The organism is Pontibacterium sinense (assembly GCF_015209595.1).
GTDB lineage: Bacteria > Pseudomonadota > Gammaproteobacteria > Pseudomonadales > Balneatricaceae > Pontibacterium > Pontibacterium sinense.
Genome location: NZ_JADEYS010000017.1, coordinates 1 through 115343, shown reverse-complemented (window position 1 = coordinate 115343; position 115343 = coordinate 1). Strand labels below are relative to the sequence as shown.

Annotated in this window: 109 protein-coding genes (1 of these 109 running past the window's edge); 70 read left to right on the top strand and 39 right to left on the bottom strand. The window is 51.1% G+C overall.

Annotation, left to right across the window (positions count from 1 at the left end):
- Window positions 1-308, bottom strand: the 5' portion of a protein-coding gene (gene greB / locus IOQ59_RS15930; RefSeq protein WP_193954440.1) for a transcription elongation factor GreB. The gene continues 211 nt to the left of window position 1, outside the view; 308 of the gene's 519 nt are visible here — the first part of the coding sequence; the start codon lies at window positions 306-308; its stop codon lies off the left edge, out of view.
- Window positions 309-450: 142 nt separating this feature from the next.
- On the opposite strand from greB, the gene IOQ59_RS15925 reads away from it, so the two are divergent.
- Window positions 451-876, top strand: a complete 426-nt coding sequence (locus IOQ59_RS15925; RefSeq protein WP_193954439.1) for a hypothetical protein — start codon at window positions 451-453, stop codon at window positions 874-876.
- Between the two features lie 107 nt (window positions 877-983).
- On the opposite strand, the gene IOQ59_RS15920 is transcribed toward IOQ59_RS15925, so the two are convergent.
- The 7 genes from IOQ59_RS15920 to dapC form a co-directional block, all read right to left on the bottom strand.
- Window positions 984-1370, bottom strand: a complete 387-nt coding sequence (locus tag IOQ59_RS15920) for a hypothetical protein (RefSeq protein WP_193954438.1) — start codon at window positions 1368-1370, stop codon at window positions 984-986.
- Window positions 1363-1650 (bottom strand): hypothetical protein, encoded by a 288-nt coding sequence (locus IOQ59_RS15915; RefSeq protein WP_228050944.1) that lies wholly within the window; start codon window positions 1648-1650, stop codon window positions 1363-1365. Before IOQ59_RS15915 ends, IOQ59_RS15920 begins: the two co-directional genes overlap by 8 nt.
- 27 nt (window positions 1651-1677) lie before the next feature.
- Window positions 1678-2511, bottom strand: coding sequence for a putative RNA methyltransferase (locus IOQ59_RS15910; RefSeq protein WP_193954437.1), 834 nt, complete (start codon window positions 2509-2511; stop codon window positions 1678-1680).
- Window positions 2512-2522: 11 nt separating this feature from the next.
- Window positions 2523-3662 carry a succinyl-diaminopimelate desuccinylase gene (gene dapE / locus IOQ59_RS15905; RefSeq protein WP_193954436.1) on the bottom strand — a complete coding sequence of 380 codons (1140 nt, stop codon included), beginning with the start codon at window positions 3660-3662 and terminating at the stop codon, window positions 2523-2525.
- 125 nt (window positions 3663-3787) lie between these two features.
- Window positions 3788-4819 (bottom strand): 2,3,4,5-tetrahydropyridine-2,6-dicarboxylate N-succinyltransferase, encoded by a 1032-nt coding sequence (gene dapD / locus IOQ59_RS15900; RefSeq protein WP_193954435.1) that lies wholly within the window; start codon window positions 4817-4819, stop codon window positions 3788-3790.
- Between the two features lie 48 nt (window positions 4820-4867).
- Window positions 4868-5215: an ArsC family reductase gene (locus tag IOQ59_RS15895; protein WP_193954434.1), complete on the bottom strand. Its 348-nt coding sequence runs from the start codon at window positions 5213-5215 to the stop codon at window positions 4868-4870.
- 26 nt (window positions 5216-5241) lie between these two features.
- On the bottom strand, window positions 5242-6438 hold the full coding sequence (gene dapC / locus IOQ59_RS15890) for a succinyldiaminopimelate transaminase (RefSeq protein WP_193954433.1): 1197 nt from the start codon (window positions 6436-6438) through the stop codon (window positions 5242-5244).
- Window positions 6439-6726: 288 nt separating this feature from the next.
- Here dapC and IOQ59_RS15885 point away from each other — a divergent pair, with 288 nt between their 5' ends.
- Window positions 6727-7089, top strand: a complete 363-nt coding sequence (locus IOQ59_RS15885) for a PilZ domain-containing protein (RefSeq protein WP_193954432.1) — start codon at window positions 6727-6729, stop codon at window positions 7087-7089.
- Between the two features lie 85 nt (window positions 7090-7174).
- Here the strand turns inward: IOQ59_RS15885 and IOQ59_RS15880 are convergent, their stop codons facing one another.
- Together IOQ59_RS15880 and IOQ59_RS15875 are read right to left on the bottom strand one after the other, a co-directional pair.
- Entirely contained in the window at window positions 7175-10327 is a 3153-nt protein-coding gene (locus IOQ59_RS15880) for an efflux RND transporter permease subunit (RefSeq protein ID WP_193954431.1), read from the bottom strand.
- On the bottom strand, window positions 10324-11604 hold the full coding sequence (locus IOQ59_RS15875; protein ID WP_193954430.1) for an efflux RND transporter periplasmic adaptor subunit: 1281 nt from the start codon (window positions 11602-11604) through the stop codon (window positions 10324-10326). Before IOQ59_RS15875 ends, IOQ59_RS15880 begins: the two co-directional genes overlap by 4 nt.
- Before the next feature lie 225 nt (window positions 11605-11829).
- Between IOQ59_RS15875 and IOQ59_RS15870 the strand changes: the two genes are divergently transcribed.
- The 3 genes from IOQ59_RS15870 (at window position 11830) to IOQ59_RS15860 (ending at window position 14645) form a co-directional block, all read left to right on the top strand.
- Complete coding sequence (locus IOQ59_RS15870) at window positions 11830-12678, top strand: alpha/beta fold hydrolase (protein WP_193954429.1); 849 nt, start codon at window positions 11830-11832, stop codon at window positions 12676-12678.
- A 306-nt stretch (window positions 12679-12984) separates the two neighbouring features.
- Entirely contained in the window at window positions 12985-13998 is a 1014-nt protein-coding gene (locus IOQ59_RS15865) for a hypothetical protein (RefSeq protein ID WP_193954428.1), read from the top strand.
- Window positions 13995-14645, top strand: a complete 651-nt coding sequence (locus IOQ59_RS15860) for a DUF2959 domain-containing protein (protein WP_193954427.1) — start codon at window positions 13995-13997, stop codon at window positions 14643-14645. The genes IOQ59_RS15865 and IOQ59_RS15860 overlap by 4 nt, the downstream gene beginning before the upstream one ends.
- A 64-nt stretch (window positions 14646-14709) precedes the next feature.
- Here IOQ59_RS15860 and IOQ59_RS15855 read toward each other — a convergent pair whose 3' ends face one another.
- A complete protein-coding gene (locus tag IOQ59_RS15855; RefSeq protein WP_371871883.1) occupies window positions 14710-15399 on the bottom strand; it encodes a hypothetical protein in 690 nt (229 codons plus the stop codon).
- Window positions 15400-15432: 33 nt separating this feature from the next.
- Between IOQ59_RS15855 and IOQ59_RS15850 the strand changes: the two genes are divergently transcribed.
- Genes IOQ59_RS15850 through IOQ59_RS15835 form a run of 4 tightly spaced genes read left to right on the top strand, consistent with a single transcriptional unit; the run spans window position 15433 to window position 18116 of the window.
- The gene (locus IOQ59_RS15850; protein WP_193954425.1) at window positions 15433-16284 is read left to right on the top strand and encodes a fructosamine kinase family protein; all 852 of its coding nucleotides are present in this window, start codon (window positions 15433-15435) and stop codon (window positions 16282-16284) included.
- Between the two features lie 43 nt (window positions 16285-16327).
- Entirely contained in the window at window positions 16328-16969 is a 642-nt protein-coding gene (pdxH, locus tag IOQ59_RS15845; RefSeq protein ID WP_193954424.1) for a pyridoxamine 5'-phosphate oxidase, read from the top strand.
- The gene (locus IOQ59_RS15840; RefSeq protein ID WP_193954423.1) at window positions 16966-17655 is read left to right on the top strand and encodes an alpha/beta hydrolase; all 690 of its coding nucleotides are present in this window, start codon (window positions 16966-16968) and stop codon (window positions 17653-17655) included. The genes pdxH and IOQ59_RS15840 overlap by 4 nt, the downstream gene beginning before the upstream one ends.
- On the top strand, window positions 17652-18116 hold the full coding sequence (locus IOQ59_RS15835) for an FKBP-type peptidyl-prolyl cis-trans isomerase (protein WP_193954422.1): 465 nt from the start codon (window positions 17652-17654) through the stop codon (window positions 18114-18116). The genes IOQ59_RS15840 and IOQ59_RS15835 overlap by 4 nt, the downstream gene beginning before the upstream one ends.
- A 243-nt stretch (window positions 18117-18359) precedes the next feature.
- On the opposite strand, the gene IOQ59_RS15830 is transcribed toward IOQ59_RS15835, so the two are convergent.
- Both IOQ59_RS15830 and IOQ59_RS15825 read right to left on the bottom strand, forming a co-directional pair.
- Entirely contained in the window at window positions 18360-18617 is a 258-nt protein-coding gene (locus tag IOQ59_RS15830) for a hypothetical protein (protein ID WP_193954421.1), read from the bottom strand.
- A gap of 547 nt (window positions 18618-19164) precedes the next feature.
- Window positions 19165-19356, bottom strand: coding sequence for a hypothetical protein (locus IOQ59_RS15825; protein WP_193954420.1), 192 nt, complete (start codon window positions 19354-19356; stop codon window positions 19165-19167).
- Window positions 19357-19687: 331 nt separating this feature from the next.
- Here IOQ59_RS15825 and IOQ59_RS21405 point away from each other — a divergent pair, with 331 nt between their 5' ends.
- A complete protein-coding gene (locus IOQ59_RS21405; RefSeq protein ID WP_255512556.1) occupies window positions 19688-19819 on the top strand; it encodes a hypothetical protein in 132 nt (43 codons plus the stop codon).
- 109 nt (window positions 19820-19928) lie between these two features.
- Here the strand turns inward: IOQ59_RS21405 and IOQ59_RS15820 are convergent, their stop codons facing one another.
- Entirely contained in the window at window positions 19929-21059 is a 1131-nt protein-coding gene (locus tag IOQ59_RS15820) for a methyltransferase (protein WP_193954419.1), read from the bottom strand.
- 362 nt (window positions 21060-21421) lie between these two features.
- On the opposite strand from IOQ59_RS15820, the gene IOQ59_RS15815 reads away from it, so the two are divergent.
- The 6 genes from IOQ59_RS15815 to IOQ59_RS15790 all read left to right on the top strand — a co-directional run bounded on the left by IOQ59_RS15815 (window position 21422) and on the right by IOQ59_RS15790 (window position 28752).
- A complete protein-coding gene (locus tag IOQ59_RS15815) occupies window positions 21422-23623 on the top strand; it encodes a putative bifunctional diguanylate cyclase/phosphodiesterase (protein WP_193954418.1) in 2202 nt (733 codons plus the stop codon).
- 287 nt (window positions 23624-23910) lie between these two features.
- On the top strand, window positions 23911-25029 hold the full coding sequence (locus IOQ59_RS15810; protein WP_193954417.1) for a branched-chain amino acid ABC transporter substrate-binding protein: 1119 nt from the start codon (window positions 23911-23913) through the stop codon (window positions 25027-25029).
- 76 nt (window positions 25030-25105) lie between these two features.
- Window positions 25106-26032, top strand: coding sequence for a high-affinity branched-chain amino acid ABC transporter permease LivH (gene livH, locus IOQ59_RS15805; RefSeq protein ID WP_193954416.1), 927 nt, complete (start codon window positions 25106-25108; stop codon window positions 26030-26032).
- Complete coding sequence (locus IOQ59_RS15800) at window positions 26032-27288, top strand: high-affinity branched-chain amino acid ABC transporter permease LivM (protein WP_193954452.1); 1257 nt, start codon at window positions 26032-26034, stop codon at window positions 27286-27288. Before livH ends, IOQ59_RS15800 begins: the two co-directional genes overlap by 1 nt.
- The gene (gene livG / locus IOQ59_RS15795; protein ID WP_193954415.1) at window positions 27285-28049 is read left to right on the top strand and encodes a high-affinity branched-chain amino acid ABC transporter ATP-binding protein LivG; all 765 of its coding nucleotides are present in this window, start codon (window positions 27285-27287) and stop codon (window positions 28047-28049) included. The genes IOQ59_RS15800 and livG overlap by 4 nt, the downstream gene beginning before the upstream one ends.
- Before the next feature lies 1 nt (window position 28050).
- Window positions 28051-28752 (top strand): ABC transporter ATP-binding protein, encoded by a 702-nt coding sequence (locus IOQ59_RS15790; RefSeq protein ID WP_193954414.1) that lies wholly within the window; start codon window positions 28051-28053, stop codon window positions 28750-28752.
- A 68-nt stretch (window positions 28753-28820) separates the two neighbouring features.
- Here IOQ59_RS15790 and IOQ59_RS15785 read toward each other — a convergent pair whose 3' ends face one another.
- The 3 genes from IOQ59_RS15785 to IOQ59_RS15775 all read right to left on the bottom strand — a co-directional run bounded on the left by IOQ59_RS15785 (window position 28821) and on the right by IOQ59_RS15775 (window position 34694).
- Window positions 28821-31817, bottom strand: coding sequence for an EAL domain-containing protein (locus IOQ59_RS15785; RefSeq protein ID WP_193954413.1), 2997 nt, complete (start codon window positions 31815-31817; stop codon window positions 28821-28823).
- Window positions 31818-32017: 200 nt separating this feature from the next.
- Complete coding sequence (locus IOQ59_RS21655; RefSeq protein ID WP_193954412.1) at window positions 32018-33640, bottom strand: GGDEF domain-containing protein; 1623 nt, start codon at window positions 33638-33640, stop codon at window positions 32018-32020.
- A 100-nt stretch (window positions 33641-33740) separates the two neighbouring features.
- The gene (locus IOQ59_RS15775) at window positions 33741-34694 is read right to left on the bottom strand and encodes a GlxA family transcriptional regulator (RefSeq protein WP_193954411.1); all 954 of its coding nucleotides are present in this window, start codon (window positions 34692-34694) and stop codon (window positions 33741-33743) included.
- Window positions 34695-34820: 126 nt separating this feature from the next.
- Here IOQ59_RS15775 and IOQ59_RS15770 point away from each other — a divergent pair, with 126 nt between their 5' ends.
- Entirely contained in the window at window positions 34821-35375 is a 555-nt protein-coding gene (locus tag IOQ59_RS15770; RefSeq protein ID WP_193954410.1) for a cysteine hydrolase family protein, read from the top strand.
- Window positions 35376-35474: 99 nt separating this feature from the next.
- On the opposite strand, the gene IOQ59_RS15765 is transcribed toward IOQ59_RS15770, so the two are convergent.
- Window positions 35475-37424, bottom strand: a complete 1950-nt coding sequence (locus IOQ59_RS15765) for a S8 family peptidase (protein WP_193954409.1) — start codon at window positions 37422-37424, stop codon at window positions 35475-35477.
- Between the two features lie 406 nt (window positions 37425-37830).
- On the opposite strand from IOQ59_RS15765, the gene IOQ59_RS15760 reads away from it, so the two are divergent.
- On the top strand, window positions 37831-38805 hold the full coding sequence (locus IOQ59_RS15760) for a DUF6635 family protein (RefSeq protein WP_228050943.1): 975 nt from the start codon (window positions 37831-37833) through the stop codon (window positions 38803-38805).
- A gap of 116 nt (window positions 38806-38921) precedes the next feature.
- Here the strand turns inward: IOQ59_RS15760 and IOQ59_RS15755 are convergent, their stop codons facing one another.
- Window positions 38922-39797, bottom strand: coding sequence for a LysR family transcriptional regulator (locus tag IOQ59_RS15755; protein WP_228050942.1), 876 nt, complete (start codon window positions 39795-39797; stop codon window positions 38922-38924).
- A 110-nt stretch (window positions 39798-39907) separates the two neighbouring features.
- Between IOQ59_RS15755 and IOQ59_RS15750 the strand changes: the two genes are divergently transcribed.
- Window positions 39908-40285 carry a YybH family protein gene (locus IOQ59_RS15750; RefSeq protein WP_193954408.1) on the top strand — a complete coding sequence of 126 codons (378 nt, stop codon included), beginning with the start codon at window positions 39908-39910 and terminating at the stop codon, window positions 40283-40285.
- A 169-nt stretch (window positions 40286-40454) separates the two neighbouring features.
- Here the strand turns inward: IOQ59_RS15750 and IOQ59_RS15745 are convergent, their stop codons facing one another.
- A complete protein-coding gene (locus IOQ59_RS15745; RefSeq protein WP_193954407.1) occupies window positions 40455-40964 on the bottom strand; it encodes a thioesterase family protein in 510 nt (169 codons plus the stop codon).
- Between the two features lie 178 nt (window positions 40965-41142).
- Between IOQ59_RS15745 and IOQ59_RS15740 the strand changes: the two genes are divergently transcribed.
- The 4 genes from IOQ59_RS15740 to IOQ59_RS15725 all read left to right on the top strand — a co-directional run bounded on the left by IOQ59_RS15740 (window position 41143) and on the right by IOQ59_RS15725 (window position 44928).
- Window positions 41143-42009 carry an MBL fold metallo-hydrolase gene (locus tag IOQ59_RS15740; RefSeq protein WP_193954406.1) on the top strand — a complete coding sequence of 289 codons (867 nt, stop codon included), beginning with the start codon at window positions 41143-41145 and terminating at the stop codon, window positions 42007-42009.
- A gap of 10 nt (window positions 42010-42019) precedes the next feature.
- Window positions 42020-42874, top strand: coding sequence for an alpha/beta hydrolase (locus IOQ59_RS15735; protein WP_193954405.1), 855 nt, complete (start codon window positions 42020-42022; stop codon window positions 42872-42874).
- A 265-nt stretch (window positions 42875-43139) separates the two neighbouring features.
- Complete coding sequence (locus IOQ59_RS21475) at window positions 43140-43616, top strand: type II secretion system protein (RefSeq protein WP_193954404.1); 477 nt, start codon at window positions 43140-43142, stop codon at window positions 43614-43616.
- A 202-nt stretch (window positions 43617-43818) separates the two neighbouring features.
- A complete protein-coding gene (locus tag IOQ59_RS15725) occupies window positions 43819-44928 on the top strand; it encodes a hypothetical protein (protein ID WP_193954403.1) in 1110 nt (369 codons plus the stop codon).
- An 81-nt stretch (window positions 44929-45009) separates the two neighbouring features.
- On the opposite strand, the gene IOQ59_RS15720 is transcribed toward IOQ59_RS15725, so the two are convergent.
- The gene (locus tag IOQ59_RS15720) at window positions 45010-45801 is read right to left on the bottom strand and encodes an AraC family transcriptional regulator (protein ID WP_193954402.1); all 792 of its coding nucleotides are present in this window, start codon (window positions 45799-45801) and stop codon (window positions 45010-45012) included.
- A 112-nt stretch (window positions 45802-45913) separates the two neighbouring features.
- Between IOQ59_RS15720 and IOQ59_RS15715 the strand changes: the two genes are divergently transcribed.
- On the top strand, window positions 45914-46843 hold the full coding sequence (locus IOQ59_RS15715; RefSeq protein WP_193954401.1) for a DMT family transporter: 930 nt from the start codon (window positions 45914-45916) through the stop codon (window positions 46841-46843).
- A gap of 91 nt (window positions 46844-46934) precedes the next feature.
- Here the strand turns inward: IOQ59_RS15715 and IOQ59_RS21650 are convergent, their stop codons facing one another.
- Both IOQ59_RS21650 and IOQ59_RS15705 read right to left on the bottom strand, forming a co-directional pair.
- A complete protein-coding gene (locus IOQ59_RS21650; protein ID WP_193954400.1) occupies window positions 46935-47225 on the bottom strand; it encodes a type II toxin-antitoxin system RelE/ParE family toxin in 291 nt (96 codons plus the stop codon).
- Window positions 47226-47480, bottom strand: coding sequence for a type II toxin-antitoxin system prevent-host-death family antitoxin (locus IOQ59_RS15705; RefSeq protein ID WP_193954399.1), 255 nt, complete (start codon window positions 47478-47480; stop codon window positions 47226-47228).
- 230 nt (window positions 47481-47710) lie between these two features.
- Between IOQ59_RS15705 and IOQ59_RS15700 the strand changes: the two genes are divergently transcribed.
- Both IOQ59_RS15700 and IOQ59_RS15695 read left to right on the top strand, forming a co-directional pair.
- The gene (locus IOQ59_RS15700) at window positions 47711-48244 is read left to right on the top strand and encodes a hypothetical protein (RefSeq protein ID WP_193954398.1); all 534 of its coding nucleotides are present in this window, start codon (window positions 47711-47713) and stop codon (window positions 48242-48244) included.
- A gap of 89 nt (window positions 48245-48333) precedes the next feature.
- The gene (locus tag IOQ59_RS15695; RefSeq protein WP_193954397.1) at window positions 48334-50271 is read left to right on the top strand and encodes an AAA family ATPase; all 1938 of its coding nucleotides are present in this window, start codon (window positions 48334-48336) and stop codon (window positions 50269-50271) included.
- 546 nt (window positions 50272-50817) lie between these two features.
- On the opposite strand, the gene IOQ59_RS15690 is transcribed toward IOQ59_RS15695, so the two are convergent.
- Window positions 50818-53673 carry a valine--tRNA ligase gene (locus tag IOQ59_RS15690; protein ID WP_193954396.1) on the bottom strand — a complete coding sequence of 952 codons (2856 nt, stop codon included), beginning with the start codon at window positions 53671-53673 and terminating at the stop codon, window positions 50818-50820.
- Window positions 53674-53795: 122 nt separating this feature from the next.
- Between IOQ59_RS15690 and IOQ59_RS15685 the strand changes: the two genes are divergently transcribed.
- The gene (locus IOQ59_RS15685) at window positions 53796-54899 is read left to right on the top strand and encodes a PrnB family protein (RefSeq protein ID WP_193954395.1); all 1104 of its coding nucleotides are present in this window, start codon (window positions 53796-53798) and stop codon (window positions 54897-54899) included.
- 39 nt (window positions 54900-54938) lie between these two features.
- On the opposite strand, the gene IOQ59_RS15680 is transcribed toward IOQ59_RS15685, so the two are convergent.
- The gene (locus IOQ59_RS15680) at window positions 54939-55475 is read right to left on the bottom strand and encodes a serine acetyltransferase (protein WP_193954394.1); all 537 of its coding nucleotides are present in this window, start codon (window positions 55473-55475) and stop codon (window positions 54939-54941) included.
- A gap of 326 nt (window positions 55476-55801) precedes the next feature.
- On the opposite strand from IOQ59_RS15680, the gene IOQ59_RS15675 reads away from it, so the two are divergent.
- Complete coding sequence (locus tag IOQ59_RS15675) at window positions 55802-56659, top strand: sulfotransferase (RefSeq protein WP_307727019.1); 858 nt, start codon at window positions 55802-55804, stop codon at window positions 56657-56659.
- 96 nt (window positions 56660-56755) lie between these two features.
- Here the strand turns inward: IOQ59_RS15675 and IOQ59_RS15670 are convergent, their stop codons facing one another.
- Together IOQ59_RS15670 and IOQ59_RS15665 are read right to left on the bottom strand one after the other, a co-directional pair.
- Window positions 56756-57181, bottom strand: a complete 426-nt coding sequence (locus IOQ59_RS15670) for a DNA polymerase III subunit chi (protein WP_193954392.1) — start codon at window positions 57179-57181, stop codon at window positions 56756-56758.
- A gap of 1 nt (window position 57182) precedes the next feature.
- Window positions 57183-58676, bottom strand: a complete 1494-nt coding sequence (locus IOQ59_RS15665; protein WP_193954391.1) for a leucyl aminopeptidase — start codon at window positions 58674-58676, stop codon at window positions 57183-57185.
- A gap of 234 nt (window positions 58677-58910) precedes the next feature.
- Between IOQ59_RS15665 and lptF the strand changes: the two genes are divergently transcribed.
- A complete protein-coding gene (lptF, locus tag IOQ59_RS15660; protein ID WP_193954390.1) occupies window positions 58911-60026 on the top strand; it encodes an LPS export ABC transporter permease LptF in 1116 nt (371 codons plus the stop codon).
- On the top strand, window positions 60023-61096 hold the full coding sequence (lptG, locus tag IOQ59_RS15655; protein ID WP_228050941.1) for an LPS export ABC transporter permease LptG: 1074 nt from the start codon (window positions 60023-60025) through the stop codon (window positions 61094-61096). Before lptF ends, lptG begins: the two co-directional genes overlap by 4 nt.
- A gap of 71 nt (window positions 61097-61167) precedes the next feature.
- Here the strand turns inward: lptG and IOQ59_RS15650 are convergent, their stop codons facing one another.
- The 4 genes from IOQ59_RS15650 to IOQ59_RS15635 all read right to left on the bottom strand — a co-directional run bounded on the left by IOQ59_RS15650 (window position 61168) and on the right by IOQ59_RS15635 (window position 66519).
- Complete coding sequence (locus IOQ59_RS15650; protein WP_193954389.1) at window positions 61168-61635, bottom strand: RDD family protein; 468 nt, start codon at window positions 61633-61635, stop codon at window positions 61168-61170.
- Between the two features lie 124 nt (window positions 61636-61759).
- Window positions 61760-62998, bottom strand: a complete 1239-nt coding sequence (locus IOQ59_RS15645; RefSeq protein WP_193954388.1) for a YeeE/YedE family protein — start codon at window positions 62996-62998, stop codon at window positions 61760-61762.
- A gap of 171 nt (window positions 62999-63169) precedes the next feature.
- Window positions 63170-63973, bottom strand: a complete 804-nt coding sequence (locus tag IOQ59_RS15640; protein ID WP_193954387.1) for a tetratricopeptide repeat protein — start codon at window positions 63971-63973, stop codon at window positions 63170-63172.
- 299 nt (window positions 63974-64272) lie between these two features.
- The gene (locus IOQ59_RS15635; RefSeq protein ID WP_193954386.1) at window positions 64273-66519 is read right to left on the bottom strand and encodes a calcium-binding protein; all 2247 of its coding nucleotides are present in this window, start codon (window positions 66517-66519) and stop codon (window positions 64273-64275) included.
- Between the two features lie 508 nt (window positions 66520-67027).
- Between IOQ59_RS15635 and IOQ59_RS15630 the strand changes: the two genes are divergently transcribed.
- Genes IOQ59_RS15630 through IOQ59_RS15620 form a run of 3 tightly spaced genes read left to right on the top strand, consistent with a single transcriptional unit; the run spans window position 67028 to window position 72313 of the window.
- Window positions 67028-68710 (top strand): peptidase domain-containing ABC transporter, encoded by a 1683-nt coding sequence (locus tag IOQ59_RS15630; RefSeq protein ID WP_193954385.1) that lies wholly within the window; start codon window positions 67028-67030, stop codon window positions 68708-68710.
- Window positions 68707-70971, top strand: coding sequence for a peptidase domain-containing ABC transporter (locus IOQ59_RS15625; protein WP_193954384.1), 2265 nt, complete (start codon window positions 68707-68709; stop codon window positions 70969-70971). The genes IOQ59_RS15630 and IOQ59_RS15625 overlap by 4 nt, the downstream gene beginning before the upstream one ends.
- Window positions 70958-72313, top strand: coding sequence for an HlyD family type I secretion periplasmic adaptor subunit (locus IOQ59_RS15620; protein ID WP_193954383.1), 1356 nt, complete (start codon window positions 70958-70960; stop codon window positions 72311-72313). The genes IOQ59_RS15625 and IOQ59_RS15620 overlap by 14 nt, the downstream gene beginning before the upstream one ends.
- A 58-nt stretch (window positions 72314-72371) precedes the next feature.
- Here IOQ59_RS15620 and gloA read toward each other — a convergent pair whose 3' ends face one another.
- Window positions 72372-72755 (bottom strand): lactoylglutathione lyase, encoded by a 384-nt coding sequence (gene gloA, locus IOQ59_RS15615; protein ID WP_193954382.1) that lies wholly within the window; start codon window positions 72753-72755, stop codon window positions 72372-72374.
- A gap of 117 nt (window positions 72756-72872) precedes the next feature.
- On the opposite strand from gloA, the gene IOQ59_RS15610 reads away from it, so the two are divergent.
- The 6 genes from IOQ59_RS15610 (at window position 72873) to ung (ending at window position 77803) form a co-directional block, all read left to right on the top strand.
- On the top strand, window positions 72873-73202 hold the full coding sequence (locus IOQ59_RS15610) for a phasin family protein (protein ID WP_193954381.1): 330 nt from the start codon (window positions 72873-72875) through the stop codon (window positions 73200-73202).
- 100 nt (window positions 73203-73302) lie between these two features.
- Window positions 73303-73824: a flavodoxin FldB gene (gene fldB, locus IOQ59_RS15605; RefSeq protein ID WP_193954380.1), complete on the top strand. Its 522-nt coding sequence runs from the start codon at window positions 73303-73305 to the stop codon at window positions 73822-73824.
- Between the two features lie 93 nt (window positions 73825-73917).
- The gene (prfB, locus tag IOQ59_RS15600) at window positions 73918-75012 is read left to right on the top strand and encodes a peptide chain release factor 2 (RefSeq protein ID WP_193954379.1); all 1095 of its coding nucleotides are present in this window, start codon (window positions 73918-73920) and stop codon (window positions 75010-75012) included.
- Between the two features lie 36 nt (window positions 75013-75048).
- Window positions 75049-76551, top strand: a complete 1503-nt coding sequence (gene lysS, locus IOQ59_RS15595) for a lysine--tRNA ligase (protein WP_193954378.1) — start codon at window positions 75049-75051, stop codon at window positions 76549-76551.
- Between the two features lie 114 nt (window positions 76552-76665).
- Window positions 76666-77097, top strand: coding sequence for a hypothetical protein (locus IOQ59_RS15590; protein WP_193954377.1), 432 nt, complete (start codon window positions 76666-76668; stop codon window positions 77095-77097).
- A 4-nt stretch (window positions 77098-77101) separates the two neighbouring features.
- Window positions 77102-77803, top strand: a complete 702-nt coding sequence (gene ung, locus IOQ59_RS15585; protein WP_193954376.1) for a uracil-DNA glycosylase — start codon at window positions 77102-77104, stop codon at window positions 77801-77803.
- A 78-nt stretch (window positions 77804-77881) separates the two neighbouring features.
- On the opposite strand, the gene ygfZ is transcribed toward ung, so the two are convergent.
- The 5 genes from ygfZ to rsgA form a co-directional block, all read right to left on the bottom strand.
- A complete protein-coding gene (gene ygfZ, locus IOQ59_RS15580) occupies window positions 77882-78910 on the bottom strand; it encodes a CAF17-like 4Fe-4S cluster assembly/insertion protein YgfZ (RefSeq protein WP_193954375.1) in 1029 nt (342 codons plus the stop codon).
- A 106-nt stretch (window positions 78911-79016) separates the two neighbouring features.
- Complete coding sequence (gene asd, locus IOQ59_RS15575; protein WP_193954374.1) at window positions 79017-79913, bottom strand: archaetidylserine decarboxylase; 897 nt, start codon at window positions 79911-79913, stop codon at window positions 79017-79019.
- Window positions 79914-79963: 50 nt separating this feature from the next.
- Window positions 79964-80776: a sulfurtransferase gene (locus IOQ59_RS15570; protein WP_193954373.1), complete on the bottom strand. Its 813-nt coding sequence runs from the start codon at window positions 80774-80776 to the stop codon at window positions 79964-79966.
- Window positions 80777-80842: 66 nt separating this feature from the next.
- Window positions 80843-82477, bottom strand: a complete 1635-nt coding sequence (locus IOQ59_RS15565) for an HDOD domain-containing protein (RefSeq protein WP_193954372.1) — start codon at window positions 82475-82477, stop codon at window positions 80843-80845.
- A gap of 34 nt (window positions 82478-82511) precedes the next feature.
- Window positions 82512-83543 carry a small ribosomal subunit biogenesis GTPase RsgA gene (rsgA, locus tag IOQ59_RS15560; RefSeq protein ID WP_193954371.1) on the bottom strand — a complete coding sequence of 344 codons (1032 nt, stop codon included), beginning with the start codon at window positions 83541-83543 and terminating at the stop codon, window positions 82512-82514.
- Between the two features lie 215 nt (window positions 83544-83758).
- Between rsgA and orn the strand changes: the two genes are divergently transcribed.
- Window positions 83759-84304 (top strand): oligoribonuclease, encoded by a 546-nt coding sequence (gene orn / locus IOQ59_RS15555; RefSeq protein WP_371871882.1) that lies wholly within the window; start codon window positions 83759-83761, stop codon window positions 84302-84304.
- On the opposite strand, the gene queG is transcribed toward orn, so the two are convergent.
- A complete protein-coding gene (gene queG / locus IOQ59_RS15550; protein WP_193954370.1) occupies window positions 84301-85425 on the bottom strand; it encodes a tRNA epoxyqueuosine(34) reductase QueG in 1125 nt (374 codons plus the stop codon). The two genes, orn and queG, sit on opposite strands and share 4 nt — an antisense overlap.
- 74 nt (window positions 85426-85499) lie before the next feature.
- On the opposite strand from queG, the gene IOQ59_RS15545 reads away from it, so the two are divergent.
- From IOQ59_RS15545 to IOQ59_RS15490, 12 genes are all read left to right on the top strand, one after another.
- Window positions 85500-87029 (top strand): NAD(P)H-hydrate dehydratase, encoded by a 1530-nt coding sequence (locus IOQ59_RS15545; RefSeq protein ID WP_193954369.1) that lies wholly within the window; start codon window positions 85500-85502, stop codon window positions 87027-87029.
- A 7-nt stretch (window positions 87030-87036) separates the two neighbouring features.
- Entirely contained in the window at window positions 87037-87501 is a 465-nt protein-coding gene (tsaE, locus tag IOQ59_RS15540) for a tRNA (adenosine(37)-N6)-threonylcarbamoyltransferase complex ATPase subunit type 1 TsaE (RefSeq protein ID WP_193954368.1), read from the top strand.
- A gap of 12 nt (window positions 87502-87513) precedes the next feature.
- Window positions 87514-88857 carry an N-acetylmuramoyl-L-alanine amidase gene (locus tag IOQ59_RS15535; protein ID WP_193954367.1) on the top strand — a complete coding sequence of 448 codons (1344 nt, stop codon included), beginning with the start codon at window positions 87514-87516 and terminating at the stop codon, window positions 88855-88857.
- A gap of 14 nt (window positions 88858-88871) precedes the next feature.
- The gene (mutL, locus tag IOQ59_RS15530; RefSeq protein ID WP_193954366.1) at window positions 88872-90785 is read left to right on the top strand and encodes a DNA mismatch repair endonuclease MutL; all 1914 of its coding nucleotides are present in this window, start codon (window positions 88872-88874) and stop codon (window positions 90783-90785) included.
- A 33-nt stretch (window positions 90786-90818) separates the two neighbouring features.
- Complete coding sequence (gene miaA / locus IOQ59_RS15525; protein ID WP_193954447.1) at window positions 90819-91724, top strand: tRNA (adenosine(37)-N6)-dimethylallyltransferase MiaA; 906 nt, start codon at window positions 90819-90821, stop codon at window positions 91722-91724.
- Window positions 91725-91839: 115 nt separating this feature from the next.
- On the top strand, window positions 91840-92082 hold the full coding sequence (gene hfq, locus IOQ59_RS15520; RefSeq protein ID WP_193954365.1) for an RNA chaperone Hfq: 243 nt from the start codon (window positions 91840-91842) through the stop codon (window positions 92080-92082).
- A gap of 8 nt (window positions 92083-92090) precedes the next feature.
- Complete coding sequence (hflX, locus tag IOQ59_RS15515) at window positions 92091-93392, top strand: ribosome rescue GTPase HflX (RefSeq protein WP_193954364.1); 1302 nt, start codon at window positions 92091-92093, stop codon at window positions 93390-93392.
- Between the two features lie 145 nt (window positions 93393-93537).
- A complete protein-coding gene (gene hflK / locus IOQ59_RS15510) occupies window positions 93538-94764 on the top strand; it encodes an FtsH protease activity modulator HflK (protein ID WP_193954363.1) in 1227 nt (408 codons plus the stop codon).
- Complete coding sequence (hflC, locus tag IOQ59_RS15505) at window positions 94764-95648, top strand: protease modulator HflC (RefSeq protein ID WP_193954362.1); 885 nt, start codon at window positions 94764-94766, stop codon at window positions 95646-95648. Before hflK ends, hflC begins: the two co-directional genes overlap by 1 nt.
- Before the next feature lie 127 nt (window positions 95649-95775).
- On the top strand, window positions 95776-95973 hold the full coding sequence (locus tag IOQ59_RS15500; protein ID WP_193954361.1) for a DUF2065 domain-containing protein: 198 nt from the start codon (window positions 95776-95778) through the stop codon (window positions 95971-95973).
- 30 nt (window positions 95974-96003) lie between these two features.
- A complete protein-coding gene (locus IOQ59_RS15495; RefSeq protein ID WP_193954360.1) occupies window positions 96004-97179 on the top strand; it encodes an ATP phosphoribosyltransferase regulatory subunit in 1176 nt (391 codons plus the stop codon).
- Between the two features lie 38 nt (window positions 97180-97217).
- Window positions 97218-98513, top strand: a complete 1296-nt coding sequence (locus tag IOQ59_RS15490; protein WP_193954359.1) for an adenylosuccinate synthase — start codon at window positions 97218-97220, stop codon at window positions 98511-98513.
- Window positions 98514-98641: 128 nt separating this feature from the next.
- On the opposite strand, the gene IOQ59_RS15485 is transcribed toward IOQ59_RS15490, so the two are convergent.
- Window positions 98642-99454, bottom strand: a complete 813-nt coding sequence (locus tag IOQ59_RS15485) for an inositol monophosphatase family protein (RefSeq protein WP_193954358.1) — start codon at window positions 99452-99454, stop codon at window positions 98642-98644.
- A 128-nt stretch (window positions 99455-99582) separates the two neighbouring features.
- Here IOQ59_RS15485 and IOQ59_RS15480 point away from each other — a divergent pair, with 128 nt between their 5' ends.
- From IOQ59_RS15480 to murI, 18 genes are all read left to right on the top strand, one after another.
- Complete coding sequence (locus IOQ59_RS15480) at window positions 99583-100326, top strand: RNA methyltransferase (protein ID WP_193954357.1); 744 nt, start codon at window positions 99583-99585, stop codon at window positions 100324-100326.
- Between the two features lie 162 nt (window positions 100327-100488).
- Window positions 100489-100989, top strand: coding sequence for a Fe-S cluster assembly transcriptional regulator IscR (gene iscR, locus IOQ59_RS15475; RefSeq protein ID WP_193954356.1), 501 nt, complete (start codon window positions 100489-100491; stop codon window positions 100987-100989).
- Between the two features lie 22 nt (window positions 100990-101011).
- The gene (locus IOQ59_RS15470; protein WP_193954355.1) at window positions 101012-102226 is read left to right on the top strand and encodes an IscS subfamily cysteine desulfurase; all 1215 of its coding nucleotides are present in this window, start codon (window positions 101012-101014) and stop codon (window positions 102224-102226) included.
- Window positions 102227-102255: 29 nt separating this feature from the next.
- Window positions 102256-102642, top strand: coding sequence for a Fe-S cluster assembly scaffold IscU (gene iscU / locus IOQ59_RS15465; RefSeq protein WP_193954354.1), 387 nt, complete (start codon window positions 102256-102258; stop codon window positions 102640-102642).
- 50 nt (window positions 102643-102692) lie between these two features.
- The gene (gene iscA, locus IOQ59_RS15460; RefSeq protein ID WP_193954353.1) at window positions 102693-103016 is read left to right on the top strand and encodes an iron-sulfur cluster assembly protein IscA; all 324 of its coding nucleotides are present in this window, start codon (window positions 102693-102695) and stop codon (window positions 103014-103016) included.
- 18 nt (window positions 103017-103034) lie between these two features.
- Window positions 103035-103562: a Fe-S protein assembly co-chaperone HscB gene (gene hscB / locus IOQ59_RS15455; protein ID WP_193954352.1), complete on the top strand. Its 528-nt coding sequence runs from the start codon at window positions 103035-103037 to the stop codon at window positions 103560-103562.
- Window positions 103563-103573: 11 nt separating this feature from the next.
- Complete coding sequence (hscA, locus tag IOQ59_RS15450) at window positions 103574-105457, top strand: Fe-S protein assembly chaperone HscA (RefSeq protein WP_193954351.1); 1884 nt, start codon at window positions 103574-103576, stop codon at window positions 105455-105457.
- Window positions 105457-105795, top strand: a complete 339-nt coding sequence (gene fdx, locus IOQ59_RS15445) for an ISC system 2Fe-2S type ferredoxin (RefSeq protein ID WP_193954350.1) — start codon at window positions 105457-105459, stop codon at window positions 105793-105795. The genes hscA and fdx overlap by 1 nt, the downstream gene beginning before the upstream one ends.
- Before the next feature lie 12 nt (window positions 105796-105807).
- Window positions 105808-106008, top strand: a complete 201-nt coding sequence (gene iscX, locus IOQ59_RS15440; RefSeq protein WP_193954349.1) for a Fe-S cluster assembly protein IscX — start codon at window positions 105808-105810, stop codon at window positions 106006-106008.
- Window positions 106009-106134: 126 nt separating this feature from the next.
- Window positions 106135-106542: a nucleoside-diphosphate kinase gene (gene ndk / locus IOQ59_RS15435; protein ID WP_193954348.1), complete on the top strand. Its 408-nt coding sequence runs from the start codon at window positions 106135-106137 to the stop codon at window positions 106540-106542.
- Window positions 106543-106605: 63 nt separating this feature from the next.
- A complete protein-coding gene (gene rlmN, locus IOQ59_RS15430) occupies window positions 106606-107739 on the top strand; it encodes a dual-specificity RNA methyltransferase RlmN (protein WP_193954347.1) in 1134 nt (377 codons plus the stop codon).
- A gap of 13 nt (window positions 107740-107752) precedes the next feature.
- Complete coding sequence (gene pilW / locus IOQ59_RS15425) at window positions 107753-108520, top strand: type IV pilus biogenesis/stability protein PilW (protein WP_193954346.1); 768 nt, start codon at window positions 107753-107755, stop codon at window positions 108518-108520.
- The gene (locus IOQ59_RS21645) at window positions 108517-109599 is read left to right on the top strand and encodes a RodZ domain-containing protein (RefSeq protein ID WP_193954345.1); all 1083 of its coding nucleotides are present in this window, start codon (window positions 108517-108519) and stop codon (window positions 109597-109599) included. Before pilW ends, IOQ59_RS21645 begins: the two co-directional genes overlap by 4 nt.
- Window positions 109600-109656: 57 nt before the next feature.
- Window positions 109657-110895, top strand: a complete 1239-nt coding sequence (hisS, locus tag IOQ59_RS15415) for a histidine--tRNA ligase (protein WP_228050948.1) — start codon at window positions 109657-109659, stop codon at window positions 110893-110895.
- 26 nt (window positions 110896-110921) lie between these two features.
- Complete coding sequence (locus IOQ59_RS15410) at window positions 110922-111581, top strand: YfgM family protein (RefSeq protein ID WP_371871881.1); 660 nt, start codon at window positions 110922-110924, stop codon at window positions 111579-111581.
- Window positions 111582-112733 carry an outer membrane protein assembly factor BamB gene (bamB, locus tag IOQ59_RS15405; protein WP_193954343.1) on the top strand — a complete coding sequence of 384 codons (1152 nt, stop codon included), beginning with the start codon at window positions 111582-111584 and terminating at the stop codon, window positions 112731-112733. It abuts the gene before it with no gap.
- A gap of 88 nt (window positions 112734-112821) precedes the next feature.
- Window positions 112822-114255 carry a ribosome biogenesis GTPase Der gene (der, locus tag IOQ59_RS15400; protein WP_193954342.1) on the top strand — a complete coding sequence of 478 codons (1434 nt, stop codon included), beginning with the start codon at window positions 112822-112824 and terminating at the stop codon, window positions 114253-114255.
- A gap of 3 nt (window positions 114256-114258) precedes the next feature.
- Window positions 114259-115101 (top strand): glutamate racemase, encoded by an 843-nt coding sequence (gene murI / locus IOQ59_RS15395; RefSeq protein ID WP_193954341.1) that lies wholly within the window; start codon window positions 114259-114261, stop codon window positions 115099-115101.
- The last annotated feature ends 242 nt before the right edge of the window (window positions 115102-115343 follow it).

The following is a 115343-nucleotide window of genomic DNA, read 5'->3' as shown; positions in this document are numbered from 1 at the left end:
TCGATGGTGACCCAGGCACCAAAGAATACCTTGTCCTGGTTCTCCGGGATCCGGTCCACAACCGTCATATCGTCCAAACGCTTCGATAGGTAACGTACCCGGCGGTCGATTTCGCGCAGCTGCTTTTTACCGTAGATATACTCGGCGTTTTCCGAACGGTCGCCTTGAGCCGCCGCTTCTGAGACCGATTGAGTGATTTCGGGGCGCTTTACTTTCCACAGATATTTCAGCTCATCGTTCAGGCGTTTATAGCCTTCCGCAGTGATATACTTGGACTTCTTTGGTTGGGGTGGTCGCCAGCGGCCCATACACATCCTGACAGTCAGTTACGTTTGCGCGGAAGCAGACGTAAGATTGAACGAATCGTTAAATAATTAGATAAAGAATTTTAGCCTGTCGCCGATAAGAATGGGACAGCAAATTGATTTCTGCTTAATGCAGCCCGGTGAGATGCAAACAGAGAAAATTCAGGCCCGTATAGAAACATATACCTCGAATCTGACCCAAGCGGTACAGAGTGGTAGCGGTGCCCAGTTTTCCATGTTGCTTAGCCTGATCGCTGCCAATCAGGAGATGCCATCCTCTGGGCGTCCGGCCATACGCGGGGAAGGCTTTGAACTGCCTGAAACCGATCTGCAATACCCCAACCCAAATGACCTTTATGATGCGGATGTGACGGAGCGATTGAATCTGTCAGTGAACAAACATCAGCGTGGTGAGTTTGCGTATATCAACAGCTATATTGAAACGGAAGCGTTGGTGCCAAGTCAGAGTCGGCGGGTGAATGATTCACTGGCGAAGATGGGTCTGATTTCCGGTGGTGCAATGTTGAGTGAAATTGCGACCTCGCAGCAGCAGATCAGTCAGACCGCTTAAGGTCAGTGAACACGATACTGCATCCACTTTTGATGCTGAATACTTCGGGCATACACTGCTTACGCGACTAAAAGTGGCCACAGACCACTTTTAGTGCAGAGATTTCGTTAGCTGGTGCGCCACTGAATCTTTTCCTGCTCGCCGTTTTCTACTTTCCACCATTCATCCGGTTCATCGCCATCGGCCCAGCCGCTCGCGATACAACGGATCTGAGTATCCAGATCGGAAGCTGCTCGCGCGGCACAGTCCAGATCGGTTGCCCAGAGTGTCTTATCAGACTTAAACCACACGCTGGTCCAGGCTTTCCCCACCACTTTTTCGTGAATCATCACGGGAATGGTGGCATCTGCCAATCCAGCTTTGTATTCATGGACCGTGCCTTGGGTGAAATCGATATTGAGCACATCAAAACGCTGGCGCAGCCAGTGCTCGATCTCTTCCAGTGAGCGATTTTTTATGTAGATCTCAATATCGGGATGGCGTTGATCAGTCATCGGTTTGCTGTGTACTCAGAATTCTAAAAAGGCGAAGGACGCTTAGGCAAATATAGCCAAACGCCGCGAGAATGATACCGGTACCTGCTATGACCAGACCCAGCAGGGCCAGGCTTTCCTGCAGTAGTGAGCTGCGTAACAGAAATTCGGATGTTGCAATCAGTATCGCACCCAGCGCAAAGAGACCAAAACCGCTGATCAGCAGTTTCAGGTTTTGCTGGTAGTTGTCTGCGCGGCGAAAGAGCCAGCGCTTGATCGGGTGCATAGGTTGCGTTTTCATCTACAGGTTCTTGACGGTTATCGGTGCTTATCGGCGACGAAAGAGTCCCAGTTTAACATCTAAGGTCAGGTTCAGCTGCTCTAGCTGGGCAAACTGTTCGCGCTTAGCCTGAGCCATACGCTGGCTGTGGGGCGTCATCCCTAACAACGTCTGAATACTCGGGTTGTCGTGCAGCGCAAAACCGTAGTTTACATCGGTGATACTTTGCAGCTCGAATAAGGGTTCCAGTTGCTTGACCGGATCGTAACCCGATGGACGCACTTCGTCATAGATCAGCTCACGTAGCTCAATCAGGTGCTGCTCGCCGGTCCAGGCCAATAGCAGGAGTCCATCCTGTTTCAACGGCTTGGCAAAAGCCTCGGGCATCAGGCGGCTGAACAGAACGGTCAGTACGTCCAGATTGCTTTCAGGCACCGGAATGTTAGCCCCGGAGGCTACTAACCACTCGATGCCTTTACTGCGTGTACAGGCAGCTTTTACCGCGTGTTTCGAGATATCTAGACCGATCAGTTGATCCTGCCGACCGGCGTTGATTAATGCCTGTTCCAGTGCGGCGGTGTAAAACCCTTCACCGCAGCCCATGTCCAGGATCTGAGCAGTATCTGCAGGCAGATTCGCCAGTATCAGCTGATTGACCTGATCGGATAGCTGGGCGTAATGCCCCTGATCGAGAAAGGCGCGACGAGACTGCACCATGCCGGCATTGTCACCCGGATCTTTGGACTTCTTCTTATGCGACAGTAACAAGTTCCAGTAACCTTGTTTGGCGCGGTCAAAGCTGTGCCCCTGTGCGCAGCAGAGGTTTTTATCCTGCCGCGACAGATCAGATTGGCAAACCGGGCATGTGAGCAGTGCAGTCATCGAATCGTTGCTCATTCAGTTAGCAGGCGGGCCAGAATGTTTTCGTAAAGATCGGATAGGGTATCCAGATCTTTCACACTCACGCGTTCGTCTACCTGATGGATGGTTGCGTTGATCGGACCCAGCTCAACCACCTGAGCGCCGGTTGGTGCGATAAAACGACCGTCGGATGTGCCACCGGAGGTGGACAGTTCAGTCTCAATACCGGTGATGGCTTTGATCGCCTGCTGGCAGGATTCAACCAGACTGCCCGCTGCGGTCAGGAACGGGTTGCCGGACAGAACCCAGTCGATATCCCACTCCAGTCCGTGTTTATCCAGAATATCGCGCACCCGTACTTTCAGCTCGTCCGCGGTGACTTCGGTGGAGAAACGGAAGTTAAATGCCACATCGATATGCCCCGGAACCACGTTGGTGGCACCCGTGCCCGAGTGGATGTTGGAGATCTGGAAGCTGGTCGGCGGGAAGAAATCGTTGCCTTCATCCCAGACCTCGGTGGATAACTCGGCCAGTGCCGGTGCCACCAGATGGATTGGGTTGCGCACCAGATGTGGATAAGCCACGTGACCTTGCTTGCCACGTACGACCAGAGAACCGGACAGGGAACCACGACGACCGTTCTTGATCACATCGCCCACGTGTTTGGTGCTGGACGGTTCGCCCACGATGCAGTAATCGATCTTTTCGTTACGAGCTTCCAGATGATCGATCACCCGTGTAGTGCCGTTAATAAACGGGCCTTCCTCGTCGGAGGTGATCAGCAAGGCGATGGAGCCTTTGTGGTCCGGGTGGTGATCGATAAAACGTTCCAGTCCGGTCATAAAAGCGGCGATACCACCTTTCATATCCGCTGCGCCACGGCCGTGCAACATGCCTTCGTGTATGGTGGGTTCAAACGGTGGATAGGTCCAGCGATCTTCCGGGCCTGACGGTACGACATCGGTATGTCCGGCAAAGCAGAACAGCGGGCCGTCAGTACCACGACGTGCCCAGAAGTTGCTCACCTCTTCAAACTGCAGGCGCTCGATCTTAAAGCCCATTTTCTCCAGACGGGAGATCATCAGGTCCTGGCATCCGGCGTCTTCCGGTGTGACGGATCGGCGAGAGATCAGGTCCTGTGCAAGTTCAATCGTAGGGGAGAGTTGGGCCATGTGAACGGATCCTGTAGTGAGATGGCAGCTAAGAAACTGTTAGGAATGTGCTTCAGAGTATAAAGAATAACCCGCCCTGTATCGCTACAACGCGGGTTATCCGAAGTGCATGTAAGCGACAGGGCTTAGTTGTGCTTGTGCAGCTCTTCGTTCAGTTCGATCGCAGACTTGTTGGTTTTCACTTCGATGCGACCGTTCTGGGAGTTGCGACGGAACAACAGGTCAGTTTTACCCGCCAGTTCGCCCGCTTTAACAACACCGACTTCGTTGTTCTGATCGTCCAGAACAGTGACTTTAGAGCCGCCGGTCACGTACAGACCTGCTTCCAGTGTGCAGCGATCGCCCAGTGGCAGACCCAGACCTGCGTTTGCGCCCAGCAGGCAGTTTTCGCCAACAGAGATCACAACGTTGTTACCACCGGACAGTGTACCCATAGTGGATGCACCACCACCGATGTCAGAACCGTTACCTACCACAACACCGGCAGAGATACGACCTTCAACCATGCTTACGCCCATGGTGCCCGCGTTGAAGTTGATGAAACCTTCGTGCATGACTGTTGTGCCTTCGCCTACGTGTGCGCCCAGACGGATACGGGATGCATCACCCACGCGGATACCTTCAGGTACCACGTAGTTAGTCATCTGTGGGAACTTATCAACAGAGTAAACGTGCAGCATACGACCCTGAGCACGAGCCGCCAGCTGGCGTTTAGACAGGTCGTCCATGGAAACCGCGCCTTCAGAGGTCCAGGCAACGTTTGGCAGCAAGCCAAACATACCCGCCAGGCTCAGACCGTGTGGCTGTACCAGACGGTGAGACAGCAGAGCCAGCTTCAGGTAAACCTCAGCGGTGGTTGCCGGTTCAGCGTCGGTTTCCAGAATGGTAACGAACAGCGCCTGTGTGGTACCTTCCAGGATCTCAACGATCTCAGCCTGATCTTCAGCACCGACGGACAGAAAAGCCGCTTCCAGTGCTTTCAGCTGAGATTCTTTAATTTCGATCGCTGCGTTGCCGCCGGTGTAACCGACTTTTTCTGCAACAGCTGCAATCATTGCATCGTCAGCGTTCAGCAGCGGAGCGTTGTAGTACACCTCCAGCAGGTCGCCCGCAGAAGATTTAGTACCTACACCCAGACCGAATGCGAAATTTGCCATGTTGTGACTCCAATAACCTGTAATTTGAATTTGATACGTTGTGGGTGTTTATTGACCCAGCAGGGATGCGTAATCAGCATCCTTAAAACCGACCGTGCGTACGTTGCCGGTATCCAGCAACGGACGCTTGATGATGGCTGGGTTCTCCAGCATGACCTCAATCGCAGAGGCCTCATCAACGTTGTTCTTTACATCGTCTGGCAGTTTTCGCCAGGTGGTACCGCGCTTGTTCAGCAGCACTTCCCAACCGAGTTCGCTCACCCAGCTTTTCAGCTGATCTGCGTCCAGACCGTCTTTGCGATAATCGTGAAACTGATGCTCAATGCCTTCAGCTTCCAGCCATTTACGGGCCTTTTTGATGGTGTCGCAGTTCTTAATGCCGTACATCGTAATCATATGACTTTACTCTGATCTGACGGCGCTTACAGCGACTCTACGTATTTACGGATACGGTGAGCACCTTCGATACACTCTTCCAGCGTGGCAACCAGCGCCATACGGACGTAACCGGCACCCGGCAGTACACCGTCGGTTTCACGGGACAGATAGCGACCCGGCAGTACCGTCAGGTTCTGCTGCTCGAACAGACCTTGTGCGAATTTGTCATCGTCGATGGGTGTTTTCGCCCACAGGTAGAAGCTCGCATCCGGTTTCTGTACATCCATCACCGGAGACAGAATCTCGACCACAGCATCGAACTTACGGCGATACTGATCACGGTTTTCCAACACGTGGTCTTCGTCATTCCACGCCGCAATCGAAGCCAGCTGATGCTGAACCGGCATAGAGCAGCCGTGGTACGTGCGGTACTGCAGGAAAGGTCCCAGCAGTGCGGCATCACCGGCGATAAAACCTGAGCGCAGACCCGGTAGGTTGGAGCGCTTGGACAGGCTATGCATCACTACGCAGTTTTTGTAGTCGTGACGGCCCATGTCGGCACATGCCTGGAGTAGACCAACCGGTGGCTGTGCTTCGTCCAGATAGATTTCGGAGTAACACTCGTCTGATGCGACGATGAAGTCGTACTTGTCAGACAGTTTGATCAGCTTCTGCAGTGTTTCCAGATCAGTCACCGCACCCGTTGGGTTGCTTGGTGAACACAGGAACAACAGCTGGCAGCGCTGCCATGCGTCTTCAGATACCGCATCAAAATCCGGGATGAAGCCGTTTTCTGCCAGACAGTTCAGGTAGAACGGTTTGGCACCGGCCAGATATGCGGCACCTTCGTAGATCTGGTAGAACGGATTCGGTGAGATCACCAAGGCGTCATCGCTACGGTTCACGGCAGCTTGAGTGAAGGCAAAGATCGCCTCACGGGTACCATTCACCGGCAGTACGTTGGCTTCAGGATCAACAGAACCGTCCTGCAGTTTGAAGCGGCGCTCACACCAATCAGCAATCGACTTGCGCAACTCCGGCAGACCCTTGGTAGTTGGGTAGTTGGAGAGGCGGGCCATATTGTCGTTCAGACACTCTGCCACAAACTCAGGGGCAGGGTGTTTTGGCTCACCGATGGAAAACGCAATGTGTTCCAGATCAGAGGGTGGCGTAACCTGCGCTTTCAGCGCGGTCAGTTTTTCAAACGGGTAAGGCTGCAGGAGGCTGAGATCTTTGTTCATCGAATGTCCTAATACACCTGAATGATGGGGCGCTGCTTTCGGCACGTAAATGCCAGAGCGTGCTCCGGAGTGCAGGTTTTCTGCGCACAATAAGGCCGGGAATTATACAGAATTGTGGCGCGGCGATTAAGTGCAAATCCGACTAAAAGGGTTGGGATTTTACAACTTACAGTTTGAGACCCTACAGATTGGCTGATCAGATCAGTATTTGCGCTGATTTTGGCGGTCTGAACGGCCACTCAATCATCGCTTTGCTATCCTGAGTGATGAGCAGAAAAGGAGTCACAGATGCACTCAGAACTTCGCATGCATCCACGTATGCCGACCAAATTGCCCGCCGAGATGATTTTATCGGAGGACGTGTCGGTAGATGTGATAATACTTAATCTCAGTGTGGGCGGGATGTTGGTCGAGGGAAGTGACCAGATGTTCCACGCTGTTCAGGCACATAAACCCGCATTTCCGATAGAGGTGGATATTTATTTCGGATTACAGGCGTTACCGGTACGCAGTCACTGTCGATTGATCCATACAGTACGAAAACGGCAGGACCTGTATCAGATGGGATTTAAAGCACTCAGTATGGATGAGCAGTCCAGCAACTTGATTCGTCAAACACTCGACGACTATACACTGACGCGGGTGTTGTAACTCGCGAATTCCATTCCTCGCATTTGATCATATACCGCAAATAGAGAGCCTTGAACGCTCCCTATTTGCCCAGTTTTGCAGCGGTTTATGTCTGCTGATCCAGATTCAACGACACTTCCGGTTTACGCCCAAGCATGGCCCGCCCCCCTTCGATCACCGTTAGCATCGACGGTACGAACAGCAGAATCAGTACCGTGCCGTAGGCCAGACCAAATACAATGGATACCGCCATCGGGATCAGGAATTGGGCCTGCAATGAGGTTTCGAACAGGATCGGTGTCAGACCTGCAATGGTCGTCAGTGAGGTCAGCAGTACAGCTCGCAGACGCTGACAGGCCGCTTCAATCACCGCTTCGCGTACTTCCATACCATCACTACGCAGCTTCTTATAAAAGGTGATCAGGACGATAGAGTCATTAATTACGATGCCTGAGAGTCCAAAGAAGCCAAACAGCGACAGAATAGTCAGATCAATACCCAGCAAGCCATGTCCGAGAATAGCGCCGGTCAGACCCAGCGGAATCGCGAGCATGATTGCAATCGGCCAGGTGTAGGATGCGAATACCCAGGCCAGAATGATAAAGATCAGTGTCAGTGCCAGGAATACGCCCATCTGCATGTCGGCCATGGTACGGCGTTCACGCTTGTTAGCGCCTTCGAAGGAGGCCTGAATACCGTACCGGCTGGTAATGGTGTCCAGCTCTTTAGCTTTGAGTGAGGCAATAATCTCGTTGGCATTGGCCGCGGCCTCATCCAGATCCGCCGTGACATTGAGTGCCAGCTGACCGTCTACGCGCTGCAGGGTATCCAGGCCTTGTTTGGCACGGAACTGCACAACGTTCGCCAGCAAGGTGGTACCGCCATTCGGCAGGATGATCGGTAGCTGTTCCACTGCGCGTAAGCGGTCACGTTCGGCATTCGGTAGTACGACCCGGACCTCGACCTCTTCCTGACCGGTATAGAAGCTTTGTACTTCAATACCATCAAATGAGGCGCGTAACTGGCGACCCACCGCTTGTAGCGTCAGTCCTGCGGCTTTACCCGCAGGGGTGAGTTCATAGATCAGCTGAGACTTACCAAATGGCAGATCGTCATCCACGTTAGATAAGCCATTGTAGCTTTTCAGAACATCTTGCAGCTCCAGTGATGCGGCTTTCAGGTTGTCCATGTTGGGGCCGGTCAGTTTGACCTCAATCGGTTTGCCGGACGGCCCTGAGCGTGCCTGATCGATAGAGAATTTTTCGATCCCCGGTGGCAGCTGAATACGTTCCCGCCATGCGGCAATCAATTGTTTATTGGTGGTGACACGACTGTCGGCGGAATACACCTCGATCTTCAGGGCACCGAATTCATCGCCTTTAAACGAGTTCACGCTGGTGCGGCTAAAATCGGCCTGTCGTTCCTGAATAAAGGCGACTTTAACTACATTTTCGTCCAGCTCTGCGTCGGTTTCCCACAACGTTGTATCCAGATGATTCAGAAAGCCCGACACACTGGCGCGATCGGTACCGGCAGCAAACTGCACGTTGGCGGTAATACTTTCCCGTTCAACGGCTGGGAAAAAGTTAAACTTGATACGGCCACCTGCAACCAGCGCTATTGCGACTAGGAAGATAGCGAATGCACCGAAAATGGTGGCCCAGCGAAATTCTAGCGCCCACGTCACAATGGGGCGGAAGATCTTATCGCGGAAGTGTTCAAAACCGGCATCCAGTTTAAGACGCAGTTTGGACGGATGCAGATCCGAGGCTTTGTGCAGGCTGTGATGCAGATGCCCAGGCAGGATCAGAAAACATTCGATCAGCGAGGCCACAATCACGCAGATAATGATCGTGGGAATATCGATCAGGATATTACCAATGCGTCCTTCGAGCAGCAGCAAGGGCAGGAAGGCGGCAATGGTCGTCATGGACGAGGCCATGACGGGCGCCAGCATCCGGTGGGCACCACCAATCGATGCCTGTAGGCCCGGTTCCCCCATCTTCAAGTGGGTGAGGGTGTCTTCGCCGACCACAATCGCATCATCCACAATGATCCCCAGGGCCATAATCAAACCAAACAGGCTGATCATATTAATCGAGCCGCCGATGACATACAGCACCGCCAGTGTGGCGAGGAAGGAGATCGGTATCCCCACGGTAACCCACGCGGCGACACGGGCGTTGAGGAACAGGAAAAGGATACAGATGACCAGCGCCAGACCACCCAAACCGTTTTTCAGCAATAGGTTGATACGTTCTTTTACCGGCTGCCAGCGTTCGTCAAAGGCGATAATTTTTATGTTGGGTGGCAGCAGGGGTTGCGTTTTTTCCAGCCAGTCGTTGAGGACTTTAGCGGTTTTCAGGGTGTCTTCGTTTTCGGTACGGCGTACGCGTACCAGTACCGCGGGTGAGCCCTGATAGAACAGCTCGATCTGTTTGTCTTTGGGGCGCAGGTCAATATCGGCGACATCGCCCAAGCGGATCAGACGACCACTCTCGTCAGTAAACAGGGGCAGCTGGCGGAAGCCTTCAACGTCACGTTGCTGGCTCAAACTACGAATCTGACGTGAACCATCTCCCTTGGCGGCGGTGCCTGCCGGCAGGTCGATACTGCGTTGCTGGATGCTGGTGGCCACATTGTTCAGGGTCATATCCAGCTCATGCAGTTGGTGTGATGGCACCTGAATAGCGATCTCCTGATCAGGCAGACCGGTGAATTCAATCTTACTCAGTCCCACCTGAAGCAGCTGGTGTTCAAAGTCACGCACCATCGGCCGCAATTCGTCCAGGGTGACGTTATCGCCTGACACCAGCAGACTGGCGACATTTTCGTAACGGATGATCTTCTGTACCAGTGGACGTTCGGCATCTCCGGGCAGGTCTTGCTCAATGCTGTCGATCTTCTGCTTCACTTCATCGAGCAGGAAGTCGCTGTCCGCATCCTCTTTCACTTCCAGACGGATTGAGGCAATGCTCTGATTGGCGGTTGAGTAGTAGGTATCGATATCGGGCAGGGATTTTAGCTCTTCCTCAATCGGCAGGATGATCGAGCGCTCGATATCTTCAGCGGCTGCGCCACTCCATGTCACCTGAATAGTGATGATATCCAATTCAAAGTTGGGAAAGAACTGGGTATTAAGCTTCTTGATGCCCCAGATGCCGGCGAGAATCATCAGCACCATGAGCAAATTGGCGGCTACCCGGTGTGAAGCAAAAACCGCTGTCAGATTTTGCAGCGGTCCCTGATAGGTTTTCATTTTCCGGCCTCACGTACTTTCAGACCCGAGATTGCGTTCGGTAGCTGGGTCGTAACAACGCTGTCACCTTGTTGCAGATCGGCACTGCGCACCAGAATGCGGGTTTTACCGCTGTCGGTGGTGATGTCGCCCACACGTTCTACGTCGATGGCTTCCAGTCGATCATCGACAATCCGGTAGATACGGTTGGTGCCGTACAGGGCCTGCGGTGGCAGCGCGACAACGTTTTGCTGCACGGGCAATTTCAGGTCAATCGCCACGGATCGGCCGGGTTCCGGCAGCGGGTTGCTGGACTCGATCCGGAAAAAAGCATCTACCCCGGCACGGCCACTGTTGACCTCACCGGCCATACGATCCAGTTGTAGCGCTAATGCTTGTCCATCCAGCTGACTGCTGGCGCTGATCGTGCCCTGGTCATTCAGTGCATTACGAATCAGCGGCAGTATGCGGGAAGGCACCTGTGCGCGTACTTCAAGCCGGTCAAGGCCGTAAACAGTCAAGAGTGGATCACCGCTGCGTACCCGGTCACCCGGTGCTACATGCAGTTGAGCGATCCGTCCATCAAATGCCGTGCTGATACGGGTGCGCTCCAGATCCAGCAATGCGGTGTCGTAGAGCGCTTGTGTGCGGGTAATACTGGCGGTGATCTGTTTCAGGCGGTTGGGGTGATCATTGATCGCCTGCTGGCGGGTATTCAGAGATAACGCTTGTTGCTGAGCGCTGCGACGGGCGTTGTCGAGCTGCTCCTGACTGGTCAGGTTCCGTTTGTTGAGGTTTTCGATTCGGCTGACACTCTGCTTGCTCAGTGCCAGTAGGTTCTTTTCGATCTTAAGTGCTTTCAGATCCGCGTTATAGCGCACATTCTCGGCTGATAGCTGGGCTTCAGCATTACGCAGGTCGGCTTCACGCTGGGCAACCAGCAGGCGAATGTCGCGGTCGTCCAGTTGCAGCAGGGTTTCGTCGGCGCTAAAGGTGCGTCCGGCATCGGTGGGGGCGGTTTGTACATAGGCTGTCACCGCTGCAGACAGCGTACTCATGCGTGGCGTTTCCACTTTGCCATACAGGACCAGTTCAGGCTGATGCGCTTCGAGACTGGCTGGTGTGACGCTGACGGCCCAGATCTTTTCAGCAACCGGGCGCGAAGGCGCCTGCGGTTTGGTTGCGCGCATATACATGAAAACAGCGACTGCCATGGCGATAAACAACAGTGGCAGCAGCCATTTCAAAAACGTGGATGAACGGGTGCGTTGTTGCCCCGACTGAAGAGCCTGCGTCATAGATTCAGTATATCCCTGTATGTCCGCATGGGGTGCGGGCCTTATAACATTAACCGTCGCCCTATATTAGCGGATATTCATGTTGCTACCAGCCAACTTTACAATTCTTAACCGCGTGATACTTTAGATTCCTTACAGTATGAACCAGTACGAACCACTTTCTTATTTAGTTCAATCATCTACGGCGTACACAGGAACCTTCTGTGCCACGCAGGGAGGCAATCAATGCATACGGATTCAGTGCTCTGCCTGAATGGGCAGGGTTTTCACCGCATGGTTTACCGTCAGTGGGGCAGCGCCGAAAATGATCGGGTGCTGGTGTGCGTACATGGCCTGGCGCGCAATAGCCGTGATTTTGATGATATCGCCAAAGTACTGGCGCGGGACTACCGTGTTATTTGTCCGGATGTGGTGGGGCGTGGTACATCTGATTGGTTACCGGCAGGCGCGGAGTACGGCATCCCTCAGTATCTGAGTGATATGACTACGCTGTTAGCGCGCCTGAACGTTGATAAAGTCGATTGGTTGGGCACATCCATGGGTGGCATTATCGGGATGTGTCTGGCGGCGATGCCAAATTCACCTATCCACAGTCTGATTATCAATGATGTGGGTAGTTTTATCCCCAGCAGTGCATTACAGCGCATCAGTGGATATCTGGGCGATAAACGTTTTGCCTCCATGCAAGAGGTCGAACAGTTCATGCGTACGAACTACACCGCCCTGAAAAATATCAGTGATCAGCAGTGGGCTCATCTGGCCAGGCATGGAGTGCGGGAATTGGACGACGGACAGCTGGCGATTCATTATGATCCGGCCATCGCGACCGCCACGGCAGCCAATGCCGCGAATGACATCGATCTTTCACTCTTCTGGCAGGCTGTGAATTGTCACCAGGCGCTGATCTGGGGCGAGGAATCAGATATCCTCAGCGCCGATACGGTGCGGCAGATGCAGGCACAACGACCTGAGATGGAGCTATTAAGCCTGCCAGGTATTGGGCATGCGCCGTCTTTGATGGAAGATGATCAGATCCACTGGGTGCAAGACTGGTTGCGCCGACATCAGCGCTAAGGAACCTGCGAATAAGTCCGAGACTTTCTCTGCGGTAGCTAAAACAGCTTAATGCGCGAAAGGAAGCGCAGCGGAATGGCTGGTCCTTTCCAAGCTTCCTGACAAAGCAGAAAACTGTTTTAGCTACCGCCCGACGGGGCATTCAGAGCACCCCGATCTCTGTGTTAACGGTTTTCGCCAGGCAACCAGCATGGCTGTAACCGTTGCCTTGATCTCGAATTGCTCTGAATGCCAGAGGTGTTTCGGACTTGTTCGCAGGTTCCCTAAGGCTAAACATTATAATAATAACGTGTTGTAGAGGTATCGATGAGTGTATTAACCCACTGGCCTGAAGAGCAGCTTTGTCTCAGTTATAAAGAGCGCCGTTATGCCGTTGATGCGGTTGAAAAGGCGTTTGCCTCCACCCTCGAATCCCTGAAAGTGGATATCGGGTTGGTGGAGATGTTTGAGTCTATTTATGTGCCGTTGGGGGCGTGGCTGGCGCGTCGTAAACAGCTACAACCCGGACCATTGGTCGTGGGGATTAACGGGGCGCAAGGCGCTGGTAAATCAACCCTGTTTAACCTGCTGGAAGTGATTCTGACCGAAGGATTCGACCTCAAGGTTGTGGGTTTTTCCATTGATGATCTGTACCGCACTCATGCTGAACGCGAACAGTTGGGTGAAGATATCCACCCATTGTTAGCCACGCGGGGTGTGCCCGGTACACATGACGTTCAGCTTGGGATCGATATTCTGGAATCCCTGTGCAGTGGTGATGATAGCCGGGTCACGAAGATTCCGGTGTTTGATAAATCGATCGATGATCGTTGTTCCTCTGAAGTGTGGCAGGAATGGTTTGGTCCGGCCGATGTGATTGTGCTTGAGGGGTGGTGTGTGGGGGCAACTCCACAGACCGAGGACGCGTTGTCGTCTGCAATCAATGAACTGGAACAGCATGAAGACCAGGACGCGGCTTGGCGCCGTTACGTTAATGCTCAATTGCAGGCCGAGTATGCAAACCTGTACGAGATGATGGACGTCTTGCTGATGCTGAAAGTACCTAGCATGGATGCTGTTTTTGAATGGCGTTCTTTGCAGGAGAAGAAACTGGCTGAGCGGGTGAAATATATCTACGATACGCAGCAGCCCACGGACCACCTGCGGATCATGGACGAAGGGCAGATCAAACGTTTTATCCAGCATTACGAACGACTGACCCGCCATATGCTGGATGAGATGCCGGGACGAGCAGATGTGACGCTGCTCTTGAACGATAACCATAAGATTTTTGATATCCAGATCAATAAACCACTGGAAGAAACGGAAGGACACTCATGAAACTGATATCTCGTGCTTTGCTGGGCAGCGTGCTGCTGGTTGCTTTGACTGGTTGCCAAACGGCTTACTATTCAGCGATGGAGCAGGTTGGGGTACATAAACGGGACATCCTGGTGGACCGGGTTGTGGATGCTCGCGACTCACAAGCCGACGCGCAGGAACAGTTTCAGGATGCACTGGAGCAGTTTCGTTCAGTGGTGCAGTTTGATGGTGGTCAGCTTGATAAGGTCTACAACGAGCTGAAAGCCGAGTATGACGACAGTGTGGATGCGGCTTCTGATGTACGTAACCGCATCGAAAAAGTCGAGACTGTTGCCGAGGATCTGTTTGAAGAGTGGAACGAGGAGCTGGAGAAGTACAGCAGCCGGGATCTGCGCAACCAGAGTGCCCGTAAGTTACGTGAGACCCGTCAGCGTTACGCTGAACTGTTACGCAGTATGAAGCGCGCAGAGAAACGTATGGATCCGGTCCTGTCTTCGTTGCAGGACAACGTGCTGTATCTCAAGCATAACCTCAATGCCCGTGCGATTGGTGCGTTGAAGGGTGAATTCAGCGGAATGCGTCAGGAGATCAATCTGCTGATGCGGGATATGCAGCTGGCGATTAAAGAGTCCGATGCGTTTATCCGGTCGATGGAAAGCCGTTAAGCGGAACGTGATCGGACAAACAGAGAGTTGATTAAAAGGCGCGGATGAACTGCGCCTTTTTCGTTTAGATCGGCAGGAAGGTCAGCGATGCGGCCTTATGTACAACGTTCTTAATGTTACGGTCCGTTGTATCTGCGATGATCGTTGCCAGCATATCTTGCAGGGCAATCATTTTACCTAACACCCGTTCAAAACTGAGATTAGTGATCCCCTCGCGGGAGATACCGTTAGCCAGCAGTAACGGCTGTCCTGATGCGTTCTTACGGTTGTTCAGCTGCCAGGCTACGGTTTCCAGATTTCGGGCACTGTTGTAGAGCTTTTGCTGGTCGAGTTCGTCCAACAGGAAAAATTCCTGCTTGTAACCAAAGGCGGCATCAATCATTGAGCGAATCCCTGCCATCAGGGCAAATACCCGGTCACCACGGTAGCTTTCAGTCAGTGCCAGTTGCATCGCATCATTTCCAGAACGTCCCTGTAGTTCGGGATAACCGCCTGAGGGTGGTGGGGCCAGAATCTGTTGCACGCGCAGATCAACCGTCATACGCGGTGTTTTAGACAGTTCCCGCGGGTTACGTTTATAGAGTTTGGTCGTCAATTGACGGATCAGTTTGTTCAGTTCCTGACGGTGGCTATCGGCAACCATATCGATGTCTGACTTGGCAAGATTGCGGATATCAAAGGAGCGGACGTTATCAGGACTGCATCCGGAGACAAAAAGCGCCACAATTATCAGTAGAGCAATACGTATATTCACACGAAGATCCATGGGTTGCTGAGGTTCCTTTGTATGTTATCTGACGATGCCTTACAAGCTTGGCTTGAGTCAAAAGCACTCAGTATTCTGTCTGAGGTCCCTCTGAGTGGTGGCTGCATAGCGCAATGCTTCTGCATAACACTGAGCGATGGTCAGCAGTATTTCTTAAAGCAGCAAAAAGATGCTGAGCCGCCTCAGTTTGCTGCGGAAGCGGACGGATTGGAAGCGCTAGGCCGGGCCGGAGGTTTAAAGGTTCCGTATGTTTACTGGTATTCCGAACAAAGTTTGTTGATGGAGTATCTTCCCGCCGGTCGTCGTCAGCCTGAGTTTATGTATCGTTTGGGTGAGGGGCTGGCCTATCAGCATCGTCAGCCGATGACCCAATTTGGTTATGCACATGACACCTGGTGTGGTGCGACCCGTCAGCCAAATACTCAATGTGCTGATGGGTATCGTTTCTTTGCTGAACACCGTCTGCGGTATCTGGGCGAAATCTGTGTGGATAAAGCTCTGCTTTCCCTGGGTGATCTTAATCGGATTGAACGCATCAGTGAGTGCCTGCCGGACCTTATTCCCGAGCAAGCACCTGCACTGCTTCACGGTGACCTCTGGTCCGGTAATGTTCTCTCCGGGCCTGATGGATTGCCAGTGTTGATTGATCCGTCGGTTTATCAGGGATGGCCTGAAGCTGAGTTGGCGATGACCTGTTTGTTTGGTGGGTTTGAGCCAGACTTTTATGACGCATATGAAGCCAATACATCGGTTTTACCTGACTGGCGAGACCGGATAGAGCTTTACAATTTATGGCATTTACTGAACCATCTCTCCCTATTCGGTCGTAGTTACCAATATGAGGTAGAGACGATTCTCCGGCGTTACACATAAATCGTGTGAGCCGGAACCCACACCTGTTATGAAGAGATAGACGATGAGCAACGATTACACCGCTTTGCGCCGCGAGTATGTGGCCAAAGCCCTGCAACGCGAAGAATTGCAGGATAATCCGGTAGAGCAGTTTGCCCTGTGGATGAAAAAGGCGACAGAGGTCTCGCCGGATGACTCCACATCAATGACGCTGGCGACAGCCAGCCAAAGTGGTATGCCATCGGCGCGTATTGTGTTGTTGAAGCATTTTGATGATCAGGGATTTGCCTGGTATACCGATTACCGCAGCCGCAAAGGTCAGGAGCTGGCGGAAAATCCTCAGGCGGAACTGATGTTCTACTGGTACGGTCTGGAACGTCAGGTGCGTGTGCAGGGTACGGTGGAAAAGTTGTCACTTGAACAGGGTGAGAAATACTTTAACGAGCGTCCTGTTGGTAGCCGTCTGAGTGCCGCGGCCTCTTGTCAGAGTGCGGTTGTGGACAGTCGTGAAACACTGGAGTCGCGGGTGCAGGCGTTGCAGGATGCCCATCCGGACGGAGACATTCCCCATCCAGAAGAATGGGGTGGTTATATTTTGAAACCGACCCGCTTTGAGTTCTGGCAGGGACGCGAAAATCGTCTGCATGATCGCTTTATCTATCGCCTTGAAAATAACCAATGGATCATTGAACGGTTACAGCCATGACAGATAACCTGCTTCCAACAGAGATTATTGAACCTCAGGGTGAAGCTGATGCAGCGGTTATATGGCTGCACGGTTTAGGGGCCAGTGGTGATGATTTTGTGCCTGCTGTTCCGTTTCTCAATTTACCGGCAGAGGCGCAGATACGTTTTGTATTCCCTCATGCGCCGGTGCGCCCGGTTACCATCAACAACGGCTGGCCAATGCCTGCCTGGTACGACATCCTGTCGATTGACATCGAACGTAAGATCGATGAAGACAGCCTGATGGTATCAGTAGAGCAGGTTAATGCGCTGATCAGCCGTGAAATCGCACGGGGAATACAGCCCGAGCGGATTATTCTGGCCGGCTTCTCACAGGGGGGAGCAGTGGCCTACCATACTGCGCTTTGTTATCCCCAGCGTCTGGGCGGTTTGGTTGTGTTATCCACCTATATCGCGACGAGCCAGCAGATCCGCGAAGATAAAACAGCGGTAAATGCCAAGCTGCCGATCTGGCTGGCACATGGTGTGATGGATGATGTTGTGCCCTATTCTCTGGGAGAGCAGGCGGTGTTGGAGCTTGAGCAGCAGGGTTATGAACCCGAATGGCACAACTACCCGATAGCCCACGAAGTATCGCCCGAAGAGCTGAACGAGCTGGGCCACTGGATCACACAGGTTTTAGAATTAAAGGAGTCATTTGCATGAATATTACCAAGGACCGCGTTGTGTCCTTTCACTACGCACTGATCGATCGCAAGAAAAAAGTACTGGATGGATCGCGTGGTGGCGAACCTTTGCCGTATTTACATGGCCATAACAACATCGTGCCGGGGCTGGAAAAGGCATTGGAAGGTCATGAGGTTGGGGATAAGTTTACGGTAACGTTGATGCCATCAGAGGGTTACGGTGAGCGTGACGAAGATCTGGTAGAGATCCTGAACCGTTCAGCGTTTGAAGGTATGGAGCTGAAAGTTGGCTTACCTTGTCAGGTTGAGGATGAAAACGGTGAACTTCAACTGGTAACGGTTGTTGAATTCAATGATGAAGAAGTCGCCGTTGATGGTAACCACCCATACGCAGGTAAAGCACTGACGTTTGACGTAGAAGTGATCGATGTACGTGAAGCGACCGCTGATGAATTGGATGCGGGTCGTATTAGTTTGTAATCTGCCGATAGCTATCCACCCACCGGGACCCGATCGGGTTCCGGCCATTCAGGCCTGTACCTAGAGGCTAAGCGCTACACTCTTTCCACAGATATCCACCCAGACCTTATAAGCGCTCTGGCGTGGTCTTGTGTGTTCTATCGACCAGGCAGCCGCTATCGCTCCAACATTGAATGGGCGAAATAACGCATGTATCTGGCATGCAGGCGTCGCTGATCCAGCTCAGTGAGCAGTCACGAATAATCAGACTTTCTCACGCCATTTCAGATCACCAATCTGTACGTTCAGCCATTCAAAACCTATTCGCCGCGCGACGGCTGCGGCGCCATCAAGGCTTTTAAACTCACGCTCATCTTTAGAACGTTGCAGTTCGAGCGTGATGACTTCGCTCTGTTTCGTGATGAATTTTAGCGTCCATCCACGTGCCATTGAGATCGGAATAGCCTGACAAGAATCGAAAACACCTGCCTTAAAAAGCAACTTTATTTCACGTTCTTGCATCGTCTTAATCCTCTAATGAATATTTATTTTTAATATATGATCATTATAAATCTAATAATGATCTATCACAAATTTTGGCTAGGATTCATGACTTATTAAGTGATTGTTTTTTAAGAGGTTTTTAAGGTTTTTTTAGACGATTTAATATGTTTAGGGGTTGTTTGTAACTTGTTGTTTTTAAAGAGTTTTATTTGAAGTTTTTTTAGAACTATTTGATCTATAAATACGTTTCTATAGGGATAAATGCGGTTTTTGATTGTTCAATAAAAGATATTGAGCATTTGAGTGTGATTTTTGTTGTTTGGCGGGGCGCTTTGAGGGGATGGGAGAGGTGTTGGCTGAAGATGTTGGTGGCGTAGGTTGTATCTCAGAGGATCTGTCTTATGTATACGAAAGACGTGCTAGTAGGCGTGATAGCTTGGGAGAGGCGTAAATGTCAGATAAAGCCGAAGAGAGAAGAAGCAGAAGAGACGATACTAGAGAGGTAAGGACTGGGGGCGTGTATGCCCCCAATAGTGGCTCACTGAATGAGCAAGCCCGAAGCCGATTACTTTGCGTCTAGCCGATGTTTGATGTGACTTTCCACAATTTCGAGCTTCTTTTTTAGCAGATCAATGGTGGCGTCATTGTCGCCGATTTCAGGAGAGAATTTGATCGTATCCAGCAGATCTACCAGGAAACTCTCCTCGTTCATCTTCGCAAGTTCTGCGGGTGTCCAGGCTTTCGTCATATGCGGCATCACCACTCTCCTAAGTCATGTGAGAAAGGAAGGTCCGATCGTAGCTTGAGCGAAAATAGCGTGATAAGGGCGCGCCGTTCGCGGGTACTTAATAAAGCTTAGCAGGTTGATGAGTAATCACTAGGAATCGGCAATGTCTATTTCCGACAGGGTGGTGGCATGCTGCTGTTGAACAAGCACCGCAATTCTATTGATCTGTGTCTATGTTTCTTTGTGGTTGATTGGATCTGAAGGGCATTTTTTGAGCTATATCAATTGTTGCTAATGTGTCTCGTTGTAACCTAGCCCCAATTCTTAGATTTAGAAAAACATTGTTTGAGAGGGTGACAACATGTTTGGTATCGATCCGTACAGCTTTGAAACACTTGCTCCAAGTCTGGTTATGATTGCCGCGATGACTGGCGTGATGATCTGGGGCGGTCTTAAAATCCGTTCACTGATGAACGAAGACAAAAAGTCATAAAGTAAGTTGTGACTGCAGTACCGGTCTGCTTTCCCCCAGCCGGATAGATTCTTTAAAAAAGGCCGAATTTGATGCGGCCTTTTTTGTGTCTGCGTTGAAATTACGTGGGTTATTTACGTGTGCGCAAAATAACGAACTTCTTATTGCTGGCAACCGTTTCACAATTTCCGAACAGTTTCTTCAGAGTGATGTGATACCCCAGATGGCGGTTACCAATGACCCAGAGTTCCCCGCCGTCGCGCAGCACGGTGCGTGCTTCTCGGAACATCTGATTGGCAATGTGGGTTCCGACGGCTGTTTGTTGATGAAAGGGTGGATTGTTTAACACCAGATCAGCGCTATTGCGCGGCACACCCTGTAAACAGTCTGTTGTAGAAAAGTGAGCGGTACGGGTGTCGCTAAACGCTGTCTCGAAATTGAGCTTAGCGGACGCAACCGCCATAAAAGATTCGTCTACAAACGTAAGTTCAGCCTCCGGGTTTCTTTCGGCCGCGATCAGGCCTACAACACCATTACCACAGCCGAGATCGACGATCTGTTGATAGCGATCATCCGTAGGTAGGTGGCTGAGAAAAAAACGTGTACCAATATCTAAGCTGTCGCGGGAGAAAACACCGGCGTGGTTATAAATCCGGTGCGCACTGTTTTCCAAAATGTAGCTGGATGGATAAGGGGACGCTGCTGGTGTGATGGTGCAATTCACTTGGGGGAAAATAAGCCGCGCTTTTTTCCGGGCCAATGATGTATGGGTTTCGCCGATCAGCTTTTCAAAGAATTTAAGCGTTGATGTATGAATTCCTTTCACCATGCCGCCCGCAATCACGCGGGTGCTGTCCTTCAGATGAGGGCGCAAGCGGTGGAGCTGATCTTCAAGCATTGCCAGACTTTTTGGTACTTTGATCAACACAAGGTCAAACTGGTCTTCAGGCGCTGACAGGCTATCCAGCAAATTGATTTGATCAGTTGGAATATTGTTGTCATTCAGGTTCGCTTGAATACCGGCATGGGCGAGCCAGGAATCTGATATCACCGTCGGAGCATACTGATTTAGCGCAACTGCGAGGCTACCGAACTGATCATTAAGCACTAATATCCGGCAGTCATCGTTGAGCAGATGTTCGTCAGCGACCTGTTGCAAAAGGTACTCATCGGCGGCATCCCAGGCCCTTAATTTTTCCTGTTTGCGGCGGGGAAAACGGCTTAGCTGAAATTGTCCCTGAGGGACGGATAAAATTTCCATCTGCGGTGCTACCGGTCATCAAAATTTAGGCGGCGAGTTTAGCACATCATGGGAATTTTCGGCGCGTGAGCGGATGAGTGGTTAGAGGGTGAAAGGCGTGAAAATATCTCATAGTAATTAAAATCTAATTTTTTATGCCTTGTGGCATAATCGCGTTCTTGTGGTGTCTGTTAAGGGATCACGGTTTTGGGGGTCAGGGATGAGAGGGACGGTTTCTTTTCGAGTATTGCCTGTTGCATCGATTTATTAAACGATCGTCAGATTTATTGCTGAGCGATTTCGTTCGTACACGCCTATTTTTACTGGCTGCCGTTGCTTGTGTGTTGGTCTGGATTCTTGACCCCTTAGTGGATGTGTTCATCGTGGGGGAAGGTTCCATTTTTGAGCAACTGATCACGCCGTCTGCCGCAGAGCTCTACTTCCGCTCGTTTTTCTCGCTGCTGATTATTGGTGGGGCTGTTGTCCTGCGGATGGTTCTATTACGTTACCGATATCAGAATTTAGAGCTGAAAGAACAGCGTGCGATGATGAAGCGAATCATCGATTCTGATCCTGAGTGCATTAAAACCGTGGCGGCTGACGGGGAATTGCTGGATATGAATCCGGCCGGTTTGAAAATTGTCGAAGCCGATTCCATTGAGCAGGTGCGTTATGCCAGTGTATACGACCTGATTGCAGACGAAGATCGTGCTGGTTATATTGCGTTCAACGAACGGGTATTCAAAGGTCAGTCCGGCATCATGGAATATGATGTGATGGGTTTGAAGGGCGCGCGTAAACGGGTCGAGACCCATGCCGTCCCCTTGCTGGATGAAGACGGGCGGGTATCTGCGCATCTGGCGGTGACCCGTGACATTACCGAATTCAAACGTTCGCAGGAAGAACTGAAAAAATTCTCCGTTGCGGTGGAGCAGTGTGCCAGTGTGGTGATGATTACCGATGCTGAGGCCTGTCTGACCTATGTTAATCCCCGCTTTACCCATGTGACGGGTTTCAGTGTTGAAGAAGCGCTGGGCCAAACGCCGCGTATTTTGCGCTCGGGCAAACATACTGACTCCTTTTATGCTCAGCTTTGGCAGCGTATATCCAATGGGCGGGAATGGCGCGGGAAGATGCAGAACCGCCGTAAAAGCGGTGAGCTTTACTGGGCGATGGTGGTGATTTCTCCACTGAAAGATGAAACCGGCAAAATCACCCAATACCTATGTACCCAGGAAGATATCACCAGTTCCCATCTGCTCAGTGAACAGTTGGATCATCAGGCGCGCCATTGCATGCTCACCGGCCTGATTAATCGTTATGAATTTGAACAGCGATTAGATCTGATGCTCAAAGGGTTGCGTCGTACAGGTACCCTGCATGCTGTCTTTTTCCTCGATATTGATCAATTTAAAGTGATCAACGACAGCTGTGGCCATATGGCCGGTGATCAGTTGTTGCGTCAGATTGGTAGCTTGATTCAGTCTCATGTTCGTCAGAATGACTCAGTTTCACGGTTGGGCGGCGATGAGTTTGCTGTCCTGCTCGAGTGTTGTGCCCCGCAGGAGGCGATCCGTGTTGCTGAAAAACTGCGGGCAGCGGTTGAAGACAGTGTGTTTGGCTGGGGTGACAACATTTTCCGAATGACGGTCAGTATCGGTGTGGTGTGTATTGATGATCACTCGCCGGAAATCGCTGAGGTGATGAGTTATGCCGATACATCCTGTTATATGGCCAAAGAGTTGGGCCGGAATCGGGTGCAACTCTATCAGGACAATGAAACATCGCAACGCCGCCAGGATGAAGCTCAATGGGTCGGCCGCATTCATGATGGTATAGAACACAATCGGTTTTGCTTATATGTGCAGGATATTGTTGGCTTGCAACAGGATGATCTGCCGCATTACGAAGTATTGATTCGTTATCGGGATGAGCAGGGGCAGTTGATCCCACCGGGGGCTTTCTTACCGCCAGCCGAACGCTTTGGACTGTCGCCGAAGCTGGATCGATGGGTTATTAAGAATGTTTGTGCTTTTCTTGCTAAAAATTCAAACAAAAATCTCAATCTGTCGATTAACTTATCCGGCCTCTCGATTGCTGATGACGAGTTATTGTTCTGTGTTCGAAAACTGCTTGAGGAATATAAGGTTGATCCTCAGCAGCTGTGTTTTGAAATAACCGAAACGGCCGCCATTTCCAATCTTGCGAATGCCGTACGGTTTATTAATGCGATGAAAGAGATTGGCTGTCGGTTTGCATTAGATGATTTCGGCAGCGGTTTGTCGTCGTTCGGCTATCTAAAAACACTGCCTGTCGATTTTGTGAAAATCGATGGGATTTTTGTCAAAGATATATTGGATGATGAAGTGGATATGGCGATGGTACGTAGCATTAATGACATCGGTCACTTAATGGGTAAAAAGACGATTGCCGAGTTTGTTGAAAATTCTGAAATCGCCGACCGCTTGCGTGAGGTGGGTGTCGACTATGCGCAGGGTTATGGGATAGCCAAACCCTACAGTATAAAGAGGCTTGCTGACTTGCCGGTAAACCCAGTAAATACGGTCGCTGTGGAAGATATTTAGGCCTGTGTTCAGGTGGGATTTAGCCGCGTATTTACGGAATCTGAGTGAATATCTGAACATAAAATACTCACACTAAGGTCTAGTGCTTTGTTTCCTGATGAGCATTAAAACAGGGGCATTGCTTCGTCCCAATATCTCCTTTGTTTATTCGAATTTTCTTATATGAAACACATGGATTGTTTTGGCTGCAATAGAACGCTATTGTAACGGGGTATAACAATTATTAAGTGCCCAGATGCCATAATCTGGAGCGCTCTAAGACAAAAATAAAAAGGGGTTACTCATCCATGAAACGCTTTAACAAAAAGCTTCTCACTTTGAGTTCAGCAATTTGCCTTGCAGGTGCAATTAACGCAGCTCAGGCTGATACCATCAAGATCGCAATCGCAGGTCCAGTAACAGGCCCTGTTGCTCAGTACGGCGACATGCAGAAAATCGGTGCGCTGATGGCCATCGAACAGATCAACAAAGCCGGCGGCATTAATGGCGATACGCTGGAAGGTGTAATTTACGATGATGCTTGTGATCCAAAACAGGCGGTAGCGGTAGCTAACAAAATCGTTAACGATGATATCCAGCATGTCATTGGTCACCTTTGCTCCAGTTCTACAGAACCTGCTTCTGATATCTATGAAGAAGAAGGTGTTCTGATGATCACCGCAGCGTCTACCTCTCCGACAATCACTGAAAAAGGTTACCAGACCATTTTCCGTACGATCGGTCTGGACAGCATGCAGGGTCCATTCGCTGCGCGTTACGTGGTGAACACCATCAAGCCAAAAAACATGGCAATCATTCACGACAAACAGCAGTACGGTGAAGGTCTGGCAACAGCGGTGAAAAACGTTGTTGAAGAAGCAGGCATTAAACCGGTGATGTTTGAAGGTGTGACGGCAGGTGATAAAGATTTCTCCGCACTGATCGCAAAACTGAAGCGTAACAATGTAGATTTTGTTTACTACGGTGGTTACCACCCTGAACTGGGTCTGATTCTGCGTCAGTCTCGTGAAAAAGGCTTCACTGCTAAATTCATGGGTCCAGAAGGTGTAGGTAACGCGGATATCTCCAAGATTGCCGGTGAAGCGTCTGAAGGTCTGCTGGTAACTCTGCCACAGAGCTTTGATCAGGATCCTGCCAACCAAGCTTTGGTCGCTGCGTTTAAAGAGAAAAACGAAGACCCAACCGGTCCATTCGTATTCCCTGCATACTCTGCCGTTCAGGTCATGACTGAGTCCATGAAAGCGACTGGTAAGTCTGACCCTGAAGCCCTGGCGGCTCACTTGCGTAGCACCAGCTTCGATACCACTACCGGTAAGCTGGAGTTCGATGCCAAAGGTGACCTGAAGGACTTCTCCTTCGTTGTATACGACTGGCATGCTGACGGTACTAAATCCCCAGCTAAGTAAACGCCTTCTCCAGTACTCCTGAACACCTCGTGCCGCGATCCGGTTACGGGGTGTTCCTCTATTCGGGTTACACAATATGACCGAAACCAGTCTATACGTAATTCAACAGCTGATTAACGGGCTGACGATAGGATCGACTTACGCCCTGATCGCCATTGGCTATACCATGGTTTATGGCATTATCGGCATGATCAACTTCGCCCACGGCGAAATTTATATGATCGGCTCTTATATCTCTTTTATTGTCATTGCCGGTCTGCTCGGTATGGGCTTTATCAGTTTGCCGGTTATTCTGATCGTCGCGCTCATTGTGGCGGTCGTCATTGCCAGTACCTACGGCTGGACCATCGAGCGTGTCGCGTATCGGCCGCTGCGTGGCTCTAACCGCCTGATCCCTCTTATCTCTGCCATCGGCATGTCCATCTTTCTCCAGAACTACGTTGCTCTGTCTCAGAGCTCCCGTGACGTGGCGCTGCCACCACAGATTACTGGTGGTTGGACCTTCGGTGATCCTTCAGTGTTTGAGGTGTCGTTCTCCTACATGCAGCTGCTGATCTGGAGCGCGACGTTACTTGTGATGGTGTTGCTGACTCTGTTTATCTCCCGCTCTCGTATGGGACGTGCGTGTCGTGCGTGCTCTGAAGATCTGGGGATGACCAACCTGCTGGGTATTGATACCAACCGCATCATTGCACTGACCTTTATCGTGGGTGCTGCACTGGCCGCAATTGCGGGCTTGTTGCTGGGTTTGTACTACGGTGTGGTAAATCCTTACATCGGCTTTATCGCAGGCTTGAAAGCCTTTACGGCAGCCGTACTGGGTGGCATCGGATCCATTCCGGGCGCTATGCTGGGTGGTTTGATTCTGGGTGTGACAGAGGCGATGACCTCGGCATTCTTCCCGTCTGAATATAAAGACGTAGTCTCCTTTGGCCTGTTAGTACTTATTCTGTTGTTCCGCCCATCCGGCATTCTCGGTAAACCGGAGGTGGAAAAAGTATGATGAGGAAAAGATTCTACAACGCTATTTTTGCCTCAGGTATCGGCTTTATCCTGACCTGCATGATGGTCGGTATTTCACTGAATACCGAAGGCACTACCTTGAAAGTGGAAGGTGCTTCGGCTGCACAGTGGACATGGATCGGTATTGGTATCAGTCTGGTGTTCCTGTCTCAGTTGTTTGCGGGTCAGGTTGACGCTTTCCTGGGTGCTGTTCCCAAACCACAGCTGAGCAAATTGCTGCCGGAAGAAGGCAAGCGTGCGATGCTGAAACCCTGGTTGCTGGCAGCCCTGCTGGTGGTCATGTTGGTATGGCCATTCATGGTGTCCCGTGGTTCTGTCGATCTGGCGACGCTGACGCTGATCTACATTATGCTCGGCCTGGGTCTGAACATCGTGGTGGGTCTGGCGGGTCTGCTGGATTTGGGGTTCGTGGCGTTCTATGCAGTGGGTGCGTACACCTATGCCCTGCTGTCGCAGTACTTTGGCATGTCTTTCTGGGCGTGTTTGCCGCTATCTGCTGGCTTAGCCGCGCTCTTTGGCTTCCTGCTGGGATTCCCGGTGTTACGTTTGCGCGGGGATTATCTGGCAATTGTGACGTTAGGGTTCGGTGAGATCATTCGTATCTTGCTGAACAACTGGACTTCAGTCACCGGTGGCCCAAGCGGTATTTCCGGTATTGCTAAGCCATCGCTGTTTGGTCTGGAATTTACCCGCCGTGCAAAGGAGGAGGGTGCAACCACCTTTCATGAGTTCTTTGGTATCGATTACTCCAGCTCTTATAAGGTCATTTTCCTCTACTTGATTGCCGTCATCCTAGTGTGCTTCGTGATCTACGTGATCAATCGCCTGATGCGTATGCCAATCGGTCGTGCGTGGGAAGCTCTGCGTGAAGATGAGATCGCGTGTCGCTCTCTGGGTCTGAACCGCACCATGATCAAGCTGTCGGCATTCACCATCGGTGCATCAACTGCTGGTTTTGCGGGAGCATTCTTCTCCGCTCGACAGGGCTTTATCAGTCCAGAATCGTTTATCTTTATTGAGTCCGCCATCATTCTGGCGATCGTTGTTCTCGGGGGTATGGGATCTCAGGTGGGTGTTATTCTCGCCGCGATTGTGATGACCATCCTGCCTGAACTGGCGCGTGAATTCTCCGAATACCGCATGTTGTTGTTTGGACTGCTGATGGTTGTCATGATGCGCTGGCGTCCTGAAGGCCTGGTACCAATGAAACGACCGCATTTGGAGTTAAAAACATGAGTCTATTGCTGGATGTAAACGGCCTGACCATGCGCTTTGGCGGTCTGGTAGCGGTCGATCACGTGGATCTGGCGGTGAAACACCGTCAGGTTGTGTCGATTATCGGCCCGAATGGCGCAGGTAAAACGACAGTCTTCAACTGCTTGTCCGGATTCTATATCCCAACCGATGGCAGTGTCGTGTTTAACGGTGAGCAAGTTGCCGGCATGAAGGATTTCCAGATCTCCCGTAAGGGGCTGGTGCGTACCTTCCAGCACGTGCGTTTGTTCTCCAAGATGACGGTGATTGAAAATATGCTGGTCGCTCAGCATCGTCACCTGAAAACGGATCTGATCTCCGGCCTGTTCAAGACTGCGGCGTACCGCCGTCAGGAACAGGAAGCGATGGACCGTGCAGTGTACTGGCTCAGAGAGATGGACCTGCTGGAATTTGCCAACCGAGAAGCCGGTAACCTGGCCTACGGTCAGCAGCGTCGACTGGAGATAGCACGTTGCATGGTGACGCAGCCGGAACTGTTGTTGCTGGATGAGCCCGCAGCGGGTCTGAACCCGAACGAAACGAAAGAGCTGGATGAGCTGATCGTACGTTTGCGCGATGAGCATGAGATCTCTGTATTGCTGATCGAACACGATATGAAGCTGGTGATGGGTATCTCCGATCATATCTACGTGATTGCGCAGGGTGCACCGCTGGCCAATGGTACACCGGATGAAGTGAAGAATAATCCGGATGTAATCAAAGCGTATCTGGGGGAGGAATAAGATGCTGCGCATCGATAATGTGAATACCCACTATGGGCCGATTCAGGCGTTGCACGATGTCTCTGTTGAAGTGAAGCAGGGCGAAATCGTTACGCTGATTGGTGCTAACGGTGCGGGTAAAACCACCCTGATGATGACGATCTGTGGTGATCCGCAGGCGACCTCCGGTACCATCACTTTTGACGGTGAGCAGATCAGCGGTATACCGACCAATAAGATCATGCAGAAAGGTTTGGCGATTGTACCGGAAGGCCGTCGTGTCTTCGGTGGTATGACCGTGGAAGAGAACCTTTCCATGGGCGGTTATTTCCGTGATAAAGCGGAAGCGGCAGAAACCATCGAGCACGTATTGGAACTGTTCCCGCGTCTGCGTGAACGTTACAGTCAGCGTGCGGGTACCATGTCCGGTGGTGAACAGCAGATGCTGGCGATTGGACGTGCCATGATGTCCAAGCCTCGTATGATCTTGCTGGATGAGCCCTCTTTGGGACTAGCACCGATTATCATTCAGCAGATTTTTGACATCATTCAAAAGCTGCGTGATGAAGGTGTGACGATCTTTCTGGTGGAACAGAACGCTAACCAGGCCCTGCGTATCGCAGACCGCGGCTACGTACTGGAACATGGCCACGTAGTACTGGAAGGTTCCGGTGCAGATCTGCTGGTTAATGAAGACGTACAGAAGGCTTATCTCGGCGGTTAATCATCGCGCTAAGCTCTTAAAAAAAACCGCCTTCGGGCGGTTTTTTTGTGTGACTTTTGTCTGTGGCCTTATGACATCGCCAGATCTGGCGAGCCCTGTTTATGTTTGCGCAGGCGGTCGTTAACCTCAGTCACCGTGTCGATAAACTGCGTTTCAGTGACGGGGCGGCTGAACAGATAACCTTGGGCAAAATCACAGCGGCAGTGCTCCAGAAACTCGAGCTGAGCTGGGTTTTCTACGCCTTCAGCGGTGACACGATAGCCAAGGCTGTGTGACAAACTGATAATCGCCTGAGAGATCTGGCGATCATTCTCATCATCGGCTAAGTCCGTGATAAAAGAGCGGTCTATCTTAATGATGTCGAGCGGTAGGCGTTTCATATAACTCATGGATGAATAGCCTACGCCAAAGTCATCCACCGAGATCAGGTGCCCGGCATCTTTCAGTGCGCTCAGGTGTTTGATCGTGTGTTCGGTCTGGTCCATCAGATAACGTTCGGTGATCTCGATTTCAATCGCCCGTGCATCCAGCCCCTCTTCTTCCAGAATTTCCCGGATTTGTCTGCCGAGGTCCCCCTTTTTGAACTGTACGCTGGATACATTGATTGCCACAGAGTTCAGAATCAAACCTTCCAGCAGCCAGCCTTTATAGGCATGACAGGCCTGGCGGGCCACCCAGAGTCCAATGTCATTGATCAGGCCGTTCTCTTCGGCAATCGGGATGAAGTATTCAGGTGAGACAAACCCCAGCTCTGGATGATTCCAACGGATCAGCGCTTCCGCATGGCTGACCTCCATCGACCTCAGATCGATGATGGGTTGGAATACCATATGGAACTGGTCTTTCTGCAGAGCTTCGCGCAGGGCTGATTCGGTTTTCAGACGTTTATCTGTTTCCTCGGACAAGGCACGGGTGTAATAACGAAAGCGATTACGCCCCAGCTCTTTCGCCTGATACATCGCGTTGTCAGCGTTTTTAATCAGGTTGTGAATATCCTGGGCATCATCGGGGAAGAATGCGACGCCGATACTGGCACTGATATTGAGATGATAGCCAGCGACTTCCAGCGGCTGTTGCAGGGTATCGATAATATCCTGCGCCACGATTGCCGGGGTACTGTCGTCGTCCAGTGATTCCAGCAAAATCACGAACTCATCTCCGCCGAGCCGTGCTAACGTATCTGAGCTACGCAAGCGTGCCTGTACACGCTCAGCCACGACTTTGAGCAGTTCATCGCCAATATGGTGACCCAGAGAATCATTGATGTACTTAAAACGGTCCAGATCCAGAAACAGCGCAGCCAGTTTACGTTCCTGACGTTTTGCCAGCTTCATCGCATGGTCGAGGTTTTCCAATAGCTGAGAACGGTTAGGCAAACCTGTAAGCAGATCATGGAACGCCATATGACGCGCCGCTTCGGTTTGCTGTTCCAGCTGTGAGTTGATGAGTGCCAGTTCAGCGTTCTTTCGGCTGATCTCGTTACGATGCTTAACAATCTGTCGAAAGCGTAAGGCTAGCAGGAAAAGGATAACCGCAAAAACCGACAGGGACTTCCATAACAGGCTGTAATCGATGGCTTCTTCATAACGTACCGCTAGCCAGTTATTGCGAATTTTTTGATGTGTTGAGGCGCTCGTATGCGCGATCACTTTATTGAAGACAGACACCAGCAGAGGCTCATCGTTACGTGCTGCAACGCCCACGTTCCAGTTGTACTCAAATTTTCCGCTGATCTTCAGCTGGCCGTAATGGCCTTGCTGAATGTGATAACTCAGGCTCGGTAGCGCATCGAGAAAACCAAGCAGTTCGCCCTGACGTACCCGCTCTAACCCTTCCTGAATACTGGCGAGTTCCACCAACTCTATCTTGGGATATTTCTTACGGATGACATCACCCGGAGAGTAGCCGCTAATAATGCCGATCTTCTCACCCTGTATTTCACTGAAGTCAGAGTAGAACCAGGCATCATTACGGGTGGCGAGCGCCAGCGAGGTTTCGATATATGCGGCCGTAAAGTTCAGGTAACTACGCCTTTCCTTACGGTTGCTGGCCAGCGGCAGAATATCGCAGCGCCGGTTTTTTGCGTACTGCAATGATTGCTTCCAGGAACCGCTGGGTATGGTCTGAATGGGGATGTTCAGTTGTTCGGAAAAATACGCCAGATAGTCCGCTGACATACCGCTGTGTTTACCTTTTATAAAGCCTTCGTACGGCATCCAGTTTGGATCAATACAGGCGGTAATCTGACCTTTGTCCCTCAGGTAGGCTTTCTCCTGGCGGCTCAGCTCAAGTGACGGGCTGTGTTGTGGGATCAAGCTGTTCATACCCGCCCACTTGGCCATAATCGCGTTATGCGTCAGCTCATCAACGCTGTCCAGTGCTTTCTGGATGATGTCGCGGAGCAGCGGCATATCCTGGCGGGTCGCCATATGGATGTCGTTAATACCTGTAGAAGAGGGGAATGCAGGTTTTAAGCCAGACAGGTCGTTTTCTTTCAGGTAGTAATTGATGATCGGTGTGCTGGTGATGACCGCATCGGCGCGGTTCGTAATAACAGCATCAATCGCTTCCAGCAGATCGGATACCGGTTTGATACGAATCAGAGGATAGTTTTTTTCCATCGAGGCCATCAGCGAATAACCGCGAGGGATCGCAACGGTTTTGCCCTTCAGGTCGTCATAGCTATTGATCGTATCCACCGTACTACGGACAAACACATAGTGACGGATACGCATAAAGGATTGGGTGTAATTGAGGGTTCGCGCGCGTGCTTCGCTCCATGAGAGCACGGGGAGCAGATCCAGTTTCTTCTCGTTAGTCATCGACAGCAAGGTGGACCAGCTGTGACCTGTCACGACATTAAATTTGAGTCCGGTACGTTCAGAGATCAGGTCCAGATAATCGCTGGCAACCCCTTTATGCTGACCGTTTTCTACAAAATCCCAGGGTGCCCAATCCATCTCGCCGCCCACCTGAATGACGGGGTGTTTTTGGATAAAGTCCTGCTCTTCTTCGGTGAAGATAATCTCCGGCTGGGTCGCGCGGGCAGGGAGGCTCCCAAGCAATAATAGCCAGACGCAGAAATACAGAATACCAACGAAAAATCGAGATGGTTCTCGTGCCTTTAGCATTCTTCTGTATCGGGTCCCTGTTACAAATTATCTAACGGTATGGACAGATCATTATCTGCCCACACCCACATAATGCAAGGGTATTAATACGGATGTATGTCACAGACAGGTAAAATAGCAGTAATTATTGAACGTTAGATCAAGTCGCTGCTTTCCAACGGGTCATTAACCCGATTGTCAGAAGCGTAATCTGCACACAAACGGTTACGTCCCTGTTTCTTCGCTTGATAAAGCAGGTTGTCTGCTTTGGAGAAAAGTTCTTCGGCAGTATCAGCAATACCTGCTTCTGTGACACCCATCGAGATGGTGATCGGGACCGGCACACTTTTAAAGTTAAACGGGCTGGCAGCAATGGCTGCACGCAGTTTATCGAGTACCCGCGCCGCTTCTTCGCAGGGGGTCGAAGGCATCAGAATAATAAATTCTTCACCGCCGTAGCGGGCAACAAAGTCGCTGTTACGCAGGCTGTCGATAAAGACGGATGCGAGCAAGCGCAACGCTTTATCTCCGGCGAGATGGCCGTAGGTATCGTTGACCTTTTTAAAGTGATCGATATCGCAAACTGCAACAGATAGTGGTCGCTCGTAGGTGCGGAACTTTTCCAGTTCCTGTCCGATACGTTCGTTGTAGGCAGTACGGTTTGGCAGTTTAGTGAGGGGATCGATGCGTGAACGCAGACGCTCCTCTTCAACCCGAGCCATGGTCTGCTGTGCTTCAGCTTCGACCGTTTTCAGTTGTGCAGTTAAGCGTTGATGTCGACGCTCAGCTTCCTGATGGCGACGCTGTTCGGTGGCTTTGATGTTATCAACAGCTCCCTGAATGCGGCTTACCTGTGAGGTGACCATCTGTTTTAGCTGGTTCAGGCTGGCCGCCCGCTTGGTGACGACTTTTATAGAATCCACCTCTGTTTGCATCTCTTCGTTCAGCTGCATTTGACTGAGGTTGTTCGATTGCTGGGCTTTATGGCTGCGTATCAACAGCTCCTGCATATCCGCCAGCTGTCGGCTGATATCCAGCAGGTAGCGTTCAAATTCATCATTCAGGCTGCGGCTACAGTCGCTGACCAGTTGTACCACCTTGTGCATAATGCCGGGCAGGTTATCAAGGCTAAAGCCTTGTTCCAGTTGTTGGATCAGGGCATCGGCCTTCTGGCGATGAGCCGATGTAAGGTGCAAACCATCGAGCAGCTCCAGCAAGTCGCCGGCTATGTGATGCAAGACCAGTTGGGTATCTTCATCAATCGCAGGAATATTGTTGGTCTGACTGGCTTCGTGCAGACCATCCATTATTTCGGATTGCAGACGCAGGATATTCGAGAGTACCGATGGCACTTCATAATACTGATGGACCGAATCCTGACTTAGATTACGGGTCACTTCGAGGGCGTTGAGCGTTTGTTCCTGAGAGGTTAACGATTTCAGCTCACTGATCCAGCGTCTAACCGCACTCAGTATTTCATCGGCGGTACGTGTTTTCCGGTTTTGAGATGAACGCAGGGCTTTATCCAGCTGCTTCGCCACTTTCTTCAGTGGTGCTGTTTCTTCTGTATTCAGGGCACTGAACAGATCATCCAACTGACCGTCCAGCATGGCATCAAACCCTTGCAGATTAAGTGCCAGCTGTCGGGTAATCTGCAACACAAGATCGGTGTGTTGTTGTTTCACCTTGTCCTGTTTATCACGCTGCTTTTCCGTGGCCTGAAAGTCTTTTTTCAGTGCGTGATATTTCTGCTTCCAGTTCTCTTGATCCGAAATCACGGTAGGTCCCTTTACTCAGCTCTCAGGATATTCAGACAGAATTTGTGCGTGTACTCAGACTCATTTTTAACGGCTGTTTGAATTTTTTCTTTAGCGTATTTCACGCGTGGCAGCCGAAACGTGCACGAAACTCACGCGGTGTCAGGCCGGTAATCTTAATAAATACTTTTCGAAAGGCGCTGACATCTTCGTATCCCACCTCAGATGCGATTTTTTCCACCGTAGACTGGGATGATTCCAATGCATCGCAGGCTTTACTGACACGCAATTGCTGTAAATATTCGCTGGGCTTTAATCCAGTGGCACGCACAAAGCGGCGTAAGAATGTGCGTTCGGTAAGATGACTGCTGGTGGCTAAACCTTTAACACTGAGATTGTCGTGAAAGTGACGTTGCAGATGATGCTGGGATTGCAAAATTGTACTGTCGCCATGGTTTAGCCGGGGCATAAAACGGCGATAGTAGCGTTGTTCACGCGGCCCTGTATCCACGACCAACTGTTTACCCAGTTGCCGCATCAGAGCCGGGTGCGCGAACTGGGCAACCAATTCCAGTCCTAGATCCAGCCAGGCCATCAGTCCACCTGCGGTAATCAGATCGCCATCGTTGATCAGGATTTTGTTGTCATCCAGATATACAGCGGGAAAGCGCTCGCTAAAACGTTCAGCCAGTAGCCAGTGAGTGGTGGCGGGACGCTGATCCAGCAGGCCTGTTTGTGCCAGAATAAATGCCCCGGCACAGACTGAGCAAAGTACCGCTCCGCGTTGGTGTTGTGCCTTTAGCCATGGTGTCAGCGTCTGATGTTCTTCGCCGTAATACGTGCCGTCTATACAGGGAGGAAGAATAATGACCTGATGTGAGGGCATGGTTGTATTGTCTGCATCGGTTATCAGCAATCCATCCTGAATACAGATGTTAAAGGGCGCAGGAGCATCGTGCTCGGTACTGAGTCGATTTGCCAGGCCAAACAGCTCACGAAGACCTTCCACGGCAGATTGCATTGCGCCCGGATATTGCACAATGGCGATGTTGATTGTGGTGGTGTTGCTACTCATGTATTTGTCGTTTTTTGCGTTAAATATGCCATATTTGACTCCAGTATAGTGTTCGGTTGCGCGGGATAATAGTTCTCATTGAGCCGACAACGGATCACATCCACGCATAACTGGAGTACAAAACCAATGGCGAATACCGCACTGCTACTGATCGATTTTCAGAACGACTATTTTACGGGTGGAAAATGGGAGCTGGAGGGCACGCAGGCTGCAGCAGATAATGGGGCGAAGTTACTGGCCGAATTCCGCCATCAGGGGCTGCCGGTGGTCCATGTTCGACATGAGTTTGCGGGCCAAGACGCGCCATTTTTTACGGCAGGATCTGAAGGTGCTTGGATTCACTCCAGTGTTGCTGCACAAGAAGGGGAGCCAGTGGTGTTAAAGCATGCGGCAAACAGCTTTCACGACACGAACCTGAAAGCGATTTTGGATGAGTTGAAGGTGGAGCACATCGTCGTTGTGGGAGCTATGAGTCACATGTGCATTGATGCCGGTGTGCGTGCTGCAGCAGACTTTGGCTACGAAGTGACGGTTGCACAGGATGCCTGTGCGACCCGTGATCAGGAATTTAACGGTGTTACGGTGCCTGCTAAACAGGTACATGCAGCCTTTATGGCAGCGCTGGGCTTTGCTTATGCTCGTATAGCAGATACTAAGGAATTACTGACTGAAATGACCTAGAACGTAGCAGAGAAGAGGAGTGGTCTGATGTGTTCAGACCGCTCCTCGTCAATGTCTTTAGTCGCTCAGCTATTCATGGGTGAGTAGGTGAAAGCTCTTTTAGCATTTTCCTTTTGCAGCTTTGCCAGGAGGGCAATTACCACTGCCGCCGCCATCACCACCATCACCTCCGTCACCACCATCTCCTCCTCCGTCACCACTGTCCGCAGTGACATCGCCACTCACAGTGCGTTTAGCATTCTTGAGGCGAACGCTAGCGGAAACGGTGGATGTCCGCGAATCGGCGTCTGTTACGATCAGTGTGACCGTATAGCTGCCGCTACCGCCATAGTTATAGTGGCTGGCTTCAGTATTGGAGGTTGCTCCGTTGGCTCCAAAGTCCCAAGCATATGACAAGCCGTTACCCGATGCGCTGTTGGCATCAAAGCTGCAATCATAGCCCGCACAGTTATAGCTGAATGCGGCAATGGGTGGCGGATCCGCAGGCGGGACCGGATCGGACACGGCCGCAGCAAGGTCAAGGCGACCGTATTGGGTCCAGTTCAGCATATCCTGGCCGTTGGCACCGACAGTGGCCGCACTGTTTTGCAGGCGTTGTCGGACCACCTGATTACAAGGCACACCGTCAATATCACAGCTGCCCGGACCGGGCAGGCCTGCGTTATCTTCGTACAGATCCGTCCATACCAGTGCTGCACCACCGGCCACTAGCGGAGCGGCCATTGAGGTACCGTCCCACCAGTTAACACAACTATCGCTGCCCGCAGGAATACCGCATTGTACCTCGGGGAGAATACCGAAAATGGCTTCGCCAGGGGCGGCCAGTGAAACCCAGGGGTCGGATGGCCAACTGTACGTGGAGAAGCTGGCGCGATCATCGTTATGATCTGATGCGGCAACGGAAATTACGGTTGATTCGCCGCTGATCGGATGGGTACAGGCAGCGGGATAAACCCGTGTGGTATCGCCATTGTTACCAGCGGCCGCAACCACAACCACACCACGATCCCAGGCATCTGCGATGGCATCACATTCGGCGTTGGATGGAGTTGTTGGGCTGATATTCCCTTCGGCGTCGAGCCAGTCGCTGCCATAGCTCATGGTGATCACGTGATAGCGGCTGCGTACCAGAAGCCCACCCTCAAACAGATCCTGTGAGGCTTTTTCAATGGCTGCAGCAGAGTAAGAAACAGGGCACAAACCGACAGTAAAAAAGTTAATGCCGTCGGTGACCAGCTCCTGATAACAGACTTTGAAAATACCCACGCTGGTAGCCCAACCAGTGCCAGCCATACCCTCTCCGTTGTTGGTATTGGCTGCGACTTCAGAGCTGACGAATGTACCGTGGCCCAGATTGTCACAGGCAGGGTCGGTGACTGAACAGTTATCAAAATAACCGGCCGACAGGCCAACTTCGTTCACCTGTTCAATACACTTGCCCTCCAATTCCAGCGTATGACAGGCCGCACCGCTATCGAGCACGGCGACTTTGGGGGTATTGCCGGCTGTGGGATCGGTGGTGGCCCGACCAATATTCAGGTCCCAGGCTGCAGGGGCATTGATATCGGCATCGACCGTACCTGAGGTGATGGCAATCTGTTCACCAAGAATGCTGGTAAGGACGTAGGCGTGGTCCTGTCCTTCATTGTGCAGATACCACTGTTCGCTAAAATAGTTGGCTCCGCCTCCAGGGGTGGGACCCGCTTCCTCGTTGGGCATGACCAGTAACCGGTAGTAGTCGGGTTCGGCATAAAGGACGTTGGGGTTAGACTGGTACACTTTCATAGCTGCCGGGACATGCCCGCTGGGCACTTGAATGACCTGCACGCCGATAGACTCCAGAGTGGAACGGTGTTGCCCTTTAGCGGCGCGGTGGGCTTGTCCGATATCACTTGCGGCAGACCCCGCTTTAAACTTAACCAGCACCCGGTCGGGAACATAGGGTGCGGCAGAGAGGTGTTTAAAATCTAAGGGTTTTGCGTGCGCTAGGTTAAGCATGCTGCATAAGCCAAGCGTTAACAGGGTTGTGATCAACCTGTAAAAAAGCATGGAAGGCCCTCCTCTAATCATGGCGATTTGGGCGAGTTGATATGGGCCTGTGACAGGCACAAGGCGGCGAAGTTATTAACTGTAGATATAGGTCACATGCACCGTTAACGCACGCTTACGCATCAATGGTGAACTGTTTCATAAACTTTACACATCGGGACGGATTTATCAGGAAATCAATATGTTGAACACAGTCGCGAATAGCGGAGGATCAACATGAAATTTTCTAACGTTGTCAAAATGGATGGTATCTATGCGGAGATGCTTTGAGAGAGGAAGAGGGCACAGATTGACTGACTCTCTGTCACCGTGCTGCGTTATTCTGGATTAGATTCTGCGCGTAGGGATCATTTCACCGGATTTCAGGTCATAAGGCGTTACTCCAACATATGTTTACTTGGACAATATGAAACACCCACCAAAGACCACTATTGCCGGATCCTCAGATATTTCTCAGCATCAGGTTGAACAGGCAATTGTGCGTGGTGCCCAGCGCTACTTTTCTCATTGCCGAAACGGCATTCCCGCGTTTATCGATCAACATTTCCGCTATCCGGGGGCGATCAGGACCAATCGGGTTGCGTTGGGTTGGGATATGTTACGTGCGCCGGTTAATCTGTTCTGGGCACCGCTCTTTGTGTTGCTCAGTCTGGTGAAGTTTGGTGTGGACAGATCCTCAAAACTGAGTGGATTGTCCCAACTGCTGCAACGGATTCCAGCGGGTTTCACGACACAGGTTCAGCAAAATATTACGGATCGGGTGACAATGGACCTGCTGCATCAAAATAATCCCAGAGCTTCGCTGACGTTTTATATCTCGGAAGAACTACAGGCACTGTATGAGTGTCATGAGCACCATCAAGTCGATAGTCAGCAATTTCATCAGCTGACCGAGCCCGTGATTGAAGAGGCGATGACGCAATATCGCATCACCCGCACCGCTTCAGCAGATATTACTAATACGGTGTCTTGCACCATTCTGGGCGCGTTTGCCTTTCAGAAATTCACCCCCGGAGGGATTGGTGTCGCACTCATGCTTGCTTCGGTTTCGAGTAGCACTTTGGCCGCGCAGGATTTTATTTTGGGGGAAACCTTAGGCCATCTTTATTACGATCTGTTTCCCCCCGAACCGACACTGGCATTGACCGCAGGGGTCACGGCAGTGGTGTTGGCGGTCTTATCGGCGTTTGCCGCATTGTCAGGTGTGATTTCCGACCCTGTGCAGGCGAAGATGGGTTTGCACCGTCACCGACTGGATAAAATGCTGGACCATATGGAGCAGGATGTGATTGCTCAGGCGCAGAGTAGTTTTCGCCCGAAAGACCAGTATGTGGCGCGGATTCTGGAAGCATTCGACCTGATTAAATCAGGTTTGTTGTAATTGAAGAGATCTGAACATACAGGGTAAGCGTAGGAACTAATACAGTCCGCTGGATTGTCTCATTTCTCCACCTCGCTCCCGATTAACCCCGGAATCTTTAGGAACCGGGGCTTTTTTTACGGCCCTTCATCCCCCCGCAGGGCGTGTTCGACGGCATTCAGGGTGACCTCCACCGCCAGTGGCAGACCCGAATGATAGGGGTGCAGGGCAAAAATGGGTACGCTGCTCAGTTGATAATCAGGCATCACTTCGATGAGAGAGCAGGCATTAGCGTTGAGAATAAAATCGGGGACGATGCCGATCCCGGCGCCGGCTTCCAGCAGCGCCAATGTGGTGTAAAGGGAATCTACCGTGCAGCCGGGTTTAAATTCCAGCGTATATTGACTGTTGTTTTCCTTATGGGTGAGCTGATGCTGAATCTGTTTTCCCTGCCAGCGGTTAGCGACGTAGTTCATGGAACCGGTTGGACAATTGCTTAGATAGCTTGCAGTACCGCAGAGCACATCACGAAAGGCGCCGATACGCCGTTGCCGATAACTGCTTTCCTGGGAATGCCCGACTCGGATAGCCAGATCAATCCCGTGTTGCATCAGATCCTGTTGTTCATCGCTGGCGATCAGTTGTGGCTCGATCTGCGGATATTGTTGCATCAGCTGACCGATTACAGGAGCAATCAACGGACCCATCAATGCATGAGGCGCGGTGATCTTAATCTTGCCGCGGGGAACGGACTGATTACTTTGTGCCTGATCCCATGCATCTGCGGCCAGTTGATTCAGCTTCTGACACTGGGCGTAAAACACTTCACCGGCAGGCGTCAGAGTCTGCCGACGGGTGGTGCGTTTGAGCAGGGGCACCCCCAGTTCTGACTCCAGCGTTTTCAGGTGTTGGCTGACGACCGATTTGGACAGGTCGAGTGAAGCAGCGGCTGCACTGATCGAACCGCATTCTACGATGCGGGCAAAAACAGACATCTGACGCAGGTTGTTCATAGGATTCTATTGTCCGTAAAAAGCGAACGATGATTTTTGATAGATCTGTTTTTTGATCATAACGCCGCGCGTACAGTAATCCCAACTAAGATAATGGATGGGAGATCATCATGACTAATCACAACGCTACGTTAGATGCTGCAAAAGCGGCCATTGCCCGTTGGCAGCAGGCTTTTAATTCGCAGGATGCTGCAGGTTGCGCAGCACAGTATGAAGACGGTGCTGTGATGCAGGCGCGCCCGTTTGGCACCTTTACCGGACGGGAAGAGATTCAGGCCTTCTGGCAGAAGATCATCGACGACGGCTTCCACTCGGTGGACTATCAGGATGTAGAGTGGACTCCCGAAGGTGAAGATGGCTATATACTCACTTCAAAATGGACCATGAACAAAGCCTTCGGTGTGGTACATCACGAACACTGGGCGCTACAGCCAGACGGTTCCGCACTGTTACGTGCGGATGATTTTGAAGTGCAGGGCGAACGTTAATTTTTCGTTCTGGGGTTTTTAGCCTGACAGTCTGCGTTCCCACGCAGGAGCGTGGGAACGAGGTAACCTACTGATCTTTATTTTTCTGGTTCCCACTGTCCCCCGTGGGAATCCATACAGCGGGTCTCGATAACCGATAATGCGTAACACGGCGGCAGACTGAAAACCTTTATCCCAATGCGGGTTTCTCAATCGCCCGTCCGGCATTATCAGGGCAGGGTAGATCTTGCTGTTTCGCTGCTAGCTGAGACAACGCCTTACTCACCCCTTCCGGCCAGCACGCAGACTTGCGGATAGCCATATCCACACCCAGCATCAGGCATTCCAGCTCCACCAACACCGTGCCACTTTCCGCATCGATCAAACGGTGAAAAATACGCAATCGCTTTTCATCAAAGGCCAGCAGCTGGGACTGAGCCAATACCTCCTGACCTTCATGTCCCTCTGCACGGTAATACAGGTTGTTCTGTATGGTAAATGCGCTGAAATTCAGGCGTTCCCTTCCGGTGGTATCCAGCTGAATGGCGTCCAGAATGGTATCGGTCGCCAGTGATAGCATCACCAGTGCGTGACCTTCATTCAGGTGGCCGTTGTAGTCACAGGACTCGGCTTTGATCTTGCCGTAGTGGGTGAGCAGGTATCCGTCCGGGTTGGTGGAGGCGGTGACTGAGTAATTCATAGTGGGTCTGCGTCCTTAATATGCTGATGCGTGAAGCCTGTTCGTAACCTTAGAGTTAACCCATATTCAACGTCAACTGGCACGTGTATCCCTCTCACCGGTGACGACGCTTTCAATCCAAAAATGTCGTATTTGGCCTAAGCTACAGGGAAACGCAGCGTCACTCTGGAGGGACGGTATGCCTCATCCGGGCGTTACCCATTTCTTTGACGAAAGCACCGGTTCACTGAGTTATGTGGTGGTTGATCGGGACAGTAAGGCCTGCGCGGTGATTGATCCGGTATTGGGGTTCGATAGCATCTCTGCTCGCACCCAAAACAGCGTTGCGGACCCGATCATCGACTTTGTGCTCGCGCAGGGGTTAACGGTGCAATGGATACTGGATACCCACGTTCATGCCGATCACGTCAGTGCCGCCGCGTATCTGCAGGAAAGGCTGGGTGGTCAGCTGGCAATTGGCAGCCGGGTCACTGAAGTACAACACACCTTCGCTGCGCTGTTTAATCTGGACGGTAGTTTCAGGTGTGACGGCCATCAGTTTCAGCGCTTGTTCAAAGACGGTGAAAGCTTCCAGATCGGTAACCTGCAGGGCAGAGTGATTCATACACCGGGCCATACCCCCGCCTGTGTTAGCTATCTGATTGAAGGTCAGCTCTTTGTCGGTGATACCTTGTTTATGCCCGATCTCGGTACCGCCCGTTGTGACTTCCCCGGTGGTAGTGCGGCGATACTCTACGACTCCATCCAGACCTTATACGCGCTGCCGGATGAAACCCCGATCTACGTCTGTCACGACTATCCCGGTGACGGGCGTGATCACTACCACTATCAAACCACGGTGCTCGAACAGAAGACGCTGAATCTGCATATCCGTGGAGACACCCAACAAGCGGACTTTGTAGCTATACGTGAGGCCCGCGACAAAACACTGGACCTGCCCACCCTGATGCTGCCAGCCGTGCAGCTGAATATCCGGGGCGGGTGTTTACCCAAGGAAGAGGAGAATGGAATCAGTTATTTAAAAATTCCGCTCAACCAAATGTGAGGAGGCTCCCATGGGTCAACTTCTACGTTGCCTTATCTTCTCGATGCTGACGCTCAATATGAGTGGTTGTTCAGATACCATAGTTAAGAGTTTTGCTTTTCACCCCATGCGTTTTAACGCGGATCACTACAACCTGGACGACAGCGGTGTGCAGGATGTGGAATTTACCACCGAAGATCAGATCCGCTTGCATGCGTTTTATCTCCCCAATCCCGATAACAAAAAACTGGTGCTGTACTTCCACGGCAACTTTGGGCATTCGCTGCACCGTCTGAACTCCGCATGGCATCTGGCACAAACTGGCGTAAACGTCTTGCTGGTGGGCTACCGTGGCTACGGCCGCAGTGAAGGTGAACCCAGTGAAGACGGTGTATATAACGATGCCAAAGCGGCACTCAGATATGCCACCCAAGAACTGAACTTTGCGCCGGAGAATATCTTTGTCCTTGGACGCTCGCTGGGGTCTGCCGTGGCAGTGGATCTGGCGCAAGAGCGTGAGTTTGGCGGCTTAATTCTGGTGGGCACCTTTACCAGTGCACATGAAGTGATGAGCGAGGTCGGGATGGGCTGGTTACGCATGTTTGTGAACCGCCGTCCCTTTGATCAGACCGCCAAACTGGATCGGGTGACGGCTCCGGCCTTATTTATCCACGGCGAACGGGATCGGCAGATACCGCTTCAGTTAGCTGAGACGTTGTATCAAAACTATCCGTCCCCGTATAAAAGTATGGTGACCGTTGCCTATGCAGGGCATAACGATATCTTCCATCACCAGCGGGACAAGATCTGGACGCGGATCGCCGCATTTATCGATGCGCCCCAGAAAGAAAAAGGCCGGACGGAGTATTGGCAGGACGTGCAGTAATACACGGGAGATCCTGTTGCTGTAGCTTCTGAGCCAGGGGAGCTGCAGCTTCGTTTCTGCGTTGCTGAATATTGGAAGGGAAAATAAATCTGTCCCCATTGCATGTATAAAGAGCGTTTAGCGCTTTGATAGTCGGCGGCTACGATGATGCTGATCATCATGATCCCTATCAATTATGGTACCTGCCGGTGTTTTTGAATCAGTGTTACCATCTTTTGACGATCTTCAAGTCTGTTCCAGATAACACTGAAATGAGCGCGGTTGTATGAAGAGAAGTTCAGGATTTACCATCGTTGAGTTGGTTGTGGTGATTGCGATATTAGGCATTTTAGCCGCAGTGGCATTACCGAGGTTTCTGAATGTGACAACGGATGCGCGGATCTCCGTTCTTCAGGGGATTCAGGGCTCGATGCAATCTTTAGCGACGATGGTGCATCTGAAAGCACAGCTACAGGAAGTCGAGGATAACGGCTCGGATAGCGGACGCGCTATTACGACTGAATACGGTCTTATCGATACCTATTACAAATATCCGGAATCAAAAGCAGAAACCGGTAGCCGTTTGGGGATGCTTGAGTTGATCGATTTTCAGGCCGATTCGGATCTGAAGCAGAAGGTTACTAACAATTACGTACGTGCAGGCTATGACTTAACGGTAGGTAGCAGTGGCTGCTATATCGAATACTACGAAGCTTCCGCGTCCGGCCCACCGACGTATACCCTGGAAATTCGCGGCTGCTGATGGATTATCAGCAGTGTTGGGAGAGTGCTGACCTTTCCTGCGAATAACACGCTAATATCTCTGCACGACCCTCATTAAACTCTGAAGAGCCTATACTGAGCGCTATCGGTAGGGTGTCGTTCGGCTTTTCAGCGGTCGCCTTAACACGTAGATGCAACGCGTGGCCGGAAATACATGAAACTCAATGGATAGGGGTTAAGGGATGGATAGGGATGATCAGCGTGTATTCAGGTTTTCGTCAGCCTATTTTCTGCGGTTGGTGGGCATCGGTCTGGTGTTATGGGTTGCGATGAATTTGCTGGTGGGGAATCCGGCGTTTCAAGGGCAATACTATGTACTGGTATTCGCGCTGATCTATATCTATTTTCAGCGTAGCTACAAGCTGGATATGCGCCCTCAGTCGCTGGTGATCTGGCGCTTGGGCACATCCACTAAAGTGGATATAACGAAGGTGTTTCAGTACCGGCAACACAAAGGTGCGCTGATACTCCATCTGGATGACGGCGCACAGTATTCGATTCCATTCGCTCGCTTTAGCACCGAGGCCCGTGAATATCTGTTGCAGATACTGCCGGAACACACGGAAGATAAATCATCCGTTGGTAATGACGCTGAATCACAAGAGATCTTAGAGGCATTTCCTACGTCAGAGGCTTCGCTGCCTTTAGAGACGATGTCTCAACCCGAAGCTGAAACGGTGGTTCCCCCTCGGCCTGCAGCCGTGGCTCAACCACAAACCAGACGTTACCCACCACAAGGTGGTGTGCTTCCGACGCTATCCGTGAACAAAGCCCGATCTGAAATAGCTTTGATGCGCGCAACCGGATATTCGAAGAAGGCTATATTCGACACACTCAGGGGACGAGGTATCAGGGATGCAAAGCTTGCGTTGATCATTGCCGCTTCACCGGACAAAATTCTCTATGCACTGCATGGAACAAAAAACAGTGTGCTGATTTGGATAGTGTCAATTCAGGCTGCGCTGGCGGCATGGACGACCTATATGAACCTTCCCAAAGAGGGGATCAACATCTTCGTCGTGATTCCCGCTGTAATTGGGCTGCTATTTGTCTGGGGTTTTTACACTCATCGGCTGTTCGCGTATACGCTGTTTCTCATGCTGAGCCTGCCCATCTTTACTAGGACTGTGATGGAGGCGATGGTGATGGGAGACCTGGCATCAGGTATCGCCGTAGGGATCTCTATGGCGACTCTGGCTTACGTTTGGTATGTGCGCTCTCAGTTGTTTCCTGATATCCGTATGATCGGTGTCAGAAAAGACCGGCAGGGCAATTACCTCTTTGTTGATTGAAGGGTGACGGTTCACTGAAGCGGTAAATAAATCAGTCCCCTTTTAAGCGTTGCTAGCGCGGTGAAGTGTTCGTGACTGAACCTATTCCGCGTTCTTCCGATATTCATCCGGCGTCATGTTCAGCAGCCTGCGGAACATGGCGATAAACGCCGATGCCGTGCTGTAGCCCAGATCCAACGCGATGTTTTCAACCGTCACCCCCGCCTGCAACATCGGCATCGCGCGTACGACCTTCAGCCGCTGTCGCCATTCACTCAACGGCATACCCAGATCACGTTGGGCTTTTCGCGCGAGCGTGCGTTCGGTGGTGCCAAAGCGTTCCGCCAGTTCCCGCACAGAGCAGTTTTCGCCGGGATGATCTTCCAGATAGGCCTGTACCTTTGATAATGCCGGATCATTGGATGTAGGCAGATAACTCCCTGCGCAGGGGGCCTCACTCAATTGATCGACCACAACGTCCAGTAAGCGACTCTCTTGCACTGTGTAAGGTGTTTGGGGGGGATTAATCCGTAAGTGATTCAGCATTGCTCGCACCATCGCGTTGATAGTGAGTGCACAGGTGGTGCCAGGTAGGCCCTTCGCTTCAGCCAGAGTGGGATCGATATAGAGCGAGCAGTGCAGCGAGGCGTTGCGGTTGCCACCTCTATGCTCGGTTTCCGGTGGATGCCACAGGCCGTGGTTGGGTGGGACTCTGAAAAGTGAACCTTCCGCGTGTAGCTCCAGTACCCCCTGAAACGAAAACACGAACTCACCCCAACGGTGGGTTTGCGGTGGGTAGATGGTATCGCTGGGCATCACACGTTCAAAGAAAAACACCGGTTCGGGCAGTGTTTCAAAATCTAACGGTTGGTGAATATGGGGGCCTTGGGTCATAAGCTACTGGCTGATCTGCGTTATCGGTTGTCTTATTCTAGCTATATCGATTAATTCTGACAAAAGATAATGGCGTCAGTTCACTTCATTCACTCAATCACTGGGGGGCGCCATGGGCACTCGACAACCGTTAGATCTCTTTGCCATTACCAGTATGGTCATCTTCTGCATCGTGATGGCCTCGCAGCAGGTCATGCTAAAAGCGGTGGCAGAGGATATTGTGCCGGTGTTTCAAATTGCGTTGCGCTCCGGAATTGCCGCCGCACTGATTATCGTATTGATTCTGATACAACGACACAGGATGCCGCTGGCCCCGGAAAACCGGATTCCGGCGCTGCTGATTGGTGTGTTATTCACCCTGGAGTTTCTGTTTCTGGGTGAAGCTCTGAACGAAACCTCCGCCGGTCATGCAACCGTGTTTCTCTATACCTCGCCCATATTCGCCGCCATTGGTTTGCATATGAAAATCCCCAGCGAGCGTATGAGTCGCTTGCAGTGGTTGGGTATTCTGCTGGCATTCGGAGGGATCGTACTGGCCTTTCTGGGCGGTGACTCAACCGATGCGCTCAGTAGTGCCGTGCTGTGGGGAGACTTCCTTGCCCTGTTGGCGGGTGCCGCGTGGGGCTTAACCACCGTAGTCGTGCGTGCCACCGGTTTGAGTGCCTTGCCCGCCCGACAGACACTGCTCTACCAACTGCTGGTGGCCTTTGTCCTGCTAACGCTCTGGTCGTATATCACCGATCAGGCCGAGGTTAATTTAACACCAGAGGTATGGGGCAGTCTGGCGTTCCACGGCATCATCGTATCCTTCATTAGCTACCTGGGCTGGTTTTGGCTACTCACCAAATACAAAGCTTCCCAGCTGGGCATCCTCTCCTTTATGACCCCGGTGTTTGGTGTGCTACTGGGCAACTGGCTGCTGGGCGAGCGTATTGAAGCCAACTTTATATTCGGCTCAGGGCTGATCATCGGTGGCATTCTGTTGGTCAGCAGCCATGGTTGGCTACGCAAACGGCGGGAGAGGGCGGGTAAACCTGCTTAATCAAGACTCTGATGGAGATTCATCACAATCAGGTATTTCTGGTGCAATACGCTCTGCTATTGCACCTTACTTGCTAGATGGTGTGACTTGTTTATAGGTGTTTACTGGGTTCCATGGAGTTGTGAAGAACTGTCACCACGGTCAGATTATTTTTATCTGAGTAGTAAAAAACCGTATGGCTTTTAAAAGGGGAGCTTCTTATATCAGGGCGTAGCTCTGGGCGTAATGCACCGAGCTTAGGGGATCTGGCCAAAAGCTGGATCTTGGCTTGTAACTCTTTCACATAGAGCGTGGCTTGCCCACTGCCGAAGTTTTTTCTGGTATAGAGTACGATGGATCGAAGATCCTTCTTAGCTCGATCCGTGAGCTTAATGTTTAGCATCTATTTAGCTAGTTTCCTTAATTCTTCAAATACTGATTCACCATCGTGGATGCGTCCAGCTTCCAGATCGGCCATCCCTTCTTCAATTGCGGCTTTGAGTTGCTGCTCCTTGAAGGCTTGGTATTGCTCAAATTCTTCGTGGGATATCACCGCCGCGACGGGTTTCCCGTTGCGTGAGATACGAACCGCCTCAGACTGAGCTTTCAGGATTAAGTCACCAAACTCTCGCTTGGCTTCTGTTGCTGTGAGTTCCATAACTATCGCTCATTTTGATCAATTTGTGCGTTTTAATCATTATGGCATAGATTGCTATCTATCGTTCTTCACAACGGCGAATCGCCACCGGGTTTGTTCAGATCAAGACATAGGTAGAATCCCGACTGCAACTACTTGCACCAAAACCGATCACGTAGCACACTGCTGTTCAATAACCGGTCAGGACCGACCGCATAAGGATCAGATACAGGGTGTGTACGGTGCAGTGGATGCGTCTCCTCTTTTTACTTCTCATCGTCTCAGCACCGCTGCAGGCGGGCAATGTCGTGGCCAAAGCCTACGGTGTGTTTGTAAACGACCTTGCTAACAGCTACATGTCCTCCTACAACGATAGGGTCGGCATTGCGTTGGAATCTAAGCATGTGAACTACAACGGCCAGCCCGTCACGTTCCAGTATCAACTTTGGAAACTACGCAAACCCTCCGTCTGTGCCCAGCTACAGCATAACCTGCTCGAATACTCCAAATGTACCCGCGCTGCCCGAGCGCTATTCACTGAAACCTGCCAACACCTGACCAATCACCCCAGTGACCACTGGAAACACCTGAAACTAAAGAACCTCTACTGCGCCGCATCGGTGGAGTTTAAGCCGGTGGTGGCCGAAGTCGGGCGATCAACAGTTGTGGATGATCAGGAACTGCAGCGTCGACAGCAGTGTTCAGTGCTGAGGATTCAGGCGATGAGTAGTCGGGATGTGAGAACTATTCAGATGCGGGATGAGGTTTGTGGTGGTTCGAAGTGAGAGAGTTCTAAACGTATTTTGGCTTCATTTAGTATCAAAATATGAACTTTTTTTATAAATAGCTATGTTTTTGTTCTTCAGGATTTTTTATGTCTATAAAGGTAAAAAAAATTTCCCTTCATAATGTTAAGAGTTTCAAAGGTTATAAGGATTTTGATTTTGATGAAGGAGATAATATATTTGCAGTTAGTGGTAGGAATGGATCAGGAAAGACAACAATATTGAAAAGCCTTGTTCTTTTCCAAAAAGCATTTTTTGTAAAATACTGCGATTGTAATAAATATCGGGATGATTTTGAAAGAGAAGTGTTTAAGTTTCTTTCTGAAAATCATTCTTCAATAAAAATTATATTAAATATTGATGGTAAGGATAGAAGTTTTTTTCTAAAAAGAAGACAAGATGGTCCCTTTTTGTGGGATGTAGGAGGGGCGCAGCATTGTATCGATGATTTGGGGCGGTTTTGGAATTCTAGTAATCCTTCTTCATTGATATTGTTTATAGATGCTAGCAAAAGTTTTTCTGAAGACTCTGTTTCTCATCAATCAATAGGGGTTTCTAAAGTAAGACCGGTGGATCTTCTGATTGAGAGTATATTCTACCCGGATCGGGTTTTCTCAAATACTTATCAACGACTGGTTAATGACTATATATCGGATCGTTTGGTGCCATTGAAACCAGATAGGTTGCTTTATTATAAAGTAGCATCTAAGTTATTTAATGATTTGATTCCTGAGGTTGAACTTTCTAACTTCAGTGGTAAGCATAAAGATAATGAATTTGTTCTTTTAGGTAAAGGTAATAGGAATATAAAGCAGTCACCATATGATATAAGAGATTTTAGTTCGGGGGAAAAGGCTCTTTTTTGTTCGATGGTTTATCTTTGTATATCTGCATCTATAGGTATTCTTATAGTTGATGAGCCTGAAAACCACTTTCATGAAGAACTTCTCATTAGGTTTTCAAATGCATTGGAGGAGTTTTCTACTAAAGGGCACTTAGTGGAAAAATTAAAAGGTTTGGATGTAAATAGACAGATCAAGTCAGAATGGATTAGGAATGTTTATGGGGAACATAAAGTTGATCAGATCTTCTATTTAACGCACTCTAAGCCTCTAATTTACAAAATTTTCTCAACAGGTAAAAATTACTATATTGATGGAGAAATGAAACCGTTAGTAAAAAGCAAGGCTGAGGATTCGCTTAGGGAAATGGGGCTAAGTACAGTTTATAACAAGATTTTATTTGTTGAGGGGAAAGGAGATGCCTCTTTCCTTGAGTCTGTTGTAAGTGATCTTAACGTAAGGATTAAAGTTCTTGGGAGCTGTCAGGCGGTCTGTGATGCTTTTGAAAAGCTATCACTTGTTGAGCAGGATATTCATGATTCTATCTATTGTTTTATGATTGATAGAGATGGGAAAGATGATGATTATTTTAAGGGTCTAAGGAAGAAAAGTCCGAAATTCTATGACAATAGCTTTATTGTTCTTGATAAGCATGAGTTCGAAAATTATTTTTTGGATGAGAAGTTGTTGGTTCATTGCTATAACATGCTTGATGATTTAGGGGATGGGATTGATGAGGGGCAAGTTAAAAAGGATATTGTTGAAGAAATAGATAGGTCAAAATATATATTGCTTAGAAAGGAGAGTGCCTTAAGACTTCAGTATATAGCGAAAGAGTTTCTATTAGAAAGGATTTCAGGAAGGGAGGCTCCATTGGATGATATAGGTAAATATAAGGAGCATATAGAGGAGTTCTTTTTTCAAGAAGACTGTATCGAGGCATTTAAGAGTGTTTTGTTGGATGAGCATAAAGCTATATTTGATAAATATTCTGGACTTTCTGAGGGCGAGTTGTTTGATAATTGCGATGGAAAGAAAGTATTGTCTGGGATTTTGAATTTATATTCGAAAAAGCTTGAGGTCAAGACAAGTAAGTTGAAAAGAGTTGTCCATACCGAAGCAAAGAAGGATCATAAGTTTATAGCTTCGAACCTTATTGGCCGTATACAAGATGTGTTTTCGTGAACTTAAAAATATTTGGACTTCGTCGAATACTCTATCCGCTTCTACGAAGTTGAGCATTGTATGAATCAGTTGTAAAGGTGAGAGCTGTGCCGGGTTTATTAGGTATCTTTGAGTGAAAATGGAAAATAATTAATTTGTGGCACAGGCGTTAATCCCCTTCTGCGCAGCTGAGCATTGCAGAATTAAAACGTTAAAAGCGAATTCTGTCTGAGGCCGTAGGCCGAGTTTATTCGCTTAGTTTTATTTCGAAACGCGCAGGGAAGCCGCGAAGCGGGCAAGTAGTAGGGGCAGTGGGGATTGTTAAGGGGAAGCTGGCTTCCCCTTAACCACCGAACAGGTGGAAGAACACCGATATGCATTCCCACGCGGAGCATGGGAACGAGTAGGCGGTACTTCGGAAAGTATCTGGAATCCATGGATACACTGCACTCTGCAGGAGGCACGATAAATCGATGCCCTACAATGTCGGTGTTCACCGTGACATACGAATACAAAAAAGCCCGCAATCGCGGGCTTTTTCAATTCAGGACGTAAGGTAACTAACCCTTACAGCGCCTCAATCTTCGCGTACTGCTCGGCCAGCTTATCGTAAGCAGACTTCGCGTCTTCCAGCTTCTCACGCTCTTTCGCAATCACGTCGTCCGGTGCGTTGGATACGAAGCGTTCGTTGCTCAGCTTGCCTTCGAAACGGCCGACTTCTTTCTTCAGCTTATCCAGAGACTTCTGCAAACGGGCCAGTTCAGCATCTTTGTCGATCAGACCTGCCATTGGTACGAGGACTTCCATATCACCGGCCAGCTGAGTCGCAGACATCGGTGCTTCGTCGCCTTCGTTCAACCAGGTGATAGAACCCAGAGACGCCAGCTTGGACAGGAAGACTTCGTTGTTGTCCAGACGCTGTTTGTCGTCGGCGCTGCCGTTCTTGAACAGTACGTCCAGATCCTTCGCAGGGGAGATACCCATCTCACCACGGATGTTACGGATACCGGTGATGATCGCCTGTAGCCATTCGATCTCAGCTTCTGCCGCAGCGTCGTGCTTGGACTCATCAGCCACCGGGTAACCCTGCAGCATGATGGTGTCACCTTCAACACCCGCCAGTTCCTTAATGGACTGCCAGATCTCTTCAGTGATGTACGGCATGATTGGGTGCAGCAGACGCATGATCGCTTCCAGTGCACGCACCAGCGTACGACGGGTACCACGCTTCGCTTCAGCGGAGGCGTTGTCGTCCCACAGTACCGGCTTGGACAGCTCCAGATACCATGCGCAGTAGTCGTTCCAAACGAAGTCGTACAGTGTCTGAGCGGCGAGGTCGAAACGGTATTCTTCGAAGTGACGGTTCACTTCGGTTTCAACGCTCTGCAGCTTGCTGCTGATCCAGCGGTCTGCCAGTGACAGTTCAATATCACCACCGTTCTGGCCGCAGTCTTCGCCTTCGGTGTTCATCTGAACGTAACGGGCAGCGTTCCAGATCTTGTTACAGAAGTTACGGTAACCTTCCAGACGTTTCATATCCCAGTTGATGTCACGGCCGGTTGAGGCCAGTGCCGCCAGGGTGAAACGCAGGGCGTCGGTGCCGTGAGCAGCGATACCTTCAGGGAACTCTTTTTCGGTACGTTTGCCGATCTTCGCCGCCAGCTGTGGCTGCATCATGTTGCCACAACGTTTTTCCAGCAGATCCGGCAGTTCGATACCGTCGATCATGTCCAGTGGGTCCAGTACGTTACCTTTGGACTTGGACATCTTGTCGCCGCCTTCGTCACGGATCAGACCAGTAACGTATACGGTTTTGAACGGTACCTGTGGTTTGCCGTCTTCATCTTTCATGAAGTGCATGGTCATCATGATCATGCGCGCCACCCAGAAGAAGATGATGTCGAAACCGGTCACCAACACGTCGGTTGGGTGGAAGGTTTTCAGACGCTCGGTCATTTCCGGCCAGCCCAGTGTGCCGAAGGTCCACAGTGCGGAGCTGAACCAGGTATCCAGTACGTCGTCGTCCTGACGCAGTTCGGTGTCCAGTGCCAGACCGTATTTCTCACGTGCGGCGTCTTTGTCGTTGGCAACGTAGACGTTACCTTCGTTGTCGTAGAACGCTGGAATACGGTGGCCCCACCACAGCTGACGGGAGATACACCAGTCCTGAATGTCACGCATCCAGGCGTTGTACATGTTCTCGTACTGCTGAGGGACAAATTTGATGTCGCCGTTTTCAACCGCTTCAACCGCCGGTTTTGCCAGCGTTTTCGCATCGGCAAACCACTGGTCGGTCAGCATCGGTTCGATAACAACACCACCACGGTCACCGTACGGTACGGTCATGTCGTTTTCTTCGATCTTCACCAGCAGGCCGGCTTCTTCGAAGTCAGCTACGATTTCACGGCGTGCCGCGAAACGTTCCATGCCACGGTATTTTTCCGGGATGGTGGTGTCTATGTTGTTGTTTGGTGTGCCGTCGGTGTTGAAACCTTCCGCTTCGTCACGGATATCAGCGTTGTAGGTCAGCACGTTGATCATTGGCAGACCGCAGCGTTTACCCACTTCGTTATCGTTGAAGTCGTGCGCCGGGGTGATCTTCACGCAACCGGTGCCTTTCTCCATATCAGCATGGTCGTCACCGACGATTGGGATACGACGGCCAACCAGTGGCAGTACGATCTCTTTACCGATCAGGTCCTTGTAACGCTCATCGTCCGGGTTCACCGCAACGCCGGTATCACCCAGCATGGTTTCTGGTCGGGTTGTACCCACCACGATGAAGTCGTCGCCTGCTGCAGTTTTGACGCCATCTGCCAGAGGATAGCGCAGGTACCACATCTTGCCTTTGGTCTCTTTGTTCTCAACTTCGAGGTCAGAGATGGCGGTGTGCAGTTTAGGGTCCCAGTTCACCAGACGTTTGCCACGGTAAACCAAACCTTCGTCATACAGGCGGATGAAGACTTCCTGTACGGCGTTGTAGAAACCGGAATCCATGGTGAAGCGTTCGGTAGGCCAGTCGACGGAGTTACCCAGACGACGCATCTGGTGGGTGATGGTGCCACCGGACTCTTCTTTCCATTCCCAGATCTTTTCGATGAACGCATCACGTCCCAGATCGTGGCGGGATTTGCTCTCTTCGGCGGCCAGCTTACGCTCAACGACCATCTGAGTGGCAATACCGGCGTGGTCAGTACCTACCTGCCACAGAGTGTTTTTACCCTGCATACGTTTGTAGCGGGTGAGGGCATCCATAATGGTGTGCTGGAAAGCGTGACCCATGTGCAGGCTGCCGGTGACGTTTGGCGGCGGAATCATGATGCAGTAGGAGTCGCCTTCGCCGGATGGGGCGAAGTAGTTGTTCTCTTCCCAGGTCTTATACCAGGATTTCTCAATCTCGTGTGGCTGGTAGGTTGTTTCCATTAGATTCTGGCTTCTCTAATATTCATTCAAATTAATCGACGAATTATACCGGTTGCGGGCGATGGAATGTAGGGCTGAGTTTGCGGTCTAACTTCAAAATCGACATTAGGGGGATAATCTTTATGGATGATCACCTTCGTACAGCCTTCAGACGCCGTGGTTTTCTACCCGCCGAAGACCCGGACAGCCGTTTAACACTCGGTGAACGCTTTGAAATCATCGATCAGATCGGCAACGATCTGCCCAGTTTGTTGTTAGAACCTGAATTTCGTTCATACATGCGTGCTCAGGTCCTGCCGGAATGGCCCCATCCCAATATTCCACCCAAATTGCTGTCCCAAGCGCATCTCTACTATCTGCGGCTGGGGTTTATCGCTTCAGGTTATATCAATCAGATAGGCCAGCCCGTGACCCACTCACTGCCGGCCAATATCGCCCGTCCGTTGTGTCAGATTGCGGAGCTGCTGGAGCGCCCGCCTATGCTGAGCTACGACGGTTATGCACTGTATAACTGGAAGCGTTTTGATCCGGACAGGGGGATTGAACTGGGCAACATCGATACCGTGCAGAACTTTGTCCATCTTTACGACGAGCACTGGTTTATTTTGATTCACGTAGAGATCGAGGCGCTGGCGGCCCGGATGATGGACGCAATGATGACGTTGGACGATTCAGCGGGCGTTGATGACCATGACGCTGTGGATAACAGCCTGCTGCAGATCTCGGCGGCACTGGATAACGTTCTGCAGGTGTTGCGCCGGATACCGGAGAAAATGTCAGACGAGTTGTACTTCAGCCGTTTCCGGCCCTATATCGGTCAGTTTCGGGATGTGACCTATGAATCGATGGGTCAGGTGGTGAATTTCCGCGGCGAAACCGGGGCACAGAGTTCGATGATGCCGATGTTGGTGGAGTTTATGAAAATCCCTCATCAGCCCAACCGTCTGATCAGTCACTTGAACGACATGCGTCACTATATGCCAAAAGCCCATGTGGAGTGGCTGGATGTGGTGCATGCGATGCCGGATGTAAGACCGGTCGCAACCCCGGAGACCTTCAATCGGGTGTTGGAGCAGATGGCCGAGTTTCGGGAGGTGCATTACCACTGGGCGATCAAATACATCGCACGGCGCTGCAACGATCAGCACGGTACGGGTGGGACGCCGTACCTGAAATGGCTGAAGTATCTGATTGATGAAACCCGACAGCATCAGGTTCAGGGGTAATTGATAAGGGGCTGCGATGCCCCTCTCTTTGACGGCGGATTAGCTGGCGATTTTGTCCGCGGCTCTTTCGATTTTAGGACGGACTTTGGTCGCATCCAGATAGGCAACGTAGTTGGCAGGGACGTCGCGCTGAATGACGGTGTTGGCACCAATTTTGGCACCAAAGCCAATGCGTACGTCGCCAAATGCACGTGCGCCAGCAAACAGTTTGCAGCCATCTTCCAGTATCGGTGCTTTACCGTGCCACTCGCCCAGCGTGACTTGCTGGAACAGGTCCACTTCAGCGCCGATCACCGCGCTGTCATTGATAACCACGCCCGTTGGATGGGGCAGGTAGAGGCCGGGGCCCACATCCATATTGGATGGGATTTTTGTATCAGAGATCAGCAGTCGACTGAGCTCAAGGGCGATATCCAGCGGCAACATCAGTTTCCAGAGTGGGCCCCCAAACTTGCGCAAGCGACGGAGGCGATAACAGAAGGTTACCCAGAATCCGGCGTGGCGCCAGCGGGCGTATCGCTGCCTGTCTGCGCTGATGTTTATCAGAGTTTCCTGGAGTGTCACTCTGCGTGTCATTCTGCCAATCCTTTAGTTTTCAAGATGTAAGACCGTTCGTATAACTGTCAGGCTAAATGGAGTCAACCAGTGTTAGTGCTCCTAATGACGCCAAGCAGGGAATTATAAAATACAGACGCGTCGACTGTTATACCTTATGAAACAAAGAGTTCCGCCTCTGTGTGTGTCGCGCTTCGAAAAAAAATCACGCGGTATTTAAGGATATTGAGCAATGATTACGAAATGACGTCTATAGTTTTTTTTAGGCCAGATGTACTTGAGGTGACCGTAGGGGTGGTGACCGAAAGAGGCTCATCTTCTTGTCAGGGGCAAAAGAAGGGGCTGATATGTATCGGGTTTGGAAGGCCATATTTTGGCTGTTTTTATGTGTTTGTCATCGGATGGGGTTCAGAGCAGGGCGTGAGTCCGGACCTATTTTTATAGTCGGTCTGCCGCGCTCGGGGTCGAGTTGGGTCGGAGGGTGTCTGGGGATAAGTTCCTCTGCATTGTACTACCGTGAACCTTGCACACGGGCATACTCCGCAGCCAATGAGGGGCGTGTGGTGTTCGAGGTCACACCGGATAACGTGCCTGACGCTTACCTGCGCTCCAGTCAAAAACTCTGTTGCCATTCACCCTATATTCGTCCCTCCGTGGTGGCTTATCCACATCAGTGGCCACCATTTTCACGCAATGTTCGGGTGCCCGTGGTGAAGGAAGTGAATCCTCTGGCCTGCAGTTGGTTTATCGATCGCTTTAATCCACGCATGGTGGTGGTACTGGTGCGCCATCCGGCGGGAATTGCGTCCAGCATGCGCACGCTCGGCTGGGTGTTGGGAGAGGGCAGTACGCTGGATGACTGGCGGTGTTTTGGGTCTCGGGTTGCGCGGGAATGGCAACAGATGCTGGAGCAGATCGCCGATTGTGATCAGGTCAAAATTGTTCGCTATGAAGATGTCTGTCAGGCACCGCTTGAGACCTTTCAGGGACTTTATCGGGAGCTGGGGCTGGAATGGAGCGCAATGAGTGAGCAGTGGGTGAGAGGCAGTTCAAATGCCAAACTGCAATCAAAAGATCATTTCAGTATTCGACGTGACAGTGTCAAAAATGCCTATCGCTGGCGTGAGTCGGTCACTCAGGATCAGCTTCAGGCGTTAATGGAAGGGTACGCCGAATATGAGCTTCCTGACTGGTATCAGACATAGGTCCGTGGTGTGAACACGGGCGATGAGAGCAGCATACAACCGGATGAAGTGTTGGTGTGTATGCTGCTTAGGTAACGGTGTGAGTCAAAGCGGAGCTTAGCGGCGCATATCGTTCATACGTACCGTAATATTGTTGTCCTGATACAGACGGTAATTCTTACGGGTCGCCTGTAAAACGTCGGGTACTTGTACCACCACTTCCAGAATACGCGCGTATTTCAGGGCGTCTTCCGGTAGATCCAGTGCCATGTTTACAAACACTTGTTGGTGCTCCGGACGCTGATCATCCCAGCCCAATGTGATCGGTGCAGTGGATTCACTGCCAATCAGGGTATGGGGCAGAAACGCTTCCGGTTTGTGTTCCCACAGCAGCTGGTCCAGATGTCTCGCCTCTTCCTCACTGCCGCAGTGGATGTGAAGCGGTTTGCCCGCCCCCATTACTTTCTCGCACAGGCGGCAGAGAAACAGGGAACGGGCTTCCGGATCAGAGGCCGGGAGGACATAAAAGTCCGCTTCGCTCATATCAGTCGGTCGCCGCCAGATTCATCAGGTGCTGGCTCAGCAGGGGTACACAACGTCCGGTAGCGCCTTTGTCTTTACCTTTGCTGTTCCAGGCAACACCGGCAATATCCAGATGTGCCCAACGGTAGCTTTTGGTGAAGCGGGACAGGAAGCAAGCCGCGGTCACGGTACCGGCTGGAGGTCCACCGATATTGGCAATATCAGCGAAGTTGGAGTCCAGCTGTTCCTGATACTCATCCCACAACGGCAGACGCCATGCTTTATCCGCCGCCTGATCACCTGCCTGTAGCAGGGAGTTTGCCAGCGCGTCATCATTACTCAGCAAGCCAGTTGCGTGGTGACCCAATGCCACAATGCAGGCACCGGTGAGGGTCGCTACATCAACCACGGTTTCAGGCTCGAAACGCTCGGCATAGGTCAGGGCATCACAGAGTACCAAACGGCCTTCGGCATCGGTATTCAGGATTTCAACGGTCTGACCGGACATGGTCGTCACAATGTCACCCGGTTTAGTCGCGCAACCACTTGGCATGTTCTCAGCCGCAGCGACGATACCCACAACGTTGAGCTCAAGGTTCATTTCGCACAGGGAGGTCATTGCACCTATGACAGATGCTGCACCACACATGTCGAATTTCATTTCGTCCATGCCTGCGCCACCTTTCAGGCTGATGCCGCCGGTATCAAAGGTGATGCCTTTGCCGACCAGCGCGTGATTCTTCGCGCCTTCTTCTCCGCCTTTGTAGTGCATCACGATCAGCTTGGATGGCTGGTCACTGCCGTTACCAACAGACAGCAAGCTGTGCATGCCCAGCTGGGCCATCTCATCTTCTTCGAGGATGCTGACTTCTAGTGCATCGTGCTCTTCGCCTAGTGCTAGTGCCTGTTCAGCCAGATAGGTCGGGGTACAGATATTGCCCGGCAGGTTGCCCAGTTCACGGGCAGTGCTGATGCCATTAACCAGCGCAACGCCGTCCATGACGGCATATTCGCCCAGTTCGGAATCATCTTCGCTGAGCAGAACTGCGATCCTGTCCAGTGAGACTGGGTCAGCTTTTTTGCTTTTGGTTTCGTCGTAAATGTATAGCTCGGAGCCTGCCCATTCAATCAGGTGGCGGATCTGACGGTACTGGTCGTCATCATTGCTGCCGAGACCGTCCAGTGCGAACACGGCACTTTGAGCGCGCACGCCCTTAATGGCGGTCATTGCAGATTTGATGATCTTGCGGTAGTTGCGATCATTACGCTCACCGCTTTCGCCCAGACCGATCAACAGTACACGGCGTGCAGTCACGCCCGGTACTTTTTGCAGCAACAGTGTTTGTGCTGTTTTGCCCTGAATATCGCCGCCCCCGACGATATCAGCGATGTAGCCCTGTGCTGCTTTGTCCAGCGCGCTGGCGGACGGTGACAGCTGTCCATCGGCTTCAATACCCACGATCAGACATTCAGTTTCACAGGTGGCGACATCGCCGTTAACAATTTCAAAATCCATGCTGACTCCAAACAAAAGACGGCTGCTTTACTGTCTGTACACGTTGATTCGGTGTTGAATTCTCTCGGGAAATACTCACTTACTCGCTATAAGTTGGGTACTCACGAAAAAATATGCCTTGTCTTCGGACGTCCTGCGCGTATTGCAGGGGTCTGAGCAAGACATTGTGTACAGATTAAAGGATAATTATCGGTCCACTATAAACCATTTTCAGTTCGTAACAGAGTAGCGGATGTGATCGTTTTTCGATATTTGGCACGGGAAGTGTTGTACAGCATGGTTGCCGTGACCGGTGTTTTATTGCTGATTTTGGTCAGCGGTCGTTTTATTAAGTATCTCTCTGAAGCAGCTTCCGGTGATCTCTCTGCGGATGTTCTTTTTGAAATCATGGCGTACCGAATTCCGGGGTTTCTGGAACTGATCCTGCCTTTAGGTTTGTTTCTTGGCATATTGCTGGGTTATGGCCGTCTCTATCTGGAAAGTGAGATGGTGGTGCTGAAAGCCTGTGGTATTAGCCAGAAACGTTTAGTGGGGTATGCCATGGGGCCTGCGCTGCTAGCGGCGGGTATCGTGGGGATGTTGAGCCTTTGGATTTCACCGATGGGTGCGGATGCTACGGTTAAGATTTTTGACGAGCAGAAATCCCGCAGTCAGCTGGATAGCCTGACGGTGGGCCGCTTTCAAACGCATAACGGACAACAGCGACGGGTTTCATATACCGATAAAGTGGGTGATGACGGTTCCTTGGGGCGGGTATTCCTGATGGAACAGGCCCCGAACGGTCTGCCGGTGGTTGTGGTTGCGGAGTCGGGTGAAAAAAGCAGTGGCGGAGAAAGTGGTCAGCAATTCCTGGTACTGACAAATGGCGTGCGTTATGAAGGCCGCCCGGGTGAAGCCGCTTTCACCGAAACCCAGTTTGGCGAATACGGTGTGCGTCTGAAGCCACCCGAAATTATTTCCGGCATTACAAAAGCCTCAGCTAAACCCACCTCGGAATTGATGCGCTCCACGAATCGGGTGGATCAGGCACAGTTGCATTGGCGATTCTCCCTGCCGATTTTGGCGTTGGTGGTTACGTTACTGGCGGTACCGTTGAGTCAGGTGAATCCGCGTCAGGGGCGGTACGCTAAGATGCTGCCATCCATTATTTTGTACCTGCTTTATCTGATGATTCTCAGTACTGCGCGCAGTCAGATAGAAGATGGCAAAGTGGGCGTTGAAGCTCTGTATGGCGTTCATCTGGTCTTTTTGACGATTGCATTGAATCTACTGTTTCTTGGTCGATTCTGGCGCAACCTGTTTGATCGTATTCCAACACCTCGCTTTTCACGAAAAGGAGGTGAGGCATGATGATGAATCGTATCGATCGGTATATTACCCGTCACGTGTTGGGGGCGATATTTATCGTGATGCTGGTCATCGTGGGTCTGGATCTACTGTTTACATTGGTAGATCAATTGCCGGATCTTACGCCTAACTATCAATTTAACGATGCGCTTTATTATGTGGTGATGACAGGCCCGCGTCGTCTGTACGAACATATCCCGTTGTGTAGCTTGATCGGGTGCCTGCTGGGTTTGGGTACGTTGGCCACGTCGTCGGAACTGACGGTGATGCGTGCGGCGGGTGTTTCCACGTTTCGTATTATTACGGCGGTGATGAAACCGGTACTGGTGATTATTATCGGTGCGTTGTTACTGGGTGAATACGTTGTGCCTAAGTCTGAGCAGGAAGCGCAAAGTTATCGGACCATTACAATCGCGGGTGGGCGTGTGGGTGCTACCAGTCTTGGGCAAGGGCTATGGCACCGTGAAGGGCGCACTTTTCTGCATGTAGAGACGATCTCGCTGGAAGGGGAGGTGCACGGTATAACCCGCTACCAGTTTGATGAAAATTGGTCGTTGTCCCGCTCGAGCTTTGCCCGTACAGGTACATTCACCGGTGATGGCTGGTTGCTGCACAATGTTGTTGAAACTCAGTTTTTGGGAGACAGCACGAAGGTTGAGCAGCGGGCTACGGAGGAGTGGATCTCAGGTATGACACCGTCGTTGTTATCCACGTTGATCATGGAGCCAAGCAACCTGTCGATTACGGGTCTGCATACCTACAGTAACTATCTCGGGGAGCAGGAACTATCGGCTGCGGATTACGAGGTGGCGTTTTGGAGTAAGGTGCTACAGCCGTTGTCGATTATGGGGTTAGTATTAATCGCGGTGTCCTTTATCTTTGGCCCTTTACGCAGTGTGACCGTAGGTCAGCGCCTGATTGCGGGTGTGATCGTTGGATTGGTCTTTAAGTTGATGCAGGACCTGCTGGGCCCTGCGAGCACGGTATATGGGTTAGCACCTATTCTGGGGGTCACCGTACCAATCGTATTGAGTTTCCTGATTGGTTGGCGTTTGCTGCGGCGCGCGGGTTAGCGGCAATTTAGATAAAAAAAGGCGACCCCGGTGGTAATCAGGGTCGCCTTTTTTTGTGTCTGTTTATACGCTTAGGCTTTCTTTGCTTTCGTCTTTTTACTTGGCTTAGGCAGCTCTACAACGCATGTTTTTGACGCCAGATCATGCCACGCCATTTTCTCTTTGTTGAAAAACATCCATAGATATCCCAAACCAGCCGGAGCAATCGAGATACCCGCAACGATGAAGCGGATCAGCGCCTGAGTCAGCGTCAGGTGTTCCCCTTCCGGTGTCTGTACGCGTAGACGCCAAGCCAGCATACCCAGCGTTTGACCATTGCGTGTCCAGAAGAAGGCAAAGAAGCAAAAAGTAATAATGAACAGCAGAGAGTGAAACAGCGGGCTAGTCTGCGCTTGACCATGATTGATGGCTACCGCGACAAAGCCAATTATCATCCACAATGCGACAACAATCATAAAGTCATACAACAGCGCTCCCAGTCGTTTAAACGGGGAAGCGGTTTTAACCTGATCGAACGTTTCTGGAAAGCGGCGCTGCATAGTGTTTATCCGATGGTTCAGTCCTGTGAGCCGGGCATTTTATCAGGGCGCAGAACGAATAAGTAGGTATCTGAGAGAAGAGAGCCCGGAAAGGAAAGTTCGCTTTCCGGGTGTGATTGTCCTGTTAACAAGCGCTGCGCGAGCAGGTTTCGTTGGGTAGGGCAAATAACGGGCGTAGATAGGTTCCTAGCAGACTGCCAATAAATGCTGCTACTAACCACAACCAGCCGTGCAAACTGCCCGATACGATACCACCGAAGTAGGCGCCAATATTGCAACCAAAGGCAATTGTGGCCCCGTAGCCCAGCATCAAACCACCCAAAATAGCGGCCAGCCAGTGTTGCCATGGCAGACGCCACTGGAGGGAGAATTTACCGGCCAGAGATGCGGCGATTAATGCGCCGAGTACAACGCCAATATTGATGACAGAGAATGCATCGTACTGCAGCGGTTCGCCAAGTGCAGTTTCGCGACCGGGTTGTAGCCAATAGGTCCAGAAATCCAGCTCCAGTTCCAGCTCCAACAGCATCGCCAGCTTTGCGCCCCACAGAGGGTAAGCGACCGCGACGGCCCACGGGTTACCGATCATCGCCAGGGTCACAAAATTCAATAATGCGAGGGCGACAGCTCCCCAAATAAAAGGCCAGGGGCCGGAGATCAGGCGCTGAGCCATGCTGCGACCACGACCGGCATCATCTTTTTCAACATTGCCGTGGTAGCGTTTTTCCAGCCAGATGGTGAAAGCTGCGATACTCGCGAAGAGTGCCAGGTTTACGCCAATCGCTAAGAAAACACCCAGATCATCCACCAGTGAGACGGGCGCGATCTGTGGTAGTCCGGTCCACCATTCGTAATCTTTGGTGGCCCAGAGTGCGCCGATGGTGAAGCCAATCATGCTTGGAATCGCGCGTAGTTGACCCCCACCAACGTGGTAAAGGTTACCTGACGCACAGCCGTTGCCGAGCTGCATGCCGATACCAAAAATGAAGGCGCCGACCAGCACGGACCAGCCCAGCGGACGTATAAAGCCGCGCACTTCTGTGCCAAACAGCTCACCGACACTTAACGCCGGGAAAAACAGGCAGACCCCCACGGCGAGCATTAACATTTGCGCGCGTAAGCCTTTTCCTCGCCGGTTGATGATGAAATGACGCCACGCGGTGGTGAAGCCAAAGGCGGCATGGTAAAGGGTTACTCCCAGCAGGGTTCCTACCAGAAGTAGCAGGGCCTGTTTCTCACTGACATCTTGCTGCAGCCATAGCAGTCCTCCGCCCAGCAGGACAAAAGAAAAGATCAGAATGAGTTTAGATTCGATTGATTTTACGGTTGAGGTATCAGAAACGGCTGTGTTCACACTGCTCATGTGTTTTTTCGCATAGAACTTGAGTGATTATTAGAATTGATGGGGCATTCTATCACAGTGCGTCAGGTGGTGATAATTTGACCAATGCCGTATGGAGGAAAATCGGAGGTAGGGTGTGTGCCACAGTTCCCGTATGAGAACTGTGGCGGCTAAGCGCTTGGGTGATGGCGCTTATTTGTAAGGTGCTACGTACTGCTGGTAGTAACTGTCAGACAACTCTTTTGCCGCTTCCATCTGGCTGTCACTGAGTTTCATGACCAGTCGACGTTCGATTGCTTGCGCGGTGTTGTTACCCAGTTGTGCAGCGTTATGCATCCAGGCATAGGCGATTACGTTGCTGTCGCGCGAGGTGTCTGTGCCATGTTCATTGGAGTACAGGGTACCCAGGAAGAACATCGCATCCGTGTGACCTTGTTTGGCTGCTTTACGGTACCAACGCTCTGCTTCCGCGAAGTTTTGTTCGACACCGGTACCAAAATTGTATGCACGACCAATGTTGTGCTGGGCAGATACTAACCCTGCTTCTGCTGCTTTGGTGTACCAGTTGAATGCTTCGACCGGATTGCGGCTCAGGCCATAACCGAATTCGTTCATTACGCCAAGGCGATTCATGGCGGATGCATCGCCTGCTTCAGCGGCAGGTATTACGGTTTTCAGTTCAACCTGGAACTCTTGGTTTTTAAGCGCACGCAGGCTATTTACACTGTCCAGATGGCCGATATTGGCACCGCGGGTATAAAAACGCTTCGCTTTTTCGACGTCTTTCTCTACGCCCCATCCATTTTCATACATCTGGCCCAGCATGTTGGTTGCATCGGGATCGCCATCCTTCGCCAGAGGCTCCAGTTCCTTAAGCGCCGCACTGTAATTTTGGCTGTCAAAAGCACGCGCGCCTTTGCCCAGGTCGGCTGCAAGAAGAGCTGGAGTGTTTAAACTAAGCAGCAGTGCCGCTGCAAGAAGCGTTTTTTTGTTCATCGAAACGTCGCCCATAGGTAGTTTGGGATCGAAAATTTGGCGCCTATTATAACGGCGTCAGCCCTGATGAGAAAATGAACAGGCTCAACCGCAAAAATTGTCAATCTGTGCACTTTATGCGGTGACGCTGTTTTAGGGGGTTCTAATATTGCGGCGATTCTACCGCAAATGCACAAAAATAGGCAGTCATCTACCGGCTATGGTACCGGATTACTCGGATTTTTTGATATATGTCAGGCAGGAAAAGGCGCGGTGAGGGTGTGTTGCTGTTTACCAATTAGTCGATAATATCGTCGATATCAGGACCAGGTAATCAGTTCGACACCATCGAAGGAGAGTTCAGAGCCATCGGCAAAGCTGATGATGCCGATGCTGTCGGGGGTGAGCGCAAGGGCCTGATCGGCTTTATCAAAGCTGACGACTTCATTGTTGATGAAGATCTGCCAGAGATAATCTTCATCCGTGTCGATATGGATTGTATCCGTCCAGCCGTTGCTGCTCTCGCCACCGTGGAAATGATTCTGGCCCTGGTTGACGCTGGCGAAGTACGTATCGTTGCCGCTGCCACCGTATATGGTGTCGTTACCGGCACTGCCGTAGAGCTGGTCGTTACCGCTGCCGCCATAGAGTTGATCGTGACCGGCGCCCGCACGAAGGGAATCATCACCTTCACCGCCATGCAGGTAGTTGTTTCCATCCCCTGCGATGAGGGTGTCGTTATCGTTGCCGCCGTGCAGGGTATCGTCCCCTGATCCGGTCTGGATATAGTCGCTGCCATCATCGCCGACGACAAAGAAACGGCCGGGACTATAAAGATCTATAAGCTCAAACGTATCATTGCCGCTGCCCAGATAGATCTCGCCGTCACCGGACTGCACGCTCACCTGATCGTTACCGGTTCCGGCGATAATATTGTAGCTGCCATGGGTTGCGAACAGTATGTCATGGCCCGCACCGCCATTGAGAATATCCTGACCGCTACCGCTGTATATAACGTCGTCACCATCGCCGCCGTACAGGGTATCGTTGCCTGAACCCGTGGTGATCCGGTCGTTTCCATCGCCTGCCACGACAAAACTGTCACCGCCGCTTTCGGGCAGTAGCAGCTCAAAGATATCATCGCCGATTCCGAGATAGGCTTCGTTATGTCCAGAACCGACAGACACAGTGTCATTGCCTGAGCCTGCCACAATTGTCTTGTCGCCGTTGCCCGCTGTCAGGGTGTCGTTGCCGGCGCCGCCGTTCAGGGTGTCGTTGCCATCACCGCTGTGAATGATGTCGTTACCGGTGCCGCCATAGATCGTATCGTTGCCCGCGCCCGTGGTGACCTGATCATCCCCTTCATCGGCGGCAACAAACTGGCTGCCGAGAGATGTGAGATCGAGTATCTGGTAGCTGTCGTTGCCTGCGCCAAGGTAGGCTTTATTACTGCCCGCTACTGCGGTGACCGTATCCATACCGTCCCCGGCAACAAAGGTGTTGTCGCCAGATCCTGCAATGAGGGTGTTGTCGCCGTTCCCTGCGTGAAGGTAGTTGTTCCCTTCGCCGCCGTTGATTGTATCGTTCCCTTCACCGCCGTAGACGGTGTCGTTCCCAGCACCTGTAATGACGTTGTCGTCGCCTTCGTCGGCAGCAATAAAGTTATCGCCGGCCAGCGCCAGGTCCAGCAGGCTGAAGGTGTCATCGCCACCGCCGAGATAGATGAAATTGTCACCATTTCCTGCGGTGACCCGATCATTACCGTGGCTGCTATAGACGGTGTTATTGCCATCGCCGGTGTGAATAATGTCATTGCCTGCACCGGCATTGATCAGATCGTTGCCTGTGCCGCTGTCGATAGTGTCATGGCCTTGACCGCCATAGATCTCGTCATTGCCTGCGCCTGTTGTTACGCTGTCATCACCGTCATCAGCTGCGACAAACTGGTCACTGACATGTGTGCGATCCAGCACCGTAAAACTGTCGTTACCGTTACCGAGCAGGATCTGACTGGTGCCGGATGTCAGGATAACCGTATCATCGCCATTGCCGCCGATCAGTGTGTGATGTCCGTGGCCTGCACGAAGGGTATCATTTCCTTCACCGCCGCTGAGGTAGTTATCTCCAGACTGACTGATCAGGGTGTCATCGCCATCACCACCGTACAGAGTATCGTTACCAGCGCCCGCATCCAGGGTGTCATTACCGTTGCCACCGTGAAGGGTGTCGTTCCCTGCGGCTGTGGTGATGTCGTCATCACCCTCATCCCCAAGGACAAGGTGGCTACCTGTTGAGCTGGTGTCGAGTACGCGGAAGGTATCCTGGCCATCGCCAAGGTAGGCTTCAGAGGTGCCGGAGTTAATTTCAACGGTATCGTTACCGGCGCCAGCGACAAGGAGAAATTCGCCGTCATCCGCTAATAAAAGGTCATCGCCATCGAAGCCGTGAAGGGCGTCGGTGCCTGATCCGCTGTGAAGGCGGTCATCCTGATCGCTACCCAGGAGTACATCATTATCAGACGTACCGCTGAGGTCTGTATGCTGTGCCTGAGTATGTGCGTCCGACATCGTTTAACCCTTTGGATCGCTGGAAGCCTGAATGAAATTAAGAATGTGCTGTTATCTGGATCGGCAGTGTCTAAGGATATCTTAACGACACCCTTTGTGTCTGGTTTTTGATCCATATCGTCTTCAGCGGTCTATTGGCTAGCGTGAGCTACCGATAGGCATTGAGACGAGTGTTTAGATTACTACCGCGGTTCGCGGCCTGGTCTTTCTGTTTTCCTGTTTGAATAATATCGATGTTTATTAAGTAACAGTGGTGTTTGTAGGGCTTTTACGCTGCTTGTTGTCGTTTGAATTTATACCGGGTTGTGATTTTTGTCAATAATTTGGATCTGTTGTTTTTGTTTGAATTTGAGGTTGGGTGCTAGTGTTTTACGGGCTTCTGCCGATAGGTAGTGTTTAAATCCCGGTTAGGCTGGACAGGGAAAGGGTAACGGTTAGTATTGTAGGCCGCTCGTATCGGTAGTGAGCAGTTGTTCAGGCAGTCGCTGCAAATGGAGGCAGTTCGTAAATGGCAAATCAGGCTGGGATCGATATTCCGCGTAATTGGCTGCGGTTAGATGTGTTTCTGGCATCGTTTGGGGTGAATTTGCTGGCGATGGCGATGCCGATTGTAGTGCTCCAGTCTTATGACCGGATTATTCCCAATCAGGCGCTGGATACCTTTACGATTCTGGTGATTGGGATCGGTGGTGTCATTTTGCTGGAGATTCTGCTGAAAGTGCTGCGTTCGACGATATTGGCATGGAGCGGTGCGCGTTTTGAGCACTCTGCGAATATGAATGTTTTCTCCAAAGTGCTTTACGCCGATTCGCTGGCCTATAACCAGCATTCCCAAGGTTACTATCTGTCTCGCATGCAGTCGGTCGAAGATTTGCAGCGATTTTTTTCCGGGCAATCCATGCTGTTGTTATTGGATCTGCCGTTCGCGTTTCTGTTTCTTGGTCTGATCTGGTTTATTGGCGGCGAGCTGGTGTTGGTGCCTGCGTTGCTTATGGTGTTGTTTGCAGTGGTCGCCGTTGTTCTGGGCAAGAAGCTTGAGCAGGCGCTGGAGGTCAGCCATCAGACCGAACAGCATCGTCAGAACTTCCTGATTGAATCCCTGAATAATATTCACACCATCAAATCCATGGCAATGGAATCGCTGATGATGCGCCGTTATGAACGGTTGCAGGAACGCTCTGCTGAGGGCGTGTATTCGCTGGCGCATATCAACAGTGTGGTGCAGGGGGTTGGCAGTACATTCTCACAGGTTGCAATGGTGCTGGTGGTTGCCTTTGGTGCGCTGATCGTACTGGAAGGCGAGTTAAGTGTCGGTGCGTTGGCGGCCGTGACCATGCTGACGGGGAGAGCGCTGCAACCGGGTCTGAAAGCGATGGGGCTTTGGACGCAGCTTCAGAGTGTGCGTATCGCACGGAAACAGGCGCAGGAACTGAGTGATCTGCCCGCAGAGCAAAGTGGTGATTACCGCCCCGATGAGCCTCCGCGCGGTGATGTGGTGGTTGAAGATGTCTGGTTCCGGTATCCGGAAACCGAGGAGTGGTTACTTAAAGGCATTTCGTTTGATGTGCCGGCAGGGGGGGCGGTAGCGATCACCGGCCGTAACGGCGTTGGTAAAAGTACGTTGTTGTCGCTGGTTGCGGGTTTGGTAAAACCCGAAAAGGGTGAAATTCGGATCGATGATAAACCGTTACCGGAATATGAAGCCGAACTGTTGCGTCATTATGTGGGGTTTGTGCCCCAGCATGGCACGTTATACGAAGGCACTATTCTGGAAAATATGACGCTGTTTCGTTCGGGCGATGTGATTGAGCAGGCCCTCAATCTTTCGCGTCATCTGGGATTGGATGAAATTGTTGCTCGGCTGCCGGATGGCTTGGATACATTGGTGGGAGGCTCGGCGGTTGATCCGTTATCAGAAGCGGTGAAACAGAAAATCCTGATGGTGCGTTCGTTGGTGGGTGATCCACGCATTATGATTCTGGATGACGCCAACGCTAACTTTGACCTGAAAAATGATGCCAAATTACTGAACCTGTTGCAGCGTATTCGCGGCAGTCGGACATTGATTGTGGTGTCTTATCGTCCTTCGTTTCTGCGTATCTGTGACAAAGCTTATGAATTGCGTGATGGAGAGTTGATCCAGCTTCAGCGTCGCCGCGAAGTTCAGATCAGGCAGGAGGCGCCGCGATGAGTACTGATGTTGTGAAAGAACAACCGAATGCTGACGATCAGTTGTCTGCAGATGAACCGGTGTCCGTCGCTGATCAGAAAATCTTCGAAGATGACCAGAACGATGCATTAAGTGAGGTGCTGACTGCGGCGCTGCGCGCGGATTCATTAGATGACTTGCAGTCCGGGTCTCCCTATTCAGCCTGTTTGTTGCCGCTATTGCGTTCGCTGGGCTGGAATCACTATGCCCGTGAATTGATTGAGGCGTTGCCTCATTTCTCTGATTATCTTGAGCTGGTGGACCTGCGCAATATCCTGGTGCGGTTGGGTTATGAAAGTATGCCGCGCAAAACCCGGCTCAATCAGGTATCAAACGAACTCTATCCCTGCCTGTTTGTGGATGAAGATGATAAACCGCTGGTATTGCTGTCAGCAGATGAAGAGCACGAGGGGCAGGTTCGCTACTTTGATGCCTTGCAAGGTGAGGAGCTGGTCGGTCATCTGGACAACCGTAAGGGTTGTGCCTATCTGTTTACCCATATCAACACCACGCACGGTCAGACTGTGTCGACGAAATCCTCGGCGGAATGGTTTGATCAGCTGCTGGGGCGTTTTCGTAACCTGTTTGGCTGGTTGCTGGGGATGACCTTCCTGATCAACCTGATCACCATGTCAGTACCGTTATTTATCATGATGGTATACGACAAAGTGATCGGTGCGGAGTCCGTTGATGCGCTCCCAACCATGGTGGCCGGAATTATATTGTTACTGATTTCGGATATCGTGCTGCGTTACTTCCGGGGGCGTTTGATGGGCAATATGGCGGGGCGGATGGATTATCTGATTGGTGTTGAAACCTTTCGGCAGATCCTGAGCCTGCCGCCAATACTGACTGAACGTTCGACCATGGCAGCGCAACTCGCCCGCCTGAAACAGTTTGATAGTGTGCGGGATTTCTTTACCGGTCCGAATGCGTCTACGTTGCTCGATCTGCCGTTTATTCCGCTAATGATTGCGCTGATTGCCTTTATTGCGGGATGGGCAGCCATTGTGCCGGTGGTGATGTTGCTGCTGTTTATGGTGTTTGGTCTCATGTGGTTGCCGGTCAGTGCGGGGCGGGTGTTGCGCACTGGGCAGGCACGCAACGATAAGCAGAAGATGTTAATTCAGAGCTTGGCTGGCCGTAGCGAAATAAAAGGCGCGGCAGCGGAACAGTCATGGTTGGGGCGTTTTCGGGAGTATTCAGCTGAATCTTCTACCGCGAACTACAAAGCGGCGGTGGCCAGTTCTGTCATCAATGCCGTGTCACAAGCCGGTGTCGCAATCGGCAGTCTTGCGGTATTGGTGATTGGTGTCTATTCGGTGATGGCGGGGGATATGACCGTTGGCGCGCTGATTGCCACGATGGTGTTGATCGGCAAAGTGTTGTCACCGATTCAGCAAACCTTCCTCAGTTTTGGTCGCTTTAAGCAGGTGATGGCCGCCGTTAAGCAGCTGAACCAATTGATGAAGCTGGACGTGGAAAAGAACAGTCGGGCCTCGTCGGTGATGTTATCCGGATTGAAAGGGCGTATCGGTATTGATCGCATCAGCTTTCGCTATTCGCCCAACAGCGATCCCGCGTTGACAGGGGTATCGTTGGTGGCTGAACCCGGGGAGATGGTGGTGATTACGGGGGATACAGGCTCGGGTAAATCAACGCTGGTGAAGTTGATTGCCGGTATGTACAAACCCCAGGCGGGTAGCCTGACCCTGGACGAGCACGATATTCGTCAGCTAAACGCTAAGGACCTACGACGTGCAATTGCGTACGTGCCCCAGAACGCTCAGCTGTTCCACGGTACGATTGCGCAGAACATTCGTATGAATGATGTATTGGCCACCGACGAGGACCTCAGGCGCGTGGCGGAGGCTGTTGGGATTCTGGATGACATTCTGGCATTGCCGCAGGGCTTTGAAACGTCGATTGGTGATGAACGTACTCGGCGTCTGACACCGGGGTTTGTGCACGGAATCTCTATGGCGCGTGCGTTTGTGTGCTCTGCACCGGTGGTGATTCTGGATGAACCTGGAGCATCACTGGATCGGGAAGGTGATATGAAATTGGTGTCGCAGCTACGGGCCTTGAAAGGTAAGAAGACGGTGCTGGTGGTGACCCATCGCCCAAGCCATATTCGTTTGGCAGACAAAGCGATTGTGTTGGATAAAGGTTTAACAAAATTTGCCGGAGAGCCGGAACAGGCGCTGCAGGTATTGGTAGGGGGTCTTCGTGAAGGAAAATAATACGGTGTTTGCAGAGGAGCGGACCGCAACCCTGCCACGTGCACGCGCGCGTTTTCTGGCGCAGGCGATTCAGCTGGAAGAGCCGACCCCGGGTTTTATAGTGCCGGTATCGATTGTTGTGGGGATACTGCTGCTGGTTGCGGTTGTGGTCTGGAGTGCGTTCACGGAAGTGAATGAGGTGGCGTTGGCGAAAGGTGAAGTCGTGCCTGCCGGTTCCATTCTGGAGGTGCAGCATCTGGAAGGTGGCATCGTGAGTGCATTGCACGTGCGGAACGGTGACAACCTGAAAGAAGGTCAGCTGATTTTAAGCCTTGATCCGGCCACGTCGGAGTCAGAGTTACAGCAGATGCAGAGTCGTCGGGTCAATCTGCAGCTGCAGGAAGAGCGACTGAAGGCGTTGATTGATCGTCGCCCGCCCTCCTTTCCACAGGTAGGGCCGGGATATCGTGACTTGATCGAACGACAGCGCACGATCTATCTGGCACAGGTGAACAGTCAAACCAGTGAGATGGCGGTGATTGAAAGTCAGATTCAGCAGCGTCGTGATGAACTGCGTCGCCAGCGCAATCAGGCGGCGTCCTTGAAAAAGGAGCTGGCGATCCATCGGGAGCAGGTATCGATCCGCGAAGCATCGGTTGTCAGAGGTTCGGTTTCAAAGTCTGAGCTGCTGGCGGCGAAAGCAAAAGTGGCAGAAGTTGAGAACGAATTGCTGCAGACCCAGGATGGCATTGCCGTAGCCCGCACTGCGCTAAAAGAAAATCAGCAGCGTAAACGGGACGGTATTGCCCGCTTCAACCGCGATATTGAGCTGGAGGCCGGTCAGGTCACCAGTGAGCTGGGTGAAGTTGAAAGCACGTTGATTCGCTTACAGGCGCGTGATGAACGTCAGGAAGTACGTGCGCCGGTGGCTGGCATTGTGCAGGGTTTATCCGTTGCCGGATCGCGCGCGGTGATCGCACCGGGTCAGGTGATCATGCAGATCGTACCGGTCGATGAAGATCTGATCGTTGAAGCTAAAATTTTGCCGCAGGATATCGGGCACGTGCATACCGGGCAGAGCGCGAAACTGAAGTTTGTCAGTTATGACTTTTCCCGTTTTGGCAGTCTTGATGGTACCGTGAATCAGATCTCTGCGTCGACATATCTGGATGAAGAGAACCAGCCGTACTATCGCGCTGAGATTAAAATGGATAGGGCGTATTTAGGTGCTCAGCCGGGTGAGCTGAATGTGTTGCCGGGTATGACGCTGACCGCTGATATTCAAACCGGTAAGAAAACGATTCTGGAATACCTGTTGCGTCCGGTAACACGTGGATTTGATAACGCTTTCCGTGAGCGATAAATCAGGGTGAAAATTTTGCATCAGGCGTGGACGGCGCCTGATGCATTTCGATCTGAGACTATTTGCTGCCGATCAGCTCAATCATGTACCCATCGGGATCTTTAACGAACGCGATGACCGTGCTGCCGTGTTTCATTGGGCCGGCTTCACGCACAACTTCACCCCCTTTCGCCTTAATTGCATCGCAGGCGGCATACACATCAGCAACTTCAATGGCGATATGCCCGTAGGCGTTGCCCAGCTCGTAACTACTGGTCTCCCAGTTATGTGTCAGCTCCAGTACGGTATTGTCTGCTTCATCTCCATAACCCATAAATGCCAGCGTAAACTTCCCATCCGGAAAGTCTTTACGACGCAATAAATGCATACCCAGAATATCGGTATAGAACGAAATCGATTTTTGCAGGTCAGTAACCCGCAACATGGTATGAAGAATCCGCATAGTCTCTGTCTCGTTATTGTGGTCAATTGGTCGAAAGTGCGTGTCGACCGTGGCATAGTGTTTTAGTATAACCAGTATGAGACTGATGTTTTATTAGAGTTAAGGGAAGGGGTGGTTATGTTTCAAGATATGAATAAAGCATTTAGCCAGTCAATGGAGCCTTTTAAGGATCTGGTGAATATCCAGACTAAGATGTTGGAAGAGCTGACCCGCCAGCAGATGGCGTGCACGAAATCCTGCATTGAAGCGACTATTCAGCAAACGAAAGAGATGCAGAACTGTCAGTCACCGACAGAGCTGATGGAGCTACAGAAGACTTACGCTAAAAAGCTGGAAGACACGTTAAAAGATGCCAGCGAGCACAACCTGCAGGCATTAGGCGAAGCGCGCTCTGAGATGGAACGACTGACTCAAGATACATTTGATGCGTTTGCCAGCAAAAAATAAGTCGTCATGTCGTTGTAAAGAGAGCAGCCATTAGACGCTGCTTTTTTTATGTCTGTTATAATGGCTCTGTTTTTAGTTTTGACTGGAATGTACGTTACAGATGAGCAACACCATCGGTCTATTTTTTGGCACTACCACCGGTAACACGGAAGATGTTGCAGCATTAATTGCTGAGCAGTTGAGTGAACTTTCTGTGGATCAGCACGATATCGCAGAAGAGGGGCTGGCAGCGGTCGGCAACTACCAGCATATGATTCTGGGTATTCCAACCTGGGACTTTGGTGAGCTGCAGGAAGACTGGGATGATCTCTGGTCTGAACTGGATGAGATCGATTTTAACGGCCGGACGTGCGCGTTGTTTGGCCTGGGTGATCAGATCGGTTATGCCGAGTGGTTCCTGGATGCGATGGGTTTACTGCATGACAAGTTGCAGGAACGCGGTGCCCGCATGGTGGGGTATTGGCCTAATCAGGGTTATAAATTTACCGGATCTAAAGCGCTGACCCAGGATGAAACCCATTTTGTAGGGCTTGCTGTGGATCAGGATAGCCAGTCCGATGAGACCGACGAGCGCGTTGAAGCCTGGGTTAAACAGGTTGTGAACGAGTTTGAGCTTGATTGAGCCATAAATTTACGCTGCACAAGATTCAAACAATGCCTGTGATCAGGTAAAATATCCGCCTTTTTTTCGAATCAGAGAGTTTGAACCCCCACGATGGAAATCAATCCGATCATCACCGCCCTGAAGGATATCTCCGAGCGTACAACTGTACTGCGTGGTTATCTGGATTACGACGGTAAGAAAGAACGTCTGGAAGAGGTTGAGCGCGAGCTGGAAGATCCGGCTGTGTGGAACGAGCCTGAAAATGCCCAGAAGCTGGGTAAAGAGCGCTCCACGCTGGAAGGCGTTGTTTCCACGGTAGATGATCTGGAAACCGGTGTTGTCGATGCTCGTGACCTGCTGGATATGGCAGTGGAAGAGGACGACGAAGACACTGTCGCTGAAGTTGAGGAAGAAGTAGCGGGGCTGATGGCCAAGCTGGAAACCCTCGAATTCCGTCGTATGTTCTCTGGTGAAGCCGACGGCAACAATGCCTTCCTGGATATTCAGGCCGGTTCCGGTGGCACTGAAGCACAGGACTGGGCCAACATGATGCTGCGTATGTATCTGCGTTGGGGTGAAGACAAAGGCTTTAAAACCGAGCTTCTGGAAGTCTCTGCCGGTGATGTCGCGGGTATTAAGTCTGCGACGATCCGTTTTGAAGGCGAATATGCTTTTGGTTGGTTGCGTACCGAAACCGGTGTTCACCGTTTAGTGCGTAAGTCACCGTTTGACTCCGGCGGTCGTCGTCATACGTCATTCTCTTCTGTCTTCGTATCGCCAGAAATTGATGACAATATTGATATTGAAATCAATCCGGCGGATCTGCGTGTCGACGTTTACCGCGCATCCGGTGCGGGTGGTCAGCACGTCAACCGAACTGAATCCGCGGTACGTATTACCCACGGACCGTCCGGTATTGTGGTGCAGTCCCAGAGCCAGCGCTCCCAGCACCAGAACAAAGACACCTGTATGAAGCAGCTGCGAGCAAAACTCTACGAGATGGAGATGCTGAAACGTAGCGAAGCCGCACAGGAACAGGAAGATAATAAAGCGGATATCGGCTGGGGCAGCCAGATCCGTTCTTATGTACTGGATGATCAGCGCATCAAGGATCTGCGTACCAACGTACAGTCTTCCAACTGTGACAAGGTACTGGACGGTGATCTGGACTTGTTTATTGAGGCGAGCCTGAAGGCTGGTCTGTAAGTTACACGAAACGAATTCTCAAAAGGTTTTGACTCAATGTCTGACAACTCTCAGCCGCAAGACGAAAATCGCCTGATTGCCGAGCGCCGTGAAAAACTGAACGCGCGCCGTGAAGAAGGTAATGCTTTCCCAAACAGTTTCCGTCGCGATAGTTACGCGCAGGATCTGCAGGATGAGTATGGCGATAAGACCAAAGAAGAGCTGGCCGAAGCAGGTATCAAGGTGAGCATCGCCGGTCGCGTCATGCTGAACCGTGGTGCGTTTGGTGTAATTCAGGATATGACCGGTCGTATCCAGTTCTACGTGAACAAAGAAGCGCGTAAGTTCGCTAAAAGCCTGGATCTGGGTGACATCATCGGTGTGACCGGTGTACTGCACAAGTCCGGTAAAGGTGACCTGTATGTTGATATGGGTGAATACGAGCTGCTGACCAAGAACCTGCGTCCGCTGCCAGACAAACACAAGGGTCTGCAGGATACAGAGATTCGTTACCGCCAGCGTTACGTGGATCTGATCACCAACGAACAGTCGCGCAAAGTGTTCGAGATGCGTTCTAAGATCGTATCCGGTATCCGTAACTACCTGACCGAGCGTCGCTTCATTGAAGCAGAAACGCCGATGTTGCAGGTGATTCCGGGTGGCGCGACCGCACGTCCGTTTGTGACTCACCACAATGCACTGGATCGCGATATGTTCCTGCGTATCGCGCCGGAACTGTACCTGAAGCGTTTGGTTGTGGGTGGTTTTGAGCGTGTATTCGAGATCAACCGTAACTTCCGTAACGAAGGTCTTTCAACCCGTCACAACCCAGAATTCACCATGATTGAGTTCTATCAGGCGTATGCGGACTACCGTGACCTGATGGACCTGACCGAAGATATGCTGCGCACCGTTGCGCAGGATGTATTGGGTACGACCACCATTGTGAACACTGTACGTAACGATGCGGGTGAAGTGCTGGAAACGTTTGAATACGACATGGCTAAGCCGTTCCTGCGCCTGAGCGTATTTGACTCCATTTTGCACTACAACCCGGATATCACCGCAGAAGCACTGGCCGACGATCACGCTGCACGTCAGATCGCTGAGCGTCTGGATATCGAAGTGAAAGACAGTTGGGGTCTGGGTAAAGTACAGATCGAGATCTTTGAGAAGACTGTTGAGCACCGTTTGGATCAGCCAACCTTCATCACTGAATACCCAACTGAAGTCTCTCCGCTGGCGCGTCGTAGCGACGACAACCCGTTTGTGACCGACCGTTTCGAATTCTTCGTTGCGGGTCGTGAGCTGGCTAACGGTTTCTCGGAGTTGAATGACTCTGAAGATCAGGCTGAGCGTTTCCAGGCGCAGGTTGCTGAGAAAGATGCCGGTGATGATGAAGCGATGCATTACGATGCAGACTACATCAATGCACTGGAATACGGTCTGCCACCGACTGCGGGTGAAGGTATTGGTATTGACCGTCTGGTCATGCTGTTCACCGATTCTCCGTCGATTCGTGACGTCATCCTGTTCCCGGCAATGCGTCCACGTAACTAAGCGGATATAGCGTTTGGTTAGACGATGAAGAAAAAGGCTGCCTTAAGGCGGCCTTTTTTCTATCTGTGTGTAAGGCAGCGGATAGAAGAAGCAGGCAGAATAAGGAATAAAATAATGAGCTGGTTATTTCCCATAGAGAAACGTGATCTCCCCGGCAGACGCTGGCTGAGTATTGGTTTACGGACTTTGCATCTTATTGGTATTGCAGGGTTGGCTGGGGCATACCTTTTTCATCTGCCGCACAGTGAGTGGAGCGGGTATTTGTGGCTGGCGGTGATCAGTGGATCATTGATGGCCTGTATCGCTGTATATGTAGATGGGATCTGGTTGCTGCAGCTTCGCGGGCATGCCATTTTTCTCAAACTCTTCCTGCTATCCAGCGTGTTCTGGTTATTTGATGAGCCACAGTCTGGCATCTACCTGCTGGTTATTTTGATTTCGGGTATCGTCTCTCACGCGCCGGGTAAAGTGCGGTACTATTCGCTCTGGCACAGAAAAGTGCTGACCAAAGCTGATCTGATTAATAAGAATTGTGGGGAGTCCTGAACATATGGTTCTGGAAGCAGCGCCAAGCTGGCAACACTATCTGGGTGGGGAGTTTGACCAACCGTATATGCTGAACCTGAAGCAGTTTCTGCAGGAGCAGAAAACACAGCGCAAGGTGATTTATCCACATTCGACTCATTGGTTTCATGCGTTGGAAGCAACACCGCTGGATCAGGTGAAAGTCGTCATTTTGGGACAAGACCCTTATCATCAGCCGGATCAGGCACACGGTTTATGTTTTTCGGTACGTCCGGGAATAAAAACGCCGCCGTCACTGGTGAATATCTACAAAGAGCTGAACAGTGATCTGGGGATCGCGCCGGTGAAGCACGGTTATCTGGAAAGCTGGGCGCAGCAGGGTGTGTTGCTGCTGAACAGTGTGCTGACGGTAGAACAGAGTCAGGCCGCGTCCCATCAGAAGAAGGGCTGGGAACAGTTCACTGACCGTGTCATTCAGGTGGTGAACGAGCACTGTGAGAATGTTGTGTTTCTGCTGTGGGGCAGTTATGCACAGAAGAAGGGCGCGGTGATCGATACACAGCGTCACTTGGTACTCAAGGCGCCTCATCCATCCCCACTTGCTGCTCATCGGGGATTCTTTGGCAGTCGCCCGTTTAGTCAAGCGAACGGGTATCTGGAGCAGCAAGGCAAGACCCCGGTTAACTGGCAGCTTCCGGCTGAAGTGACCGAGACTGCATTGGCTTAACGCGCTGATTATCTCCCTAAAAAAACGCCCTGAACCGTAGCCGGTCAGGGCGTTTTTTATACTGCAAAGATTGATAACTCAGAGGCGGTTTTTAGCTTCAAACATCTTTGGATCCAGTTCGTATGGCAAGGGTTCAATGCTTGCCGTTGGACCTTCCTGTGTTTCCAGATGCAGAGTGCTGTTGTCGGCTTGATCTTTGATGACGACCGCCAGCAGCTCACACTCGTCCGCTTCGTTACGTGCGGCAAGTACTACTTGCCCGACCTTCTCTTTGTTATCGCTGTGGATCGGGTCACCAGCTTGTGGCAATGCTTCGCAGCGAACTGTCAGGCGGTACATCGGGCGCTTCAACTGTCCGCGGTGTTGCAGGCGTGTCACGATCTCCTGACCGGTGTAACAGCCCTTGGTAAAGCTCACCCCTTCGAGTGCCTGCAGGTTAGTCATCTGTGGGATAAAGGCTTCGACCGTGGCTGTGCGCAGATCTGGAATCGCCGCTCTCACTTCGTTCAGTATCCAGTCATTGCTGGAACCTAAGGTGCCGGTGTTCAGTAGCTCAGGCAGCAGCGCAACCGCCTCCGCTTCTGGTAACCAGAGTTCGTAACGATTGCCTGGTACAGAGATCAGCGTACGATCTCCCTGCTGGACCACGCCATTGACGGATTCCGGCAAACTATCGACGGCCAGTTGCGCCAGTTCAGCGGCTTGATCGCCTTGCAGGCCAATCCCCACGATGCCATCACCGGGCTTGCCGATCTCCGCTTTGGAGAAAATGATGTATTTTCCCAGTGTTTGCGCGGCTTGATCGTGCAGATCAGTATGCAAACGCAGCATAAAGCCGTCGGCAATTGTGATCAGGCGAAACAAGCTGATCATGTGGCCCTTGATGTTGCAGTGAGAGGCCATCGTACTGCCTTGCTGGCGTGTGACTGCCAGATCGCAGCTCAGCTGTCCCTGCAGGAATTTCTCGCTGTCAGGGCCGGTGACGGTCAGCACGCGTTGATGCAGCAGCGGGATAACGCTACCGCTGCGATCAGAGGTCAGGCTGACTGTGTTATCCGTGTTGACCACGGCGCCTTGTGTTTGCAGGCTATCTATCCAGTTGCTCATAAGGTCTCTGTACGTTTCCGTCTATGAATTCGGGGTAGAGCAATTGCTCCAATGCCAGAATTCTAGGTCATTTTTCCATGGGCTACAGCCGACAAACTGTACGGGTTTAAGCCGCGTTGTTGTCTTGAGCTTCGCTGTTGCTCGCTGCCTTGTCGGTTGCGATGCGCTCGCCCAGTTGCACTGGGCTTTCTGCACGCAGGGTTTCCTGCCAGTTGACGGCGTCTTCACCAAACAGCAGCACGACGGTAGAACCCAGTTTAAAGCGGCCCATCTCTTCGCCTTTTTGCAACGTGATCGGTTCCCGTTTTTCTGGCTGATAGGCGGTACGAATCGCTTTGCGGTGGACAGGGGCTTCATGTCCGGACCATACGGTTTCTATGCCAGCAACAATCATTGCGCCGACTAATACCATGGCCATCGGCCCTTGTTCGGTATCGAAAATTGCGACCAGACGTTCATTACGCGCAAACAGTTGATCAACATTCTCGGCAGTGGTCTGGTTAACGGAATAGAGGTCTCCAGGGACGAAGATCGTCTCACGCAAGGTGCCGGTCACCGGCATATGGACGCGGTGGTAATCCCGTGGAGACAGGTAAATAGTGGCAAAAGAACCGTTTATAAATTGTTCGGCCAGTTTGGCGTTGCCACCCAGCAATGTGGTGAGCCCGTAACCACGGCCTTTAGCTTGAAAGATACGACCATGTTCGATATCGCCCAGCTGGCTGATAGCGCCGTCTGCCGGGCTGACAATCGCATCTGCCGCATCATCAATTGTACGCACACCCGGCTTGAGTTCGCGGGTGAAGAAGGCATTGAAGTTTTTGAAGGCGGTGGGTTCTTCAATCAACGCTTCTGACATGTTGATGTTGTAACGCTTGGCGAACCATTTGATAAAGGTGTTTTTTACCATCGGGTTTGTGCATTCGGCGATACGGCCCACAAAACGGGAGATCAGATGCTGAGGTAGCAGGTGCTGCAGCAGAATAAAAATTTTGTCTTTCAAGGTTAATGTCCGTTTCTTCAGGTAATACGTAAATCGTGTGAGTGTTAGGTTTACTGTTCGACCGGCGTATCAGGCTGGTTGCCCCATTCGAACCAGGAACCGTCGTAACAGCGGACTTTTTTAAAGCCCAAGTGTTTTGCCACCAGATAGGTGAGTCCGGAGCGCCGGTGAGTCTGGCAATGGGTGATCACTTCCTTATCCGTGCTGATACCCATTCTATCGAGTTCCGCCTGAATTTCGTTCGCTGGGCGAAGTCGGGTGTCATCGGTGGAGATCATAACCTGCGTCCATTCGTATAGACGTGCGCCTGGAATATGACCGCCTTTTTGGGCGTTGACGATCTTTGCGCCACGGTATTCATCACCGGAACGTGCGTCCCAGATCACATTGTGACTATCGCGCAGGTGTTGCTTGATAAACGCGATATCTGCCAGATAGTCCGTGTTAATGGTTGCGCGAAATGGAACTTCTGTGGGGATATTCGCTGTTGTTTCCAGTGTTAAGCCAGCGTTGGTCCAGGCTTTGAGCTGTCCGTTCAGAAATGAGCAACGCTCATGCCCCAGCAGATTGAGGGTCCAGATCATACGACCCGCCCAAGGACCCATCTGATTGTCGTAAGTAACCACATGTGTTTCTTCGGTCAGGCCCAATTCAGAAAACAGGTCGCTGAGTTGAGCCGCAGTTGGAAGTTTGTTGGGTACCGGGCCTGAACCTAGCATCAGACGTGATGTATCGACCCGGACCGCACCGGGAATATGGCCGCTGTTGTAGGTCTCTTCGTCGGACAGATCGATGATCAGCAGATTTGGATTGTTTAGCTGTTGGGCGAGATCTGCAGCTTCGATGACCAAGGGCAAACTCATATGATGGCTCCGTATATTACGCTATGGGATGAATCATATAGCAAAGCGGCGGGAAACTCAGCCGTCTCAGTTTGTCTCAGATCGGGCGGCGAGCAGATTCTTGAATGCTTGTCCGGCAGCGGTGCAGATATAGCGAGCACGTTTATTGTGGAAGTCATCAATGGCGTGATCGCGATTGTCCGTATGCACGATTGCTACCGCTTTATTGCCCGAGAATACGGACATCAGAATAGCGCCGCTTTCCGGGATATACGGATGATAGTTCTCTGGCACCGATTGCAGCATTTTCTCTCGGGTTTGTGGGGTGATCCAGATATACCCCGGTTTATCACACAGACGCTTAAAGAGTGAGGGAATTTCCAGATCAAACTGGTAGCTGGCCAATGGATCGTCTTTGGCAATGCCGGACGACAGTGTGGCGATCATCTTTTTGTTGTGGACCCGGAATAGGGTGGTGTGGTGCATACCCAAGCCGTCGTGCAGGGCTTTGACTGTGCACTGCATAACATGCCCGGGCGTCTTGATTTGTGGTGACCCTTTAACAAAAGCGGCTGCCAGTTTCTTAAACAGCTCTTCATTTTTGCAGCTCGCATCAACGGGGGCATATGCTGTGCGGATGGTCTCTTGTACGGGGGCTTTGCTGCGTAAGGGTTTACGGCGGACTGCCGGTCTTGGGCAATCGACTACGACGGTTTCGAGCTCTTTTACTGAGATCTTGTAGCTAGGGACTAAATCCGATTCCAGCATCAGTAATTCGGTTGCAGGCGCTAGCGTACCGGGAACATTAAAAACACGTGAGGCGATCGCGCAGTTCTGGTGAAGTTTCCCCACAACATCGGCGGTATTTTCACCCAGATAGTCACTGATGATCATGCACAGCTGTTTGGCTTTTTTCTGTTGCCAGCCAAAAGATGCGGTAATTGCCAGCCAGTTAGACAGTTTGACGGGAAAAAACTTTTGCTGCATCAGGTGATTCAGCTCGCGGCGTTCATCGTCATCAATCGTCGGATCGCGCAGTGCATGGCGATGCATGACGTCAATGATGTCTCGCCCTGGCGAGGTGTCATGATCCAGGCTTTCAATGGTCAGCTCTGGTAGTCCCCATTCCATCGCCAGATCGTGAGAAATTTCTTGAATGGTGCAGCCCAAAACATCAGTTTCAGCGAGGACAACATCGATCTCTTTCTCGCGAATCTTTTGATGGATCAGACTCATGTGCAGAGGGGCATGCAACCACATCATCCAGTGCCCAATGCCATAAAACAGGGAGGCGAGTTGCAGCTCATCGGCAAACACATTACCGCGTCCTTTGAGCCATTCGCGGACCTGAATTGAGGCATGGTGGCTGTTGGCGATGGAGCGGAAATAGAGTTTGTGTGAGACTGAACCGGCGTTTAGGCGGATCAGCTCAAGTTCTTGGATGCATTGCTCTATCCGATCAAATCCCAGCGAGTGAACGGCATGCTCGATGCTGGTCACGGCGGAGCCTTTTTCGCTATGCAGTTTGTTGGCAAGACGGACGAGGTAGATGCAGACGGTCGGGTCGGATTTGATCTGGTTGCAGAGAGATTGCAGGGTCGTCGCGTCACTCTGAACGGCACGAGATAACCGCTGCTGGACGCTACTGCGTACCGGCAAAGGTTTCTCTTTCAGATAGGTGATCCAGCTATCCAGATCCTGTGGCGATTCCTGCAAACTCATTGGCCTGTGTCCGTTGCTCAACTGTCCTCGGTGACTACCAGCTGTCTTGTTCATCCAGTGATGCGAGGATGTGTTTGAAGCTTTGCCAGCGGGCTTCACTGATCTTGCCGTCTGCGATGGCATCTTTTAGCGCACACCCCGGTTCCTGCTCGTGCTTGCAATCGCGGAACCGGCAATGTCCGGTGTGTTCCCTCAGCTCCCTGAAGCCATCGATCAGATCTTCCGGATCGATGTGCCAGAGTCCAAATTCACGTATCCCTGGTGAATCTATCAGGTCACCACCATCGGGGAAATGAAAAAGTCGTGCTGTTGTGGTCGTATGGCGTCCCTTACGGGTCTGTACTGACAGCTCACCTACCTTTAGATCGACACCTGGCAGCAAAACATTAATTAAAGATGACTTTCCGACCCCGGATTGACCAACAAAAACGCTGATACGATCTTTCAAGTGATCTTTAAGTTCTACCAGTCCGTTCTGTGTGGACGATGAGGCGTGGAGTACCTGATAACCAATGCTTTGATAGCGTGTCAGCATTGTTTCGATACGCTCACGGTTATCGTCGTTAAGCAGATCGGTTTTATTCAACAGGATAACAGGCTCGATGCCGCTGAGCTCGGCTGCGACCAGATAACGGTCGATCAGGTTAGCGTGTGCCAGTGGTTCAACCGCGACGGTCACGACAATGTAATCGATGTTGGCCGCCACCGGTTTCATTTCGCCATAGGGGTTGGGGCGTACCAGCTCGGCTTTACGCTCCAGCTTGGCAACTACAACACCACCATCAGGGTTGGCGCGCCAGATAACTTTGTCGCCGGTAACCAGCTGTCCCAGATTCGTGCGCATATGGCAGCGAATGATTTCGCCTTGCCGCTCGCCTTCAGAGGCTTCTACGTCAACCTGACGGCCAAAATGGGAGATGATCAGGCCGTGTTGTTCCGGGCCCAGATCACCGCCATCCAATTGATCATCAATGGATGCGTCTTTCTTGGCGGCGCGGGCGGTGCGCTCGTCCTGAATTTTCTGTATACGCCAAGCCTGGCGACGGGTCAGTTTACGTTTTGCCATGAAAGAAGAGTGGACCACCTGTGTGTCAGATTCAGTTTGCCATTCCGCCCAGATCCGTTATTTGATCTATTGTTGGGGGTGGCTAAAGCACTAAGCTAAGGTATTCTAACCTATAGAAAAATATTAACGAGCCTTTTGGGATAGCGGGATGCATAACGGATCACTCTGTTGTCTCCGGCAATAAGGCATTTATCGGATGTGGAGGTTTTACCAGCGTGCGTACAAGTAATCTGGTTTGGATAGATCTGGAGATGACGGGCCTGGACCCGGATAGCGATTACATCATCGAGATTGCAACCATCGTCACCGATGCCAATCTGAATATCGTGGCGGAAGGGCCTACGATGGCGATCCATCAGCCAGACTCGGCACTGGATGCGATGGACGAGTGGTGCACTAATCAGCACGGCAAGTCTGGTTTGACCCAGCGGGTGAAAGACAGCGAAATCAGTGAGCGTGAAGCGGAACAGCGCACGATCGAATTTCTGCTGGAACACGTGGATAAGGGGGCTTCGCCTATCTGTGGCAACAGTATTGGTCAGGACCGCCGTTTCCTCTATCGCCACATGCCTGAGCTGGAAGAGTTCTTCCACTATCGTAATTTGGATGTGAGCACGATTAAAGAACTGGCGCGCCGCTGGCGTCCAGAGGTACTAGAGGGTGTGAAGAAAAAAGGCACGCATCTGGCACTGGATGATATCTACGATTCCATTGAAGAGTTGCGCCACTACCGCGAAGTATTTTTTAAGTTCGAAGATTAATCCTTGATGCGTTTCGCTCCCGGGTGAGACAGAATCGGCAGCGGCTGGGCTTGAGCGTTCAGTTGCAGCTGATTCAGTGCCCATCGAATATGCTCCTTTACCACCTCTGATGGGTGGTCTAACCGGTCATTCAGTGCGGTGATGACCTGTTGCCCTCCATTGCCATTGCCCAGTGCCACTGCAATATTGCGCAGCCAGCCTTCATGCCCGGTGCGGCGAATGGCTGAACCTTCAGTTTTTTTCAGAAACGTCGCTTCGTCCCAGCTGAACAGGTTTAGAAGTTCGGCATCGTTGAGGTTGTTGCGGGGGTAAAAGTCGGCTTCTTCGGTAAAGTGCGAGAAGCGGTTCCACGGGCAGATCATCTGGCAGTCATCACAACCAAAAATCCGGTTGCCGATTTTCGAACGCAGCTCTTCGGGGATGCTGCCCTTGAGTTCAATGGTCAGATAAGAGATGCAACGCTTGCCGTCCAATACACCGGGTTGTGGAAAGGCCTCGGTGGGACACACATCAATGCAAGCCGTGCATCGCCCACAGTGATTTTCTGTTTCGGGTGGATCGACCGGCAGTGGCAGATCGATAAATAACTCACCCAATAGAAACCATGATCCCGCCTCTTTGTTGAGGATTAAGCCGTGCTTGCCGACCCAACCGATTCCGGCTTTTTGGGCTAGTGCACGCTCCATGACAGGTGCGCTATCAACAAACGCCCGATAACCGAGGTCATCCACCTGCTCGGCAATTTTCTTGCCCAGTTGAGTCAGGCGTTTACGCATCAGTTTGTGGTAGTCACGCCCCAGAGTGTAGCGGGCCACGTAGCCTTTTTCCGGATTGCTGAGTGTTTTCAGTTTTTCGGTGTTTTCCGGCATGTAATCCATACGTACGCAGATGATGCGCTGTGTGCCGGGGACCAGAAGCGTTGGATCGAGACGTTTCTCAAAGTGATTGTTGAGATAATCCATTTCACCCTGATAACCCGCATCCAGCCACGCTTGCAGTTTGTCTTTTTGATCGCTCAGGTCAGGAAGCGTAATACCACATTGCTGAAACCCGAGTTCGTGTGCCCAGGTCTTAATATCCAGCGCAAGCTGATCCATTGTGTTGGGGGTGGGTGTAGGCATAATCGGGGCTGTCATTACTCTATAATGAGATGGAAATATGGCATCTGTACGCAATCTTTACTGGAGTCTGAAGCATGTCACTCGACCGAACCAAACTGCCGGCCACATTATACACGGCTGATCAGTGCCGCGCCCTTGACCGCACAGCGATTGAGCAATTTGCCATTCCCGGTTTTAAACTGATGCAACGTGCAGGGCATGCGGCCTTTGTTGTGCTGCATGAGCGCTGGTCTGATATGCGTCAGCTCACGGTGCTCTGCGGTGGTGGCAATAATGGTGGTGATGGGTTTGTGATGGCGGTGCTGGCGCAGGCCAAAGGCATTGCCGTGCAGGTGATCTGTCTGGGAGATGAAGGATTCGCCGATCGTTTACGTGGTGAGGCGCTGGAAGCATGGCAATGGATGAGAGCCCAAGGCATTGAGGTTGAGCATTTTCGTCCCGGCATGTCTTTTACCGGTGATGTGGTGGTGGATGCAATGTTAGGGACCGGGCTGGGAGGTGAAGTGCGTGGTCAGGCGCGACAGGCTATCGATCAGTTGAATCGCAGTGGGAAGCCTGTCTTAGCGGTCGATATCCCTTCAGGTTTATGCAGTGATACCGGTGCGGCACTGGGCAGTGCCGTGTGTGCCGAGTGCACGATCACGTTTATTGGTGTTAAACAGGGGTTGCTGACGCATGAAGCGGTAGATCACGTCGGGCAGTTGTACTTTGATAGCTTAAAACTGCCGGAAGATGTGTATGAACTGGTGCCAGTTAGCGCCTTTCGTACCGCCGATATCGATCGGGAAGAATTGCTTCCGGCGCGGGCGCGTTCGGCCCATAAAGGTACAAATGGACGTATTTTGATTGTGGGTGGCGATCTCGGAATGGGCGGCGCGGCTCTCATGGCAGCGGAGTCAGCCGCGCGAACAGGTGCAGGACTTATTACGTTGGCTACCCGTCCTGAGCATGTGGCGGCGGCGCTGGTGCGCGTACCTGAAGTGATGACTCACGGTATCAGCAGCGCAGGGCAACTTGAACCGTTATTGGATGTGGCTGATGTTATTGTGGTGGGGCCGGGATTAGGGCGCGGTGCCTGGGGGCAGCAAATGCTACAACGGATTCTGGCGACTAAGACACCTTTGGTCATGGATGCTGATGCGCTGAACCTGATCTGCCAGTGGGGCATTGAGCGCTACCGCCGGGATAACTGGATACTCACCCCTCATCCGGGTGAGGCTGGACGTCTGTTGGAGCGTTCAGTCGCGCAATTGCAGCAAAACCGCTTTCAGGCGGTAACTCAATTGCAGGATGCGTGCGGTGGTAGTGTGATTTTAAAAGGTGCAGGAACCCTGGTCACCGATGGTGATGCCTTGTATCTGTGCGATAAAGGTAATCCTGGAATGGCTGCCGGTGGGATGGGAGATGTACTTTCAGGTATCATTGGCGCTTTGTGGGCTCAGGGGCTCCAATCGGTGGATGCAGCGCGTATGGGGGTTTATCTGCATGCAGTCGCCGCTGACCGGGTTGCGGGGCGACAGGGTGAGCGTGGCATGATGGCCACGGACCTGATCGGTTGCCTGCCTCAGGTGATTAACGGACAACAGTGTATTAACGGAAACTAGAAAGCAGATGCAGTATCAGCGAGTATTGGCCGACGAGGCCGCAATGGTAGCGTTTGGCGCGGAGTTGGCGCAGGTCAGTGACGGGCAAGGGGTGATCTTTCTTGAAGGTGATCTGGGCATGGGGAAAACAACACTGTGTCGTGGTGTGTTGCAGGGATTTGGCCATACAGGTGCAGTTAAGAGTCCAACCTATACGCTGGTAGAGCCCTATGAATTGAAGGATAAGCACATCTATCACTTTGATCTTTATCGCTTATCTGACCCGGAAGAACTTGAGTATCTGGGCATTCGTGATTATTTTGACAATCAGGCGTTATGTTTGATTGAGTGGCCTGATAAAGGCGCTGGGATTTTGCCGCAGCCGGATTTGACTCTGTCGATCACCGTTGAAGGGCGTGGACGGAGAATTCAATGGCAGCCGGGCACTCAGTTTGGTCAGCAGTTGGCCGATAAACTTCTGGAGAAGAGATAGATTTAGATCAGGATGACGGGATTGCAGACGGTTTTGAGAACAGTTGTGTTGCTGATGCTGAGTGTGTGCGCATCAGTGGTGCAGGCGGCAGATGTTAAGAATGTGCGTATCTGGTTGGCACCGGATCATGCGCGTCTGGTGTTTGACCTGAGCGGGCCTGTGGAGCACAAAATCTTTACATTGAAGAAGCCCGATCGCATTGTGTTGGATGTCGCTTCGTCCAGCATGAGTGCAAATCTCTCCAAATTGTCATTGGCTAAAAGCCCCATTACACAGATCCGAAAGGGTAAAAACGGCAAACAGCTGCGTGTTGTATTGGATATGAAACGTTCGGTGCGACCGAAAAGTTTTGTATTAAAACCAAATCAGAAATACGGCCACCGTCTGGTGGTGGATCTGTATGACGAAACGGCAAAGCCTAAGGTGGTTAAAAAGGCCGTTTATCGTCCCAAATCGACTGGTAAAGTGCGCGATATTATCGTTTCCATCGATGCTGGCCACGGAGGCGACGATCCAGGTGCGATTGGCGCTGGGCGTGTGCGAGAGAAAGACGTTGTTCTGGCCATTGCCAAAGATTTGAAAAAGCTGTTCGACGCTACGTCAGGTTACAAGGCGGTACTGACCCGTAAAAGCGACTATTACATCAGTTTACGTGGTCGTACTAAGAAGGCGCGTCAACAAAACGCTGATCTGTTTGTATCGATCCACGCGGATGCATTTAAAGACTCGCGGGCAAAAGGTGCATCTGTCTGGGTATTATCGCCACGGGGTGCGTCGGGTGAAGTGGGCCGCTGGCTGGCACGCAAAGAGAACAGTGCCGATCTGATCGGTGGTGTAGGCAGCGTGAGTCTGGAAGATAAAGATGACGTTCTGGCCGGTGTATTGCTGGATATGTCCATGACGGCAAGCCGGGCGGACAGTCGTCAGGTCGCTGGTAATATCCATAAAAATATCTCCAAGTTTGCCCGGATGCACAAACCATCGGTTGAGCAGGCCGGGTTTGTGGTACTGAAATCCCCGGATATTCCTTCTCTGTTGGTCGAAACCGGGTTTATCTCCAACCCGGGTGAAGCCAGAAAACTAAAGACACGTCAGTATCAGCGCAAGATGGCCCAGGCGATACACCGAGGCATTACGTCACACTTTGCTCGTAAACCGCCGATGATGACTTATGTCGCTGAAGCTCAGAAATCAAAGAAATCTGACGCCGCCCGCGTTTATAAGGTAGTGCGAGGCGATACGCTGTCAGTCATTGCGTCCCGCAATGGGGTTCCTCTTAAGAAGTTGCGCGCTGCTAATAAGCTGAAGAATGACCGCATCCGTATCGGTCAGGTTCTGAATATTCCTTCTAGTTAAACCGGGTTCCATACATGAAACGAATCAATCTGCTCTCGCCGCGCCTGGCTAACCAGATCGCGGCGGGTGAGGTCGTCGAGCGTCCTGCTTCTGTGGTGAAAGAGTTGCTGGAAAACAGCATTGACTCTGGTGCCAATAAGGTGGATCTGGAGATCGATCAGGGTGGCGTAAAGTTGATCCGCATTCGTGATAATGGTGGCGGCATTACTAAAGAAGACCTGCCCTTGGCGCTGAGCCGGCACGCTACGTCAAAGATCATTGAGCTGGAAGATCTGGAAGCCGTTGCAACGCTGGGATTTCGTGGTGAAGCGTTGGCGAGTATCAGTTCCGTCTCGCGATTGACCCTGACATCACGTCAGCCGGGCAATGAGTCAGCGTGGCAGGTGCAAACTGAAGGGCGAGAGATGGATGCCGTGATCGCCCCTGCGGCGCATCCTGAAGGTACGTCGGTAGAAGTTCGGGACTTGTTTTTTAATACCCCCGCGCGGCGTAAGTTCCTGAAGACTGAAAAGACCGAATTTAAGCATCTGGATGAGGTGGTGAAACGTCAGGCGTTGGGGCGTTTTGATGTGGCCTTCCAGTTGCGCCACAACGGTAAAGTTATTCATCAGTTGCGCCAGGCAGACAGTGAAATCGAACGCGAGCGGCGTATTGCGTCCGTGTGTGGTTCTGCATTCGTTGATAATGCCATGAAGGTTGATATGGAAGCCTCGGCGTCCGGATTGCGGTTGTGGGGTTGGATCGGTATGCCAACGTTCTCACGCAGTCAGGCTGACCTGCAGTACTTCTTTGTGAATGGCCGAATTATTCGCGATAAAGTGGTATCTCATGCGGTGCGGCAAGCGTATCAGGATGTGCTCTATCACGGGCGACACCCGGCGTATGTACTGTATCTGGAGTTGGATCCGGCGCTGGTGGATGTCAACGTGCACCCTACCAAGCATGAGGTTCGTTTTCGAGAAAGCCGCTTGGTGCATGACTTTCTGTTTCGGACGATTCATCGGGTGATCGCGGATGCGCGGCCCGATGAACAGGTGACGGCGCAGACCACGCCTGCAGGTACATTGAACAGTCCGGCCGGTCTGGTGCCAGAGCAAGGTGGTGTTTCCCCGATCAATTTCGAGCAAGGGCGAATGTCTTTGTCGTCAGCTCCGCGCCCTTCAGCGCGGGGTGTGAATGAGCAAATTGGCCAGTATGCGGCATTGCATCCGGATGTTGTTATGGCTGAAAGCAGTCCGGTTGTCGGAAATGGGTTAGCAGCGTTCGGCGAGTCGTTAAATGATCCTGTGTCTCAAAATATGCCGATCAATTCTGCTGAAATGCCGGCAGAGAGCGCTGAACACTGTCCTCCACTCGGGTATGCCGTGGCGCAACTACATGGTGTCTATATCCTGGCGCAAAACGCGCAGGGTATGGTTGTGGTTGATATGCATGCGGCCCATGAGCGTATCGTTTATGAGCGGATGAAAAAATCATACGAAACTGAGGTCGTGCGCAGTCAGCCTCTGCTCGTGCCGTTGAGTATGGCGGTAAGTGAGAGGGAAGCAGATTGTGCAGACGAACAGCAGGAAACATTCAAGCGACTCGGATTCGAACTGGCGCGGATGGGACAGGAAACGCTGGTCATCCGACAGGTGCCGGTTGCGCTGGCGAAAGGCAATGTTGAGCAGCTGGTGCGTGACGTATTGTCTGACATGTTGGTCCATGGCATCAGTCAGCGTATCGAGAATCATATCAACGAACTATTGGCGACTATGGCATGTCACGGTGCGGTGCGTGCTAACCGGCAGCTTACGGTAACGGAAATGAATGCCTTGCTACGTGACATGGAGATGACAGAGCGTAGTGGTCAGTGTAACCATGGTCGTCCCACCTGGACTCAGCTCAGTATGGCTGATCTGGATAAGCTCTTTATGAGAGGTCAGTAAGTGAGCAGTACGCAACTCCCGATTGTATTCTTGATGGGGCCAACCGCCTCGGGCAAAACTGCACTGGCAATGGATCTCTACGATCATCTTCCGTGTGAGATCGTCAGTGTCGACTCTGCGATGATCTACCGGGATATGAATATTGGTACCGCAAAGCCCGATGCGGAGATGTTGGCGCGTTATCCTCATCGCTTAATTGATCTTCGTGATCCGGCGCAGGCTTATTCCGCGGCAGAGTTTCGCACGGATGCTCTGGCGGAGATCGCGCGTATTCACCAAGCAGGTAAAATTCCGTTGCTGACGGGCGGAACTATGCTTTATTTCCATGCTCTACTGAACGGGCTTGCGACATTACCTGAGGCAGACCCTGAGGTGCGTCAGCGTATTGAGGCAGAAGCCGCAGAGAAAGGTTGGTCAGCTATTCATGCTCGATTGTCAGAGGTTGACCCGCAATCGGCAGAGCGATTAAACCCAAATGATTCTCAGCGTTTACAGCGTGCGTTGGAAGTGTATGAGATAACCGGACGCTCTATGACGGAACACTGGGCGGAGCAACAAGCTCAGCGACTGGATAGTCCGGTGGTGTCGTTATCAGTGATGCCGCCAGAACGCTCTGTGTTGCATGAGCGTATAGCGCAGCGTTTCCAGATTATGCTGGAACAAGGGTTTGAAGAGGAAGTGCGGGCATTGTGGGAGCGTGGAGATCTGGATCTGGCGATGCCTTCGGTGCGATGTGTCGGTTACCGGCAGATGTGGGAGTGCTTTTCCGGGCAGTGGGATTACGAAACCATGCAGTTTAAAGGGGTTGTAGCCACGCGTCAGTTGGCAAAAAGACAGATTACGTGGTTGAGAAGTTGGGAAAATCTTAACTGGCTGGACACAAATGATCGAGATATTACGTCTAAAGCCTTGAAATTGATTAACTCTGTCATTATATAATGACAGGCTGGTCGTTAAACTCTGCTTGTGGGCTAGAATACAGGTGGATTTTTGGACAGATATAAAAAATTATAATCAAATATATAACGAAAATTTTTTCAGGAAGGAGTTTGTAATGTCAAAAGGGCAATCTTTACAAGACCCTTATTTGAACGCTCTGCGTAAGGAAAGGGTACCCGTATCCATTTTCTTGGTAAATGGCATTAAGTTGCAGGGTCAAATCGAGTCTTTCGATCAGTTTGTTATTCTGTTGAAAAATACAGTTAGCCAAATGGTCTATAAACACGCTATTTCAACCGTTGTGCCAGCACGTCCCGTGAAGCTGCCGCCGGCGGAAGAGCCTAAGTCTGCCAGCTGAGGTTATAATTGTTCTTCGAGCGTCCCGAATCTGGCGAACTCGCCATACTAGTGCATTTAGATCTGGCCGATGAGGCCGATCAGGAAAGTCCCCGAGAGCTCGAAGAGCTTGCGCTTTCAGCAGGTGCCGACCCCGTCGAATTTTTGACGGGGTCACGTGCACAGCCCAGTCCGAAATTCTTTGTTGGTGCCGGTAAACTGGAGGAGCTACGTGCTCTTGTTCAGATGCACGGTGCTGAACTGGTTATCTTTAATCACGCCTTAAGTCCCGGTCAGGAAAGAAATATCGAGCATGAGATCAAGTGTCGAGTACTTGATCGAACAGGCTTGATTCTGGATATTTTTGCCCAGCGTGCGCGTACCCATGAGGGTAAATTGCAGGTAGAGCTGGCGCAACTTGAGCATATGTCGACCCGTCTGGTCCGTGGCTGGACCCACCTTGAGCGTCAGAAGGGTGGTATCGGTCTGCGTGGTCCGGGTGAAACTCAGCTTGAAAGTGATCGGCGAATGCTTCGGGCGCGTATCAAGAGTATTCACAAGCGTCTGGATAAAGTACGCAAGCAGCGTGATCAGGGGCGTCGTTCCCGTCGACGGTCGGAGATCGCAACTGTATCGCTGGTCGGCTACACCAATGCGGGTAAGTCGACGCTCTTTAACCAGATTACGGCATCCGATATTTATGCGGCTGATCAGTTGTTTGCTACGCTGGATCCAACGTTAAGACGTATCACTCTGGACGATGCCGGTCCCGCTATTCTTGCAGATACGGTTGGCTTTATTCGCCATCTACCGCATAAATTGGTTGAGTCGTTTAGGGCAACATTGCAGGAAACGTCTGAAGCAACGCTGTTGTTACATGTGATAGATTGTTATGACGATGAACGTCACGATAATATCCACGAAGTAGAGAAAGTGCTAAAAGAGATCGGAGCAGAGGATATTCCTCAGCTTCAGGTTTATAACAAACTGGATCTGCTTGAAGGTCAGGCGCCGCGTATTGATCGTGATGACGAAGGACAGCCCGTCAGGGTTTGGCTTTCAGCGGTGTCTGGGGCGGGAACTGAACTGCTTTTACAGGCAGTGAACGAGTTGCTGTCGGACGATGTTTTTCACGAAACGATCAGCTTATCGCCGCGCGATGGTGGTTTGCGTGCCCAGTTGTACGATCAGGGTGCGGTTCTGAACGAGTCCTATGATGATCAGGGGCATATGCAGCTGGAAATACGGTTGCAGAAAAAAGATCTGCTACAACTTTTGAGTCGGTTGGATATTCCGGCTGAACGCTATTGTTCAGTTGAGGTCCATCATTAAATAGCTGGGTAAAATCCTTTTCTTTGCGACTATATTTAAATAGATCCGCTCTTTTGTCGGATAAATGCAAATGTTGCTTGCACAGTAATTAGGGGCTACCTACAATTTTCCTCAGCGAATCAAGCTTTTGGAACGGAGACACGTAATGGCTTGGAATGAGCCGGGTGGTAACGGCAATAATAATGATCCTTGGGGCGGTGGTGGTAAAAACCGCGGCGGCAATGGTGGTGGCGGCGATCAGGGACCTCCTGATCTGGATGAGGCTCTGCGTAAGCTTCAGGATCGTCTGAATAGTATTTTTGGTGGCTCCGGTAAAAAACCAAACAGTGGCGGCTTTGGCGGCGACGGTGGTGGATCGGGTTCTGGTTCTTCATCAGGCTCTGGTTTTTTCCTGATCCTGATCGTGATTGCTGCAGTCCTCTGGGCGGGCATGGGTATGTATACCGTTGATCAGCAGGAGCGTGGTGTTGTGCTTCGTTTGGGTAAATATGCCGAAACGGTAGGACCGGGTCTGCGTTGGAATCCACCGCTGATTGATGAAGTGCAGAAGGTTAATGTCACTCAGGTTCGTACCCGTACGCACCGTGCGTTGATGCTGACCAAAGATGAAAATATCGTTGATGTGGATATGGCGGTTCAGTATGTCATTGCCAATCCTAAAGACTTCCAGTTGAGTGTTCGTGATCCTGAGGCTAGCTTGTCGCATGCAGCTGAATCTGCGTTGCGTCACGTAGTGGGTTCAACCGATATGCACTCTATCCTGACGCAGGGGCGTGCAGCGCTGTCTGTTCAGGTGCAGGAGCGTCTTCAGAGTTACATGGATGACTACAGCACAGGTCTGCAGATCTCTAAGGTCAACGTAAAAGAAGCTAAAGCGCCGAGTCAGGTTCAGGATGCATTTAACGATGTAATCCGTGCCCGAGAAGATGAAGTCCGTGTGAAAAACGAGGCTGAAGCCTATTCCAACGGCATCATTCCGGAAGCGCGTGGTCAGGCCCAGCGTATGCTGGAGGAGGCCAATGCTTACCGTGAAGAGGTCATTGCAAAGGCTGAAGGTGAAGCGCGCCGTTTCACTGCGTTGTTGACTGAATATGAAAAAGCGCCGGACGTTACCCGTGAGCGTTTGTATCTGGATACGATGGAGCAGGTCTTGGGTAATAGCCCTAAGGTTCTGGTTGATGTTGAAGGTGGTAATAACATGATGTATCTGCCACTCGATAAGTTGAGTCAGGGTACATCGGCTGCGGCTATGCCACGTGTAGATGCGAATGGTCCAGTGCGTTTGGATAACCAGAGTTTGCGTGAAGTGACTGATCAGGTTATTGATCAGTTGCGTCAGCGTCAGCTGAATACCCGTAGGGAGGGGCGTTAATGAAACCTTCTAGTATGTTTGTTCTCATCGTTCTCATTGTTGCGGTGTTTGTCGGCTATAGCTCTGTATACATTGTTAAAGAAACCGAACGTGGCGTATTGCTGAAGTTTGGTGAGGTGGTGAATTCGGATCTGGAGCCTGGCTTGCATTTCCGTTTTCCAATTGTGAACAACGTTCGCCTGTTTGATGGTCGAGTGTTGACGCTGGATGCTGCGCCTCAGTCGTATCTGACACTGGAGAAAAAGAGTCTGGAAGTGGATTCTTTTGTTAAGTGGAAGATTGATAATGTTGAAAAGTTCTATACCGCAACTTCAGGTGATGAGTTCCGTGCCGCGAAGCTTCTGTCTGACCGTGTAGATACAGGTCTGCGTAACCAGTTTGGTGAGCGTACGGTAACTGAAGTGGTTTCTGGTGAGCGTGAGCAGTTGATGAAGGAGTTGACTGAGAGCCTGAGCAAAATTGCTGAAGATGAGTTCGGCATCGAGGTGATCGATGTGCGTGTGAAGCGTATCGATTTGCCACCTGCCGTATCTGAATCTGTGTATCAGCGTATGCGTACCGAGCGTGAGCGTGAAGCAAGTGAATTGCGTGCGCGAGGTAAAGAGCTGGCGGAAGGTATTCGCGCAGACGCAGATCGTCAGAAGACGGTTGTCGAGGCGGAAGCGTACCGAGAGTCTGAATGGATTCGAGGTGAAGGCGATGCCACTGCAGCGAATGTGTATGCAAATGCTTATCAGCAGAACCCTGAATTCTACTCTTTCCATCGTAGTCTGCAGGCATACCGCAAATCGTTCACTGGCAGCGGTGATATGATGGTGTTGAAGCCGGATAGTGACTTCTTTAAGTATCTATCTGAGCCGCAGGCGCCAGCAGCTGCACAGTAGCTGAAAGTGGTAACAAAAAACACGTAATCGGGACTCCAATAGTCGCGATTACGTGGTAATATACGTCAACCGGGTTTTAGCCCGGTTTTTTTGTGTTAGTGGGGTTTCGAAACCTGGCGGACTGCCTATGTCATCGGATTTTTTGCATCAGTTAGCGATTGGCTTTTGCTTGATGCTGGTACTGGAGGGGGTTATTCCTTTTCTCTATCCACAGCGATGGCGTAACTTGGTACAGCAGTTGGCACTTGTGGATAACCGAACCCTTAGATTCATGGGCTTAGCGAGTATGTTGCTGGGTACCTTGATTCTGTATTTGATCAATTAACATCGATTTATATATCTGTTGGAGTACTGCATGGCGTTGGCAGATCGTTGGCTCTTACCGGAAGGTGTAAAAGAGATCCTTCCGCCGGAAGCGAGCCAGATCGAGGCGATGCGTCGCCGTTTGCTTGATCTGTTCGATAGTTGGGGATACGACTTGGTGCTGCCTCCGTTGATGGAGCACTTGGATGCATTGCTTACGGGTGTAGGCGGTGAACTTGATCTCAACACCTTTAAGCTGACTGATCAGTTGAGCGGTCATACCTTGGGTATTCGTGCAGATATCACTCCACAGGTTGCGCGTATTGATGCACACCGCATGCGTAATGAAGGTGCGAGTCGTCTTTGTTATTGCGGCTCTGTCTTGCATGCGCGTTCTACCCAGCCGCTGGCTTCACGTAATCCGTTGCAGATCGGTGCTGAGTTGTTCGGTCATGCGGGGCTGGATAGTGATGTAGAAGTTATCGCGCTGATGATTGCGACCTTGCACAAAGCGGGTGCTGATCAAGAATTGAGTTTGGATCTCGGTCATGTGGGTATTTTCCGTGGTCTGATGGTTGATGCGGGTATGACATCCGCGCAGCAAAATGAGTATCAGGGCATGCTTCAGCGTAAAGCGCTGCCGGAGATCGAGCGTTTTCTGAAGACGCTGGATGTCGATGAGCGTGTGTTGGAGTTGCTGGCCGAATTGCCTCGTTTGCACGGTGGTATTGAGGTGCTGGCAAAAGCTAAAGTGTTATTTTCTGATGCGTCAGAAGATGTGCTGGATGCAATTGCTTATTTGGAAGAGTTGGCACAACGTGTTGCCAAGCGCTTCCCTGAATTAGATTTGTACTTTGATCTGAGTGAGTTGCGTGGATATAACTACCACACAGGTGTTGTATTTGCGGCATACACTCCGGCGTATGGGCAGGCACTGGCGAAAGGCGGTCGTTATGATGATATCGGTCGTGATTTCGGTCGTGCGCGTCCGGCAACAGGGTTCAGCGCAGATCTGAAGACGTTGGTTGATCTGGCGTCTCTGCAGGTTGCTCAAGTATCTTTGGTTACTGCTCCTGCGGGGGAAGATGCTGCGCTACTAGAAAAGATTAACGAATTGCGTGCGCAAGGCGTGCGGGTGATTCAAGCATTGTCTGGTGATAATCAGGCGGTGAAAAGCAGTGCCGAGTTGGTGCTGGAAAATGGTGAGTGGACCGTCAAAGGTCTGTAACCTCGTATTGATAAATGACTAATCTCAAGAAGGCAACAATGGGTAGAAACGTCGTTGTTCTGGGTACCCAGTGGGGTGATGAAGGTAAAGGCAAGATCGTTGATCTGCTGACTGATCAGGCTGCAGCTGTAGCGCGCTTTCAAGGCGGGCACAATGCAGGCCACACACTGGTTATCAATGGGGAAAAGACTGTACTGCATCTTATCCCGTCCGGTATTTTGCGTGAAAACGTAACATGTTTGATCGGTAACGGCGTCGTTCTGTCGCCTGAAGCATTGCTGAAAGAGATTCGTGGTCTGGAAGAAGCGAATGTTCCTGTACGTGAGCGTTTGCGTCTGAGTCCAGCATGTCCGTTGATCCTGCCATATCACGTTGCACTGGATCAGGCACGTGAGAAGGCTCGTGGTAAAACCAAGATCGGTACAACCGGTCGCGGTATTGGGCCAGCGTACGAAGATAAAGTAGCGCGCCGTGGTTTGCGTTTAGGTGACCTGATGGACACTGAGCGTTTTGCTGCGAAGCTGAAAGAAGTGATGGAATATCATAACTTCCAGCTGGAACACTTCTACAAAGTAGAAGCGGTTGATTACGATGCTGTGCTGAAAGAAGCGCTGGAAATGGGTGAGCAGCTGCGTCCGATGGTTGCTGATGTAACCGCGATGTTGCATGACCTGCGTAAAGCGGGTGAGAGCATCATGTTCGAAGGTGCGCAGGGTTCTCTGCTGGATATCGATCATGGTACTTATCCTTATGTGACGTCCTCCAATACTACGGCGGGTGGCACGTCTACCGGTAGTGGTTTTGGTCCGCTGTACCTGGATTATATTCTGGGTATCACTAAGGCTTACACCACGCGTGTAGGTGGTGGTCCTTTCCCAACTGAGCTTGATTGTGAAGTGGGGCAGCGTCTGGCCGAACGTGGTCACGAATTCGGTTCAACCACGGGTCGTGCACGTCGTTGTGGTTGGTTTGATGCGGTAGCGTTGAAACACGCGATTCAGGTTAACTCTATCTCCGGTATCTGTCTGACTAAGTTGGACGTGCTGGATGGTCTGGAAACGATCAAGATTTGCACCGGCTATAAAGATGAGCAAGGCAATGATGTTTCTACTTTGACTGGTAGTGAAGACTACGAAGCTATTGAGCCGATTTATGAAGAGCTGAGTGGCTGGTCAGGCACAACAGTAGGTGCTAAATCTATCGATGACCTTCCTCAGGAAGCGCGTGATTACATCAAGCGTCTGGAAGTGTTGATTGAAGCGCCAATTGATATTGTTTCTACTGGTCCTGACCGTGTTGAGACAATCGTGCTGCGCAATCCGTACGATGCATAATTAGAGCGAATGATGCTCTGAAAAAAGCCTGGCATCTGCCGGGCTTTTTTGTGCCTTCGTGTGGGTGTGAGGTGGATTCAGGCATAAAAAAACCGGCAATAGCCGGTTTTTTTATAGTGATGCTTTGTTTACTGCATGTCAGGGGTGAGTGCTGGACGTAAACCCTGCAGAATAGCCTTAAACATTTTTGGGTTGCCGGCTACAACGTGTCCGTTTTCACGATACTTGTTGGTGCCGAAGCAGTCTGCAACTAAGCCGCCTGCTTCCTGTAGTAACAGGGTGCCAGCTTCTACTTCGCTTTCGTGCAGTCCAAGCTGGAAAAAACCATCCAGGCGGCCGGCTGCTGTATAAGCAAGGTTAAGTACAGCTGAGCCGCCGTTGTATAGTGTGCCGCCAGCCAGGGTAACGTTCTTTACCATTTCCTGGTGGACGTTGAAATGCGGTTTGTCGCTGGTGCGGTTGAAGAAGCCGGAGCCAATCAGTGAGCCGTCCAGTGTTTTGCGATTGCTAACGCGCAGGCGTCGACCATTGAGTTGTGCACCTCTGCCGCGGCTTGCGGTGAACTCTTCGCCAATCAGCGGGTTTAAAATGATGGCGTGTTCAATCCGGTCATTCTGGTAGCCGGTGATGCTGAATGCAAAGGCTGGCAGACCGTTAGAGAAGTTTGACAGGCTGTCGATCGGGTTAACGTGCCAGCAGAAGCTAGGACCTTCTTTTAGTGGCTCGTGCGTACCGCTGTGCTCACAAATGATTTTGTGGTTTGGGTAGGCTTTCTGGATCGTGGTAACGACAGTTGACTCGGCCTGTTTGCAGGTCTCGCTCAGGAATTTAGCGACATCTTTGTCTTCGGATTTGATCAAATCGAGACGTTCAATGGAGCGCGCGATCTGTTCACCTGCGATACGGGCTGCGCGCAGGGCGATGTTAACCATGGGTTGCATGCGTTTAGAACCTACAAACTGTTAGAGAGCGGAAAACGCTAATTATAACCGAGCTTGGCCGATGGCTGAACAGTTGAATGGGTCTCTGTTAAAATATTGCGCTTTAGATTGCCGGTTTGGGAATAGATATGTTGGAAAAGGTACGTATAGTTCTGGTCAATACCACTCATCCGGGCAATATCGGTGGTGTGGCCAGGGCGATGAAGAATATGGGGTTGGATGATCTTTGCTTGGTATCTCCAAAGGAGTTTCCGAGTGAAGTGGCGGATGCCCGTGCTTCGGGAGCGTTAGATATTTTGGAGAACGCTCGCGTTGTGTCTGGATTGGAAGAGGCGTTGGCAGACTGTCAGTTGGCCGTGGGTACAAGTGCACGTGAGCGTCATATTCCATGGCCGTTGGTTAATCCGAGGGAGATGGCATCGATTGTTGTGCCTTCACCACAAAAGACGGCGATTGTGTTTGGTCGTGAAGATCGAGGTTTGACCAATGAAGAGCTTCAGCTATGTCATCACCACGTGAATATTCCATCGGTTGAGGGATTCAGTTCTCTGAATATCGCGGCAGCCGTGCAGGTGATTGCTTATGAGCTACGCATGGAGCAGTTGAAGCTGGAGGCTAATCAGAAGGGGGGGAGTGACCGGCCATCCTGGGGTACGGATTGGGATATCGAGTTGGCAGATCATGCTGAGCTGGAGCGGTTGTTTGATCATCTAGAGGAAACGCTGATCAAAATTGAATTCCTTGATCCTGAGAATCCACGCCAGTTGATGCCTCGTATGCGCCGACTTTTGATGCGGGCGGTACCGGATAAAGTTGAAGTGAATGTGTTGCGTGGCGTGCTAAAGGCGGTACAAAAGAAGCTGCTGGGGTGAGCGAATAGGTGAATCTGTCCAGTGGTCCTTTAAACGTGTTAAAATAATGCCCCTTTTTATTTGAATTATCCGACAAAAATAGTCAAGCTAATAGTTGATTGATTTAGTCGGGTATTGCATAATCAGCTCACACTCGCCGACAGGTTGCGATGGAAGACGATTATGCGATTAACAACTAAAGGGCGCTACGCCGTTACTGCAATGCTGGATTTGGCTTTACATGAAGGTAAAGGACCGATCAGTCTTGCTGATATTTCTGAGAGGCAGGGGATTTCACTGTCCTACCTTGAGCAGCTTTTTGCGAAACTGCGCCGCAATGAATTGGTACGCAGTGTTCGCGGCCCCGGCGGCGGTTATCAGTTAAATCGTGAACCTGCCGGTATTAATGTGGCAGAAGTCATTGATGCGGTCAATGAATCAGTTGATGCGACAGGCTGTAAGCATACTGGGAACTGCCAAGGTGGAGAGGTCTGTCTGACGCATCATTTGTGGTGTGACCTCAGTACTCAAATTCACGGGTTTCTGAGTGATATTACTCTCGCGAGCCTGGTGGCCCGCAGAGATGTGAAAGATGTAGCTGAGCGGCAGGATCGTCGTCAGTTAAACAATATGATTGTAGGCTCCGATACTCGCCCGGCAGAAGCTGGCGAAGCGGTAGTTTAGAGGGGAAGGCTCGGAGAGCAGAATGAATAAGCTTATTTATCTGGATTACTCAGCAACTACACCGGTAGATCCGCGTGTTGCTGAGAAAATGACTGCATGTCTGACGCTGGATGGTAACTTCGGTAACCCTGCGTCTCGTTCACACGCTTTTGGCTGGAAGGCTGAAGAAGCGGTAGAGAATGCTCGCCGTCAGGTCGCTGACCTGATCGCTGCTGATCCTCGCGAGATCGTCTGGACTTCCGGTGCAACTGAGTCTGATAACCTGGCAATTAAAGGTGCAGCGCATTTCTATCAGAAGAAAGGCAAGCACATTATTACCTCTAAAATTGAGCATAAAGCTGTTCTCGATACATGTCGTCAGCTTGAGCGCGAAGGTTTTGAGGTTACTTATCTGGATCCAAACAGCGAAGGTTTAATTGAACCTCAGATTGTTGCTGATGCGATCCGTGAAGACACTATTCTGGTGTCTCTGATGCATGTGAATAACGAAATTGGCACCATTACTGATATTCAGGCAATTGGTGAGCTGACACGTGCGAAAGGCATTATATTCCATGTGGATGCTGCGCAGAGTGCTGGCAAAGTCGACATTGATGTCTCTGCTGCCAAAGTGGATCTGATGTCCTTTTCAGCGCATAAGTTCTACGGACCTAAAGGTATTGGTGCGTTGTATGTGCGTCGTAAACCGCGTGTCCGTTTGGAAGCTCAGATGCACGGCGGTGGTCATGAACGCGGTATGCGCTCCGGTACACTGCCGACTCACCAGATTGTAGGCATGGGTGAAGCCTGCCGTATCGCTAAAGAAGAGCTGGCAAAAGACAACGCACATGCACTCGGACTTCGTGATCGTTTTCTTGCTGGCATCGCGGATATGGAAGAAGTTTTTGTTAATGGCTCCAAAGAGCAGCGCGTAGTCAGCAATCTGAATGTTAGTTTTGCCTTTGTTGAAGGTGAATCTTTGCTGATGTCTCTTAAAGATCTGGCCGTTTCTTCTGGCTCGGCGTGTACCTCCGCCAGTCTGGAACCTTCTTATGTGCTGCGTGCGCTGGGGTTGAACGATGAAATGGCACACAGTTCCATTCGTTTCTCTTTTGGACGTTTTACTACAGAAGAAGACATCGATCGTGCTGTCGCTCAGATTCGCGAAGCAGTTAGCAAGTTACGTGAGCTGTCTCCATTGTGGGATATGTTTAAAGATGGTGTAGACCTTAGCAAGGTAGAGTGGGTTCACCACTAAATCTAGCTGAGAAATCAGGAGGTCAGACAATGGCTTACAGTGATCAGGTAATCGATCATTACGAGAATCCTCGTAATGTGGGCAAAATGAATGATGGTGACGAAAGCGTCGGTACCGGTATGGTGGGTGCGCCTGCCTGCGGTGACGTTATGCGTCTGCAGATCAAAGTTAGCGATGAAGGCGTGATTGAAGACGCCAAGTTTAAAACCTACGGTTGTGGTTCAGCTATCGCCTCTAGCTCGCTGGTAACAGAGTGGGTTAAAGGTATGACGCTGGATCAGGCGGAAGAGTTGAAAAACACAACGATCGCTGAAGAACTGGCGTTGCCGCCGGTTAAAATTCACTGCTCCGTACTGGCTGAAGACGCGATTAAAGCGGCTGTAGCTGACTACAAAGAGAAGCAGGATAAGAAGTAACTGATGAGGCCGCTGCTACCGTTGGTAGCCGCGGCGGGATATGTGAATTTATGGCAATTTCTATGAGTGATGCTGCGGTTCAGCACGTAGCGCGATATCTGGAAAAACGTGGGCATGGCTTTGGTATTCGCTTGGGTGTGCGCACTTCGGGTTGTTCCGGTATGGCCTACGTGCTTGAGTTCGTAGACGAAAAACAACCTGAGGACGAGATTTTTGAGTCTCAGGGTGTGCGGATCGTCATTGATCCGAAAAGCCTGCTGTACCTTGATGGTACTGAGTTGGATTTCGTGAAAGAAGGGTTGAATGAAGGCTTTAAATTCAACAACCCTAACGTAAGCAGTGAATGCGGTTGCGGCGAAAGTTTCAACGTATAATCCATACCGGGCAGAGCAATGGATATTAGTAAGAATTTTTTTGAGCTGTTTGCCCTGCCGGTTTCCTTCCAAATCGATCCGATTAAGTTGTCTGAGCGATATTTAGATCTGCAAAAGACGCTGCATCCGGATCGGCATGCCCATCTATCTGATCGAGAGCGACGCCTGTCTGAGCAATATACGGCTTATTTGAACGAAGCTGTGACAACGCTCAAGACACCTTTGCCTCGCGCACAGTATCTTCTTAAGTTACACGGGTTTGATACCGCGAGTGAAAGCTCGGTGGCGATAGATCCTGTGTTCTTGATGCAGCAGATGGAGCTGCGTGAGCAGTTGGAAGAGATCCCGGATCAGGCTGATCCGTTCGAGGCGCTCGATGAGTTGTCCGAAGAAGTTGAGGCAATGCTAGCGCGACTGCGTATAGAGTTTGAAGAACGCTATATCGCACAGGCCTATGAGCCCGCGGTGGCATTGGTGAGAAAAATGCAGTTTTTAGAGAAGTTGGCGCTCGAAGTTGAAAACCTCGAAGACCGACTGGATGACTGAGCAAACGATTTATGGCGCTGTTACAGATCGCAGAACCCGGCCAGAGTGCCGCTCCCCATCAGCATAAATTAGCTGTGGGTATAGACTTGGGTACCACTAACTCACTGGTTGCAACCGTGAAAAGTGGTGAAGCTGTTACGCTGCCTGATGCTGATGGTCAGCATATTTTACCGTCGGTTGTGCGCTATCTGGATTGCGGACGTCAGGAAGTGGGTTCAGCGGCACGTGAAAAAGCCTCATTCGACCCCTATAACACCATTGTATCCGTTAAACGTTTGATGGGGCGTGGCGTAGAAGATGTGCGTGCATTGGGTGCGGAAGCTCCTTATCGCTTTGTCGCGGGCGACAATAGCATGCCGTTTATCTCTACGGTGGCTGGGCAGAAAAGCCCGGTACAGGTGTCTGCGGATATTCTGAGTGTACTGACACAGAGAGCTGAAGATTCTCTGGGCGGAGAAATCGTTGGTGCTGTTATAACTGTACCAGCGTATTTCGACGAGGCTCAGCGTCAGGCGACTAAAGATGCTGCAACTTTGGCGAATATAAAGGTGCTGCGACTGTTAAATGAGCCGACGGCTGCTGCCGTTGCCTATGGTTTGGATGAATCCGCAGAAGGCGTTATTGCGGTGTATGACCTGGGTGGCGGTACCTTCGATATCTCCATACTGAGATTGAATAAAGGTGTCTTCGAGGTGTTGGCGACCGGTGGAGACAGTGCGCTGGGTGGGGATGATTTCGATTTGGCGCTTGCGACTTGGATTGCCGAGGAGCAGGGGCTGGAAGTCGATACGCTTGATACCGGGTTGGCGCGTTACCTCACAGAAAAGGCCCGAGAGGTTAAAGAAGGATTAACGGATGCAGATTCCGTTAATGCGCAGCTGGATTACGCTGACCTGAAAGGGAGCGTTGCTGTTAGTCGTGCTCAGTTTGATGCGTTAATTGAAAAACTGGTCGCGCGTACTTTGCGTGCTTGTAAACGCACCCTGAAAGACTCTGGCATCAATGCAGACGAGGTGAAGGATGTTGTTATGGTGGGAGGCTCCACTCGAGTACCGCTGGTGCGAGAAAGAGTATCGGGTTTCTTTAGCCGTGAGTTACATATCGATATCGATCCAGACCGCGTTGTCGCGGTAGGTGCTGCGATACAGGCTGATGTATTGGCCGGTAATAAGCCAGACAGTGATATGTTGCTGTTGGATGTAATACCACTCTCATTGGGTTTGGAGATGATGGGTGGGTTGGTTGAGAAGGTTGTGCATAGGAATACAGCCATTCCGGTGGGGCGGGCTCAGGAGTTTACGACCTACCAGGATGGTCAAACGGCGATGGCGATTCATGTTCTGCAAGGTGAGCGTGAGCTGGTTGAGGATTGTCGTTCGTTAGCGCGGTTTGTACTGCGTGGCATACCGCCAATGGCTGCGGGTGCGGCAAAGATTAGAGTGACATTTCAGGTGGATGCGGATGGTCTGCTGAATGTGGCGGCAAAAGAGTTATCCACAGGAGTGGAAAGCAGTATTCAGGTTAAACCATCCTACGGTTTGAGCGACGGCGAGATTGCGCAAATGCTGCAGGACTCCTATAGCCTGGCCGAAGGTGATTTGAACCGGCGTCGATTGCGCGAGCAGCAAGTTGAGGCTGATCGCTTGTTGGTTGCGCTGGAGCAGGCGATTGAAGCAGATGGCGATCAGTTGCTGACTCAGGATGAACGTGAGATGTTGCTGGGTGAGATGTCGCAGCTTATTGCGCTACGTAATGGTGATGATGCGGATGCGATCGAGAAAGGTATCGTTGTCCTATCAAATGAAAGTGATTTCTTTGCATCGCGTCGTATGGATCATGGGATCCAGAAAGCCCTCCAGGGGCATACGATCGATGAGATTGAGGAGAAGAAGTAATGCCGCAGATTATTTTTCTGCCCCACGAAGAGCTGTGCCCGGACGGTCAGGTTATAGATGTTGAGCCGGGTATTACTGTATGTGATGCAGCGCTGCAGCATGGGATTGAGATTGAGCACGCTTGTGAAAAGTCTTGTGCGTGTACAACGTGTCATGTGATTGTACGTGAAGGCTTTGAGTCGATGGAAGAGTCTGATGAGCTGGAAGATGACATGTTGGATAAAGCATGGGGTCTGGAGCCAGAATCGCGGTTGAGCTGTCAGGCTGTTGTGGCGGATGAGGATCTGGTAGTAGAGATTCCCAAGTACACAATCAATCAGGTGTCTGAACGGCACTAAGCGGGAGTGGCTATGAGTCTTAAATGGGTAGATGTGATCGATATTGCGATAGAGCTATGCGAGCAATATCCCGATCAGGATCCGCTGACTATCAGCTTTCCGGATCTTTATGAAAAAGTGATGGGTTTGGATGAATTTGATGACGACCCCAATCGCTGCGGAGAAAAGATTCTGGAAGCCATACAGGCAGCCTGGATCGAAGAGCAGGATTAATGAAAAGGCCCGGAATGTTCCGGGCCTTTTTTACATTGCGTGGCGCTGTTCACTGCAATGAACCTCGCGTATAATTGCGCGTTTAATTTTTGGTATGTCCTTAATACTTTCGGGGATTTAGAAATAATGGCAATCGAACGTACACTGTCCATCATCAAGCCGGACGCAGTTGCAAAAAACGTAATTGGTCAGATCGTAGCTCGCTTTGAAGCGGCGGATCTGAAAGTTGTAGATATGCAGATGAAGCAGCTGTCTCAGGCAGACGCTGAAGGCTTCTACGCTGAGCACAAAGAACGTCCTTTCTTCGCTGATCTGGTTGCGTTCATGACTTCTGGTCCTGTTGTTGTACAGGTTCTGGAAGGTGAAAACGCTATTGCTCAGAACCGTGATCTGATGGGTGCAACTAACCCTCAGGAAGCGGCTGAAGGCACTATCCGTCGTGACTTCGCTGAGTCTATCGACGCGAACGCAGTACACGGTTCCGACTCTGCTACTTCTGCAGAGCGCGAAATCGCATACTTCTTCGGCAAGTAATTGCTGACAGACCGCTCCCTTCGCGGGGCGGTCATTGCTTTACACATAACTGAGTTGAGTTCTATGACTGAATCCACCACTAAGGTAAATCTGCTGGGTATGTCTCCGGCCAAGCTGGAAGCATTCTTTGATGAGATTGGCGAAAAACGTTTTCGTGCCACCCAAGTGCTGAAATGGATTCATCAGCTTGGCGCAACCAGCTTTGATGAGATGACCAATATCTCCAAAGCCTTGCGTGAAAAACTTAGTAAGATCGCAGAGATTCGAGATCCGGAAGTGGTGCTCGAAAATGTCTCCAAAGACGGTACTCGTAAGTGGGTTATCCGTACTGATGGCGGCTCCTGCGTTGAAGCTGTGCTAATTCCTGAAAATGGCCGGGCGACACTGTGTGTGTCTTCTCAGATAGGCTGTGCTTTGGATTGCAGTTTCTGCTCTACCGGTAAACAGGGCTTTAACCGAAACCTGTCTGCTGCTGAAATTATTGGTCAGGTTCGTATTGCCATCCGCTCTTTTGGTCCGTTTGATCCTTCCGGAGATCGTCGTGTCACTAATGTGGTATTGATGGGTATGGGCGAACCGTTGATGAATTTTGACAATGTCGTTGATGCAATCCATCTGATGATGGAAGACAACGCATATTGCTTATCTAAACGTCGCGTGACCTTGTCCACGGCGGGTGTTGTGCCTGCGATCGACAAGCTCGGTGAAGTGACAGATGTTTCTCTGGCGGTGTCTTTGCACGCGCCAAATGACGAATTGCGCGATCAGCTGGTGCCAATTAATAAGCGTTATCCAATTAACGAACTTATTGATGCATGTAATCGTTACTTAAGTGGTTTGAACGATAAACGTGTCGCGACGGTTGAATATACGCTGATCGCGGGTGTAAACGATCAGCCGGAACACGCACGCCAGTTGGTGAAGGTGTTGCGCCGACTGCCTTCCAAATTAAACTTGATTCCATTTAACCCGTTTCCTAATTCAGGATATGAGCGTCCAAGTGATAGTGCCATTCTGGCGTTCAAACAGGTTATGTTGAACGGTGGTGTACTGACAACGGTGCGTAAGACACGGGGCGATGATGTTGATGCCGCGTGCGGGCAGTTGGTAGGGCAGGTTGCTGACCGTACCCGCCGTAGTCAAAAATATATTCCTGTGATACAAGAGGTTTCTCCGCAGGAGATAAGCAAGCCTTAATAGGAGCCTTTGGGTGAACGGTTTACGTCTAACACTGATTCTGACGCTGATACTGCTGAGTGGGTGCAGTAGCGATAATGTGCGTCGTGGTGGAGATGGAGCCGATGCCGCGAATGCAGCCTATAACCGTCTCGGTATCGAGTACTTGCAGGCAGGCGATCTGCAAGGGGCAAAAAAATCCTTCCAAAAGTCTCTTGCGTTAATTCCATCCGATGCTGAGGCTTTTAACGGTTTGGCGTTGGTCTTCCAGTTGGAAGGCGAAGCCGCATTAGCAGAAGAATATTTCCGTAAGGCGACCGATCAAGCGCCGCAATCAGCAATGATTCGCAATAATTTTGGTGCATTTTTATACGCTGCGGGACGATACGAAGAGGCTTGTGAGGAATTGGCGCAGGCGACTCAGGATCCGTTTTATAATCGGCGCGCACAAGCTTTTGAAAACCTCGCACGTTGCTACAACAATCTCAATAATTCTGCTGCCGCCAAACATGCCTTCGAGCGTGCGCTGCAAATTAGCCCTTCACGTGTAATTTCTATGATTGAGTTAGCGAGCATTGAGCTTGATCAAGGGCGGTTAAATGAGGCCGAGTCGTACTTCGAACGCTTCAATGGATTGGTAGAACGTCGTCGTGTCGCGCATTATGCTAAGAGCCTTTGGGTAGGAATCCAAATAGCCCGCGAGCGTGGGCAAGCGTCGCAAGCCGCAATCTATGCATTGCTATTGAAGAATCTTTTTCCGGATTCTGCAGAGTACAAGCTGTATGAGGAGTCAGCACGGTGAGTAGCCAGACACAGCTAGATAAGGAAGAAACGGTAGAAGAAATTTTCCCAGGAGCGGAATTTGCTGCTGCGCGTGAGGCGAAAGGGCAAGATGTAGAGGAAGTGGCGTCTACACTGAACTTTTCCTCCAGTCATTTGGTCGCAATCGAAGAAGGACGCCTCAGTGATTTGCCAAATCGAGTATTTGCTCTGGGTTATCTTAGGGCGTATGCGCGACATCTGGGGCTCGATGAGCAGCAGGCGGTTGCTGATTATGAGCGTTTCACAGGTAGCACCCCGAAGGCAGGTGTTAAGCCTCTCAAGAGTATAGGTGGCGGTTTGGAAGAGCCGCAACGTAAAGGCGGAGGTGCAAAGTGGGTTTTGTCTATTGTTGTGCTGCTAGGGGCCGCAGGTGCTGTGAATTGGTGGGTGAATCAGCGGCCTGTAACCGCAGATGTACCTGCTGTTACAACATTTAATATTGAGTCTGAGCCTGATTCTGCAGCGTCGCCCGTTGAGGTAGTGGCTACTATTTCCACTGAACAGGAAAAAGAGATTGTCAGCCAGCCTGTAGAGGTTTCTGAACTCGCTAGCGATTCTGAACTCAATCATGTTTCAGCCATACCTGAGACGGTTGCTGTCGAGCCGTCGGTATCTAGCGAGATGGATGTAGCTGTAGCCCCTATTGTCAGCTCAAGTCTTGGTGGGGATGAGCCCGCGCAGGTTGTAAATGGGGGCGACAGTTCAGTGGAGGCTGTATCCAATACGGAGGCAGTTGCTGAGGATGTTGTTGCCACGGCGGATGTGCAGGAAGTCCCGGTTGTTGATAAACCTGCTTCGGTTGTTGAAGGTGAAGGGCATCTAAAGATCAGCTTTGATGCCGACTGCTGGGTTGAGGTGCGTGATAGTTCAGGGAAGTTACTGGTTGCGAGTGTGCGCGGTGCTGCCCGTGGGGTAGATGTTCGGGGGGCCGCGCCGATGAAAGTGACACTTGGAGCGTTGTCTTCGGTGGATAGTCTGACCTTTAATAACCAGGCCGTAGAGCTGACACAGCGTGGGCGCGGCAACATCTTGCGCATGACGTTGCCTGTTGTTGAATAAATATTTGTAAATAGTTTTAGGATTTTAGAGTTGGCCAAAGTAAAAGCCATTCGTGGAATGAACGATATATTGCCAGAGCAGACACCTGTTTGGCAGTATCTGGAAAATACCGTTAAAGCGGTACTCAGTGAATATGGATACAACGAAGTTCGTATGCCAATCGTTGAGCAGACTGAGCTTTTTAAACGCTCGATCGGTGAAGTGACCGACATCGTTGAGAAAGAGATGTACACCTTTGAGGATCGCAACGGCGAAAGCCTGACCCTGCGTCCGGAAGGTACTGCGAGCTGCGTACGTTTGGGCGAAGAGCATGGTTTATTGTTCAACCAGACACAGCGTTTGTGGTACACGGGTCCGATGTTTCGCTATGAGAAACCTCAGAAAGGGCGTTACCGTCAGTTCCATCAGATCGGTGTTGAAACCTTTGGTATGGCGTCTGCGGATATCGACGCTGAGGTGATCATGTTAAGTGCCCGGCTATGGAAAAAGCTGGGCCTTCTCGATGCCGTAACGCTGCAGCTGAACTCTCTGGGTTCCAATGAGGCGCGTGCAGAATACCGTGCTGCGTTGGTGGAGTATCTGGAAGCGCGTAAGGATCAGCTGGATGAGGATAGTTTACGTCGCCTGGAATCGAACCCACTGCGTATTCTAGACAGCAAAGACTCAAGCACTCAGGCATTGCTCGATGATGCTCCCGTGTTGAGTGATTATCTGGACGACGATTCCCGGGCCCATTTTTCTGATTTGCGTGAAATGTTAGACGCAGCAGGGGTGAAGTATGAAATTAACCCTCGTTTGGTACGTGGCCTGGATTATTACTGCAAGACAGTTTTTGAATGGGTAACCGATAAACTGGGGGCTCAGGGAACGGTTTGTGCAGGTGGTCGTTATGATGGTCTGGTTAAGCAATTAGGTGGTCGTCCTACACCGGCGGTTGGCTTTGCCATGGGTGTAGAGCGTCTTATTCTGTTGCTGGAAACGCTAGATGTGATCCCAGAGGGTGTGCGTCAGCCATTTGATCTATATCTCGCCGCTGAACATAAAGGTCTGCAGAATCAGGTAATCTCACTGGCTGAGCACTTGAGAGATGCTGTGCCGGGGCTGCGGGTACGTGTACACTGTGCCGGGTTAAAGAATATTGGGGCAAAAGCCCGTCAAACCGGAGCACCTTTGATCGCTTTGGTTAAACAGGCGGATGAAGGGTTGGTCGCAACCCTGTGGCAGGGTGAAGAGCCCCGTTTTGATATCGCACAGGCTGACCTCGATACGGTCATTAAAGCCGTTTGGAATGCATGACTGATCACGAATAACAGGAGTATAGCGTGTCAGAGATACGTACTGATGAAGAACAGGTCCAGGCACTGTCACAGTGGTGGAAAGAAAACGGCAAATCGCTGATTCTGGGTGTAGGCCTCGCTGTTGCTGCGGTTGTTGGTTGGAAAGGTTGGCAGGATCGTCAGGCGGTTGAAGCGGAGAATGCCTCGATTCTGTATCAGAATATGGTCGAAGCAGTGGTCTCAGGCATTGGGCCTCAAAGCGATGATGCGCAATTAGCGACGGCTAAACATCTGGCATCGCAGCTGAAAGGTGACTACGAGAGCACAGCGTACGCTAAGTTTGCTGCACTTGTTCAGGCGCGCATTGCGGTTGATGCAAAAGAGTATGATCAGGCGTTGGCTGAGTTAGACTGGGTGTTGACCCATAAGCCGACACCTGAAATGCAAGTGGTTGCCTCTATACGTAAAGCCCGCCTGTTGGCGGAAAAGGGAAGTGCTGATGAAGCGCTTTCTTTGCTAGCAGGTCTTAAAGCCGGTGCGTTCCTGGCAAGTGTTGAAGAGCTGAAGGGTGACCTGCTGTTGGCGAAAGGGGATAAAGAGGCCGCTCGTTCCGCTTATCAGAAAGCACAAAGTGCGACAGGGCAAGGTGGTTCACGCCCTTTGTTGACGATCAAACTGGATGACCTTGCCGTAAAGGAACAGTAAATGAAAATGCTTGTACGCGGCGTTGCTGCTACCGCCATGGCGGTGATGATCTCAGGTTGTGGATTTTGGGGTGACTCCGAAGAAGAGATCGCACCAAATTCACTGGTGTCCTTTGAAGCCGAAAAATCGGTAGATGTACTTTGGAGTGCCGATGTTGGTTCTGGTTTAGGTGAAAAATACCACCAGTTCCAGCCTGCGATCTGGGGGGATCGGATTTTCGCCAATGACAGCAATGGACGTGTACAGGCTTTCTCCCGTAAAGACGGTCAGCGTCTTTGGGATACAGAACTTGAACTGCCGGCAAGTGGTGGTGTTGGTGCCGGTTATGGCACTGTTGCACTGGCATCTGAGGTAGGTGAAGTCATTGCATTGAGTGATGTTGATGGCGCTGAACAGTGGCGAGCAAAAGTTAGCACCGAGGTGGTAGCTGCTCCGCAGATAAACTCGGATCTCGTTGTTGCCCAGCTGATTAATGGTCGTTTGGTGGCGTTTGACCGAGTGACGGGTGAGCGCCGCTGGACCTATGACAACCTGGTGCCTCGTTTGACTTTACGAGGGACTAGTTCCCCGGTTGTTACGCAGAATGTAACCCTGGCGGGATTTGCCAGTGGCAAAGTCGTTGCCGTTGATAATGCTAAAGGCCGAGTGGTTTGGGAACGTAAAGCTGCGATTCCTCAGGGGCGTTCTGAACTGGAGCGCATGGTTGATATCGACGGCCGCCCGCTGCTGGCCGATGGTCGTCTGTTTGTCACCAGCTATCAAGGTCGTTTGATTGCGATGGACCCGCGTAAAGCACAGATTTTGTGGTCACAGAATGTATCAAGCTATCGTAGCCTTGCCGCAGGGTTTGGCAATGTTTACGTGAGTGAGGCGAATGATTTTGTGCAGGCGTTTGATCAATCCAGCAGTGCCAGCGTATGGCAGCAGAATGCATTGGAAAATCGCTCAATTACATCCCCAGTTGCTTTGAGCAGCTCGCTTGCAGTCGCCGATGCTGAAGGTTACCTGCATTTCATGTCGCAGGTCGACGGTCACTTTATCGCGCGTTACAAAGTAGACAGTGATGGGGTGCTGGGTGACATGTTGTCATTCGAAAATGTTCTTTATGTTCTGGGTAATAGTGGTCGTTTGGTTGCTCTAAAACTGAAGTAATCAACCCCGTTTAACAATAGGGCGGCTACCAGCTTTGTGCGGGTAGTCGCCGTTTTATTTTTTACCTGCCATTAGCAGGAGAGAGTTCATGCTTCCCGTAATTGCACTTGTGGGCCGACCAAATGTCGGTAAATCTACACTATTTAATCGTCTGACCAAGAGCCGTGATGCGCTTGTGGCTGACCTTCCGGGATTAACCCGTGACCGTAAATACGGTGAAGGACGTGTTGGCGAAAAAGACTACATTGTCGTAGATACAGGCGGTATCACAGGTGATGAAAAAGGCATCGATTACGAGATGGCTCGACAGTCTCTACAAGCCGTTGACGAAGCAGATATCGTTTTGTTCCTGGTTGACGGTCGGGCAGGTCTGAATCCAGATGATGAGCGTTTGGCTGACTATCTGCGCCGTAAAGAGAAAGAATGCTTTCTCGTGGTCAATAAAACAGACGGTATCGACCCGGATGTTGCCATGGGTGATTTCCATGGTTTGGGCTTGGGCGCGCCAACCCCAATTGCCGCTTCTCATGGTCGTGGCGTAACCGCTCTGATTGAATACGTCTTGCAGCTTGTACCTGATGTCGAGGTGGATAAAGCGCTTGCAGATGTGATTGATAAAAGCGTTAAAATTGCCGTAGTTGGTCGACCGAACGTCGGTAAATCTACACTGGTAAACCGGATGTTGGGTGAGGATCGTGTTGTCGTGTTCGACAAGGCGGGTACTACACGTGACAGCGTTTATATTCCGTATGAGCGAGACGGTGATGCCTATACGTTGATTGATACGGCGGGTATCCGCCGTCGTAAAAATATCAAAGAAGCAGTCGAAAAGTTTTCCATTGTTAAAACACTGCAAGCGGTGCGTGATGCAAATGTCGTTGTAGTGGTGATTGATGCGCGTGAAGGTGTGACGGATCAGGATCTCAGCATGCTGAGTTTTGTGATGGATACTGGGCGCTCGCTGGTGATCTCTCTCAACAAATGGGATGGGATGGATTACGAGCAGAAAGAGCGGGTGCGCGAGCAGATCCGTCGCAAGCTGGAGTTTGCCGGTTTTGCACGGATGCACTTTATCTCCGCGCTGCATGGTAGTGGTGTCGGCGATATGTATGGCTCAATTGATGAAGCCTATCAGTGTGCCATGGAGAAATGGTCTACCAGTAAGCTAACGCGTTTACTGGAAGATATGGTGGCCGATCACCAGCCGCCTATGGTCAGTGGGCGTCGTATCAAGTTGCGTTATGCCCATCAGGGGGGCTCGAACCCGCCAATCATTGTTGTGCATGGCAATCAGACAGATTCTTTGCCGGGTTCCTATAAACGTTACCTTGAGAATAAGTTCACTCAGGTGTTGGCGATTAAAGGTACACCGGTGCGTTTCGAGTTTCGTACGGGTGATAACCCGTTCGAGGGTAAACGCAATGTATTGACGCCGCGTCAGGTTGCGAAAAAAGAGCGCCAAGGTCGGCACATTCAGGATCTGAAGAAACAAGCGCGTAAAAAATCACGTAAGAAAAAGTAAGTTATGACGTGTATCAGTCAGCTGCCGATTGGTGTTTTTGATTCTGGTGTGGGTGGGCTGACGGTTCTGAATGCACTTCGTGAAGCTCTGCCCAATGAAAATCTTCTCTACCTGGGGGACACGGCACGTGTTCCCTACGGCACGAAAAGCTCCGCTTCTGTAACACGTTATGCCGATCAGGCTGTTAGAGCGTTGCGGGAGCGAAAGGTCAAATTCGTTGTAATTGCCTGTAATACAGCGTCTGCTGTTGCGGTTGAACCGCTTGCTTGCCAATATCCTGAAATGCCTATTGTAGGGGTGGTAGGTCCGGGGGCGGATGCCAGTTGTGGTGTAAGCCAGACGGGACGGATAGGCGTGATTGCCACAGAAAGCACCGTTAATAATCAGGCTTATCAAAGTGCGATCCTTCAGCGTCGACCTGACGCGACTATTCAGGCACTGGCTTGTTCTCTGTTCGTTGCGTTAGCAGAAGAGGGATGGCACGAGGGAGAGTTGGTGGAGCAAATCGTCTCGCGTTGTCTGCAGCCGATACGTGAAGGTAAGGATGCCGGTATCGATACATTGGTATTGGGGTGTACTCATTTCCCTGTCCTTAAAAGAGCAATATCAAAGGTAATGGGTGAGCACGTTCACTTAGTAGACTCAGCAGAAACGACTGCCCTGGTTGTTAAACGGCTGCTGCGGGATCATGCGTTGGCTAATAGCAGCGCTATTCAGGGGAAGGTATCGTTTCTGGTCACTGATGGTCCCGAGCGTTTTGTTCGTGTTGCTCGTAACTTCTTCAGAGAAACAATAGAGTCAGGCGCCGTCGAGTTGATTGATATACAGCATTTTCAAAAGATTTAATAAATTTGAAGATAAGCGCTTGACTTACAAACTCCACTCTATAGAATACGCCTCCTCGCTTGAGACAACAGCTTCTTCGGACAGCAAACGGATCGCGAGACTGCTGAAATAACCCCTTGATTTACAACGTAAATTAACGGATCATTCCAGCAGGTCGAGTCACCAGCAAGTCTTCAAAAACTTTTGAAAAACTTGCAAATAAACGGTTGACATCGACGCGGCGCACAGTAAAATATGCGCCT

Bases quoted from the DNA above. Each gene is read 5' to 3' on its own strand.
- IOQ59_RS15760 (WP_228050943.1), top strand. From the start codon at position 37,831: ATGAAACACCCACCAAAGACCACTATTGCCGGATCCTCAGATATTTCT.
- IOQ59_RS15485 (WP_193954358.1), bottom strand. From the start codon at position 99,454: ATGCAACCCATGGTTAACATCGCCCTGCGCGCAGCCCGTATCGCAGGT.
- IOQ59_RS15740 (WP_193954406.1), top strand. From the start codon at position 41,143: ATGCCTCATCCGGGCGTTACCCATTTCTTTGACGAAAGCACCGGTTCA.
- IOQ59_RS15565 (WP_193954372.1), bottom strand. From the start codon at position 82,477: ATGAGTTTGCAGGAATCGCCACAGGATCTGGATAGCTGGATCACCTAT.
- livH (WP_193954416.1), top strand. From the start codon at position 25,106: ATGACCGAAACCAGTCTATACGTAATTCAACAGCTGATTAACGGGCTG.
- dapD (WP_193954435.1), bottom strand. From the start codon at position 4,819: ATGGCAAATTTCGCATTCGGTCTGGGTGTAGGTACTAAATCTTCTGCG.
- IOQ59_RS15675 (WP_307727019.1), top strand. From the start codon at position 55,802: ATGTATCGGGTTTGGAAGGCCATATTTTGGCTGTTTTTATGTGTTTGT.
- hisS (WP_228050948.1), top strand. From the start codon at position 109,657: ATGAACGATATATTGCCAGAGCAGACACCTGTTTGGCAGTATCTGGAA.
- hscA (WP_193954351.1), top strand. From the start codon at position 103,574: ATGGCGCTGTTACAGATCGCAGAACCCGGCCAGAGTGCCGCTCCCCAT.
- ung (WP_193954376.1), top strand. From the start codon at position 77,102: ATGGTTCTGGAAGCAGCGCCAAGCTGGCAACACTATCTGGGTGGGGAG.
- IOQ59_RS15685 (WP_193954395.1), top strand. From the start codon at position 53,796: ATGGATGATCACCTTCGTACAGCCTTCAGACGCCGTGGTTTTCTACCC.
- IOQ59_RS15910 (WP_193954437.1), bottom strand. From the start codon at position 2,511: ATGACTGCACTGCTCACATGCCCGGTTTGCCAATCTGATCTGTCGCGG.
- IOQ59_RS21650 (WP_193954400.1), bottom strand. From the start codon at position 47,225: ATGCTAAACATTAAGCTCACGGATCGAGCTAAGAAGGATCTTCGATCC.
- der (WP_193954342.1), top strand. From the start codon at position 112,822: ATGCTTCCCGTAATTGCACTTGTGGGCCGACCAAATGTCGGTAAATCT.
- rsgA (WP_193954371.1), bottom strand. From the start codon at position 83,543: ATGGCAAAACGTAAACTGACCCGTCGCCAGGCTTGGCGTATACAGAAA.
- IOQ59_RS15725 (WP_193954403.1), top strand. From the start codon at position 43,819: ATGGATAGGGATGATCAGCGTGTATTCAGGTTTTCGTCAGCCTATTTT.
- IOQ59_RS15810 (WP_193954417.1), top strand. From the start codon at position 23,911: ATGAAACGCTTTAACAAAAAGCTTCTCACTTTGAGTTCAGCAATTTGC.
- IOQ59_RS15495 (WP_193954360.1), top strand. From the start codon at position 96,004: ATGGCGTTGGCAGATCGTTGGCTCTTACCGGAAGGTGTAAAAGAGATC.
- IOQ59_RS15880 (WP_193954431.1), bottom strand. From the start codon at position 10,327: ATGAAAACCTATCAGGGACCGCTGCAAAATCTGACAGCGGTTTTTGCT.
- IOQ59_RS15915 (WP_228050944.1), bottom strand. From the start codon at position 1,650: ATGAAAACGCAACCTATGCACCCGATCAAGCGCTGGCTCTTTCGCCGC.
- IOQ59_RS15770 (WP_193954410.1), top strand. From the start codon at position 34,821: ATGGCGAATACCGCACTGCTACTGATCGATTTTCAGAACGACTATTTT.
- bamB (WP_193954343.1), top strand. From the start codon at position 111,582: ATGAAAATGCTTGTACGCGGCGTTGCTGCTACCGCCATGGCGGTGATG.
- fdx (WP_193954350.1), top strand. From the start codon at position 105,457: ATGCCGCAGATTATTTTTCTGCCCCACGAAGAGCTGTGCCCGGACGGT.
- iscX (WP_193954349.1), top strand. From the start codon at position 105,808: ATGAGTCTTAAATGGGTAGATGTGATCGATATTGCGATAGAGCTATGC.
- queG (WP_193954370.1), bottom strand. From the start codon at position 85,425: ATGCCTACACCCACCCCCAACACAATGGATCAGCTTGCGCTGGATATT.
- IOQ59_RS15865 (WP_193954428.1), top strand. From the start codon at position 12,985: ATGAGTGTATTAACCCACTGGCCTGAAGAGCAGCTTTGTCTCAGTTAT.
- hscB (WP_193954352.1), top strand. From the start codon at position 103,035: ATGGATATTAGTAAGAATTTTTTTGAGCTGTTTGCCCTGCCGGTTTCC.
- IOQ59_RS15735 (WP_193954405.1), top strand. From the start codon at position 42,020: ATGGGTCAACTTCTACGTTGCCTTATCTTCTCGATGCTGACGCTCAAT.
- mutL (WP_193954366.1), top strand. From the start codon at position 88,872: ATGAAACGAATCAATCTGCTCTCGCCGCGCCTGGCTAACCAGATCGCG.
- IOQ59_RS15480 (WP_193954357.1), top strand. From the start codon at position 99,583: ATGTTGGAAAAGGTACGTATAGTTCTGGTCAATACCACTCATCCGGGC.
- IOQ59_RS15715 (WP_193954401.1), top strand. From the start codon at position 45,914: ATGGGCACTCGACAACCGTTAGATCTCTTTGCCATTACCAGTATGGTC.
- tsaE (WP_193954368.1), top strand. From the start codon at position 87,037: ATGCAGTATCAGCGAGTATTGGCCGACGAGGCCGCAATGGTAGCGTTT.
- IOQ59_RS15920 (WP_193954438.1), bottom strand. From the start codon at position 1,370: ATGACTGATCAACGCCATCCCGATATTGAGATCTACATAAAAAATCGC.
- dapC (WP_193954433.1), bottom strand. From the start codon at position 6,438: ATGAACAAAGATCTCAGCCTCCTGCAGCCTTACCCGTTTGAAAAACTG.
- IOQ59_RS15625 (WP_193954384.1), top strand. From the start codon at position 68,707: ATGAGTACTGATGTTGTGAAAGAACAACCGAATGCTGACGATCAGTTG.
- IOQ59_RS15835 (WP_193954422.1), top strand. From the start codon at position 17,652: ATGAATATTACCAAGGACCGCGTTGTGTCCTTTCACTACGCACTGATC.
- IOQ59_RS15925 (WP_193954439.1), top strand. From the start codon at position 451: ATGCAAACAGAGAAAATTCAGGCCCGTATAGAAACATATACCTCGAAT.
- IOQ59_RS15650 (WP_193954389.1), bottom strand. From the start codon at position 61,635: ATGCAGCGCCGCTTTCCAGAAACGTTCGATCAGGTTAAAACCGCTTCC.
- IOQ59_RS15535 (WP_193954367.1), top strand. From the start codon at position 87,514: ATGACGGGATTGCAGACGGTTTTGAGAACAGTTGTGTTGCTGATGCTG.
- IOQ59_RS15640 (WP_193954387.1), bottom strand. From the start codon at position 63,973: ATGAACAAAAAAACGCTTCTTGCAGCGGCACTGCTGCTTAGTTTAAAC.
- IOQ59_RS15750 (WP_193954408.1), top strand. From the start codon at position 39,908: ATGACTAATCACAACGCTACGTTAGATGCTGCAAAAGCGGCCATTGCC.
- hflK (WP_193954363.1), top strand. From the start codon at position 93,538: ATGGCTTGGAATGAGCCGGGTGGTAACGGCAATAATAATGATCCTTGG.
- IOQ59_RS15840 (WP_193954423.1), top strand. From the start codon at position 16,966: ATGACAGATAACCTGCTTCCAACAGAGATTATTGAACCTCAGGGTGAA.
- IOQ59_RS15745 (WP_193954407.1), bottom strand. From the start codon at position 40,964: ATGAATTACTCAGTCACCGCCTCCACCAACCCGGACGGATACCTGCTC.
- dapE (WP_193954436.1), bottom strand. From the start codon at position 3,662: ATGGCCCAACTCTCCCCTACGATTGAACTTGCACAGGACCTGATCTCT.
- IOQ59_RS15490 (WP_193954359.1), top strand. From the start codon at position 97,218: ATGGGTAGAAACGTCGTTGTTCTGGGTACCCAGTGGGGTGATGAAGGT.
- IOQ59_RS15895 (WP_193954434.1), bottom strand. From the start codon at position 5,215: ATGATTACGATGTACGGCATTAAGAACTGCGACACCATCAAAAAGGCC.
- IOQ59_RS15665 (WP_193954391.1), bottom strand. From the start codon at position 58,676: ATGGATTTTGAAATTGTTAACGGCGATGTCGCCACCTGTGAAACTGAA.
- IOQ59_RS15870 (WP_193954429.1), top strand. From the start codon at position 11,830: ATGCATACGGATTCAGTGCTCTGCCTGAATGGGCAGGGTTTTCACCGC.
- lysS (WP_193954378.1), top strand. From the start codon at position 75,049: ATGTCTGACAACTCTCAGCCGCAAGACGAAAATCGCCTGATTGCCGAG.
- IOQ59_RS15470 (WP_193954355.1), top strand. From the start codon at position 101,012: ATGAATAAGCTTATTTATCTGGATTACTCAGCAACTACACCGGTAGAT.
- IOQ59_RS15775 (WP_193954411.1), bottom strand. From the start codon at position 34,694: ATGAGTAGCAACACCACCACAATCAACATCGCCATTGTGCAATATCCG.
- IOQ59_RS15630 (WP_193954385.1), top strand. From the start codon at position 67,028: ATGGCAAATCAGGCTGGGATCGATATTCCGCGTAATTGGCTGCGGTTA.
- IOQ59_RS15590 (WP_193954377.1), top strand. From the start codon at position 76,666: ATGAGCTGGTTATTTCCCATAGAGAAACGTGATCTCCCCGGCAGACGC.
- IOQ59_RS15850 (WP_193954425.1), top strand. From the start codon at position 15,433: ATGTTATCTGACGATGCCTTACAAGCTTGGCTTGAGTCAAAAGCACTC.
- IOQ59_RS15645 (WP_193954388.1), bottom strand. From the start codon at position 62,998: ATGAGCAGTGTGAACACAGCCGTTTCTGATACCTCAACCGTAAAATCA.
- IOQ59_RS15765 (WP_193954409.1), bottom strand. From the start codon at position 37,424: ATGCTTTTTTACAGGTTGATCACAACCCTGTTAACGCTTGGCTTATGC.
- IOQ59_RS15610 (WP_193954381.1), top strand. From the start codon at position 72,873: ATGTTTCAAGATATGAATAAAGCATTTAGCCAGTCAATGGAGCCTTTT.
- IOQ59_RS15680 (WP_193954394.1), bottom strand. From the start codon at position 55,475: ATGACACGCAGAGTGACACTCCAGGAAACTCTGATAAACATCAGCGCA.
- IOQ59_RS15500 (WP_193954361.1), top strand. From the start codon at position 95,776: ATGTCATCGGATTTTTTGCATCAGTTAGCGATTGGCTTTTGCTTGATG.
- IOQ59_RS15860 (WP_193954427.1), top strand. From the start codon at position 13,995: ATGAAACTGATATCTCGTGCTTTGCTGGGCAGCGTGCTGCTGGTTGCT.
- ndk (WP_193954348.1), top strand. From the start codon at position 106,135: ATGGCAATCGAACGTACACTGTCCATCATCAAGCCGGACGCAGTTGCA.
- IOQ59_RS15800 (WP_193954452.1), top strand. From the start codon at position 26,032: ATGAGGAAAAGATTCTACAACGCTATTTTTGCCTCAGGTATCGGCTTT.
- IOQ59_RS15690 (WP_193954396.1), bottom strand. From the start codon at position 53,673: ATGGAAACAACCTACCAGCCACACGAGATTGAGAAATCCTGGTATAAG.
- miaA (WP_193954447.1), top strand. From the start codon at position 90,819: ATGGGGCCAACCGCCTCGGGCAAAACTGCACTGGCAATGGATCTCTAC.
- IOQ59_RS15635 (WP_193954386.1), bottom strand. From the start codon at position 66,519: ATGTCGGACGCACATACTCAGGCACAGCATACAGACCTCAGCGGTACG.
- iscA (WP_193954353.1), top strand. From the start codon at position 102,693: ATGGCAATTTCTATGAGTGATGCTGCGGTTCAGCACGTAGCGCGATAT.
- IOQ59_RS15790 (WP_193954414.1), top strand. From the start codon at position 28,051: ATGCTGCGCATCGATAATGTGAATACCCACTATGGGCCGATTCAGGCG.
- IOQ59_RS21405 (WP_255512556.1), top strand. From the start codon at position 19,688: ATGTTTGGTATCGATCCGTACAGCTTTGAAACACTTGCTCCAAGTCTG.
- IOQ59_RS21475 (WP_193954404.1), top strand. From the start codon at position 43,140: ATGAAGAGAAGTTCAGGATTTACCATCGTTGAGTTGGTTGTGGTGATT.
- IOQ59_RS15885 (WP_193954432.1), top strand. From the start codon at position 6,727: ATGCACTCAGAACTTCGCATGCATCCACGTATGCCGACCAAATTGCCC.
- IOQ59_RS15705 (WP_193954399.1), bottom strand. From the start codon at position 47,480: ATGGAACTCACAGCAACAGAAGCCAAGCGAGAGTTTGGTGACTTAATC.
- murI (WP_193954341.1), top strand. From the start codon at position 114,259: ATGACGTGTATCAGTCAGCTGCCGATTGGTGTTTTTGATTCTGGTGTG.
- livG (WP_193954415.1), top strand. From the start codon at position 27,285: ATGAGTCTATTGCTGGATGTAAACGGCCTGACCATGCGCTTTGGCGGT.
- IOQ59_RS15695 (WP_193954397.1), top strand. From the start codon at position 48,334: ATGTCTATAAAGGTAAAAAAAATTTCCCTTCATAATGTTAAGAGTTTC.
- IOQ59_RS15755 (WP_228050942.1), bottom strand. From the start codon at position 39,797: ATGAACAACCTGCGTCAGATGTCTGTTTTTGCCCGCATCGTAGAATGC.
- gloA (WP_193954382.1), bottom strand. From the start codon at position 72,755: ATGCGGATTCTTCATACCATGTTGCGGGTTACTGACCTGCAAAAATCG.
- IOQ59_RS15545 (WP_193954369.1), top strand. From the start codon at position 85,500: ATGTCACTCGACCGAACCAAACTGCCGGCCACATTATACACGGCTGAT.
- ygfZ (WP_193954375.1), bottom strand. From the start codon at position 78,910: ATGAGCAACTGGATAGATAGCCTGCAAACACAAGGCGCCGTGGTCAAC.
- IOQ59_RS15875 (WP_193954430.1), bottom strand. From the start codon at position 11,604: ATGACGCAGGCTCTTCAGTCGGGGCAACAACGCACCCGTTCATCCACG.
- IOQ59_RS15670 (WP_193954392.1), bottom strand. From the start codon at position 57,181: ATGAGCGAAGCGGACTTTTATGTCCTCCCGGCCTCTGATCCGGAAGCC.
- fldB (WP_193954380.1), top strand. From the start codon at position 73,303: ATGAGCAACACCATCGGTCTATTTTTTGGCACTACCACCGGTAACACG.
- IOQ59_RS15825 (WP_193954420.1), bottom strand. From the start codon at position 19,356: ATGCCGCATATGACGAAAGCCTGGACACCCGCAGAACTTGCGAAGATG.
- IOQ59_RS15820 (WP_193954419.1), bottom strand. From the start codon at position 21,059: ATGGAAATTTTATCCGTCCCTCAGGGACAATTTCAGCTAAGCCGTTTT.
- lptG (WP_228050941.1), top strand. From the start codon at position 60,023: ATGATGATGAATCGTATCGATCGGTATATTACCCGTCACGTGTTGGGG.
- IOQ59_RS15700 (WP_193954398.1), top strand. From the start codon at position 47,711: ATGCGTCTCCTCTTTTTACTTCTCATCGTCTCAGCACCGCTGCAGGCG.
- hfq (WP_193954365.1), top strand. From the start codon at position 91,840: ATGTCAAAAGGGCAATCTTTACAAGACCCTTATTTGAACGCTCTGCGT.
- pdxH (WP_193954424.1), top strand. From the start codon at position 16,328: ATGAGCAACGATTACACCGCTTTGCGCCGCGAGTATGTGGCCAAAGCC.
- IOQ59_RS15830 (WP_193954421.1), bottom strand. From the start codon at position 18,617: ATGCAAGAACGTGAAATAAAGTTGCTTTTTAAGGCAGGTGTTTTCGAT.
- IOQ59_RS15570 (WP_193954373.1), bottom strand. From the start codon at position 80,776: ATGAGTTTGCCCTTGGTCATCGAAGCTGCAGATCTCGCCCAACAGCTA.
- iscR (WP_193954356.1), top strand. From the start codon at position 100,489: ATGCGATTAACAACTAAAGGGCGCTACGCCGTTACTGCAATGCTGGAT.
- IOQ59_RS15720 (WP_193954402.1), bottom strand. From the start codon at position 45,801: ATGACCCAAGGCCCCCATATTCACCAACCGTTAGATTTTGAAACACTG.
- hflC (WP_193954362.1), top strand. From the start codon at position 94,764: ATGAAACCTTCTAGTATGTTTGTTCTCATCGTTCTCATTGTTGCGGTG.
- prfB (WP_193954379.1), top strand. From the start codon at position 73,918: ATGGAAATCAATCCGATCATCACCGCCCTGAAGGATATCTCCGAGCGT.
- rlmN (WP_193954347.1), top strand. From the start codon at position 106,606: ATGACTGAATCCACCACTAAGGTAAATCTGCTGGGTATGTCTCCGGCC.
- iscU (WP_193954354.1), top strand. From the start codon at position 102,256: ATGGCTTACAGTGATCAGGTAATCGATCATTACGAGAATCCTCGTAAT.